Origin of the sequence: Brevibacillus laterosporus LMG 15441 (assembly GCF_000219535.2) — a bacterium.
Classification (GTDB): domain Bacteria; phylum Bacillota; class Bacilli; order Brevibacillales; family Brevibacillaceae; genus Brevibacillus_B; species Brevibacillus_B halotolerans.
Genome location: NZ_CP007806.1, coordinates 270,172 through 352,500, shown reverse-complemented (window position 1 = coordinate 352,500; position 82,329 = coordinate 270,172). Strand labels below are relative to the sequence as shown.

The 82,329-nt window shown below is 41.9% G+C and carries 72 protein-coding genes, 1 pseudogene and 1 riboswitch (2 of these 74 cut by a window edge); of the genes and pseudogenes, 22 read left to right on the top strand and 51 right to left on the bottom strand.

The genetic code is table 11. The features are described from left to right. Positions 1 to 545: the 5' portion of a hypothetical protein gene (locus BRLA_RS01785; protein WP_236867723.1), read on the bottom strand. It extends 235 nt beyond the left edge of the window; the window shows 545 of its 780 coding nt (coding positions 1–545); its start codon is at positions 543 to 545; its stop codon lies beyond the left edge, outside the window. Positions 546 to 825: 280 nt separating this feature from the next. Between BRLA_RS01785 and BRLA_RS01780 the strand changes: the two genes are divergently transcribed. Beyond that, positions 826 to 1,212 (top strand): Na-translocating system protein MpsC family protein, encoded by a 387-nt coding sequence (locus BRLA_RS01780; protein WP_003333597.1) that lies wholly within the window; start codon positions 826 to 828, stop codon positions 1,210 to 1,212. Between the two features lie 49 nt (positions 1,213 to 1,261). Here BRLA_RS01780 and BRLA_RS01775 read toward each other — a convergent pair whose 3' ends face one another. From BRLA_RS01775 to mobA, 8 genes are all read right to left on the bottom strand, one after another. Beyond that, positions 1,262 to 1,696 carry a hypothetical protein gene (locus BRLA_RS01775; RefSeq protein ID WP_003333598.1) on the bottom strand — a complete coding sequence of 145 codons (435 nt, stop codon included), beginning with the start codon at positions 1,694 to 1,696 and terminating at the stop codon, positions 1,262 to 1,264. 25 nt (positions 1,697 to 1,721) lie between these two features. Next, positions 1,722 to 4,094, bottom strand: a complete 2,373-nt coding sequence (locus BRLA_RS01770) for a universal stress protein (protein ID WP_003333599.1) — start codon at positions 4,092 to 4,094, stop codon at positions 1,722 to 1,724. A gap of 1 nt (position 4,095) precedes the next feature. Then, positions 4,096 to 4,653: a potassium-transporting ATPase subunit KdpC gene (gene kdpC / locus BRLA_RS01765; RefSeq protein ID WP_003333601.1), complete on the bottom strand. Its 558-nt coding sequence runs from the start codon at positions 4,651 to 4,653 to the stop codon at positions 4,096 to 4,098. A gap of 30 nt (positions 4,654 to 4,683) precedes the next feature. Further along, positions 4,684 to 6,723, bottom strand: a complete 2,040-nt coding sequence (kdpB, locus tag BRLA_RS01760; protein WP_003333602.1) for a potassium-transporting ATPase subunit KdpB — start codon at positions 6,721 to 6,723, stop codon at positions 4,684 to 4,686. Positions 6,724 to 6,744: 21 nt separating this feature from the next. Beyond that, the gene (kdpA, locus tag BRLA_RS01755) at positions 6,745 to 8,418 is read right to left on the bottom strand and encodes a potassium-transporting ATPase subunit KdpA (protein WP_003333603.1); all 1,674 of its coding nucleotides are present in this window, start codon (positions 8,416 to 8,418) and stop codon (positions 6,745 to 6,747) included. A gap of 42 nt (positions 8,419 to 8,460) precedes the next feature. Next, the gene (locus BRLA_RS25190; RefSeq protein ID WP_081476729.1) at positions 8,461 to 8,526 is read right to left on the bottom strand and encodes a potassium-transporting ATPase subunit F; all 66 of its coding nucleotides are present in this window, start codon (positions 8,524 to 8,526) and stop codon (positions 8,461 to 8,463) included. A gap of 540 nt (positions 8,527 to 9,066) precedes the next feature. Beyond that, positions 9,067 to 9,211: riboswitch (cyclic di-AMP (ydaO/yuaA leader) on the bottom strand. Positions 9,212 to 9,349: 138 nt separating this feature from the next. Continuing rightward, complete coding sequence (gene mobB / locus BRLA_RS01750; RefSeq protein WP_003333606.1) at positions 9,350 to 9,895, bottom strand: molybdopterin-guanine dinucleotide biosynthesis protein B; 546 nt, start codon at positions 9,893 to 9,895, stop codon at positions 9,350 to 9,352. After that, positions 9,892 to 10,524, bottom strand: coding sequence for a molybdenum cofactor guanylyltransferase (gene mobA / locus BRLA_RS01745; RefSeq protein WP_003333607.1), 633 nt, complete (start codon positions 10,522 to 10,524; stop codon positions 9,892 to 9,894). The genes mobB and mobA overlap by 4 nt, the downstream gene beginning before the upstream one ends. Before the next feature lie 168 nt (positions 10,525 to 10,692). On the opposite strand from mobA, the gene BRLA_RS01740 reads away from it, so the two are divergent. Further along, positions 10,693 to 11,400 (top strand): Crp/Fnr family transcriptional regulator, encoded by a 708-nt coding sequence (locus BRLA_RS01740; RefSeq protein WP_003333608.1) that lies wholly within the window; start codon positions 10,693 to 10,695, stop codon positions 11,398 to 11,400. A gap of 105 nt (positions 11,401 to 11,505) precedes the next feature. Here the strand turns inward: BRLA_RS01740 and BRLA_RS01735 are convergent, their stop codons facing one another. From BRLA_RS01735 to BRLA_RS01725, 3 genes are all read right to left on the bottom strand, one after another. Next, on the bottom strand, positions 11,506 to 13,149 hold the full coding sequence (locus BRLA_RS01735) for a peptide ABC transporter substrate-binding protein (protein ID WP_003333609.1): 1,644 nt from the start codon (positions 13,147 to 13,149) through the stop codon (positions 11,506 to 11,508). Between the two features lie 168 nt (positions 13,150 to 13,317). After that, complete coding sequence (locus BRLA_RS01730; RefSeq protein ID WP_003333612.1) at positions 13,318 to 13,884, bottom strand: beta-class carbonic anhydrase; 567 nt, start codon at positions 13,882 to 13,884, stop codon at positions 13,318 to 13,320. Between the two features lie 131 nt (positions 13,885 to 14,015). After that, positions 14,016 to 15,374: an Nramp family divalent metal transporter gene (locus BRLA_RS01725; protein WP_003333613.1), complete on the bottom strand. Its 1,359-nt coding sequence runs from the start codon at positions 15,372 to 15,374 to the stop codon at positions 14,016 to 14,018. A 269-nt stretch (positions 15,375 to 15,643) separates the two neighbouring features. Between BRLA_RS01725 and BRLA_RS01720 the strand changes: the two genes are divergently transcribed. Continuing rightward, a complete protein-coding gene (locus BRLA_RS01720) occupies positions 15,644 to 15,865 on the top strand; it encodes a hypothetical protein (protein WP_003333614.1) in 222 nt (73 codons plus the stop codon). A gap of 88 nt (positions 15,866 to 15,953) precedes the next feature. Then, positions 15,954 to 16,046 (top strand): sporulation protein YjcZ, encoded by a 93-nt coding sequence (gene yjcZ / locus BRLA_RS25185; protein ID WP_081476727.1) that lies wholly within the window; start codon positions 15,954 to 15,956, stop codon positions 16,044 to 16,046. A 151-nt stretch (positions 16,047 to 16,197) separates the two neighbouring features. Here the strand turns inward: yjcZ and BRLA_RS01715 are convergent, their stop codons facing one another. Together BRLA_RS01715 and BRLA_RS01710 are read right to left on the bottom strand one after the other, a co-directional pair. Then, positions 16,198 to 16,884: an MOSC domain-containing protein gene (locus BRLA_RS01715; RefSeq protein WP_003333615.1), complete on the bottom strand. Its 687-nt coding sequence runs from the start codon at positions 16,882 to 16,884 to the stop codon at positions 16,198 to 16,200. A 60-nt stretch (positions 16,885 to 16,944) separates the two neighbouring features. After that, complete coding sequence (locus BRLA_RS01710; RefSeq protein ID WP_003333616.1) at positions 16,945 to 17,691, bottom strand: DUF1189 family protein; 747 nt, start codon at positions 17,689 to 17,691, stop codon at positions 16,945 to 16,947. 318 nt (positions 17,692 to 18,009) lie between these two features. On the opposite strand from BRLA_RS01710, the gene BRLA_RS01705 reads away from it, so the two are divergent. After that, entirely contained in the window at positions 18,010 to 18,726 is a 717-nt protein-coding gene (locus BRLA_RS01705; RefSeq protein WP_003333617.1) for a response regulator transcription factor, read from the top strand. Next, the gene (locus BRLA_RS01700) at positions 18,704 to 20,131 is read left to right on the top strand and encodes a sensor histidine kinase (protein ID WP_003333619.1); all 1,428 of its coding nucleotides are present in this window, start codon (positions 18,704 to 18,706) and stop codon (positions 20,129 to 20,131) included. The genes BRLA_RS01705 and BRLA_RS01700 overlap by 23 nt, the downstream gene beginning before the upstream one ends. Positions 20,132 to 20,196: 65 nt before the next feature. Here the strand turns inward: BRLA_RS01700 and ptsG are convergent, their stop codons facing one another. Continuing rightward, complete coding sequence (gene ptsG, locus BRLA_RS01695; protein WP_003333620.1) at positions 20,197 to 22,224, bottom strand: glucose-specific PTS transporter subunit IIBC; 2,028 nt, start codon at positions 22,222 to 22,224, stop codon at positions 20,197 to 20,199. A gap of 319 nt (positions 22,225 to 22,543) precedes the next feature. Then, positions 22,544 to 22,897 carry a DUF1516 family protein gene (locus tag BRLA_RS01690; RefSeq protein ID WP_022585411.1) on the bottom strand — a complete coding sequence of 118 codons (354 nt, stop codon included), beginning with the start codon at positions 22,895 to 22,897 and terminating at the stop codon, positions 22,544 to 22,546. 654 nt (positions 22,898 to 23,551) lie between these two features. Here BRLA_RS01690 and BRLA_RS01685 point away from each other — a divergent pair. Continuing rightward, on the top strand, positions 23,552 to 23,998 hold the full coding sequence (locus BRLA_RS01685) for a Dps family protein (protein WP_041752459.1): 447 nt from the start codon (positions 23,552 to 23,554) through the stop codon (positions 23,996 to 23,998). Between the two features lie 106 nt (positions 23,999 to 24,104). Here the strand turns inward: BRLA_RS01685 and BRLA_RS01680 are convergent, their stop codons facing one another. The 3 genes from BRLA_RS01680 to BRLA_RS01670 all read right to left on the bottom strand — a co-directional run bounded on the left by BRLA_RS01680 (position 24,105) and on the right by BRLA_RS01670 (position 28,449). Beyond that, positions 24,105 to 25,445 carry a sodium-dependent transporter gene (locus BRLA_RS01680; protein WP_003333624.1) on the bottom strand — a complete coding sequence of 447 codons (1,341 nt, stop codon included), beginning with the start codon at positions 25,443 to 25,445 and terminating at the stop codon, positions 24,105 to 24,107. Between the two features lie 212 nt (positions 25,446 to 25,657). Further along, positions 25,658 to 25,918: a metal-sensitive transcriptional regulator gene (locus tag BRLA_RS01675; RefSeq protein WP_003333625.1), complete on the bottom strand. Its 261-nt coding sequence runs from the start codon at positions 25,916 to 25,918 to the stop codon at positions 25,658 to 25,660. A gap of 35 nt (positions 25,919 to 25,953) precedes the next feature. Next, a complete protein-coding gene (locus tag BRLA_RS01670; protein ID WP_003333626.1) occupies positions 25,954 to 28,449 on the bottom strand; it encodes a CoA-disulfide reductase in 2,496 nt (831 codons plus the stop codon). A gap of 447 nt (positions 28,450 to 28,896) precedes the next feature. Between BRLA_RS01670 and BRLA_RS25110 the strand changes: the two are divergent. Both BRLA_RS25110 and BRLA_RS01665 read left to right on the top strand, forming a co-directional pair. Then, positions 28,897 to 29,055 (top strand): annotated as a pseudogene (locus BRLA_RS25110) (putative RNA methyltransferase); the annotation flags it as partial. Between the two features lie 93 nt (positions 29,056 to 29,148). Further along, positions 29,149 to 29,784 carry a methyltransferase domain-containing protein gene (locus BRLA_RS01665; RefSeq protein ID WP_336603399.1) on the top strand — a complete coding sequence of 212 codons (636 nt, stop codon included), beginning with the start codon at positions 29,149 to 29,151 and terminating at the stop codon, positions 29,782 to 29,784. A gap of 75 nt (positions 29,785 to 29,859) precedes the next feature. On the opposite strand, the gene BRLA_RS01660 is transcribed toward BRLA_RS01665, so the two are convergent. Then, positions 29,860 to 30,303 (bottom strand): universal stress protein, encoded by a 444-nt coding sequence (locus BRLA_RS01660; protein WP_003333629.1) that lies wholly within the window; start codon positions 30,301 to 30,303, stop codon positions 29,860 to 29,862. A gap of 360 nt (positions 30,304 to 30,663) precedes the next feature. Further along, positions 30,664 to 31,707 carry an oxidoreductase gene (locus tag BRLA_RS01655; protein WP_003333630.1) on the bottom strand — a complete coding sequence of 348 codons (1,044 nt, stop codon included), beginning with the start codon at positions 31,705 to 31,707 and terminating at the stop codon, positions 30,664 to 30,666. Positions 31,708 to 32,001: 294 nt separating this feature from the next. Here BRLA_RS01655 and BRLA_RS01650 point away from each other — a divergent pair, with 294 nt between their 5' ends. Beyond that, on the top strand, positions 32,002 to 34,152 hold the full coding sequence (locus BRLA_RS01650; RefSeq protein ID WP_041751901.1) for a BglG family transcription antiterminator: 2,151 nt from the start codon (positions 32,002 to 32,004) through the stop codon (positions 34,150 to 34,152). Between the two features lie 54 nt (positions 34,153 to 34,206). Here BRLA_RS01650 and BRLA_RS01645 read toward each other — a convergent pair whose 3' ends face one another. The 16 genes from BRLA_RS01645 to blaOXA form a co-directional block, all read right to left on the bottom strand. Next, complete coding sequence (locus BRLA_RS01645; RefSeq protein ID WP_003333634.1) at positions 34,207 to 35,340, bottom strand: sulfate/molybdate ABC transporter ATP-binding protein; 1,134 nt, start codon at positions 35,338 to 35,340, stop codon at positions 34,207 to 34,209. Then, positions 35,330 to 36,223 (bottom strand): sulfate ABC transporter permease subunit CysW, encoded by an 894-nt coding sequence (cysW, locus tag BRLA_RS01640; protein WP_003333635.1) that lies wholly within the window; start codon positions 36,221 to 36,223, stop codon positions 35,330 to 35,332. The genes BRLA_RS01645 and cysW overlap by 11 nt, the downstream gene beginning before the upstream one ends. 17 nt (positions 36,224 to 36,240) lie before the next feature. Next, positions 36,241 to 37,080 (bottom strand): sulfate ABC transporter permease subunit CysT, encoded by an 840-nt coding sequence (cysT, locus tag BRLA_RS01635; RefSeq protein WP_003333637.1) that lies wholly within the window; start codon positions 37,078 to 37,080, stop codon positions 36,241 to 36,243. 37 nt (positions 37,081 to 37,117) lie between these two features. Continuing rightward, a complete protein-coding gene (locus tag BRLA_RS01630; protein WP_003333638.1) occupies positions 37,118 to 38,257 on the bottom strand; it encodes a sulfate ABC transporter substrate-binding protein in 1,140 nt (379 codons plus the stop codon). A 125-nt stretch (positions 38,258 to 38,382) separates the two neighbouring features. Continuing rightward, a complete protein-coding gene (locus BRLA_RS01625) occupies positions 38,383 to 38,532 on the bottom strand; it encodes a YezD family protein (RefSeq protein ID WP_369799683.1) in 150 nt (49 codons plus the stop codon). A gap of 230 nt (positions 38,533 to 38,762) precedes the next feature. Further along, positions 38,763 to 39,782 (bottom strand): 5-oxoprolinase subunit C family protein, encoded by a 1,020-nt coding sequence (locus BRLA_RS01620; protein WP_003333640.1) that lies wholly within the window; start codon positions 39,780 to 39,782, stop codon positions 38,763 to 38,765. After that, positions 39,779 to 40,552 (bottom strand): 5-oxoprolinase subunit PxpB, encoded by a 774-nt coding sequence (pxpB, locus tag BRLA_RS01615; protein ID WP_003333641.1) that lies wholly within the window; start codon positions 40,550 to 40,552, stop codon positions 39,779 to 39,781. The genes BRLA_RS01620 and pxpB overlap by 4 nt, the downstream gene beginning before the upstream one ends. 23 nt (positions 40,553 to 40,575) lie before the next feature. Then, on the bottom strand, positions 40,576 to 41,223 hold the full coding sequence (gene pcp, locus BRLA_RS01610) for a pyroglutamyl-peptidase I (RefSeq protein WP_041752457.1): 648 nt from the start codon (positions 41,221 to 41,223) through the stop codon (positions 40,576 to 40,578). 13 nt (positions 41,224 to 41,236) lie between these two features. Beyond that, the gene (locus BRLA_RS01605; RefSeq protein ID WP_003333643.1) at positions 41,237 to 42,190 is read right to left on the bottom strand and encodes a DUF979 domain-containing protein; all 954 of its coding nucleotides are present in this window, start codon (positions 42,188 to 42,190) and stop codon (positions 41,237 to 41,239) included. Positions 42,191 to 42,217: 27 nt separating this feature from the next. Continuing rightward, positions 42,218 to 42,910, bottom strand: a complete 693-nt coding sequence (locus BRLA_RS01600) for a DUF969 domain-containing protein (RefSeq protein ID WP_003333644.1) — start codon at positions 42,908 to 42,910, stop codon at positions 42,218 to 42,220. Between the two features lie 81 nt (positions 42,911 to 42,991). Continuing rightward, the gene (locus BRLA_RS01595; protein ID WP_003333645.1) at positions 42,992 to 43,759 is read right to left on the bottom strand and encodes a LamB/YcsF family protein; all 768 of its coding nucleotides are present in this window, start codon (positions 43,757 to 43,759) and stop codon (positions 42,992 to 42,994) included. A 220-nt stretch (positions 43,760 to 43,979) separates the two neighbouring features. After that, entirely contained in the window at positions 43,980 to 44,768 is a 789-nt protein-coding gene (locus tag BRLA_RS01590) for an IclR family transcriptional regulator (RefSeq protein WP_003333646.1), read from the bottom strand. Between the two features lie 291 nt (positions 44,769 to 45,059). Continuing rightward, positions 45,060 to 47,084: a peptidoglycan D,D-transpeptidase FtsI family protein gene (locus tag BRLA_RS01585; protein WP_003333648.1), complete on the bottom strand. Its 2,025-nt coding sequence runs from the start codon at positions 47,082 to 47,084 to the stop codon at positions 45,060 to 45,062. Positions 47,085 to 47,118: 34 nt separating this feature from the next. Then, entirely contained in the window at positions 47,119 to 49,176 is a 2,058-nt protein-coding gene (locus BRLA_RS01580; protein WP_003333649.1) for a penicillin-binding transpeptidase domain-containing protein, read from the bottom strand. A 216-nt stretch (positions 49,177 to 49,392) separates the two neighbouring features. Then, the gene (locus BRLA_RS01575) at positions 49,393 to 50,121 is read right to left on the bottom strand and encodes an FHA domain-containing protein (RefSeq protein ID WP_003333650.1); all 729 of its coding nucleotides are present in this window, start codon (positions 50,119 to 50,121) and stop codon (positions 49,393 to 49,395) included. A 105-nt stretch (positions 50,122 to 50,226) separates the two neighbouring features. Continuing rightward, a complete protein-coding gene (gene blaOXA, locus BRLA_RS01570) occupies positions 50,227 to 51,081 on the bottom strand; it encodes a class D beta-lactamase (protein ID WP_003333652.1) in 855 nt (284 codons plus the stop codon). Positions 51,082 to 51,326: 245 nt separating this feature from the next. Between blaOXA and BRLA_RS01565 the strand changes: the two genes are divergently transcribed. Together BRLA_RS01565 and BRLA_RS01560 are read left to right on the top strand one after the other, a co-directional pair. Then, the gene (locus BRLA_RS01565) at positions 51,327 to 52,100 is read left to right on the top strand and encodes an ABC transporter ATP-binding protein (RefSeq protein WP_003333653.1); all 774 of its coding nucleotides are present in this window, start codon (positions 51,327 to 51,329) and stop codon (positions 52,098 to 52,100) included. Beyond that, on the top strand, positions 52,072 to 53,967 hold the full coding sequence (locus BRLA_RS01560) for an ABC transporter permease (RefSeq protein ID WP_003333654.1): 1,896 nt from the start codon (positions 52,072 to 52,074) through the stop codon (positions 53,965 to 53,967). Before BRLA_RS01565 ends, BRLA_RS01560 begins: the two co-directional genes overlap by 29 nt. Before the next feature lie 63 nt (positions 53,968 to 54,030). Here the strand turns inward: BRLA_RS01560 and BRLA_RS01555 are convergent, their stop codons facing one another. The 5 genes from BRLA_RS01555 to BRLA_RS01535 form a co-directional block, all read right to left on the bottom strand. Next, positions 54,031 to 55,101 (bottom strand): DUF418 domain-containing protein, encoded by a 1,071-nt coding sequence (locus BRLA_RS01555; protein WP_003333655.1) that lies wholly within the window; start codon positions 55,099 to 55,101, stop codon positions 54,031 to 54,033. Positions 55,102 to 55,270: 169 nt separating this feature from the next. Next, positions 55,271 to 57,109 (bottom strand): ABC transporter ATP-binding protein, encoded by a 1,839-nt coding sequence (locus BRLA_RS01550; RefSeq protein WP_003333656.1) that lies wholly within the window; start codon positions 57,107 to 57,109, stop codon positions 55,271 to 55,273. Continuing rightward, positions 57,110 to 58,834 carry an ABC transporter ATP-binding protein gene (locus tag BRLA_RS01545; protein ID WP_003333657.1) on the bottom strand — a complete coding sequence of 575 codons (1,725 nt, stop codon included), beginning with the start codon at positions 58,832 to 58,834 and terminating at the stop codon, positions 57,110 to 57,112. 91 nt (positions 58,835 to 58,925) lie between these two features. Then, a complete protein-coding gene (locus BRLA_RS01540) occupies positions 58,926 to 59,357 on the bottom strand; it encodes a MarR family winged helix-turn-helix transcriptional regulator (RefSeq protein WP_003333658.1) in 432 nt (143 codons plus the stop codon). A 199-nt stretch (positions 59,358 to 59,556) separates the two neighbouring features. Beyond that, on the bottom strand, positions 59,557 to 60,162 hold the full coding sequence (locus BRLA_RS01535; protein WP_003343267.1) for a DedA family protein: 606 nt from the start codon (positions 60,160 to 60,162) through the stop codon (positions 59,557 to 59,559). Between the two features lie 361 nt (positions 60,163 to 60,523). On the opposite strand from BRLA_RS01535, the gene BRLA_RS01530 reads away from it, so the two are divergent. The 6 genes from BRLA_RS01530 to BRLA_RS01505 all read left to right on the top strand — a co-directional run bounded on the left by BRLA_RS01530 (position 60,524) and on the right by BRLA_RS01505 (position 66,119). Beyond that, positions 60,524 to 61,240 (top strand): glycosyltransferase family protein, encoded by a 717-nt coding sequence (locus BRLA_RS01530; protein ID WP_003343265.1) that lies wholly within the window; start codon positions 60,524 to 60,526, stop codon positions 61,238 to 61,240. A 168-nt stretch (positions 61,241 to 61,408) separates the two neighbouring features. Further along, on the top strand, positions 61,409 to 62,176 hold the full coding sequence (gene rfbF, locus BRLA_RS01525; RefSeq protein ID WP_003333664.1) for a glucose-1-phosphate cytidylyltransferase: 768 nt from the start codon (positions 61,409 to 61,411) through the stop codon (positions 62,174 to 62,176). Between the two features lies 1 nt (position 62,177). Next, positions 62,178 to 63,239, top strand: coding sequence for a CDP-glucose 4,6-dehydratase (gene rfbG / locus BRLA_RS01520; protein WP_003333665.1), 1,062 nt, complete (start codon positions 62,178 to 62,180; stop codon positions 63,237 to 63,239). 21 nt (positions 63,240 to 63,260) lie between these two features. After that, complete coding sequence (locus tag BRLA_RS01515; RefSeq protein ID WP_003333666.1) at positions 63,261 to 64,490, top strand: class I SAM-dependent methyltransferase; 1,230 nt, start codon at positions 63,261 to 63,263, stop codon at positions 64,488 to 64,490. A 3-nt stretch (positions 64,491 to 64,493) separates the two neighbouring features. After that, positions 64,494 to 65,411 (top strand): NAD-dependent epimerase/dehydratase family protein, encoded by a 918-nt coding sequence (locus BRLA_RS01510; protein ID WP_003333667.1) that lies wholly within the window; start codon positions 64,494 to 64,496, stop codon positions 65,409 to 65,411. Positions 65,412 to 65,606: 195 nt separating this feature from the next. After that, positions 65,607 to 66,119: a hypothetical protein gene (locus BRLA_RS01505; RefSeq protein WP_003333668.1), complete on the top strand. Its 513-nt coding sequence runs from the start codon at positions 65,607 to 65,609 to the stop codon at positions 66,117 to 66,119. Between the two features lie 155 nt (positions 66,120 to 66,274). Here BRLA_RS01505 and BRLA_RS01500 read toward each other — a convergent pair whose 3' ends face one another. The 3 genes from BRLA_RS01500 to BRLA_RS01490 form a co-directional block, all read right to left on the bottom strand. Continuing rightward, a complete protein-coding gene (locus tag BRLA_RS01500; RefSeq protein WP_003333669.1) occupies positions 66,275 to 67,645 on the bottom strand; it encodes a sensor histidine kinase in 1,371 nt (456 codons plus the stop codon). Next, on the bottom strand, positions 67,635 to 68,339 hold the full coding sequence (locus BRLA_RS01495) for a response regulator transcription factor (RefSeq protein ID WP_003333670.1): 705 nt from the start codon (positions 68,337 to 68,339) through the stop codon (positions 67,635 to 67,637). The genes BRLA_RS01500 and BRLA_RS01495 overlap by 11 nt, the downstream gene beginning before the upstream one ends. Positions 68,340 to 68,443: 104 nt before the next feature. Continuing rightward, complete coding sequence (locus BRLA_RS01490) at positions 68,444 to 68,701, bottom strand: hypothetical protein (RefSeq protein WP_041751899.1); 258 nt, start codon at positions 68,699 to 68,701, stop codon at positions 68,444 to 68,446. Between the two features lie 218 nt (positions 68,702 to 68,919). Between BRLA_RS01490 and BRLA_RS01485 the strand changes: the two genes are divergently transcribed. Next, positions 68,920 to 69,318, top strand: coding sequence for a DoxX family protein (locus tag BRLA_RS01485; RefSeq protein ID WP_003333673.1), 399 nt, complete (start codon positions 68,920 to 68,922; stop codon positions 69,316 to 69,318). Between the two features lie 117 nt (positions 69,319 to 69,435). Here BRLA_RS01485 and BRLA_RS01480 read toward each other — a convergent pair whose 3' ends face one another. From BRLA_RS01480 to BRLA_RS01465, 4 genes are all read right to left on the bottom strand, one after another. Then, complete coding sequence (locus BRLA_RS01480; RefSeq protein ID WP_003333674.1) at positions 69,436 to 70,488, bottom strand: FecCD family ABC transporter permease; 1,053 nt, start codon at positions 70,486 to 70,488, stop codon at positions 69,436 to 69,438. Continuing rightward, positions 70,478 to 71,488, bottom strand: a complete 1,011-nt coding sequence (locus tag BRLA_RS01475; protein WP_041751897.1) for a FecCD family ABC transporter permease — start codon at positions 71,486 to 71,488, stop codon at positions 70,478 to 70,480. The genes BRLA_RS01480 and BRLA_RS01475 overlap by 11 nt, the downstream gene beginning before the upstream one ends. Positions 71,489 to 71,510: 22 nt before the next feature. After that, the gene (locus BRLA_RS01470) at positions 71,511 to 72,503 is read right to left on the bottom strand and encodes an iron-hydroxamate ABC transporter substrate-binding protein (RefSeq protein WP_003333676.1); all 993 of its coding nucleotides are present in this window, start codon (positions 72,501 to 72,503) and stop codon (positions 71,511 to 71,513) included. 106 nt (positions 72,504 to 72,609) lie between these two features. Next, entirely contained in the window at positions 72,610 to 74,268 is a 1,659-nt protein-coding gene (locus BRLA_RS01465) for an ABC transporter substrate-binding protein (RefSeq protein ID WP_003333677.1), read from the bottom strand. A gap of 199 nt (positions 74,269 to 74,467) precedes the next feature. Here BRLA_RS01465 and BRLA_RS01460 point away from each other — a divergent pair, with 199 nt between their 5' ends. Further along, positions 74,468 to 75,463 carry a hypothetical protein gene (locus BRLA_RS01460; RefSeq protein WP_003333678.1) on the top strand — a complete coding sequence of 332 codons (996 nt, stop codon included), beginning with the start codon at positions 74,468 to 74,470 and terminating at the stop codon, positions 75,461 to 75,463. A gap of 63 nt (positions 75,464 to 75,526) precedes the next feature. Here the strand turns inward: BRLA_RS01460 and BRLA_RS24930 are convergent, their stop codons facing one another. Together BRLA_RS24930 and BRLA_RS01455 are read right to left on the bottom strand one after the other, a co-directional pair. Beyond that, positions 75,527 to 75,658, bottom strand: coding sequence for a DinB family protein (locus tag BRLA_RS24930; protein ID WP_272898003.1), 132 nt, complete (start codon positions 75,656 to 75,658; stop codon positions 75,527 to 75,529). 11 nt (positions 75,659 to 75,669) lie between these two features. Beyond that, the gene (locus BRLA_RS01455; RefSeq protein ID WP_003333679.1) at positions 75,670 to 77,694 is read right to left on the bottom strand and encodes a molybdopterin-containing oxidoreductase family protein; all 2,025 of its coding nucleotides are present in this window, start codon (positions 77,692 to 77,694) and stop codon (positions 75,670 to 75,672) included. Positions 77,695 to 77,909: 215 nt separating this feature from the next. Between BRLA_RS01455 and BRLA_RS01450 the strand changes: the two genes are divergently transcribed. Together BRLA_RS01450 and BRLA_RS01445 are read left to right on the top strand one after the other, a co-directional pair. After that, positions 77,910 to 79,994 (top strand): TerD family protein, encoded by a 2,085-nt coding sequence (locus BRLA_RS01450; RefSeq protein ID WP_041751895.1) that lies wholly within the window; start codon positions 77,910 to 77,912, stop codon positions 79,992 to 79,994. A gap of 235 nt (positions 79,995 to 80,229) precedes the next feature. Then, positions 80,230 to 82,329, top strand: partial view of an anaerobic ribonucleoside triphosphate reductase gene (locus tag BRLA_RS01445; RefSeq protein ID WP_003333682.1) — the 5' portion only. Its footprint extends 159 nt past the window's final position; only the first 2,100 of its 2,259 coding nucleotides appear in the window; the start codon lies at positions 80,230 to 80,232; its stop codon lies off the right edge, out of view.

Genomic DNA, 82,329 nt, shown 5'->3' with positions numbered 1-82,329 from the left:
ATGTCAGAGGAACTACGATAGCTTTTTCCTGTTAGCTCTTTTACATCTCGAACATCTATGCTATTAACTAATGAAGATACAAACAAGTACACCTGTCCGCTGTCAATCTGATATTGTTTACATGCTTCTCTGGCAACCTTATCAATCATTTTATACCAAGCTTTCCCACGGTACCCACCCAAATGCGGAAACAGTTTAATAGCAAACATGACCTTCCCAGCTTTTTTCCCAATAATAAAGCCCCCATCCAGTTCAAATTCTATAACTGAACTATGCTCCATCAAAAAACGCAAAAAAACCAACTGAATTTGCTTAGAAAGGCGACAGGATGATTTTCTCTTTAACGCACACTCTCTTTTAATGATCTCTTCCTCTCGATAGACAGCTACAATGCGCTGAAATAATCTCATTTCCATCGAAAGATTCATTTTGTGCTTCAGCTTTGATTGGATCGCACTCCTCTTCTCCTCATCTAAAAGCTGAAGCAATCTTTCTAAGGCCTGAGCAATCCGTTTTAATTCCATATTCTCTTGGATACTTATCATTGCCATCTCTCCTCCTTAACGGATCCTGTAATTGTAAGACATACTCACTTGCCTCCCTATCCCTCTTACGACCTCCTCACGTACATTTCTCTTTTGATCGGAATCGATTTGCATGAACGATCTCTCTCATACGGGTGAATTTGACTTAAAACGCTACTTTTCTCTACCATGCCCAATCTCCACAAACCACCTCATTGACAGTCTCTCTTCTGCTGGGTAGTATATCCATGAAGATGCCACTATTTACAGAATAGAACGTCTTTCCTTAGGAGGGAGTCAGTTGAGTAACTTATCCAAAAAAAAGCTGGAAGCCGAAATCAGCGAAGCTTTTATTAAATTTCAAAGAGAGCTGATTGGACGTGGCCCCCAAGAAGCCAAAACATATATCGTCAGTGACATGATCATTTCTCGCTTTAAAGGAGTCCTTACTGTAGAGGAAAAGCATTTGTCTCATCATGAAAAAGGGCGCCGCGTTGTTAAACAAATGCGCGAAATCCTACGTGAAATGTACAGTCAGGAAACGGAGGCAATTGTAGAAAGAATTACAGGCCTTAAGGTTCTTTCCAGCCACAGCGATATCAGTACCAAAATGGGTGAACGGATCGAGGTATACGTACTGGACAAAGACCTAGAAAAACACCTACAAGATAATACCTCCAGCAATTAACAGCCTCTCCCATAAATGAACACTAAAATGTTGAAAGCACTCCTCCGCGTTATAAAGGAGTGTTTTCATCATCTTCAGCATTATCCAACAACCAGCGATACCCTCGATGCTTAGGACTACTGATAAACACATAATGTGCCCCTAATCTCCGATATAAAGCAGCATACCGTGGTAACTGTGTCATAACATATACGCGACAAGTACCCAAACTAACGAAAAATGCAATAACGCGAAACGAATCGTTCCATTCATCAGGAAACAAGTAAACCTGTTCAAACGAAGCAAGCTTTGTTTCTTCAGGAGCAAAGCCCTGTGTAGCCACTTGGCGAAACCCTTCTTTAGCCCTATTATTTCTCAATGCTTCCCGATAAAAGGCCACAATCTGCAAGCCATCTATTAGATTTCGATCTAACTCATGCTTACTAGCAATTTGAACAAAATCACAAAAAGCTTCTCCGCGGCCTACAATAAGTATACTTTTCATCCTGCTTTCGCCTCATTCATTCAAATCACTGTGTGACTGGATTATGATCCGCAACAACAAGAACATCCATATGGCGTATTTGCCTTAATAATTTTTGTACAACAGAGCCCGTTTTTATTTCTTCCCATCTCGTCCGAGCAGAATGGCCGATGATGACCTGCGTAACATTTTTACGATCCATCTGCATGACTAACTCACGAAAAATGTGTCTTCGTTCTTGTACTTGATAAATTTCAAAAGAACCACCCATGCGTTCCGTTAAATACCTAAGTTTGTCTAGTAAATCAAGCTCATCTGGAGTAAGGGGATTATGGTCCTGTACATACGCAACATACCAATCTGCCTTTAACCGATAAGCAATGCGAAATCCGCGTCGTATTAATCGTCCACTGTCTTCACGTAAATTTACACAGACAAAAATAGTCTCTTGTTTTCTCCACGGCCCGCGTAACGCCCCCTTACGCTCCCAAGACTCTAAACGCTCATCCACATCATCCGCCACTTCACGTAAAGCTAATTCACGTAAAGCAATCAAATTTCCAAGCTGAAAAAAGTGATTTAGCGACTGCTCTACCTTATCTAAGGCATAGATATTGCCCTCTTTCATTCTCTCTTGTAAAGCTTTAGGAGAAATATCCACCAGCTCAATCTCATCTGCATCGTGTAAGATGCGGTCAGGGACTGTTTCCCGTATTCGAATACCTGTGATTTGTTCAACACTATCCGTTAGACTTTCTACATGCTGAATATTCATAGTTGAAATTACAGAAATGCCAGCTTGCAGGATGTGCTCGACATCTTCGTATCTTTTTAAGAACCGGCTAGTCGGAACATTGGTATGGGCTAATTCATCCACTAGAACCACTTCCGGATTGCGCCTAATAATAGCTTCAGTATCCATTTCTTCCAAATATACATTCTTATAGAGCATCACCTTCCTCGGAATAATCGTTAGCTTCCCTATTTGCTCGTGGGTTTCTTTGCGCCCATGTGTTTCCAATAATCCAATTACAACATCTATCCCGCTGTGTAACAGCTCATTCGCCTCGCGAAGCATGGTGTATGTCTTTCCTACACCTGGCGCTGCTCCAACAAAAATTTTTAATTTGCCACGTTTTATTCGCTTAATCTCCTTTTCCATCTCCTCTGTCGAAAGGCGATGAAATGGATGAGGAACAAATCCACGATGGCGTTTAGCAGGGAGAACCCGTCCCCCACTGGTTGCCGAGCGATCTGCCACGATGAGGACATCTGTATTTTTGCTTTTGCGTAAAATCTTGTTAATAATCGACCCGTGCACAATTTCTTCCCATCTGCTTCGCTTGGATTGCCCCATGACAATCCGGGTAATGTTATGTTGCAAAGCGTACTGTACCATCTCTTTAGCAACATCACTATCCTTGGATAAAGAGACCTCTTCAAAGCTTGCACCCACTTTTTGGGCCAACGTAACCATTGAGCGTTTAAAGGTTTCCTCTTCCTTAGACATCATCCGTTTGTTATTACGAAAGCATGCGATAAGAAGCTCCGCACCTAAGCGTTTAGCTACTTGTTGTCCGCGACGAATCAAAATCGAACCATTCCAATGATACTGAACAGTAACCAGGATACGCTCACTCGCTCCAGACGGGCCAAGCATCCCCTGTTGTTCACGATATCTGTCTAAATCATCATTTACTTCCCCAGCCACGAAACGTAATGCCAATTCTCTTAGCACAGCCAAATTATCATGCCGATACAAACACTGATGCTTTGACGTAAGCTTAGACAACGCTTCTCCTTGACCAGATGAGTGAGGTAAAATCCTTCCCTCCTGCAATCTCTTAAGAATAACTTCCGGTGGAACATCCAAAAGCTTTACCTCATCCGCTTCGGCTAACGTCTCATCCGCGACACAATCGGCTACACGAACAGGCACCCCGGTTAGTCGTTGGGCTATGCCTTTCATTCCTTCGAGTTCGTAGATATTAAGCGTAGTGATCACACTTATATTGTGTTCTAACAGATAACGAACGTCCTCGATCCGAGTACGACGTACCGCTTCGGGTCGATTCCGATGCGCTAACTCATCCACCAAGACGACCTCTGGATCACGTCTAACGATTCCTTCAACATCGAGGTCCTCTTTCAGCATGCCCTTTTCATCCCAAACAATAGCAGGCATTACGTCGAAACCTTCCAGTTTCTCGTAATTTTTTCCTTGGTTAATGGCACGTGAATGAATCACACCAATAACCACATCTAAGCCTTTTTTCCGGAGTCGTTGTCCTTCTAACAGCATGTGGTAGGTTTTGCCCGAGCCACTAACCGCCCCCAGAATAATTTGCAAACGACCTTTATGGATTTCCGAAATAGAGCGCAAGATTTCCTCTGGCGTTTTTCGGCGAAAATCATCCATACTACTTCACCTGATCCAGTGCCATGTTTAACTCCAATACATTTACTCGTTTTTCACCAAACAGACCCAGCGAGCGATCCTCTGTGTGGTTGCGAATGAGTTGGTTAAGCTGATCTGTAGTCAAATTGCGCAAGGCTGCAATGCGCGCCACCTGAACACGAGCCGCCTCTGGTGTAATATGCGGATCAAGTCCTGAAGCTGAGTTCGTTACTAAATCTGCAGGTATTTCGGCCTGCACAATAGTCTGATTCGCAGTCAAGAAAGCTGCTACGTCCTTTTTCATTCGTTCCACTAATGCTGGATTGGACGGAGCATAGTTATTCGAGCCTGATCCAGCCGCGTTATATTCTATAGAAGAAACACGTCCAGAGAAGTATTTCGGGTCAGTAAATGATTGACCAATTAGCTTAGACCCTACGACCTTCCCAGCCGCATCCGTAATCAAGCTTCCATTTGCCTGTGCCGGCATTAACGCCTGAGCCAGACCCGTCATGAGCAAGGGATAGATAACGCCGCAGATCAATAACAGCACGAGACTGACTCGTATATTTTTTAACATGATTTCTCACCTTTTCGTTTATTAGTTTTTCTATTGCAAACCAACTACCACCAACAGCATATCCAATAGCTTAATACCGATAAAAGGAGCAATGATTCCGCCTAATCCGTAAATAAACAGATTGCGGGACAAGAGCTTGGTTGCACTCATAGGTTTATATGTAACACCCTTCATCGCTAACGGTATTAACAATGGAATAATGATCGCATTAAACAACAATGCTGATAAAATTGCGCTTTGAGGTGTGGCCAGTTGCATGATGTTCAACGCTTGCATCTGAGGAATTGCCACCATTAGCATCGCCGGAATAATGGCAAAATACTTGGCAATATCGTTTGCAATACTAAAAGTAGTAAGAGCTCCACGAGTCATAAGAAGCTGTTTCCCTATTGCCACTACCTCGATAATTTTGGTCGGATCAGAATCCAAATCAACCATGTTCGCAGCTTCTTTCGCAGCAATCGTACCGCTATTCATCGCTAATCCCACATCGGCTTGAGCTAGTGCAGGTGCATCATTCGTCCCATCACCCGACATCGCCACTAGCTTTCCTTCCGCCTGTTCCTTGCGAATAACCGCGATCTTGTCCTCTGGTTTAGCTTCTGCAATGAAATCATCCACACCAGCTTCGCGTGCAATGGTAGCCGCCGTTAATGGATTGTCACCTGTACACATCACCGTCCTGATTCCCATCCGCCGCAGTTCCTCGAAGCGCTCGCGCATACCTGCTTTTACCGTATCCTTTAAATAAATGACGCCCAATACTTGCGTACCATCTACCACTGCTAATGGGGTGCCTCCTTCCTTAGCCATTCGATTCGCTGTCGTGTCCAAATCGTTAGGAACTTGACCGCCTCTCTCTATAACATAGGCTTTAATGGCATCAACAGCCCCTTTTCTTACCACACGGCCATCTGAAAAATTAATACCGCTCATTCGAGTTTCCGCTTTAAATTCCACACCTTCTGTACCTGAAATGTGCCACTCTGATTCAGGAACTCCCATTTTTTTAGCTAGTTCTACAATAGAGCGCCCCTCTGGTGTTTCGTCATGCAAGGAGCTGTGCAGAGCTGCTCGATATAGCTCTTCTTGTTTTGAACCGCCTACTGCCACAAATTCTGAGGCCATCCGGTTGCCATACGTAATTGTCCCGGTTTTATCCAAAATAATGGTATTTATATCTCCTGCCGCTTCGACCGCTTTTCCTGACATGGCAATCACATTATATTGGGTAACCCGATCCATCCCTGCAATCCCGATCGCAGATAATAATCCACCAATGGTTGTTGGTATAAGGCAGACCAGCAAAGCAACCAAGGTCGCAACTGGAATCACTACATTTACATAAGAAGCAATTGGTAACAGTGTCGTACATACGATCAAAAAAATGAACGTTAAGCTTACCAAAAGAGTATGTAAAGCTAGCTCATTAGGAGTTTTTTGCCGTTTTGCTCCTTCGACCATACTGATCATTCGATCTAAGAAGGATTCCCCTGGATCTGCCGTCACACGTACCGTAATTCGGTCGCTAACCACGCGAGTACCGCCAGTAACCGAACTAAAATCTCCACCTGCCTCCTTGATGACTGGAGCCGATTCACCCGTAATAGCCGACTCATCGACTGATGCTACTCCCTCAATAATCTCACCATCGCTTGGGATTAGCTCATTGGTAGTAACGATAACAATATCGCCCTTGCGTAGCTCTGTGGAATTAACCACTTTTATGACTCCATTTTTTTGTAATAGATTTGCTGTCATATCCTGCTTACTTTTTTTCAAGCTATCAGCCTGTGCCTTACCACGCCCTTCCGCCAGAGCTTCAGCAAAATTCGCAAACAGGATGGTCACAAACAGAATCACGCTCACGATACTGTTGTAAAAAGCATTGGACTCGCCACCAAAGGCATTTGGCATAACACTTAAAATGAGGGTAATCACAAAGCCTATTTCCACCACAAACATGACTGGATTTTTAACCATCAACCGCGGGTTAAATTTCTTAAAGGCATCAATCATTGCCTGCCAAACTATCTCCTTGGTAACCAAGGATTTTCGTTGATTACTCATAGTGAAGGACTCCTTTTTTCATTAGCGTATCGACAGCCACTCGGCAACAGGACCAAGAGCAATCACAGGGAAGAATGTTAACGCACCTACAATGAGTACCGTAGCAAGCAAGATGCTCATGAATACTGTATTATCCGTGCGGAAGGTACCGATGGTTTCCGGCACAGGTTTCTTCATCATTAGGGAGCCTGCTACCGCTAGCATTAAAACAATCGAGAAATAGCGTCCAAATAACATGACCAGGCCCGTTGAGATATTCCAGAATGGCGTATTATCAGATAGGCCCTCAAAGCCCGAACCGTTATTAGCTGCTGAAGAAGTAAATTCATATACCACTTGAGAAATTCCATGGAAGCCAGCATTTGAAATAGAGCTTGTTCCCAGTTCGCTAGCCAAAGCAATCGCAGATGGAGCTAGGATGATTAACGGATGAATCAAAATAGCGATTGCGATTAATTTCATCTCTTTACTTTCAATCTTGCGCCCCAAATATTCTGGTGTCCGCCCTACCATCAAGCCTGCTAAAAATACAGCCATAATGGCATACATCAAAATGTTCATTGTGCCGACACCATCTCCGCCAAACACACAATTTAGCATCATCTGAGCTAACGGAACCATCCCGCCAAGTGGCGTTAAGGTATCATGCATGTTATTAACCGTTCCTGTAGTAGCCGCTGTGGTTACCGCAGTAAATAGAGCCGACTGTGCAATACCGAAGCGAACTTCTTTCCCTTCCATGCTGCCATTCTCCTGAGACAGCCCCGCTTGAGCTAACGCTGGATTTCCATTCGATTCCGCAACATATACAATCGTCAAGAAAGTTAAAAACATCAGGAACATAGCACTAAATATCATAAGTCCTTGTTTTTTATTGCGTGCCATAGCACTAAAAGTAAACGGTAAGGAAGCCGGGATGAGAAACATACATAAGATTTCAATAACATTGGTTAAAGGTGTAGGGTTCTCAAAGGGATGTGAAGAGTTAACTCCAAAGAATCCTCCTCCGTTTGTACCAAGGTGCTTAATGGATTCCATGGAAGCCACAGGTCCACGAGCAATTTGTTGTTCCGCACCCTGTAAAGTAGTAGCAGTCACTGTTGGACTCATCGTTTGTGGCACCCCTTGAGCTACCAATAATAAAGTAACAACCACGGCCAAAGGCAATAACACGCGGGTATGTGCCCGAATCAGGTCTACGTAGAAGTTGCCAATCTGCTTTTGTCCTGTAATTCCTCTCATAAAGGCCATCACAACCGCAATACCAGTGGCAGGCGTTGTAAACATCAAATAGATAATAACCGTCATTTGGGACAGGTAGGACAAGCCTGACTCTCCACTATAATGCTGTAAGTTCGTATTTGTTAAAAAGCTAGCTACTGTATTAAAGGCAAGCAGCGGTTCCATGCCATCAATCCGACTAGGATTCCCCGGCAAAAATCCCTGAAGTCTAACAATGAGATACCCAATGATAAACATGACAAGATTGCTAAGTAATACTGCTCCTGCGTACTGTTTCCATGTCATTGCTCTCACTTGAATACCAGAAGCTTTATATATAATTCGCTCGAATCTACCGAATATTCGATCTACCTTAGTTGCCTCCCATGAAAAAGCTTGCGCCAAGTAACGACCAAATAAAATGGCTAGGATCAGCAACATTCCTAATACTGCGGCAATTTGCAACAAATCCACAACAGTTCCTCCTAACGTTTCTACAGTTTACAGTTGGTACTATTAATACTTTTCAGGACGAATTAATGCATCGATGAGGTAGAGAATAACCCCTGTAACGATGATCATGAGTATAGTCACCGCTCTTCTCTCCCTTCTTCTGTTACCACCTTGTCACAGAATGCCATCGTTCCAAAAAATAGACTGAATGCACCTGCCACCAGTAAAATCGCAACAATATCCATCCTTTTTTCCTCCTCTGCCAACTGTCTGATCAACGTTCGACAATCTGTGGTTCCCCTGTGCTCTCCCTTTCATTTGAAGTCCACCTTGGAACAAAAAATAGACCAATGCTTGCTCCTATCCAAACGGTAAAAAGAACATGATACAAACCGTAAGTCACAGCCTATCCTAGCGAAGCTTACCTATTGCCTCACCAGAGCCTGCCTACTCATTTGTTATAATGTTCAACCGTCAAAAAAGAAGCACTCATTGGTCTACCTAACGCCCAGCTAGCCATCGCTCTCTTTGCGTTCTGTCTCCCTAATCCTCTTTCGTACAGTTGTACGTATGATGTTTGAAATAAATGTAAGCAAAACAAAAAGACCTACGCTTTTTAGCTCTGAGGGAAAAAGAAAAAACCCCTCAATAAATACAGGTGGTCTCATTGACCTCCTTCGCTTTAGCCGACGAAGTTAGCTGACGGGTAGGATGGCGAAAGAGTTACTCATCCCTTCTACATCTAGTAGAATTAACCCCAATAAAAAGTGGGTCCTCCGTTCCCGAATGCCTCGGGATTTGGCCGTTATGCTATTGGTTGCTTACGAGTCTTATTATACGTCCTTGCTTATCTTCTGTTAACAGTGATCTAGCTACAAAAACTGTCAATTTGATCTGAAATTACGCATTTCTGAGGAAACACTCTCACGTTTCCTCAGCCAATCTCATTATTTTATTTATTTTCTTTTGTTTTCTTATTTTGTACAAGCCTGTGCCTATCAACAAATTGAAAAATCTCCTCCACCTGATCAATGAAAAAAACAGGGATAGACATCTTCTGTAATGGCAGCCAGCTTACTACTGCCAGGATGTTTTGCACCTTGTCCAGCAACTCCTTGTCCTTCTCGCGCCGGATTACCACGATTTTCGGATAGGACTCCCGTTTAAAGCCTTCCACTATAATCAGCTCGGCCCCTTGTTCGCTCATCCTCGTGATAAGCTCGGGGAGTGGAACTGCTTGATTTTCCATCCAAGCGGTTTGTGTAGCCGATTGAATAGCTACCATAGGAGCTCCTGCCTGCCGGAAGTTCCATGTATCCTTTCCCTGCTGATCTAATTCAAAGTCATGCCCATCATGCTTAATTACACCCAGTCGTATTCCCATTTGTGTAAATCGCTCAATTAACTTGCATACCAATGTAGTTTTGCCTGAGTTGGAATATCCCACAAATTGAATAACAATATCTGTAGAATCCATTTGGTTTCCTTTCTTGTTCATTTGTTTTCTCCTAATGAATTTTTGCTATTCCATACTTTTTTTGCTTCTTCATAATCAGCAGGGGTATTCATATTAAACGTCGTCAGATCATCCCAGCATTCATCCGTTACTTCCTTTACAATCATCTCTTCTAACGCATGCATTACCCGGAAATCTTTCCGATCCAGAGCTACCTTCCAAATTTCTTTGGTTTGTTGATGATAAAGCGCAAATAACGGTTGTAATCGCCCGCCTGCTTTAGCTACTACAGCATTTATATCTTTATCTAAACGATCGTTTAAATTTTCGAATAAGCGTTGTACATGCTCCGTACGTAAAAATGGCAGGTCACAGGATACAACCAAATACCACTCTTCCTGTCTTACAGACATACTCGAATAAATACCGCTGATCGGCCCATGTGAAGCTACGATATCACCTGTGATAAACACTTTTGTTCCAAGCTCATTGATGTGAGGCAATCGTTTTGGATCATTCGTGACGATCACACAGGGGCGACCCAGAGGCAAAATCTGCTCCAGCATATGTAAAATGAGTGGTTTCCCCTGCCATTCCAGTAATTCTTTGGGCTTACCCATACGGCTGCTTTGTCCCCCTGCTAAAATTACAATACATAATGAATCCACCATTTTTCATCACCCCGCTTATTTTTCATACTTCTTTCATACATTTATGGACAAATGGCAAAATAGTTATGATGCTATATTCATATGCAACCGTAATTGATATACTAAGACCGTACCTTGTAACAAGTATCACTTACAAGAGAGAAAAGTATGAAGTGAGGGAAAATCTTCATGCCTGTAGAAACGAAAACCTTCGTGGATCAAATATCCCGAGCATTTTGGGAAGATATGAAACGTATGTCGACCCTCGTTGAAAGTATTCCGGGTAAGCCGTTATTTTTTGACGGAGACCCTGCTGATTATGTTTATTTGGTAGAAAGCGGTAAGGTTCGGCTATCTAAGACAAGCACAGACGGAAAAGAATTAACCCTTCAAGTATATAATCCGGGTGAGTTATTTGGGCTGTTCGGGTTATTTAATTCATCCCTGTGTTATAGCGCTACTGCCGTTGTCCTACAGCCCGGTGAATTACGAGTCATCTCTCGCGCGTCCCTAGAAGAGCTCCTTACGGCAAACGGAGCCTATTGTGTAGAGTTCCTACGTTGGATGAGTCTTGAGAACCGCCGTATGCAATCTAAGTTCCGCGATCTTTTATTAAACGGAAAAACAGGTGCGCTCTATTCAACTCTCATTCGCATGTGTAACACATACGGCCGTCAGCTTCCAAACGGTATCCTGATCGATCTATCACTGACCAATAAAGACTTAGCTCAATTTATTGGACTTACACGCGAAAGTGTTAATCGGTTATTAGGTGATTTAAAAAAACTAGATGTTATTGAGCCTCTGCCAAATGGCTACATTCTAGTAAAGGACATTCACTATTTACGGGAAAAAATATGCTGTGATGATTGTCCACCAGACATTTGCCGTTTGTAGCGCATGCTTATATTCCTTTCATTTTAACGAAAGGCACGATACACAATCAAATACAAGAAGCCTGTTGAACAACTCAACAGGCTTCTTTTTTTATTCTTCGATATCTTATTCAGCAATGTAAGACCATTTGTAATCGACGAAACCAAGTGCATCAAGCAATACGCCTTTTACTTTGTCATTTTGAATCCAGTTTTGTGTACGGTAGTAGATTGGAATTACAGGCATTTCATCCATGATGATTTGCTCTGCTTCAGCAAACAACTGTGTACGTTTCTCTGGATTTGGTTCAGAAGCCGACTTGATTAATAGCTCCTTGTATTTTGGATTTTCCCAGTTTGTATCATTGTTACCGCCTTTTTTATCACGGTACAGCTCTAGGAAGTTAATTGGATCATTGAAGTCAGCAGACCAAGCCATACGTCCGATTTGATAGTTACCTTGGTGTAGCTTATCAATGTATACTTTCCACTCGGTATTTTCTAGTTTTACATCTACGCCCAAGTTCTTTTTCCATTGGTCTTGGATAGCTTCTGCAATTTTCTTGTTACCTTCCAACGTATTAAAGGATAGTGAAATTGAAGGCAGCTTGCTGATACCTAGCTCTTTCATACCTTCGTCTAACAATTTTTTAGCTGTTGCTGCATCGTTATCTTTAAAGTAGCCTTCTGGTTTAACAGCCATAGTTGGAGGCAGGATACCTAGTGCTGGTTGCTCTCCAGCTTGCGTAATGTTTTCTACAATCGCTTTACGATCTACCGCATAGGCAAAGGCTTTACGGATTTTTGCATTAGTAAACGGTGCTTTTTCTGTATTGAACTTGTACCAATAGATGGATGCAGTAGGCTTCATCTTCAAGGCACCCTCTGCTTTTTTGATAGGCACAACATCTGTTGGCAAGTCTCCAACTGGTTTACCTGCCCAATCCAAATCACCGTTGTCAAACATGGAAAGCTCTGTATTGCCATCATCAATCATGGAGAATTCAATTTTTTCCATTTTTACAGAATCTTTATCCCAGTAGTTTTCGTTCTTGGTCAACAAAATCTTACTCTTATGCTCCCAAGTATCTAGCTTGAACGGACCGTTACCCACGTGGGTTTTTGCATTTTTCGCCCAGTCAGGATTTTCGGTATCTACTTTTTGATTAATTGGATAGTATGTGTAGAAAGCTGTTAACTCCAAGAAGAATGGAGTAGGGTTTTCTAACGTAACTTCTAATGTGTTATCATTAATAGCTTTGATACCTACGTCTTCAAGTTTTCCTTTACCCTTATGGAATGCTTCTGCACCCTTAATGTAATAAAGCTGGTAGGCATAGCTAGATGCTGTTTTTGGAGTAAGAACGCGTTTCCAAGCATATTCGTAGTCTTTAGCAGTAACAGGGTCACCGTTAGACCACTTTGAATCACGCAACGTGAATGTATATGTTTTTAAATCATCTGAAATTTTAATATCGGATGCAACAGAATTGTGAGGCTTACCGTCTTCACCCAAACGAGTTAGACCATCAAAGGTAGAACGAACAATTGCCCCAGAAGTAGCATCTTCTGTAAGACCAGGATCAAGCGTAGGAGGCTCAGATGCAAGGTTTAAACGAAGGGTTTGATTTCCGCTTGCTTTTGAATCTTCAGACTTTTTAGATTCGTTACCAGCCGGAGCGGCTCCGTTACCGTTACCTGTACTACAGCCCGCAAGAGCAGCACCTAATACAAGAACGGAACTCATCAACACAAATATATTTTTCTTCATAGTTGTAAATCCCCCTTTTATGTTTATAACGAAAGATATGAATAAATTTTATACTAATTTTATTTTTACGTTTTATCAAATAAAACATAATTAAACATTATTAACTCTATTAAAGTAAAAACAAAAGAGTCATCACGTAAAATATGCGTAATGACTCTTTTGTACATTTTATTTTTTTTCATATCCATTTATAACTACATCTAGTTTACCTGTACTTGGGTCAATGATTAAACCATGGATTGGCACTGATGGAGGCAGTAACGGATGATTAAGGATCATATCGACGCTCTCTTTAACAGCATCTGTCACGTTATCAAAACCTCGTAACCATTTTTCCAAATTAATTCCAGCACTTTTTAATAGATGTAACGAATCTGCCGAAACCCCTCGTTCTCGCACCTTTTCTAAAAAATGCGTAGGATTAATCGCACTCATTCCACAATCGTAATGACCTACCACTATGACTTCTTCTGCTTGTAACTCATAGATAGCCACTAAGATACTTCTCATAACCGCCCCAAACGGATGAGAGACAATAGCTCCTGCTGTCTTAATAATCTTGACATCTCCATTTTTGACGTTCATTGCGTGAGGAAGAAGTTCGACCAGTCTTGTGTCCATACATGAAATGACAACCAACCGTTTATCAGGAAACTTGGTTGTTGTGAACTCCGTATATCTCTGATTTTCTACGAACTTTTTATTGTAATCTAAAATCTCTTCAAGTTTTCCCACGCTTCTTCACCTCGACTTTTCTCTCAATTTGGCCTGCCCATTTTCTTAGATGCTGCACGTATTGGTAGGTTTTTTTGTACCTTATTATTTTCGTGATTTATCTGTCCAATCCCTTTTTGTAGATAAAATAACTACAACTGCGTAACAGTTTGATAGATCAAAAATATATTTAACGCAATAATGACACCACTTATCAGCCACGCAATAGCAGTAACCCACTTCTTATTAACAAACTCACCCATTTTAGCCTTGCTACTGGTAAATTGCACAAGAGGAACAATCGCAAAGGGGAGCTGAATCGACAAAATGACTTGACTTAATATGAGTAATTCTGTGGTTCCCTTTTCTCCGTATAGGGCTGTAACAATCACCGTCGGAACAATCGCAATCAGACGAGTAATTAAACGTCGCAGCCACGGTGTTATGCGAAAATGAATAAAACCCTCCATGACAATCTGACCAGCCAATGTACCCGTTAAAGTAGAATTTTGACCAGAAGCTAGCAAGGCTACCCCAAACAGGATACTCGCTGCTGTTGTTCCAAGCACAGGAGTCAGCAAATAATAAGCGTCACCAATCTCAGCTATATCTGTCATGCCAGCCTGGTGAAACGTAGAGGCTGACAAAATCAAGATAGATGCATTGATAAACAAGGCAAAGAATAAAGCAATCGTTGAGTCCAAACGAGCATATTGAATCGCTTCCCGCTTACCAGTCTGCGTCCGTTCGAAGTCACGAGTTTGGACAATAGAGGAGTGCAGATACAGATTATGCGGCATGACAGTTGCACCAATAATCCCAATCGCGATATAGAGCATCGCAGGATTTGTTACGACTTCCGTACGCGGGATAAATCCTTGCATGATCTCGCTGATTTGAGGCTGAGCCAATAGGATCTCAACTCCGAAGCACACCCCAATGGTACCGATCAACGCAATAACAATAGCTTCTATATAACGGAATCCTTTATTTTGTAAAAACAATACTAACAGCACATCAATAGCAGTAATCAACACCCCATACAATAACGGAATGCCAAATAGCAAATTCAATGCAATTGCTGATCCAATCACCTCTGCTAAATCACAAGCTGCAATGGCGATCTCGCACAGAACCCATAAGACCATTGCTACTGGCTTGGAATAGTGATCCCGGCAAGCCTGAGCTAAGTCCCGACCTGTTACGATTCCCAGCTTTCCTGCGAGGGCTTGTAAAAACATTGCCATAATATTAGAAAGAAGAATCACCGACAATAGCGTATAACCGAACTGGGAACCTCCCGCCAAATCAGTCGCCCAATTTCCAGGGTCCATATATCCTACAGCAACCAGATAACCTGGTCCCGCAAAAGCTAAAAATTTACGAAATTTGGACGCATTTTTGGGTACACGCATGGAACTGTGCACTTCTTGTAAGGAAGGCTGGGTAATCCCTTTTCTCCATCCTTTTCCCTGCTCTGATGCTACCGCTTCGTGATGTTGATCAGTCATTTGAGATCACTCCCTTCCCAGCTTACCTCTTTTATTTACATGTACTTGTTATGCTGTCTTCCCTTTTCCCTTAACAACCGCCTTTTTTGCACTAAGGAAACTTTGTAATAATTATTATAAACACCTCATTTGAAATGTAAATAGCCCACGCCTTCATCCTATTCACAAAAAGGGATTTCTGTTTGTTGTTTCCCTAACATAAATGGGCTATACTAAAATGGGAATAAATTCTTATCACTACTTCGTATAGAAAGAAGGGGAGTGTAGCAATGAATAGAAAGAAAATCGCCGGACTATTTCTACTATTGGCTCTTATCATAAATACATTGGCTGTCCTTACTATTGGATTTGTGGCCTATACCAGCGGAAGCGCATCATCCCAAGATATTATGAATATCTTCTTTGTCTATAACACATCTGGCGTTCCCTTTTATTTCATCCTATTTATCATTTGGATAAACAACAATGAAGGACACCATTATCAAGAATAGTCCATTTTTTCAGCAGTGAGGCCCCTACCCAAGCACTTTATTTATGGAAACATAGGATAAAGTACATCTTATTGGGAGGGATTAGACCATGAGTATTTTCAACGGATCAAACAACTTTGAAATTATCTTGGTTCTATTTATTCTATTGGTAATTATTGCTTGCTGTTGTTGCAATAGGTAGGTAATATAGATTGCAAAAGTATAACCTTGACTGATCATAGGCACACAGCAACGTCTAGAAGTGTTTTGTAACGAAAATAATCAAGCATGTTTATTTATGTATAACAAAAAATCCAGGGTACAATCACCCTGGATTTTTTACTTTGGATTCATTAAGAGCCTTGTAGGCGTAGAGATGTATCTATTTCCTCGTCTCCTAATCGTTTCATAAAGCTTTGACGCCAACTAGCAGATAATGCTTCTACCTTCAAAATTTGCTTTATCGCTTGTTTATTCTTTTTATCGTGGTGCATGATTTGATTAGCAAATGCAATCGAAATGCCATCAGGATCTTTTTCAACCAATGTCATCGTGTCTTCTTGTGAAATCTCTCCCTCTTGTAAAACCCGCAGATAAAAACCCGTATAGCCTGTATTCTGTACTTGTACCGCCAGATCAATTACATCATAGCGCTTTGCTAATTTATGACATGGCTGTCTTGGCTGAGTGACTTGTACCACAGCACCACCAATCCGGTAAATATCCCCAATACAAACCTCATCCTCAAGCAATCCTTCTATGGTTAAGTTTTCTCCAAAGGCAGAGGCCGGCAATGCCTTACCCAGTGCCTTCTCCCAATAAGGATAGTGCTCGGATGCATAAACGCATACGGCTTTATCTACCCCGCCATGATACTTCAAATCGGCTTGAGCGTCCCCCTGTAATTGGGTTTTCGAAAGATAGAGAGGCCCTGTTACTGGTTGTTTACATATGCTTGTTACTACCTCTTTTCCTTTATAAGGAAGAACTTGAGGTTGTCCTACATTTACAGAAAGAATTCTGACTTGTACCTGCGACATGGTGTTTTTCCTCCTCGGCTTTCTACTATTATCCATTATACAATGGTATGTAGCCCTACATCAGCTTGTTTTTATGTTCCGCACAGCCATGACAACGTAAACAGCACCTAACCCCCAGGTGATCGGGCCAATAGGAACAGGCCATGCAGCTAACACTAGAATCCCTTTAATTAGGAAAGGTACTGTCAGACTGAAGATCGCTAGTTTAAACGCTTGACCAAATGTTAATTCCTTTTTCTGAAGATTGCTGATAATGTATGCCAAAATACCAAGAATAAATGCAGTAAACATCGTGCTAAAAATCATGTAAATAAAGATACCTGCAAATATAGTGGCCCAGATTGTCGTTTCCTTGGTTATAAGCCAATCAACTAGTTCCGTAAATTCTTGCTTGCTTATGTCACGTAAACCAGAATTCATATAATTTGTTTCGCGTACAACAACACCCTTTTCCATAAATGTTGCCTTTACCTTCCCAAAAATAACTACATACGAACCTTTGGGATAATTCTCTGCTTTTACTTGATTGTTAGGGTCAAAGATAAACATTTTGTTAGGCGAATAAATCGGCTGATCAGTCTGCATGTTTAACACATCATCTTTAAAGGTAAAATCCGGTGTGCTGTTTAGTACAGCCTGTGCCTCTTTTAAAAACATGCTTGATGTCTGATAAAAACTAGAAAAAACAAACACGCTAATCAGTAAGGCAAGAAACAGGATAAATCCAAATACGACCCCAGCTTTCTTGTTTACAAGCTGGCCTAGGTTATTTGGCTTTAACAAACTAATTTTCAATGATTCAAACAATATATGACCTCCCTTTTTTGCAGGTAGATTTTATTATCTCATATCCATCTGCATAAACCTCAAAAATTAAATGATGCTTACTTGTTTATATTATAGTGGAAAAACCTTTTATTCTCCTTATCCCAAGCTAAAGGTTATCTTAATTTGACTAATAGCCTTCTTCACCAAAAGAATAATCATTTCCCCATAATATGTAAATAGTAGAATTAGCTATTATAAAACATGCTTGATTTTTTGATTAAAATGTAACATCTAAGTCTTTTGTCCGTGTTACTCTAAATGTAACGTTTTGCTTAGGAAAAGAACGGAGGAGAAAGCGTGTCATATACCATATTAATCGCCGATGATGAGAGAGAGATTGTTGAACTTTTAACGCTCTATCTTGAGAAGGAAGATTTTCATGTCATAGAAGTTCATAATGGAGATAGCGTTTTACCAGTTCTGGCTCAAAAGAAAGTGGATTTGGTCATCCTTGATATTATGATGCCTGGAAAAGATGGTTTTCAGCTTATTAAGGAGATCAGGCAAGCCTATAATATTCCCGTCATGTTTTTATCAGCACGCACGCAGGATCATGATGTGATCTTAGGTTTAGGGCTTGGGGCAGATGACTATATCACAAAACCGTTTAATCCTTTGGAAGTGATTGCACGGATTCAGGCTCTTCTTCGCCGTGTTCATGAATTTACCCTTACGGTGGAAGCTCCTATTAACCCAGAGGAGCAGCTTATTAAAATTGGGGAGATGATCCTAGATAAAGCGAGCTGTCTCGTCTATCGAAATGAGGAAGCTATTTCACTGACTTCTATCGAATACAAAATACTAGAACTCTTGATGGTTAATGCCGGTCAGGTTTTTACCAAAAAGAAAATTTATGAAGCGGTATGGGGCGACTTCTATGCCAATGATGATAATACCATCATGGTGCACATTAGCAAATTACGTGAAAAAATCGAGGATGATCCGAAACAACCCACTTATATAAAAACCATTCGAGGATTGGGGTATAAATTTGAAAAAATGGTTGAAGCCTAAAAAATCGCGTAGCCTCTATACCTCTCTCATCCTTGATTACTTTGTTTTTAATTTTTTTCTTTTGGTTGTTCTAATCGGACTTGCTATCTATCTTCTCAATGCTACCTTCAATCATATCGAAAGTATGGATATTGTTGATGTAAAAATTGAGGCTTCTAATTACAAGCAGGAGGATCAACGTAAGGAGCTCCTTCCGCAATTAACAAGTATTGGAGGCTGGTTGGAACACCTCAATGCCAATAAACAACTGGTTCGGGTATACGGCAACAAGCTAGATGATCATAAGTCCTATTCCGAGAATCAGTTATTCGATCTGTTGCAAAATCATGAACAACAGCCCTATTACTACTCGATGTACCAGAATACTCTTGATCCAAAAACACCGTATTTATTATTAAAGATACCCAGAAACAATATCCTTGTGTCTAAGGACTTTGAACAGATCGATATTTTCGACCCATTTGCGAAAAGCTTTATGACTTATTTAGGCATGTTTGGTTTCATCATGCTGATTTTCATTGTGCTGTATATTTACTGGACAGCTCGTCGTATTAAAGCTCCGCTGATTATTATTTTAGACGCGTTGAAAAAAATGACAGATGGAGACTATAGTACCCGTATTCACCTAAAGGCTGAGCATGAATTTGTACAAATCCGTGATACCTTTAACTATATGGCGGATGTACTGGAAGAGACACGCCGTGAAAATGAAATCCTAGAAAAGGGTAAGCAGAGGATGTTAATGGATATCTCCCATGACTTAAAAACACCAATCACCAGCATTCAGGGATATGCTAAAGCCTTAAAGGAAGGAATGGCCACGGATGAGGAACGAAAACAGCGCTACCTAGAATATATCTATCAGAAATCAATCCGGGTAAATCACCTTATTAATAATCTGTTTGAGCTACTTAAATTAGACGCTCCTGATTATCGACTGCATTTACGTTTAGAAGAGATTACAGAGTTTATCCGTGATATGGTTGTTTTGCATTATACAGAAATGCTGGATAAACAATTTCATTTGCAATTAGACATACCGGAACGAGAAATCTATCTATATTTTGATCGGATTCAATTAACTCGTGTATTAAGTAACTTATTGGTGAATGCGATTAAGTACAATCCCGTAGGAACAACCATGCGTATATCATTGTCAGAGGAAAAATACTATGTGGTCATTAAGATTGCGGACAATGGAATTGGAATTTCAGAAGATATTAAGGAAAATATTTTCGAACCATTTGTCCGGGCTGATTCCTCCCGTGCTAGTGAAGGAGGAACAGGCCTTGGCTTATCTATTGCTAAGCGGATCGTGACCAAGCACGGAGGTACAATCAAGCTTACCTCCACTGATACCGAAGCAACGGTTTTTGTTATACGTTTACCCAAGCCACTTACCTAATGTCTCGAAACAAAAAATCGGCAGAGTTCTTATCACTCTGCCGATTTTTTTCATATAGATGATGCTTATTTCTCAATGGAAATGATATTTTTTTCCCCACGTTTTACCAAAGCGCCCGGTTTAACAATAACTTGCTCCCCTTCTTGCAAGTTGGTAAAAATAATTGGTGTAATCACAGAAGGTACTTTTTCCGCTACCTCTGCTAGTTGAACACGCAGTAATGGCTGTCCTGCTGTAACCTTGTCTCCTTCTTGAGCTAGAGCTTCAAAGCCCTCACCCTCTAGCTTCACCGTATCAATTCCAAAGTGAATCAGAATTTCACGTCCATCATTTGCAGCAATACCAATCGCATGCTTAGTTGGGAAGAAGGTAACAATTGTTCCATCCACAGGAGATACAACCTCTCCATTAGTTGGTTCAATAGCAAAACCATCTCCCATCATCTTTTGAGAGAAGACCTGATCAGGTACATCCTTTAGCTCTAGCATTTTACCTTCTAATGGTGAAACAAAAACCGTAGCAGTGCTTGTCTGCTCAGAGACAGCTTGTGGTGCTGGCTGACTTGCAGGCTTCTCAACCGGCGTGCGCCCAGCCATTACATCCTTGATCTGTTCCTTCAATTGGTCAGATTTTGGTCCAAAGATCGCCTGAATATTGTTTCCAACCTCCAGAACCCCTGCTGCACCAAGCCTTTTTAATTGTTCCTTATCTACATGCTTACTATCATTAACAGATACGCGCAAACGAGTAATACACGCATCTAGGTTACTAATATTAACGCTACCGCCCAACGCTTCCAATACACCTGCGGCCAATCCAGAGGTTTGGGTATTACTAGCCTGAGTCTCTATCTCATCCTGGCGACCAGGTGTTTTTAGATTCCACTTGAGAATAGCAAAACGGAAGCCAAAATAATAGATAACTGCAAGCACCAAGCCTACTGGAATCACTAACCACCATTGTGTTTTGTTTGGTAACACCCCAAATAGCAAGTAGTCAATAATTCCGCCAGAGAAGGTCATTCCAATTTTTACATTGAGGATTTGCATGACCATAAAGGAAAGCCCCGCAAAAACTGCGTGAATAGCAAACAATACTGGTGCTACGAATAAAAATGAGAATTCAATTGGCTCTGTAATCCCTGTCAAAAAGGCAGTAAGCGCAGCCGATCCCATAATCCCGGCTACCATCTTTTTGTGTTCAGGACGTGCGGTATGATAAATGGCCAAAGCCGCCGCTGGCAATCCGAACATCATAAACGGATACTTCCCTGTCATAAATGTTCCTGCTGTTAACTGTACATTATCCTTCACCTGAGCAAAGAAGATCGCTTGATCTCCGCGAACAAGTTGTCCAGCTTTGTTTACGTACTCTCCAAACTCAAACCAGAATGGTGAATAGAAGATATGATGCAAACCAAACGGAATAAGAGAACGTTCGATAAGACCAAAAACAAATGCAGCCACGGTTGGATTGGAATCCAACATCACATGTGAGAATGCATTAAGAGCTGATTGAATTGGCGGCCAAATAAAGATGAGTACAAGACCTGTTATTAAAGCAGCGACCGCTGTAACGATCGGTACGAATCGTTTTCCCGCAAAGAAGCCTAAGAACGGCGGTAATTCTATGTTATAAAACTTCCGGTACAGATTAGCCGCTATAACCCCCATAATAATCCCACCGAAAACACCTGTTTGTAGGGTAGGGATTCCAAGCACCATTGCGTAGGCTTTATCATTCTGCGCCATTTCGGCAGTTACACCAAGGAAGACACCCATAACCTGATTCATAATTAAGAAACCAATGATTGCAGCTAGCCCAGCTACCCCTTCACCACCTGCTAATCCAATGGCTACCCCAACTGCAAATAAGAGCGCTAGGTTTCCAAAAATAATGGAGCCAGCCTCTTCCATAACTTTTGCGACTAATTGAATCGCTGGTCCTGATAAAAATGGTAATTGCTCCAGCAAGGCCGGATTTTGCAAAGCATTACCGAATGCTAGGAGAATCCCTGCGGCTGGTAGGATGGCAACTGGAAGCATAAGTGCCTTACCTACCTGTTGCAACACCCCGAAGATCTTTTTGAACATGTACGAACCTCCTTTACTTCAAAACCCCATTTTCATAGCTGACTTGGTTATTTGAAGTATGCCTATTGGACAAACCTACTATGTAAGGAACCAAAAAATAATAATTTGAATCTTTTAGAAACCTACGTAATAGAAAATTTGTCATTTTAAAACATAAAAGAGTTTCAAATAAAAAACAAGATGTCTACGTCAAAAAAATAAGAACAATTGCATGTTTTGTTCAAAAAGTTAATAAAAAAACCCTATTATAAGCAAAAAAAGATGTTCCCTCTCACACAAGGGTCCATCTCTTTTTCAACAGTTATAGATTTTCTTACTACTAGATCACTCTGTATCCAATTAGCACTACAATCACTAGCAATACTAATGAGCCAACAAAGAAAATAAAGTTCGGCTTGTGTTTATCTGCACGTACCAGTGCCATCTCCATCAAGCCGATGGTACAGACACCCAAAAGGCCTTTTATGATGAATCGGATGTCGCTCAGATAAAACTTGAATAAGAGCATAGCTCCAAATACAACGATTATGATGTACATAAGTCGCAGTATCATATGTAGGATTTTCGCAATTTTGTTTTTATCTAATCTGTAAAATACATAGGCAAGAATTAATAATACAAGTGCAGCTTCCCAGCCACCTACATGCGATGCCAACATAGCTTCATACCTCATTTAGTAACCTCCTATGCTTTTTTCATTTCCAGCTAATCATATCATACGAATCTTACCTTTCCAAACATTCGATATCCATATGTCTGTTTTTAAAATGATAACTTTTGATCAAATGCAACGATCCTAGATAGAGATATAATTGATTCATGATGGGACTGTTGTAATTTACTATCTTTCATGCATGAAAACATAAAAAAAGACCATCTTATGTGAGGAGAAGGTCTTGACCAAATGTACATCTATGAACTTCATTTACATGAAAATATTCTAGGTTACAAACTCTCTTATTTATTAAGCTCTAAAACAACTTGCTTTCCATTAAACAAAACTTCTACTATCGCCATTACGATCTCAATTGATTTCTTCATCATTCTCATGTCTGTCATCTCCTCAGTGGTTGGTTCGTTTCTTATCTCTTGTCTTGATTGTAGTAAAAAGAAGAAAGACTCTCCATCGAATGAGATTACAAAAAGCTTACAGGTTTGTAAGCATGCTGGCGCCAGAAAACACAGGAAGACTTGTATAAATGATCTTCACATACTTTTCACAAAAAAGACTGGACTTTAAGGTTAATTAGTATTATTATTAATTTATAATTAATATAAAGTAATACAAATTACAAAAGGGAGTTGTTCTTCTATGGCACAACAAGTAATGGTAAGCAATCAAAAAGTAATTGACGTTCTTAATCGCCAAGTAGCAAACTGGAATGTTTTATTTGTAAAATTGCATAACTATCATTGGTTTGTTAAAGGTCCTCATTTCTTCACTTTACATGAAAAATTTGAAGAATTGTTTAACGAAGCAACAACTAGAATTGATGAATTGGGTGAACGCGTATTAGCTATTGGCGGTAAACCAGCAGCAACATTAACCGAATACGCAACACTTGCAACCATTCATGAAGCCTCCTGTAATGAATCTGCTGAGGAAATGGTTCAAGCAATCATCAATGACTTCCAATCCTTGATTACTGAATGTGAAAAAGGAATGGATATCGCTCAAGAGGCTGGCGATGAAAGCACTAGCGATATGTTGCTTGGTGCTATTACTGATCTTCAAAAACACGTTTGGATGTTAAATGCTTATCTTGGTAAATAAACCCTTTACCGAAATGAATTGAATAGACAAAAAAGAAGCTCTCCAGCTAGCATTGCGCTATGCTGGAGAGCTTTTTACATGCATCATCGATTCTCATTGATGTAATCTATTTTCCGAGTAACAAACTAATAAATACCACAATAATAGCTACAGGCACTAGATATTTAAGTAAGAAATACCACGCTTTAAACCAGACTACTTTACCAGTTGAACCCTGTTGTACTTCTGCTAGCAAGATATCGCGTTTCATCTTCCATGCTACAAATATAGAAATCAGTAAGGCTCCAAGCGGCATTAAGATATTACTTACCAAGAAATCCGCTGCATCAAAGAAGCTTTTGCCAAAGATGGTTAGGTCACCTAAAACTCCATATGCCAAAGCGGACGGGATTCCTAACACGAAAATCAGTAGACCTACCTTCCAAGAAGCGGAAGCACGCTTTGCCTGATTGCCCTTTGTAATCGCGGCTACACTAATTTCTAGCATGGAGAATGCAGACGTTAACGTAGCAAACAAGAACAACAACAAGAAGATGGTCAAGAAAAAGGCTCCAAACGGAATATGATCAAACACTGCCGGCAAGACCACAAACAAAAGTCCCGGACCTTCCGTAGGCTTCATTCCTAATGAGAAAACAGCCGGGAAGATCGCCAAGCCTGCTAGCAGAGAAATTACGATGGTCAAGCTTACAATGGAAACTGTGGATTTTGGCAAGCTCTCATTCTTCGATAAGTAGGAGCTGAAGGTTACCATAACCGACACACCTACGCTTAACGAGAAGAATGCCTGTCCCAATGCATATAAAATTGATTTAGAACTTAATTCGCTAAAATTGGGTTGTAGAAAGAAGGTAATTCCTTCCCAAGCCCCCGGCAACGTAACAGAACGAACAATAAGGGCAATAAAAATCAAAAAGAGTGCCGGCATCATATATTTGTTAGCTTTTTCGATCCCATTCGAAACTCCTCGGGACACAACCAAAATCGTAATCATCATAAATAAGAATTGAACCGACAACACTAGCCATGAGTCTGAAATGGTTTGACCAAATAGTTGATTATAATCCAACCCTTGGCCAAGTAATTGACCCGTAATGCTTTTTATGAAATACAGAAGAATCCAGCCACCTACAACGCTGTAGAAGGATAATAAAATAAAACAAGTTATAATACCCAACCTACCTACCCAGTGCCATGGGGTATTAGGTGCGATCGCTTTATAAGCAGAAATAGCATCTTTTCCCGTGCTTCGTCCAACTATTAGCTCTCCTAATAATAAAGGAGTACCCAGTAATAGCGTGAATAACAAAAACAGTAAGAAAAAAGCCCCTCCACCACTCGTACCAGCAACATAAGGGAATTTCCAAATTGCCCCTAGCCCAATTGCTGATCCTGCGGCAGCCAAAATAAAACCTAACTTTGAAGTCCACTGTTCACTTTTTGACATGTTTTTCTCCTCACTGCATTTGATTTCCGTACATTATAACAAACTTCACATCAAATGGTATGTTTATTTGTAAAATAATTTCGTTTCCACTTTTTTTGAAAAGATTGAACCCAGATGCAGCTTACCTTCCTAAGCTTGAGAAAACCGAAAACAACCCGGAGCTTATGTCCGGGTTGTATCTAGGATATCTAGGAGAGTAACTTACAGGATATTTATCTACTTTTAACCAGTATATCTACAGCTTCTTTAATGACCTGCTCGGGATCATTTCCCTTTTCTAATTCTTCACGTATACAATGCTCCAAATTACTCGCTACAACTAGTCCAATGACACGATCTACAGCGGTACGAACAGCCGAAAGCTGGGTAACCACATCTCGACAGTCCTTATCCTCTTCCATCATCTTCAGTACACCGCGCACCTGACCCTCTATTCGCTTTAATCTATTTTTGACGGAATCCTGATAGTCCATGCCGTTTCACCTCACCTATTTCATTATCTTTCCTCTTAAATAAACAAATTAAGTCCCGATTCCTGTGCATCGCTCAGATATGAAGCAACTCCGGCTACATCTACTCCGTCAATTAATTCTTCTTGTTTAATCCCCATAATATCCATGCTCATGGCGCACGCTACCAGCTTAACTCCTGCCGCTTGAGCATTTTTCATGAGGGTCTCTAGGGAATCTACATTTTTCTTCTCCATAACGTGCTGCATCATTTTAGTTCCCATTCCAGCCATGTTCAGCTTTGACAAGGTTAGTTTATTGGCCCCTTTTGGCATCATCATTCCAAACATTTTTTCCAGTGTATCCTTCTCAACTTCCGGTGCGTGTTCACGACGCAAGATGTTTAGTCCCCAGAAAGTGAAGAACATCGTCACCTTTTTCCCCATAGCAGCCGCTCCAGATGCAATGATGAACGAAGCCATCGCTTTATCTAAATCACCACTAAATACGACCATTGTAGCTCCGGTTTTATCAATTTGCTTTTCAGCGTTGGCCTTTTGCATAGCAGCTTCTGCTATTGAGGTGGGCATGTTTGTCCCCTTTTGAATAAACACATGAGCTACTTTATTGCTATATTCGGAAGAGAGAAGGGTATTCCCTGTTTTATCGCACCACGCGGCAATATCAGCCATAAATCCAGGATCGGTGGCTTTTACTTCAATTATTTGTCCGTCTTGGGCTCCTGATACAGCCTGGAAAACCTGCATAATAGGACCAGGACATTGTAACCCGCATGCATCAATCGTAATCGCCGGACTATCTATGTTAGATGCTGATATATGGGTGCGCTTTGATTGTGATTGAGCCGCTGGAGCTACATCCTCTTTTCTTGGTTCAGTCGTTTCTTCTGTCGATTTGCCCATCCGATATGTTTTATATCCACCATCTACATTTTTTACCTGATAGCCGTATTCACTAAGCAGACGGGCCGCTAAATATCCGCGTAACCCTACTTGGCAGGATACATAGATCGTCTGATCCTTTGGCAGCTCAGCAAGGCGATTGCGTAGCTCTGGCAGAGGAATATTAATGGAGCCCTTGATATAACCCGTTTCTCTTTCAATTGGCTCCCGTACGTCAACCAGTAATCCTCCGTCTGCTACAATCTGATCTATCTCATGCCATTGCACAATATCAACTAAGCCGTCAGCAATATTGCTGGCTACATATCCTATCATATTAACCGGATCTTTAGCAGAGGAATAGGGGGGAGCATAAGCCAGCTCCAGATCAGGAAGGTCGTGAATTGTTAATCCTCCTTTTATCGCTGTTGCAATCACGTCAATGCGTTTATCGGCTCCATCTGCTGAAACGGCCTGCGCGCCGTAGAGTTTGCCTGTTGTTTTATCAAAAACTAGCTTCATCCAAATAGGCGCTCCTCCCGGGTAATATCCAGCATGAGAAGCAGGATGGACATGGATGGCTGTATATTCGATTCCAGCTCGCAGTAAGGTTTTTTCATTATTTCCTGTAGTGGCGACAGTAAGATCAAACACTTTCGCAATTGACGTACCAAGTGTGCCGTTATATTGAACATCGTGACCATTAATATGATCTGCTACTAAGCGTCCTTGGCGATTGGCCGGCCATGCTAGCGGTATGTGCGTCGGCTGATTATTAATATAGTCTGTTACCTCTACCGCATCGCCAATCGCATAAATGGCTGGATCATCCGTTTGCATGTGCTTATTGACACGAATAGCTCCACGTACCCCTACGGAAAGACCCGCTTCCTTTGCTAGTTGAGTCTCAGGCTGTACACCAATAGCTAAAATGATCATGTCTGTCACTAATTCACGCCCACTGCTGAGACGAACAATCCTTCCTTGATCGCCAAAAGCCTCCACTCCATCCTGCAAAAGCAGTGTAATGCCCTTAGACCGCATATGCTCGTGTACCACAGCAGCCATTTCAATATCAAGCGGTGCCATAACCTGCTTACCCATTTCGACTAGCGTAACATCAAGTCCACGCTCGGACAGATTCTCTGCCATTTCCACACCAATAAATCCGCCGCCAATCACAACGGCACGAGTAGGCTGTTGTTGATCGACATAGCTTTTAATCGCATCCGTATCTGGAACACTTCGCAATGTGAATAATTGCTTTGCCTCATCAATTCCTGGAATAGCAGGTCGTATCGGTTTTGCACCCGGAGACAGGATCAGAATATCGTAGCTCTCTTCGTAGATCTCTTTGGTTTGCAAATTGTGAATCGTAACCGTCTTTTTCTCCCGGTTAATATGAGTAACCTCGCTTCGAATGCGAATATCCATGTTAAAACGCTGAGACATTCCCTCTACTGTTTGTAAAAAGAGCTTGCTGCGTTGCTCGATGACCCCACCAATATAATAGGGAAGACCGCAATTGGCATACGAGATATGTTCACCCCGTTCAACCATAATCAGCTCATGCCGCTCACTTAGCCGACGCAATCTTGCTGCCGCTGTTGCTCCACCTGCTACTCCACCTACTATGATGATTTTCTTTTTCATAAGTTGTTGGCTCCTTTGTATGTTGAATGTCATTTCCTGTATCAAAATGAAGATACCCTATGGGGTATTAATCAAAGTAAAAAAATATCTCAACCACATTTACATGTAAAGGAGTTTTATACCCCCGTGGGTATATAATAAACCCTGATCATCTTCCAAGTCAACAGGAGATTACGCCCTTCAACGAAATAACATCTCAAGATTAAAAATAAGCTGGTAACAGGGAGAATTCGTTTCGTTACAGCGAAATATGCTACAATAAAAGCTGGGTGAAAGCCTTTTACTTTATCACAGAGGAGTTTTGAACATTATGATCATCAAATTCATTCGTCTACGGTAATGTGAGGTACAGTTCATGTTATTCTCAACCATTTTTTTAAAAATGGCTTGGGTTTATTTGACTGTGCCTTTTTTCATTCACCGACTACGAATGAATGAGGTGTTTTTGTGTCCAAAACAAAGAGTTCCAGAGAATATACCAATCTGATTTTAGAGTCTGAAGATATCTTTAGATGCCCGGTTTGTAAAAATCAAATGCGAATCGTTCATCGAAAAAGTCTGCTATGCATCAAGGGTCATAATTTTGATCTCTCTGGTCATGGATATATCAATTTATTAATGAGAGCTTCAAGCACAAAATACAGGAAACAAATGTTTACATCCAGAAGGACTATTTGCAAAGGTGGATTTTTTGATCCTTTGAATGAAATCATAAGCGAAAGGATCATGACCGAAACCAAAAAGGAACGGATGAGTATACTAGATGCTGGATGCGGAGAAGGCTCGCATTTATCTAGCATTCAGACAAAAATAAGCAAACATCATACAGGTAAGGCTTTTGGAGTAGGTATAGATATTTCTAAAGAAGGTATTAGCATGGCTTCGCGGGAGTATCCAAATGCAGTCTGGTGCGTTACAGATATAGCACATTGCCCCTTTGCTAGTGAACGATTTGATTATATTTTAAATATATTATCGCCATCTAATTACTCTGAATTTATAAGAATGATGGCTGATGACGGTATGGTCGTAAAGGTCATCCCTAATAGAGATTACCTGAAGGAATTGAGAGAGGCTTTTTACAAGGAACCGAATAGGCAGGAGTACTCCAACGATAACACACTGGCTCTCTTTAAAAGTCACTTTCAGCTTGTAGATGTAAAGCGAGTCCGCTATTGTTTTGCTTTAGATCAAACCTCCATCGAAGCTCTGCTTCAGATGACTCCATTATCCTGGGGAGCAACGGGAGAAGAAATGGAAGCATTTTTACAAATGAATGTAGCAGAGATAACCATTGACCTGACGATTCTATTCGGTAAAAAGCCTTGCCGCTAGAAATCAGCAATATGTAATCATAATAAGAGCTTTATCGCGCTTCTGTTGCGTGATAAAGCTCTTATTGCTAGCTGCTTATTTAATAATAAAGACCGGGCACGGTGCCAATTGTGTAATACGATGACTAACGCTACCTAGCATCAATTCTTTAAAATCTCCCAACCCGCGACTACCCATCATGATGAGGTCAGCATTCTTTTCTTTAACCAAAGCGAGCAATTCGTTAGCTGGGTCTCCTTGAAGCAGGATAGCTTCACATTGAACTCCTTCTTTTTCTGCCGCTTTGCATGCTTGATCTAGTAATTCTTGACCGTATTTTTTGGCTTCTTCCAGATATTCAGTTTGAACGTCATGAACCATAAATACTAATTGACTAGTTACATAGGCAGGTAATTCTTTTACAACATGTACAAAAGTGAGCGAGGATTTATTCTCACGGGCAAATAGAATCGCCGCTTCCTGTACTTTTGGACTTAACTGCGAACCATCCAAAGCTATCACCATTTTATCAAACATCATATGGCCTCCTTGTTATATCGGTTCTTTATTATCATTGTAGCATGTAGATCAGCAAAGATTTCATATATTTATGAAAAATCCAGAAACGTTTTTACGTAAAAAAATGACCGCTTCAAGTTAAAAGAACTTCCTTGCAAAGGATAATAGCATAATGACAGCTACCACCATGCAAAGAATAAATAATCCCTTTTCTTGTTTTTTAAATGGATCCATCTCTTCTCCCCATTCCTTCCACCATTCTCCTTAGGTTACCCCTATTATAGAAGGGGAACTCAGCCTTCCCCCTTCTTTTGGATGTCCGTTCTGTGAAGGATTGCACAAGCTTTACCAATGTAGTGAAAGATCCACAAACTCTGTGGATCAATCTAGATAAATCGTCCGACCTTCCCGACTGCTTTTAAAAGCCGCTTCAATTAGAAAAATATTCATTCGCGCCTGTTCTGCATGAACGGGTACATGCTTGCCTAAACGAATTGCTTCATATAGCTGATCATAATAACGGTGATAAGATCCCCTTTCTGAGACGATTTTTTCTGTCACAGGTTTACCTTCAACCATCGTGGTTAACTCTCCGTACCATTCTTTTTCTTCCTGACCCCAATGGGGAGCGTTGAGCGGCTGATTGTCTTGGATAGCCCCCTCCTGTACATCAAATCCAAACTTCATATAACTTCCCTTATCACCATGCACCTGAAAACGCGGCCCCGGTTGAACTGTCAGCATGCCCGCGTGTAAAATCGCTCGCAAGCGATCATAATGCAGGATGACATGAAAATAATCATCTGTTTTAGCCCCAGGTCGCTGTGCCTGTACATCTGCTGTAACCGCTTTGGGCATTCCAAACATCATAATAGCCTGATCTAACAGGTGAGAGCCTAGATCATACAAAATACCGGAGCCTGGCCCTGCGTTTTCTCTCCACCGATCACGTACTTCGGGCCGATACCGATCATAATGAGATTCAAAATGATAGATTTCACCTAGTCGGCCTTCCTGATATAAGCGTTGGATTGTCAAAAAATCATTATCCCACCGTCTGTTTTGATAAACACTTAGTATCTTGCCTGTCAGCTTATTTAGCTCAATTAGTTCATCTGCCTGTCTGGTTGTTACCACAAACGGTTTCTCAACCACAATATGTACCTTTGCATGTATCGCTTCTTTTACCATTTCGTAATGAAGCGATGTAGGCGTCGTAATGATGACCAATTCCACTTTGGGATTTTGCAATAGCTCATGTAATTGTGAAGCCACCTGCACATCTCCTAGGTCTGCTCTTACCTTTTCTGGTTTAGAAGATAGGACGGCCACAATCTCATAATGCTCTGATGCTTGTAGAAACGGAACATGAAAGGTGGTAGCTGACGGACCATATCCAACAATACCAACTCCGATTTTCTGCATGTGAAATTCCTCCTGCTAAGAGAATTCTATCTCTATATTTTATCCATGATGATCTACTTTTCTTATCATACCTAAAAACGATTGCGTGTTAAGAAATTGAACGCGCACTGAATAATCTTATGAATAATAGTCCAACTTATGCACAAAAGATTACTAGTTTTTGGTCTTCTCTAATGAAGCCATCCTGCTTTATAATGAGCCTAATAGAAGGTAATCATATCGATCATCTTTTGCTTCTATCCAATCTTTGCAAAATACTTGGCAACAGATCAACTGGCAAAGGAGGTTGTATCCATGTCGCTCGATAAACGAAGCGCTGCGATTTTGCATAAAATGATGCAAGCTGACTCATATGTAACAGTACAGGAGCTCTTAGAATCTCAAGGAATTTCGAAACGTACACTTTATTATGATATGAACAAAATAAACGATTGGCTGGAAGAAAATCAACTCCCTGCTGTTCAATATATCCGAAGCACTGGCTACTATATAGACGAACAAACCAAGCAAAAAATACCTGATAAGCTGCAAGGAATGAAGAAATGGCAATATGAGTATTCCGTTAAGGAGCGTAAGGCTTGGCTAACCATTTATCTCTTAACCCGGGAAGGAAGAATCCTGCTTGAAGATTTGATGAATCGGCTAGGTGTTAGTCGCAACACCACCCTGGATGATTTAAAAAAATTAAAAACGGAGCTTCAGGCCTTTCATATATCGCTCCATTTTGACCGCAAGCAAGGCTACTTTATTCAGGGCGAGGAACAGGATAAGAGAAAGGCGCTCATTTTCTATCTCTCTCAAGCCGTAACAACCCAAAGCTGGAATGAACTCATCTCCCACATTCAAACCATGGCGTATTCTACTTCCATGGTAGAAGAGGAACAGCAAGAGGATTTCTTGAAAACAAAAGAAATTCAAGTAATCCGCGAGGCTTTATCTGTTTGCGAGCGCCTATTAGGCATTCAATATACTGATGAAGTTCTGGAGAGCTTAAGTATTCACATCCATCTGTTCCGTAAGCGCTTCAGTCGTGGACAGCATGTCACAATTGATATGGAAGAGAAAGAGGTATTGAAAAAGACAAAGCATTTTGAAGCGGCGACCTATATCAGCAATGAATTGTCTAAAACTCTGCACATCGATATACCAGAGGATGAAACCTATTACATTGCTACGCATCTCTTAGGCGCTCGTGTGATGAACCAATATCATTCCGATCAGGAGAATTCTCATACTCAAATGCTGTTGGAAGCCGTTCAGCGTATGATTACTGATTTTCAAAAGTTCGCTTGCATTATGTTTGAAAATCCGGAAGGGCTGAAACGCGATTTAATGCTACACCTTAAGCCTGCCTTCTATCGAATCAAGTATGGAATTAATATGGACAATCCGCTGATCGATTCCATTAAAACGCACTATCATGAGATTTTCTTATTAACACAGAAGGTTATTGTTCATTTTGAACAGCTAGTTGGGCAAAGGGTATGTGAAGACGAGATCGCTTATATTTCGATGCATTTTGGAGCGTGGCTACGTAAACAAGGAGCCAATCCAGCACCACGGAAAAAAGCACTGATCGTGTGCCCAAACGGTATTGGTACCTCACTAATTCTACAAAACCAATTAGAAAACCTATTCTCTTCTATAGACATTTGTAAAACGGTTTCCTTACGAGAGTATGAAGCTCACTCTTATGATGTTGATCTGATCTTTTCTACTACCACCCTGACTAAAAGCGATGCACCTGTTTACGTGGTAAATCCCATTCTTAATGACGCGGAAAAAGCTCGCTTATTAAGACGAGTAGGAGCGTATATTTCTGACAAAGATAAACAGCCAACAGAGTCGTTAGAAGGCATGATGTCTATTATTCGTCGTCATGCGGTGATTGAAAATGAAGAAGCTCTCCATCAAGAGTTAAAGGAGTACCTACTGGAACCTGCTGCGTTACACAAGGAGCTTACCTATAAGCCCACTGTTGCAGACATCCTCACGAGGGACCAGATTCAGGTGGCACGAACCGTTGCCAATTGGGAAGAAGCGATTCGGCTTGCATCAGCACCTTTAGTTCGCAATGGAAGTATTCTCCCATCTTATGTAGACGCCATGATTCGCTCTGTGTATGATCATGGACCATACATTGTAATCGCGCCGAAAATCGCTATTCCGCATTCTAGGCCACAGGATGGTGTTCAACGTTTGAGCATGAGCTTCCTACAATTGAAGCATCCCGTATCCTTCTCAGAAAGACCAGAGCATTCGGCACAGCTATTTATTGTACTAGCTGCTATAGATAATGAAACCCATCTGCGCGCCTTGGCTCAGCTAACAGCGGTTCTTTCTTCTCCAGAAGCATTACAGACCTTGTTGCAGACCGATCAAATTGACGATGTTCTTCACTTATTAGAAATTTACTCTCAGCATCAGCTACCTGCTGGATTATAAAAACAAAGCAAAAACCAACCAAAGCGTCTGCGATGGTTGGTTTTTTCATTTTCCTCACACCTTAACCCCTGACATCGTAAGTGAAACAGACTGGGGATTCACTCTTTTAATCGCTTGCTGTTGAGCTGGCTTGATAGGAAAGAATCGAAGGGATGTAAGATTTACATACAACGACCGAGAAGAATCCTTCCAAAGCTCTCGATACCGATCTCCACTTAGCTCTAATTCAAACAGCGTACCATCTTCCGCTAGCCGACATTCCAATCGGACAAGCGGGCCCAATAATGAGACATGTAATACTGTAGCTTCCGCCCAGCCCTCCCCTTTTGGAATGCTCGATAGCTCCATTTGATGGGGCCTGATGTACCCAATCGCTTCGGTATGATTCCAGTTCAAAACTTCTTCTGATTTCCATGCTAGCTGTCCCATGTGAATAGTCCCTTCATGTCCACAGACATGAAATTGATTGACCCTTCCTAAAAAGCTGTAAACAAAGGGATTGCTAGGATTCTGGTAGACTTCGATCGGCGTTCCCACTTGTTCAATTTTACCCTTATTCATAATTACCACTTGATCTGCCATCTCTAGGGCTTCTTCTTGATCATGTGTCACGAACACAGTAGTGATTTTCAACGTATGATGCAATCGCTTCAGCCAGCGACGCAGTTCCTGACGTACCTGCGCGTCGAGTGCCCCAAACGGTTCATCCAATAATAATACGCTTGGTTCAATTGCCAATGCACGAGCTAACGCCACTCGTTGTCGTTGCCCACCGGACAGTTGACCGGGGAAACGTGATTCTAATCCATCCAATTGGACTAAACGGAGAAGTTCCATCACCTTTAATCGCATGCTGTTTTTAGAAGGACGCTTTGCACGAGGACGCACCTGTAAACCAAAGGCAATATTATCAAAAACGCTCATGTGGCGAAATAGAGCATAATGCTGAAAAACAAATCCAACTCTTCTTTCCTGAACCGTTTTTTGTGTAGCATCTACTCCATCAAAGCGGATAACTCCTCGCTCCATTTGCTCAAGACCAGCAATGAGCCGCAGCAAGGTAGTTTTTCCCGATCCTGAAGGTCCCAATAGTGCAACTAGCTCTCCACTTGGAATCTGTAGGTTAATATGGTCAAGGGCAGAAAACGTCCCGAAGCTTTTGGATACCTGTTTAATTTCAATGCCCATGTACACTCTCCCCCGTTTCATAGCCCCAGACAGGTGCGTCTGCCTTCCTTTGCTTGTATTGCCGCTCTGCTTTCCACTCCATTATGCTCTTGATAATCAGTGTCACAATAGCTAAAAAGGCTAATAGAGTGGCTACCGCAAAGGCTGCTACAAAATTATATTCGTTATACAAAATTTCCACTTGCAGCGGCACTGTGTTCGTCATCCCACGAATATGCCCTGATACGACGGATACCGCACCAAATTCGCCCATGGCGCGCGCATTACAGAGAATAATCCCATATAACAGTCCCCATTTGAGATTAGGCAATGTGACCCGCCAAAAGGTTTGCCATCCCGTCGCTCCAAGTGACAAAGCCGCTTCCTCTTCATCGTTGCCCAGCGATTGCATGGCAGGAATCAACTCTCGCGCTACATAGGGAAAAGTAACAAACATGGTTGCTACAATAATACCTGGAACCGCAAAGATGATCTTGATATCGTAGGCTTCCAACCATGGTCCCAGCAATCCTTGCGTACCAAATAACAAAACAAACAAAAACCCCGAGATAACAGGAGAGACAGCTACAGGCAAATCAATGAGGGTAAGTAAAATGCTTTTCCCCGGAAACTGATATTTAGCAATTGCCCAAGCCGCCGCAATCCCAAACACCGTATTTAGTGGAACAGAAATGGCGGCAACCAACAGGGTAAGCTGTATAGCTGCTACCGCATCTGGCTCGGCGATCGCCTCCCAAAATGGTTGGAAGCCGTGCTTTAGTGCCTCCGTAAACACTGATAACAGCGGCACAATCAAAAACAATCCTAAAAACAGCACGGAGAGTACGATCATGAACCAAGCCCCTGGATGTTTAGCAATATCAGGCTGGTTAGATAATGACATGTTGTATCCTCCCCTTTTTATATGTCCATCCGGTACATTCTCCGACTCCACCACTGTAGGATATTGGTCAAAAGCAGAATAACAAATGATAGCAGAAGCATGACCGAAGCAATTGCTGTTGCACCTGCATAATCAAACTGCTCCAGCTTTGTCATGATTAAAAGCGGAGTTATTTCCGTTTTCATCGGCATATTTCCTGATATGAATACAACAGATCCATACTCCCCAACTGCTCTAGCTAGGGCTAACGTGAACCCTGTTAGCAAAGCAGGTACGAGCTGAGGGAAAATAACCCGCCAAAACGTAACCCAGCGAGTGGCACCCAAACTCGCGGCTGCCTCTTCCATTTGCCGATCTACATCATGCAATACAGGTTGAACAGTGCGGATCACGAACGGAATTCCGATAAAGATGAAGGCAATCGTAACCCCAAGTGAAGTAAAGGCAACCTTAATACCCAGTGGCTCAATATATTGACCGATCCAACCATTAGGTGCATAAACCGCTGTTAGTGAAATACCAGCTACCGCAGTGGGCAGGGCAAAGGGCAGATCAACCAGTCCATCAAGAATTTTTTTACCAGGAAAGCGATACCGAACCAGTACCCAAGCGATCAGTAAGCCAAACACTGTATTTACTAAGGCGGCCCCAAGAGCGGCTAAAAAACTAAGCTTATAGGATGCTATCACTCGGTCAGCAAGTACAATAGATAGAAATTGATCCCAGCTAAGAGAGCTAGTCGATAGCACAAGCACAGATAAAGGAAACAGCACAAGAAGGCTCACATAGACAACCGTATACCCTAGCGATAGACCGAATCCCGGTATGATACTTGACTGTTTCCGGATGTTTTTCATTTTTACACCACCTTGTGTCAGTTTCGTCTATTACCGATTATGGCTGATAGATTTGGTCAAAAATTCCCCCATCGGCAAAATGAGCTTGGTGAGCTTCTTGCCAGCTTCCAGCTATCTCTTCAATTGTGAAGAGCTTGATAGGAGGAAATTGATTCGCATATGCTTTGGCTACCGACTCTACTCGTGGCCTGTAAAAGTTCTGAGCCGCTACTTTCTGCCCTTCCTCCGAATATAAGTATTTTACATAAGCCTCTGCTACCTCTTTCGTTCCTTTTTTCTCAGTGATTTTATCTACAATGGTCACTGGCGGCTCAGCTAAAATACTGACGGAGGGCACGACAATCTCCACTTTGTCCTTCCCGATCTCATTGATAGCCAAAAACGCTTCATTTTCCCAAGCAAGAAGTACATCGCCAATCCCCCGCTCTACAAAAGTCGTTGTGGAACCGCGCGCTCCTGAATCTAGAACAGGCACCTGCTTGAATAACTGCTGTACAAATTCTTTCGCCTTTTCGTCACTGTTGTGGTTGAGCTGTTTGGCATAGCCCCAAGCGGCTAAGTAATTCCATCTTGCCCCTCCTGAGGTTTTCGGATTAGGTGTGATTACTTGAACGTCTTGTTTTAGCAGATCGCTCCAATCCTTAATCTGCTTTGGATTCCCCTTACGAACAAGAAACACAATAGTAGAGGTGTAGGGCGAGCTTTTTTGTTCCAAGCGCGATTGCCATTCCTTTTGAATCAGTCCCTTTTTCGCAATCGCATCAATGTCATAAGCGAGGCCTAGCGTGACAACATCAGCTTCCAATCCATCAATAACCGAGCGTGATTGCTTTCCGGAGCCACCATGCGATTGCTTTATGGTCACGGTTTGGCCTGTTTTACTTTTCCAGTAATCAGCAAAGCTTTTATTATAATCCTGATAAAATTCACGTGTCGGATCATAGGAGACATTTAGCAGCTCAATTGGCTTTGAGGAGGATTGATTATTGCTAGAAACGTCTGTAGCAGTGCCTGCTGTTTTGGCTCCCTTATCTTCTGAACCTGTCGAGGATGCTCCCCCTCCGCACCCAGCCAGTACAAGCGCTAAGCTACCGGAAAGAAGACAGGTTAGCCACCTTAGTCGTTTTTTACTGCTTAAACATGTTGCTTTGGTTATGGTTGTAGTGCTTTTTTTCATTGAGTTACCCCCTTCATCTTCTCTAATTGTCAAGTGCGGCATGTTGTGTTTGTATACAAAAAAGACTCCTCCCGTTCACTCTCCACTAGTGAACGTAAGGAGCCTTCGGTTGTCCGATCGGCACTTTATCCTTTTTGTTTTTTCGAAAATTCTTTCTTTTCTAGCGAATAACGATGACGCTCTACTCGCTCAATTTGTGTAATGTTCGAATCATGAATCGTAATATGCACGGAGCCATACTCAATACCTTTCAAAGCATCTGAAATTTTCTGCATCCATAGGTCTTGTCGACTTGCCTGCTGTTCAGACATACCGTTTGCCTCCTTCATGCCTGTTCCACCTTTTTGATAGCCACCAAAAATTAGGAAACTTTGTATTTGAGTTTAATCACATAATTCCTATCTGTCAAGTTGGAATTAAATAAAAAAAGCATATTTCCTGCGACATGCACAAGAATATGCTTCGATGTAGAAACGAGCATTTCGTAAAGGAATAAACACAATGACTACCGTTTCATTTGCAAATGGATTCCCTGCCGTAGCTCCATAATAAATTGTTCCCGCTCTACCAATAGCTGTTCCGATTCGTCCCTGCTTATCTCTGTAAACATGATCTCCTCCCCGGGTCTCATCTGCGCCAGAATTGGTAAATCGACTGTAGCAACCTGACCAATCCGCGGATAGCCTCCCGTCGTCTGTCGATCGGCAAGTAAAATAATGGGATACCCCTCTGCCGGTACTTGAATGGTCCCAAAGGCTACAGCCTCCGATAATAACTCAATCGGTTCTGCCAATTGAAGAACAGCTCCTTGAAGACGATACCCCATGCGATCAGATTGAGGTGTGATTTTATAGGAGGAATGAAATAAATGCTGTTGGCTCTCTGAGGTAAACAAGGAAAAATGGGTTCCCCGACTAATGCGGACTTGCGGATTTCTTCGGTACGTTGCTAGGCATTCGGCACTAACACTCCAATCCACACTTGCCCAACTTTCCACAGATGTCTTCTTCGCTAACCTCTGGTGCCAATTCTTTAGAAAAGCCCGCGTCACATCAGCTTGCTCACCTACTGATAGATAGTCACCTGTCTGCAAGCTTCTGCCCTGATAGCCTCCCATTCCGGCACGCGCATATGTACTGCGGCTACCTAGCACCTGCTCAACCTCGATACCACCTGCAACAGCTACATAAGCGCGACAGCCCGTCCGACAGCCTCCACCTTTCATGACTGTACCCGCTCTGATAAAAATAGGACGCCACATAGGTAAACGTTCACCATTGATTGTAAAAGACAAATCTGCCCCTGTAATTGCAATGAGGCTATCGTGCTCAAAAGCTAACTCTGCTCCTGTAAGCGTCATCTCTAAGGTTGCAAGCTGCTCTGAATTGCCCACTAGCATGTTGGCAATCCGTAAGGCTAAAGGGTCCATCGCTTCGCTAGTCACAACCCCATATTTTCGAAATCCAAACCGCCCTTGATCTTGAATTAATGTGAGTAATCCCGGTTTGATTACACGTATGCTCATGACTGTTCCCCTCCCCACTCCAGATATTCCTGTTGGGTAATCGGGCGGAACCGAACTGTATCACCTGCTCGTAAGTAACTAGGCGGATTCTGTTTGGCACGAAACAACGCAAGAGGAGTCCGACCAATCAACTGCCAACCACCCGGTGTTTCGATTGGATAGACCCCCGTCTGTTCTCCACCAATACCCACTGAGCCAACAGGAATCTGTAAGCGTGGAGAAGCTCTCCTTGGCGTAGCTATTTCAGTGGACATTCCTCCTAGGTACGGGAACCCGGGCGCAAAACCGATCATGTAAACCTTATACAAAGCTGACGAGTGAATACGAATAACTTCTTCTGGAGTAATCTGATGATAGTTGGCTACCTCTTCTAAATCTGGCCCATATTCTCCCCCGTAGCAGACAGGAATCTCAATTAACCGTGATTGTCGCTCTAACTGGCTTGTATGCCCTGCTAACATCCCATTTACTTTATTCACTACGATCTCATACGCGGTGCTGTTTATCTGTTGGTTCACTACCTGTTTAACCATGATAGGATCATAATAAATCGCCACGCTTGTAAAAGCCGGTACAAATTCAATCATGCCGGGAAACGGATGTTGTTCGATATGAGTAGCAAAAGCCTGTACAAGCTGGTAAATATCCGCATCCTCATTATCCGCTAATTGGAATTGCACCAGCACGGCTGCATCTCCCAGCGGTAGAATCTGAACAGACCATTTTTGCTCGATCGCTTGTCCTTCTATCTGTTTATCTGGCTGTTGCACCTGATCACCTCTACCATTTCTCTCTAACTGATCTGTCCTTCAATCGCCTTAATATCCTGCTCAACTCTTACACTGGTACGAACGATAACCTCCAAAGCCTTTTTCACGCTCATCAAGCCCATACTTGGCTGTCCAGGAAACCGAACGGCCTGTTCAGGTAAATAGGGAATATGAATAAAGCCGCCTTTTGTCCTTGTAAAACGCGTAGCTATCAGATGAGCTAAACCATAAAAGAGATGATTACAAACAAATGTACCGGCTGTCTGAGAAACGGAGGCAGGAATCCCTGCCAACCGAACCTCTTTGACAATCGCTTTGATCGGCAACGTAGACCAGTAAGCTACCGGACCTTCTTCTATAATGGGCTGATCGATTGGTTGATTCCCCTCATTATCTGGAATGCGGGCATCGTCTACATTAATCGCTAGCCGTTCTACGGTGATGTCCGGGCGTCCGCCCGCCTGTCCGACACAAATCACGACGTCAGGCTGTACCTCGGCCATGCTGCTCTCCAAGACCTCCAGAGAACGATGAAAGACAGTGGGAATTTGTTTGATGATTACCTCAACATTAGGAATATCAAGCTTGTAGCATTGTTGCACTGCTTCCCATGCAGGATTAATTTGTTCCCCACCAAAAGGATCAAAACCGGTTAACAAAACTTTCTTCACCATGATATTCCTCCTAAAATAGCAAATAGTACATTAGAAAGATATTAATTCCTAACAGCAATAAAGCAGTCGGAGCCTGCGCTTTTATCACCGCATTTTTATCAGGCAAATCTAATAGGGCCGCCGGAACAATATTAAAATTGGCTGCCATCGGAGTAAGCAACGTGCCACAATACCCAGAAAACATACCAATTGCTCCCAACACGGCTGGGTTTCCACCGTGCATTTGCACTAACAAGGGTAGCCCAATCCCAGCAGTCATGACGGGAAAGGCCGCAAATGCATTCCCCATTACCATCGTGAACAAGGCCATCCCCAATACATATGCAACGACAACTAGGAAACGATTATCCACTGGAATCGCAGAACTTACTAGATCAGCGATCACTGTGCCCACCCCTGCGGCTCCAAATAATGCTCCCAATGTGGCTAGCATTTGCGGCAGGACAGCAGCCCAGCCGATCGCATCCAGCAAACGACGCGATTCTTTTACTGGCTGAATACCTTTTGTCTTGGTAATGCTCATCGCTACCACTAACGAGACTAAACAAGCAACTCCTAAGCTCACCAGCGTAACGTTCTGCTGATCTAGTAAAAATATTTCGCCTATTTTGGCATTTTTCAATAAAACACTACCAATTACGGTCACAACCGGGATCAATAGTGCGGGGATAAACAAACGATTCCCAAAACGTTTGGCGCTAGCCTCTCTTTGTTCATCCGTTGTTTGCTGATACGTTCCCAAACGTACTCCGCCCAAACCAGCAATAAGCGCCATTAACAGCACAATGATGCCCATGACTAAGGAAGATACTAGCTTGCCCCCTAAAAAGGAAAAGGCAAATAAGGCCCAGAAAAGGGAGGTGGTAAAACGACGGGGATTGCTTTTATCTCTTAACGCTAAAATCGAAATAATGACAAGAAACACGCCGGCAAGATAATAGATAAAATCTAACTGGATGAACATAGCGGTCACCTTCCCTTCCATGTAATACTACGCACTTTTTCGCAGTTGTTTGCTTTCTTCCATGTATCTTCTGATTTTTCCATCAAATAAATATAATCTTGTGCCATGAATCAAAAAGGCCGCAATTGCAGTTGGAATCCCCCATACTGCTATATGAAGAGGTTCAAGTGAGATGCCGTTTTGTTGGAAGAAGCCATGCATCAATAGGACGGCACCAAAAGCAATAAAAATGTCTTCTCCAAAAAATAAACCAATATTATCTGTAGCTGCTGATTGAGCCTTAATCTTGTCGCTTAGCTCTTTAGGCAATTGACCGTGTTTGTTCTCGGCTGCTCCTTCTGCCATCGGTGCTACCAACGGACGAACCATCTGAGCATGTCCACCTAAGCTGGTTAGTCCTAGCATGGCAGTGACTTCTCGTACAAATAGATACAAAATCAGCAATCGACCCGTAGTAGCCGCTTTTACTTTGCGAATTAATCGCTGTGACTGTTCCTTTAGCCCGTATCGTTCTAAAAGACCAATAATTGGTAACGTTAAAATAAACAACGATAAATAGCGGTTCTTTTCAAAGGCTTCTCCAAATGTAATTAAGATTTGTTCAAACGATAAATTCCCTGCAAGTCCCGTAGCAATCCCTGCCACTGTAACAACGAGTAGTGGATTAAAGCGTAAAGCAAATCCGACAATAACAATTAAAATTCCGACCAGTGATAACATGTACACCCTCCCTTTATCTCATGGAATCTACCTGTCTATCTCTATTTGGTAAAAGATTGTTGTTTACTCTTGTACGTAGCCTTATGCTTGATGTCCTACCGTTTCAACTCTGATCTGCTCGTTTTCCAATTGTGATCGGATGTGTCTGGCAAAGGATAGCGCATGAGCTCCATCACCGTGAATGCAGACGGTATCCGCTTGAATCCTAACATCTGTTCCTTGCTGTGAGGTAACTCTCCCTTCTTTAACCATTCGAATTACTTGGCTGACCGCTGCATCCGTGTCAGTTAAAACGGCATTGGGCTGTCGGCGGGAGGTAAGTGATCCATCGCTTTGATAGGTGCGATCAGCAAATACCTCATGGGCACTGCGCAATCCAAGCTTTTCGGCTGCCTTAAGCAATCGGCTTCCTGATAGCCCGTACAAAATTAATTCTGAATCCAAGCTATATACGGCTTCTGCAATCGCTTCGGCCAAGCTCTCACTTTGTGCCGCCATATTGTACAAGGCTCCATGGGGCTTCACATGATGCAGAACACCCCCCTGCGCTTTCACAAAGGCATATAGGGCTCCTATCTGGTATAGCACCATATCATGTGCCTCACGTGGTGAAATGTCCATCGTACGGCGGCCAAAGCCGATTAAATCGGGCAGCCCTGGATGTGCCCCAATCGCAACTCCTTTTTCCAGAGCCATGTGAACGGTTTTGCGCATGGTAGATGGATCTCCTGCATGATAACCGCAGGCGATATTTGCCGAGCTGATAAATGCAAGAATCTCTTCATCGTTTCCCATCTGGTACGCACCAAAGCTCTCTCCCAAATCACAATTCAAATCTACGCGATACATTGCTTCCCCTCCCTTTGACTTGTACATTGTGATACCTGGAAATGCCAGCATTACTAGTTCCGAAATTCGGAATAATCGTTCCATTTTTTATATTTTTACTCATTATAGATTTAGTTTAATAGATTGACAAGAAGCAATTTACAGAAAAAAACTACCTAACAAATCGCTAGGTAGTTTTGTTATTCTGCTTCTATCAGCTTTATCAAATGTCTAGTGAAAGCTATGCCAGTTGGGTCCATCGATGTCGCGGATACTCTCTTTGCCCACCAAGTGCACGCGAGATTCGTTCGGCTGTCTCCATTGTTTCTTTAATTAGCAAAGGTAGTTTATCAGGCTGAAAGCGCACCTCAGGACCTGCAACACTAAGACCAGCTATTAGTTTACCCCGATGATCAAAAATAGGAGCCGCCACGGAGACCGTTTCGTTCTCTAATTCCGAGTAACTGATCGTATAAAAATTTTGACGAGACTCTTCCAGCTTTTTCAATAGCTCCCTGCCGTTCGTAATGGTTCCTTTAGCAATACGCTCAAATCGAACGTTTTCCAGATATTCTTCAACCTCTGCATCAGAAAGAAACGCTAAAATAATCCGTGAACAGGCCCCCGCATACAAAGGAGAGCGCCTCCCTACTTTCGTATACAATCGCACCGGATGCTTGGTATCTAGCTTCTCGACATAAATAGCATCCAGTCCATCCTTCATAATAAGATGAACAGCTTCCCCCATTTCCTCTCTTAGCTGATTCATCCAGGGAAGAGCTATTTGGCGAATATCTAACCGATCGGACACTAGTTGACCATATTGTAGAAAGGTTAACCCAAGCGCATACCGCCCCTCCTCGTCCTTTCGAAGGAATCCCATCTCTTCAAGGGACCCGGCCATACGATGAACAGAGGTTTTTGGCTTATCGGTTAATTCTACTAATTGAGCTAACGTTAAATGTGGATGAGTAAGAAATAGAGAAAGTAAATCTAATGCTTTCACCACTGTCTTATTTTTATGCTGCACCTTCTCCTCATCCTTCCTATGATTATACATAACTCACGAAAATTTATATTATTATGACATATCTTATTACAGGGAGAAGGACTATGCCAAGCAATTCGTAATCAGAAGGCAAAATAAAGTACCCCAGCTTTGCTTATTTCAATCAAGCATAATGATCTTTTTTTACAACCTATTCGTTACAAAAAACCAGAAAAGAGTTTCACATCTATACTACTTTATGTACAAAAAGAAAAAAGCCAGCATTGCCAGGCTTTTACTCCTACTGTGCAAATGCTAGCTTTCATCAGCTACTCATCTTAACCCCACATATTTATCGTATGCTTGAAACACAGCTCGACTAATATTTGATGCAGAGCGCCCTCCATAACCACCCTCTGGTACAACCACTGCTACTGCTAGCTTCGGTTTGTCCGCGGGTGCATAGGCGATAATGACACCATTATTGACCCTTGCGTGTTTGTGCCATTTCGTAATGGATTCTCCTTTTGAATTCGTCGAAATGACAGGAACATAAATATCCTGTTCAGATGTACCTGTCTTGGCTGCTACCTGATAGGGAAGGCCTCGAAATGCATTGACAGAGGTTCCGCCTGGTTGTGTTACCTGTATCATTCCATTCCGTAAAATATCCCAATGTACTTGCGGTTGCTCGATTTTATTTAGAACCTTAGGCTTGGGCCGAAACACAATGTTTCCTTTTTCATCTACGATTTTATCCACAAGCTGAGGCTGTAGCCGAACGCCTTTATTTGCTAAAGTCGCGGCGTATTGAGCTAGTTGAACTGTCGTGGCTCGTACCTGTTGACCAAAGGAGGCTTGTACCATTGCAGCCAGTGGCCCATAGTTTTGATTCATAACTAGATAATCCTCTTTGCCCTTATTCTCACTCGGTAGGTCCACTTCCGTCAACACGCCCAACCCAAACTGATGATAGTACTCCTGCAACAGCGAAACTGCTCTGTTACCCTCCTTTTTGGCAACACCTTCTCCAATGCGTGCCATATACGTATTCGAGGATTTAGCTATCGCCTTTACTGGATTGAGCACACCGTAATTATGACCGTTATCGTTTTTTATTCGATCGTTCCCTCGACCATAGTAGTACGTAACCGGATCGGTCCATTGATCGCTCGGCGTAATGATGCCCTCTTTTAACCCTAGCAATACTGTAATTGGCTTCATCACAGAGCCGGAGGGTACGATTGATTTGGGATGTTTATTATTTTCCTGTTCCGCTGAAGGGCCTGTTAATGGCCGAACATCGTAAGGAGCCTCACGAATCGTCCCATTGGTAACAGAGTATTTCATTTGCTCATACGTAGCCTGATCTGGACCATGCACCCACACATTAGGATCATATTCGGGATAGCTGACCATCGAAACTACCTTACCGGTATCCACTTCCATCGCTACTACATAAGCTGTTTTCGCTCCAGAAGCTAATGAAACACTTCCTCTTAGCTTGGGGAGGAAGTCTTTAATGAAATCTCTAATTTCTAACTGTACACGCTCATCAATGTTTAGATAGAGACTTTGACCACGTATGGGAGCCTCTTTCTTTAGCTCGCGTTGTACGGACTGATCGGCCGCCACCTCATATAAGCGATAGCCATTCTTTCCGCGCAGTTCCTTTTCATAGCTACGCTCGATTCCGTCTAATCCAACCAATTGATCAGAAAGATAATTCTCCTGCTCTGTTTTATAAAACGAGCTGTTCAAATTTTGGGCTACATGATAAGGACGAACGTAGCCAATGGTTTGTACAGCTATTTGTTTGGTGTCGTATTCTCTGATCGATTTTGTTACCACATCTACACCTGGCAAGTCTTCCCGATGCTCCTCTAAATAAGCAATTTCTTCGGGGATCAGGTCATACTTAATTTCTTTTTCCATATATTTCGGGGCATTTCGAACAATGTTTTTCCGCTGCCCATTCTCCAAGGTGAAGCCTACATCCAGCTTTTTCATAATTGCACTTTGTGTCATTCCTCGGAGAACTTTTTCAAGTTTCTTGGCTAATTCAATAATCTCCCGCTGCTTTATACCCTCTGGTTCATGAAAAACTGCTGTAAATGAAGCTCTGCTATGTACCAGCAGCTTGCCATTACGATCATAAATATCGCCGCGAACAGCCGGAATGGGGTCTTTTTTGAGGGAGCGAGAGCTTAACACTCTTTCAAACTCGCTTCCCTCTATAATCTGTAATTGAGCCAATCGCAGAATAATCGCGGAAAATAAAAAGAAGGTAATCAGAAAAATCCATTGCATACGCTGTAAGCGCTGTTCCTGATGCAGTTTTTGTTCTGCTTTATCCACAAAAGGCTCTCCTTATCTTTCTGCTGTCTTTTCACTAGGAATCTCTACTCATTTCCTGCGCAAAAATTCGTTTAACCTTGGGATCAAGATAATGACTGCCACCTCGACCTTTTACATTCTCTATCATCATCGTTAGTAATAGCTTTGGCTTATCTACATTAAACACAGCCATCCAGCCATACTCCAACCCATCCTCACCTTTTCTCGCCTTTAACTCCGCTGTTCCCGTTTTTCCTGCCACACGGATACCCGATGGTTTGGCAAACCGCCCTGTCCCTTGTGAATTTTCCATCACTTGAATTAGGTCAGCTTTAATCAATGCTGCTGTCTCCTTCGACATTACATTTTCCCTCCAAAAGGCTTGTGACTTCATCTCCTGCTGGGTTAAAGCGGGGTAGACTATATTTCCCTCATTTACAAATGCGCTATAGGTCAACGCCAGATGAAGAGGTGTCATTATTACTTCTCCTTGCCCATACCCAGAATCAGCTAGCTGAATTTCATTTCTGATATCCTGGTTAGCTATTTTTGATTTCCTTAACGGATAGGTAAGCGGCAAATTTTCACCTATACCAAACTTTTTTGCTCCTTCTAAGAAAACCTGCTGCCCCATCTGTAATGCCGCTTGCGCAAAATAAATATTATCGGAATACACGAGAGCTTTTTCTAAAGTAACAGGGCTATGTGGGTCTTTCACTCGCGTTACCTCGTATTTCCCCCATGAGGAATCCTTTTGCCAATGTAATCCCTTGACAGTCATGCCTTGCTCAGGCTGGATACTTCCTTGTTCAAGTCCAATCGCCGCCGTAATAGGCTTAAAGGTGGAACCCGGCGCAAATCCAATAGCAAACCGATTAAGTAGTGGTTTCGCTGGATCGTCATTTAGCTGGGTCCATTCCTTATTGGATAATCCTCTGATAAACGCGTTAGGATCATACGCTGGTGTACTTAGCATCGCCAGCACTTCTCCAGTAAGCGGATGAATAGCCGCCGCTGTCCCTGCATCATTCTTCATTTCCTCATAGATTGCAAACTGTAGATCAGCATCAATGGTTAGTGCGAGCTTCTGCCCATCCTGTGCTAGTTTTTTTGCTAGCACTTCCTTTTCCTGTCCCTGCTCATCCGCTATAATAATCCGCGCACCTGGCGTACCGTGTAATTGTTCCTCATAGACCTGCTCCACGCCCGCCTTCCCCACCAAATCCGTAGCACGATAACCTTTTGGCTCGTATAACTTCCATTGCTCTTCATTCATACTGCCGATATAACCGATTAAATGAGCAGTAGCCTGACGATAAGGATAATAACGCACCTGTTTCTTACGTAGCATCAAGCCCTCGATCTTTTCTAATTGATCTAAGCGATTGTCTTCCTTAGCTTGCGTTGCTAATGGAACAAATAACTCTGGCTTCACCCATTTTGCATTTCGTTTCGCCGCAATTTGTTCTACGGTCATATCTAATAGAGCGGCTGTTTTTTGTTTCTGATCGTCTGAATTCTTTTCCCATTTTTCAGGTATTAGCCCTACTTCATAAGCGACCCCTGTTGTGGCTAATAAGATTCCATTACGATCTACAATTTCCCCTCGCTGTGGCAGGATGGTTTGGACCCTCACCTTATCTTTCTCCTTCATGCTAGGAAAAATGAGGGATTCATTCCATTTGATATACCAATCTTTTTTTCCACTCTGATTTTCACGTACCATTGTTAGCTTATGTGTAAAAGTAAGAGGACCAGCGACTGTATTCATGCTAGCTTGGTAGGGCAGGTGAAGCTCCTCGTTTTTCGTGATGGATTCACGTCCCATTGAGGTATCCTTCACTTGTACATGACTGGCTTCCATCCCGTTATAAATGCTTTCATAGCGGCTTATAAATGCCGTCTTTGTCATTTTTTTCTTTGTATCCAAAGCTAGTTGCTCATACATTTGGGCAAAGTCCTGTTTACCCCAGTTGTCCAGATACTCCTCAAAACGTTTTTCTGCCCGATCCTTTACAACACGAGGATCATCTTCCATCAAATGGGCGTAAATAAAAATTCCTCCTACAGCAAGAAGAACTCCAACGATAGAAAAAAAGAGTATTCTCTTCATGATAAATCCACTCCTTCCTCCTAAAGATAGGTCATACGTCATCCAATAAACATATTGTTCCAGCATTAGATCGGTGATAAATCGCTCATATTTACATGAGACAGTCCTTCGTCCCATCAAAATGGCACATAATAAAAAAGCCAGAAGAACAACAACAGACCTCCCTCTCTTATCAGAACGGAATTCCTCTGTTTTGTCTTCTGGCTTTTTTGCCTTTTATAAGTCCAACATATAACCATACCGTGGTATGGTGATAATTTTATCACCGTACTCACCCAACCTTTTACGTAAACGGTAAACCAATGCATTAATCTCGGCCCGACCTACATCTGGCAATCCATCCACTGTAGATGACCGTTCTGGCCACACATGCACTTTCATCTCATCATAGCTCACAGCTTGATTTACACGCTCGTACATGAGCATCAACAGATCAATATCTTTTCCCGATAAATAAAGACGAACTCCATCCAGCAGAATTTCTCTTCTCTCCACATTGATGGTTAAACCCTTCACATCCGTACTCCCATTGCTTGCCACTGGCTCAGTCTGTTCCACCGCCTGATCCTTACTAGCACCCAATGGTCGAATAAACTCCCGTGTCACATCCAAGTCATTTTCCAATGTAAAGAAAATAAATTCTGCCTCTCCCTTTGCCAATGAAATACGATCTCCGTATTGTAAAACATGCGGGGCATTTTGGAGCGGTTGCCCATTTACCTCCGTGCCATGTTTGCTGTTTAAGTCATAAAGAACGTACTGATTTTTTTCTTGGCGGATGACAGCGTGTTGTCTTGATATAAATAAACTGGTAAAAGATAAATCAGGTTGATACGTCGCACCACGTCTACCAATTGTGCATTCGGTCTCTGTAATGAATTTTTTGACCGTCGTCTGGTTGGAATCTCCCTTTTTAATGAAGAGATATGCTTCTACTCCCAACATGATATCACTCCAAATAACAGTTAATCCTTCACTCTATTATAAACGATTCTTATACGTCAACAAGAGCTGCTTGGTTTGCAGCCCTTGTTCTTTCCCTTTTTCATCCTATTTGTTCTGAGATGGTGTTGGGAGCATGTTATATTTTTTGAGGATTTGTAATGTAATATTTTTAGCCTTTACTCCTGAGGAACTTCCTTCCCCATTCACATTGGTAACAAAGATATAAGGATGTCCCTCTATCTTAACAAACCCTACAAACCAACCAACTGCTGGTGTATTGCGTGTCCCTGTTTTTCCGTAAAGCGTGTACAAGTCCTCATCCTGCTGGATCATCATGCGTTTCACAGTCTTCATTACCTGCTTGTCAAACGGCAATTGTTCTTTATATAGCTTTTCTAAGAAATCTGCCTGCTCCAGAGGTGTGATCTTTAAGGTACTATTTAGCCAAAATTTATCAATTCCACCGCTGATATCCTGATTCCCATAGGCTGCTTTATGTAACCATTCCTTCATGCGTTCTGCACCAATATCGCGAGCTAGCTGTTGATAGTACCAGACTGTTGAATAGCGCATCCCCGAACCAAGCGTATGATCCTTGTTCCAGACATCAAGATCGCGCTTCACGCCATCCCAGCGCTTCACCGTATATTCATCGTCCACTGCTTTTACTTGAAGACCTATTAGAGCATTCATGATTTTAAAAGTAGACTCAGGTGCTTGCGGTTGTTTTGCTCTCTCTTCATTAAAAATAAAGGTCGAATTTTTCTCCACATCACGCAGGATAAACGTACCTTCGTCATTTGGAAAAAATTCCTTCACTTCCACCTTGGATAAATCAACGATCTCTTTTTTCTCAGATATACTTGCTGGTCTTTGTAGCTCAGATTCCTTTGCCATTACTGAGCATCCCGCCATAGCCACACTTAGAAGTAACACCGCGCCATATTTCAATAGTTTCATGATCGGCACCCCCACTATATTTTTCCTTCTATTTATAACGATGTAAAATGTTCTTTATCGCTTCCTGCCTATACCAATATATGCTAGTAAAGGCACTAATAACATGCTTGAACCGTTATAAACTCATGAGAGTCTGATGATAAAACGATGATACGGCGCTTAGCTTGACTGACACCTAACCAAATGATACTCTAAACGCGACTCTTGACCGGAATAACGATACGTAATGGAGGTGTATGTGTGACATGGGACTTCTTCAGGTAACAAACGTCAGCAAAATATACGGGGGGAAAATTCCCTATCGCGCTTTAACCGACGTGAACTTCCACATAGAAGAGGGAGAGTTTATTGCTATCATGGGGCCGTCAGGGAGCGGAAAAACGACCCTATTAAATCTTATTGCCACAATTGATATCCCCACTACTGGAGATATTCTATTAAATGGTGAAAATCCTCATAAGATCAAAAAATCAAAGCTAGCGGTGTTTCGCAGACGTAATCTAGGCTTTGTGTTTCAGGATTTTAATCTATTAGATACGTTAACAATGGGCGAAAATATCTTATTGCCGCTCGCGCTTGATTTTTACAAGGTTCCTGAAATGAAACAGAAATTAGATGAAATCGCTACTCAGCTAGAAATTAATCACATTTTACAAAAGCGTCCCTACGAGGTATCAGGTGGGCAAAACCAGCGTGCAGCCATCGCGAGAGCCATCATCCATTCGCCCTCCCTTTTATTAGCAGACGAGCCTACGGGTAATCTGGATTCTAAATCAACCCGCATCGTCATGGAAACCCTGCAAAACATTAATGCTACCAAAAAAACCACGATGATGATGGTGACACACGATCCTGTAGCTGCTAGTTACTGTGATCGCGTTTTATTTATCAAGGATGGGACGCTATATAATGAAATTCAACGCGGAGAAAGCCGTCAGGTGTTCTTCCAGCAAATCTTAGATGTTCTTGCGCTTTTAGGGGGAAGTACCTATGACCTTTCTACAATTCATCGCCACTAATGTACGTCGTAAATTCAGGTTTTATCTGGCGTATTTTTTAAGTGTTACGTTTGTCATTATGATTTATTTTACCTACGGCATGTTCATTTATCATCCAGGAACGACTACAGAAGGTCTACATTACTTGGTGGTGAATGGAATGACCGTAGCCGAAGCCATTATCTTCTGCTTTTCCTTTGCCTTTATCTGGTACTCCACGAATATTTTTCTTAAGATGCGGAAAAAAGAGTTTGCCGTTTTATCTATACTTGGTATTTCACGCTGGCAGATCAATTTCATGATATTTATGGAAAACCTGCTGTTAGTTACGTTATCGATGGTGGTTGGCATTGGATTTGGTCTGCTATTCTCCAAATCCTTCTTCATATTCGCTTCAGCCATTCTTGATATGGACGAAATACCATTTTATATACCAACTGAAGCTCTTTTACTTACGATCGTTTCCTTTTATACTGCCTTTTTGTTTATTTCTTTTTTCACTCTATTTACAACAAAGCACCGGAGTATCAAGGTTTTACTTGATGAATCACGCAAACCGAAAAAGGAGCCTAAGGGATCGGTTATTTTAGCTCTTTTCTCAATCCTTTGCATTGGATCAGCCTACTATATTACGTTTACCCTTAAAAACGATATCTTTGAGGTTATAAGGTGGATGTTTATAGTCATCCTCTTAACCTGTGTCGGTACTTACTTCTTCTACTCTCAGTTTGGAGCATTCCTGATTAATTGGGTAAAAAAAAGGCCCATTCTCTACTGGCGTGGAACCCGAATTATTTGGCTGTCCGATCTAGCATATCGTATTAAGGATAATGCCCAGATGTTTTTTATGGTAACCATTGTCTCCACTGTCGCCTTTACTTCGGCAGGAGCATTGATCAGTGTCCTAGGTATACTAGGTATGGTCAAGGATACGCTTCCACTGACAATCGAGTATAAGTACTATCACGATGAGAAGCTTGAGGGTAAAAAATCGACACAAATCATTGAGGATCATCTAGCCAATTACCATGTACACTATGAACGAGTCGAGGTCGAGGATTTATATTTTTCTAAGCCAGTAGCACGTGCAGATGTCATAAAGATATCAGCTTATAATCAATTAGCAGCACTGCTAGAGCGTGAAACGTATCAAATTAAGAAGGGGGAGGCTCTTTGGATTAGAGCAAGCTATTTACCCGAGGATGGCATTCCTGACCTTCTTGCGAAAGACGGCAAGCCTTTTCGCTTGGTACAAAAGATAGACAAGCCAGTCCTTTCTTATCAATGGAACACATTAGCTGTATCCGATGAAGACTTTGCCTATCTGAAGGAAAGAGCCTCTTCTAACTATACGGTTGTGGGCTATATGGTTCATGAGTGGAGAAAGGGAGGCTCTATCAATAAAGACGCGGTAGCCTTCTCAAAAGAAATCAACCAAAAGCTAGCCGAGGATCAACATCCTTTAGTTCGTGATGCCTACTATGCTGAAGCAAAGCGGGCCGTTGGCAGTGCGTTATTTATCGGTTTATTTGTAGCCGTCATCTTTTATGTTTGTGCAGGAAGCTTTTTATACTTCCGACTTTATATGGATCTTGATCGAGATAAACAATATTATCAAACGATCTCTAAGATTGGCTTATCCATAGAAGAATGGCAAAAAAGCATGACTGTCCAAATCGCTTTGCTCTTCTTTGTTCCATTCACACTGGCTATCGTGCACACGTCAGTAGCTTTAGTCGGTCTCCAAAAGGTGTATTCCAGCGGCACCTTCGTTTCGATTTTTAAAACATCAATTGTAAGCATTCTGATTTTCTTTGTACTTCAGCTTGTTTATTTCCTCATTGTTCGCTCTCACTTTTTACAAAAATTAAAAAGACATATTATGTAGAAATACAAAAAACAACCATTGCTTATCCTGCTAGGCAATGGTTGTTTTTGATTTTCCATAGAATTAAGCTGTTGCTTTGTCCTTACGTTTAAAACCGTACGTCAGCTTTCTCCAGATAAACTCTAACGGCCCCTGCTTGAACTTCAAGAAATACAGATTACTTATGATCAATTGAACACCAAGGATGATCATCGCCATGTAGAAGGACTGAACTAATGTATAGCCATTTGACCAACCAAATAGGGAAATGATCACAGACCCAATGATATTTTGTGTAAAATAAGAGGTTAACCCTAGTCGTCCGTAATTAGCAAATGGTTTTAACATCGTAGCCACTCGCTCATTGCGTAATAGAAGGAACAAACTACTCATGTATAACAAAGCCATTGGATAAGTATCCAGGCGGGAGAAAAATGGCTGGAGTATTTCTTGTAGTGGGTTATCTGTAAAATGGCACCACAGAATCCCTACAAAAGGAATGATACTCAGTACGAATGTAATAAGCTGTGTACGTTTCAGCAAGTGTACATGCTTATCTACTTCCGCTACAATCTTTTGTTTCCCTACATAAAGTCCCAGTAAAAACATCCCCAAAATGGCAAAAGTATCGCTCTTAAATGAGCTGATAAACCCTGGCACTGGACTACCAAGATAGGTTTGCACAGCCGCAATTCCACTAGCTAATACTGTTATAGCAAAGAGTCCCATTGCCCAGATCAGTATAGTTTTCGCTGATCTACGATAAAAAGGTATCAAGGCAAAGCCCAAAATAGCATAAAAGAACAGAATATCTCCAAACCAGGTAAGGATGTGTAAAATACCGAACAATAAGAGTGCTGCCAGACGACGAACAAAAAGAATAAACGGTTTATCTCCACGTGCCTCTGCACGACTCATAAAAATATAGAAGCCAAGTCCAAACAAGAACGAAAAAATACTGAAAAATTTCGTTGTGATAAATAAATCATATAGAAGGCGTAAGGTAGGATCAAAAGCATGCTGAGTTATGCTTTGCCCTTCCATATAAGTCATATAGGCTGGTGCATTCACCAGCAAAATCCCCATAAGTGCAATCCCACGCAAGATATCCATCGAAACAATACGCTCTTTTTTTGTGACCGATAATGCGGTCATAGACATCAATCCTTTTTTATCATAATAGTGTCGTTCGCTAGCGACTCGTTGTCATTATTGTAATGAATACTAGATTTTTTAACCATGCATGAAGATTACACACCACTTACATTTTTGTAAGGTTTAATAAAAAAAGCCGCCCAGCATTTCTCTGGACGGCCTTCGTTACTTATGAAGCTTGATTCTTAAATTGTGTATGGTACAGATTATAGTAAAAGCCCTGTTGCTCCAGTAATTCCTTATGATTGCCTCTCTCAATAATCTCCCCTTGGTTAATGACCAAGATTTGATCCGCCTCCTGAATCGTACTCAAGCGATGGGCAATCACGAAGCTAGTGCGTCCTTGCATCAATACTTTCAAGGCTTTCTGAATTTGCATCTCGGTTCTTGTATCAATACTGCTGGTTGCCTCGTCCAAAATCAGGATGGATGGGTCCGCTAGAATCGCCCGCGCAATGGTCAGCAATTGCCGCTGTCCTTGACTGATATTGCTAGCATCCTCCGTGAGCTTCGTATGATAGCCTTCTGGTAGGCGTTCAATAAAGGAATGAGCATTCGCCATGCGAGCTGCATACATGACCTGCTCGTCTGTAGCATCTAGCCTGCCGTAGCGAATATTTTCGATTACAGTTCCCGCAAACAGGTAGGTATCCTGTAGTACCATCCCGATAGAGGACCGCAGATTTTCTTTGTCAATCTGACGTATATCCCGTCCGTCTACGATGACACTTCCCTGCTGCACATCGTAGAATCTCATCAATAGGTTTACAATTGTTGTTTTACCTGAACCAGTAGGGCCTACTAGAGCAATCATTTGCCCAGGCTCCGCTATCAGATTAATCTCTTGTAAGACAGGCTTATCTGGCTTATAACCAAAAGTGACATCCTTAAACTCTACTTTTCCTTCCACTTGTTCAAGGGAGTCCGCCACTGCTTGATCCGCGAATTCCGGTTCCTCATCCAGCACCTCAAATACACGTTCTGCACCAGCAAAAGCTGATTGTAGCATGTTAAATTGATTTGCCATCTCATTTAGCGGACGAGCAAACTGCTTCGAGTAATTTAGAAAGGCAGTTATGATCCCGATCGTGATAACACCTTGTACAGCCATGTACCCACCTATGCCTGCAACCAACGCAAAGCTGAGATTATTAATAGCATTCATCAGTGGAGGAATGACTCCAGAGAAGGCCTGCGCTTGAGCCCCTACTTTTTTCAAGCGCTGATTTTTTTCTGCAAATTGGTCGATGGTTTGTTGTTCACGATTAAAAGCCTTGACCACCCGTTGTCCCGAAATCATTTCTTCAATATATCCATTTAATTGCCCTAGCTCTGTCTGCTGTTCTAAGAAGAGCTTACGCGTACGCTCCGCAATTTTTTTTGTAATAAATAAGCCAAGTGGAACAACAATGAGACTAACCAATGTTAAAGATGGACTTAGCATAAGCATCATTCCCACGGCCCCAATTACAGTAATGAGACTGGAAAAAATTTGCGTTGTTGCTTGTGAGAGAGTGTTATTAATATTCTCTACGTCATTGGTTAGACGACTCATCAAATCACCGCGGGGTCTTTCATCAAAAAAGCGCAACGGCAGAGTCTGTACTTTATCAAAGATATCCTTTCGCATACTCTTGACCGTCTTTTGCGAGACACTTGCCATCAAATAGGTTTGTAACCAGGAAGCAAGCGCCCCCAAAATATATACGATGATTAAGCTCCCAACAATCTTGGCTAACAATGAGAATTGAACCTGTCCCGTGGTAATCCCCATGCTATCAATGGCCTTTCCAATCAGCAAGGGGCCCATCAACGCAAAGCCGGAGCTAGCCAGCACTAGGAAAAACACCAGAAATAACGACCAGCGTTGTTCCCGTAAATATCCCCATAGCCGTTTGAGCGCCTCCATGGAATTTTTCGGTTTAACAACCGGCATGCCCGTCATTCCTTTTCCCATAGGCCCGCCCATTCCTTTTGAACGTTGTGGTTCTGATCCTCCTCGATTCATCTAAATCGCCTCCTCTCTTACTTGGGAACGATAGATATCCTGATACACATCCGAGTGTTGCATCAGTTCTTGGTGAGTTCCAATATCTGAAATCTGACCATTATCTAATACAATGATTTTGTCTGCTTCCATCACAGAGCTAATGCGTTGTGCAACAATAAAACAAGTCGTATGTCCTAATTGCTCTTTTAACGCTTTTTGAATGAGAGCCTCGGTCGTCAAATCCACCGCACTAGTGCTATCGTCCAAAATGAGAATGTTTGGCTTTGCCAGTAGAGCGCGAGCAATGGACAAGCGCTGTTTTTGTCCGCCTGATAGATTAACTCCCCGTTGACCTACCACTGTATCATAGCCCGCAGGTAGTTTCGCTATAAATTCATCAGCTTGGGCTGCCTTTGCTGCGGCTATCACTTGATCATCTGAGGCCTCGGGATCACCCCAGCGAATATTATCACGAATGGTTCCTGAGAACAGTACTGCCTCCTGTAAAACCATCCCGATGTTTTTGCGAAGCTCCTGTAAGCTCAGCTCGCGAATATCCGTTCCATCCAATAAAATACGTCCCTCTGTCACATCATAAAAACGTGGGAGCAAATGAACCAACGTTGATTTACCCGAACCCGTAGAGCCAAGGATTGCAATTCGCTCACCCGGCGTCACCGAAAACGTTACATCCTTTAATACAGGTTGCCCGCTAGTACCAGCATACTGAAAGGAAACATGGTCAAATTCAATTTTTCCTGTATGCATATAAACGTCTTTATGCCCGACATCAGCAATAGTGGTTTTCGTATCCATTACCTCCACAATCCGATCCGCAGACACTTTTGCCCGCGACACCATCATGAGCATCATGCCAGCCATCATAAGGGCGAACAAAATCTGGGTCATATAATTGGTAAAAGCAATGACTTCTCCGAGCTGCATGCTACCTGTATTGACTTGAAAACCACCAAACCAAATAATCGCAACGATGCTTAGATTCATCAACAGCATCATAATCGGCATCATCAACGCCATGGTTCGTGCTGCCTTTACCGTTATATCAGCTAATTGGTCGTTCTCTGTTTGGAAACGTTCCTTTTCATAATCTGAACGAACGAAGGCCTTTACTACCCTTACCCCCGCCAAATTTTCACGTGTAACTCCGTTTACTTTATCCAAGCTAGCCTGGACTTTTTTAAATAAAGGAAAACCCTTCTTAATAATTACCAGAAGAGATAGGATCAGGAGAGGTACGGTCACAACCAACACAAGCGCCATCTTCGCATTCAATGAAAATGCCATAACCATCCCGCCTATAAAGAGAAGCGGAAAGCGTGTTAACATGCGCAGCATCATTAGAACCACGTTTTGTACCTGTGTAACATCATTAGTTAGGCGTGTAATTAAGGAAGAGGTTTTGAACTGATCCAGCTTGTCAAAAGAAAAGGTCTGTATATGGCTAAACAGATCTAGTCTCACGTCTGCACCAAAATTCTGGGAAACGATGCTGGCAAAGTAAATACAGCCTACACCGCCAACAATCCCCAAAAGCGCAACCCCTACCATAATCAATCCGGTTTGAATGATATAGGTGACATCTCCATTAGCAACACCCTGGTCTACAATATGAGCCATCAGTGTCGGCTGAAGCAAATCCATTACCACCTCCAGAAACATGAGTAACACAGCGGCTACTGCATATTTTCTATAAGGCACAATATATTTAAAAAGTTTACCCATTCTGCTTGGCATCTCCCTTCGCATTTACTTTGACAGCTACATAATTTTAGAGGAAGCAGCCAATTGACATGCAAGCTTACCTAACCTCACACTACTCCGATAAATTCCGATGCATATGTGTTAAAAAGCGTCGAAGTAAGATTTTTTCTTCCTCCCGAAAGCCTTCAAAGCATTTTTTCTCAATCTCTTTAATCACTTTTTCAATCTGATCTAATTTTTCTTTTCCTAATTCAGTTAAATAAACCCGAGATGCTCTTAAATCATCGGGATCAGGCTGACGTTCGATCAATCCAGATTTCTCCATACGATTCAGCATGACGGTGACCGTAGCTGCCTTTACCTTCATTTTCGTAACCAATTCTTTTTGTACTCTTCCATTTTTGTTTTTTAGCAAAAACAAAACAGGCAATTGCCCCGGGTAGATTCCTACTTCATGCGACATTTGCCACATTTTATAATTATACGATCGCACCACACGAGATAGTAGCAATTCTAAAGAATCCAGATAAGGAGTCTCCTCCACTTTTACTCACCTCATTTAGTTAGCCAGCTATATATTAAGATAAACAGGATTATACTCCCTTATTTCACAAGGTGCAAGGGGCTTTGCGAAAGGTAAATAAAGGTAAATGCTATCTAGCAAATAAAGGAACCGACTACCGCTACCAGGCCAATCGGTTCCTCTATCTGTGTATCCTGATGATTTTATTTTAGGGCTTTCATTAGACATTTACCCTTTTTCTTTTCATTCTGGCAACCACAATAAAAGTCCCTGCCGCTATTACCGGAAGAATGATTAAGAGATATTTACTATATTCATTAATCAGGTACCCAACAGAAGCGGCATTGCTTCCTAATAGATGCCCGAGAATAAAAAATAATAGTGTCCAAACAAAGCCAGTCGTAAAGGAGAACAGAGCATATCTCCGAAAAGACATTTTGCTAATCCCGACCAGATAAGGTACCACGTGGCGCACAATCGGCAAAAAGTAACTAATTACAAGTGCTTGGCTCCCATACTTTTGCAATAGATATTCAGCTCGTACAATATAGATATCCATGTGTCTTTTACGCCGAATGCGATCTAACACGGGAGCTCCAATCTTATATCCTAAAATATATCCAAGTGACAACCCCGAAATAACCCCTAAATAGGTGACAAAAAAGGCAGGAATTGATTGAAGAATGCCAAATGAGCCAACCATTCCTCCCGTCATGACAATCACTTCATCTGGAATCGGCATACCAACAATGCCAAGCCATAGAGCGAAAAACAAGGCAAAGTAGCCGTATTGATTAATTAACTCAAGTATCGTATCCAACTGCAAGTAATAACCCCCTGATTGTATGACAGCACGGAAGAACCATGTCAGAAATGTCACTTCTGTCATTTTTTCTTTCATAGCTTTATCATATCGAACAGTTCTTAGCTTTTTTATAACAGAGTTCTAAAGAATTTCTTAAATTTTCTGCTTGTCGTAAAAAACATACAGTTTTCTGCGGTTTTATCTAATTCGTCCGTTACTTGCCTATTTCCTTGTTTTCTTTTTGTTTGTGACAACCTTTTCATCCATGTCATATAGTATCACGTGAGCATTCTTTTCTATTTAGCTCCCAGAAGGAGGAAGCACTATTACTACTGTCATTTCGCATTTTTATAATGAAGAATATTTGCTTCCATGGTGGCTGATGCATCATACCCAGATATTTGATCATGGTATTCTCATTAATCGGGGTTCAACGGATCGTTCACTTGAGATATGTAAACATTTTGCCCCCCATTGGGAGGTGAGAAATTCAAGGGTACCGGAATTTGATGCGATAGAGGTTGACCGTGAAGTAATGGATATCGAAAAAGAATGTACAGGCTGGAAAATGGTGCTAAACACTACTGAGTTTCTATGTTGTCAAAATAAAGATGAATTTTTCTCGTCCCTTACCGCTTTAGGTGAGCATATGTATTCAATCAGAGTGATTATGCTAGTTGATGATCCCAATCATAGCTATCCAGAAGCTGTTTATAACATTCCTTTGGTGAATCAACGCTACCATGGTTACTTCCCCATAGATAATACACACCCCAATATTGGTAGACTGATTCATAAGCATGAACACGGCGCCTATACAGCCGGCAGACATTGGTCCCCGCATAAATTTATCGTTTATCTAACCGCGCCTGCCTTTGTCATAAAGTTTTTTTACAGTCCGTGGAATGATTTAACACGAAAACGAAAACTGCAAATAGGCCCCACGCTCTCAGCGCACAGTATCCAGCACGGCTTGGGTATCTATCATGTCACTACACCTGAGAAGCTACAAGAAACCTATTTGTTTTACGCGAGTGGGACAAAAGATCTTCGTTTGAATCCGGAATACCTTGAGCTGTTTCCCCACTTAAAACCATAATGTAAGCAGTTTCTTAGGGACTTATCGATTTCATCATAGCATATCTTTTCTTGAATCCTTAATGAATCGATTTGTGCGAAGCCAACACCATTATCGGGACTACTGCATAATGTAAAAGCATGAAAAGCTTCATAAAAGGGACATTTTGGGCAACTATGGAGGATAAAAATGAAAGCAGTTATTCTTGCTGGTGGGTATGGAACGAGAATTGGCGAAGAAACTCATTTAAAGCCTAAACCAATGATTGAAATAGGGACAAAGCCCATTCTTTGGCACATCATGAAAATCTTTAGCTACTACGGAATCAATGATTTTATTATTTGTTTAGGCTATAAGGGACACCTCATTAAAGAATATTTTTCAAATTATAACCTGCATATGTCAGATTTTACGCTCGATATGAGTAAAAATGAAATTAGGAACCATTCCAATAATGCAGAGCCATGGAAGGTAACGCTCATCGATACAGGGGAAGGAACGGAGACGGGCGGCCGTATTAAGAGGATACAAAAATATATTGGTGACGAAACGTTTTGTCTGACGTACGGAGATGGTGTAGGGAATATTCCTATTAAAAAATTGATTGAATTTCATCAAAAGCACGGTAAATATGCGACGGTTACTGCGGTTCAGCCCCCTGGAAGATTCGGCTCCCTTATGCTTGAGGATCAGATGGTTGTAGACTTCAAAGAGAAGCCTTTAGGAGACGGCGGCTGGATAAATGGGGGATTTTTTGTTCTAGAGCCAGCCATTTTTTCCTTTATCAATGACGACCAAACCATTTGGGAAACAAATGCTTTAGTCAAATTAGCAAAACAAAATCAGCTTGCTGCCTATCGTCATGATGGGTTCTGGCATCCAATGGATACATTACGAGATAAGCAAAAATTAATGGACTTGTGGGATAGTAAAAACGCCCCTTGGAAGGTTTGGTAGCATGAAGAAATCCTTTTGGCATCAAAAAAAAGTGTTACTAACAGGCCATACTGGATTTAAGGGTACATGGCTTACGTTGTGGTTAACATCGCTGGGGGCAGATGTAATTGGGTATTCTCTCAATCCACCATCTACCCCTCATTTATTTGAAATAGCAGAGGTTTCGAAGGAATGCCGTTCTATAAAGGGCGACATTACAGACTACCCGCTACTTCTGCAAACCCTTGCCGATTATCAGCCAGAAATTATTTTTCATCTAGCTGCCCAGCCCTTGGTTCAGCAATCGTATGCAGATCCACTTATCACCTATCATACGAATGTATTAGGAACCGTTCATGTACTTGAGGCTGCACGACAAACAAAAAGTGTTCATGTAATTATTAATGTTACAAGTGATAAATGTTATAAAAATGATGGGCTAGGTAATCATTCCTTTCAGGAAAATGATCCGCTAGGCGGCTACGATCCATACAGTGCCAGCAAAGCATGTGCCGAGGTCATCACTGAGTCTTATCAACAATCATTTTTTCAGCCTACATCTTCTTCCACAACACGACTTGCATCTGTAAGGGCTGGTAATGTGATTGGCGGTGGTGATTGGGCCGCAGATCGAATATTTCCAGATATCGCAAGGGCATTGATTCATTCAACGAAGCTTAGTATACGAAATCCAAACGCCATTCGCCCGTGGCAGCATGTCCTAGACCCCTTACATGGATATTTGCTTCTCGCTGAAAAGCTGTGGAATAACCCCGTATACGCCCAATCCTGGAATTTCGGACCGATCGATCATTCTCACCTAACCGTTAGAGAAATAGTAGATAAAGCAGCGAGTATTTGGAACGAAAAGATACAGATAACCACTCCGTCAACTACTCCCCCCTATGAATCTCCTATACTAACCCTTGATAGCACTAAAGCTATCCATTCCCTCGGGTGGCATCCAAAGCTAAATACTACAGAGGCTGTTGCATGGACTGTTCAGTGGTACCAGCAATATCAATCAGGTAAGGACATAAGCTCTTTCACTCGCCAACAAATCAACAGGTTTATAAATTTATAAGGAGTTAGGAGTCTACTGAAAATGTCCGATAAAAAATGTCGTTTTTGCAATTCGTTGCTTACTCATTCATTCCTGGATTTGGGAGTTTCACCTCTCGCTAACTCATTTATATCACCGGACCGTGTAGATGACATGGAACCATTTTATCCGTTGCATGCCTATGTTTGTGATAAATGTTTTCTGGTACAAGTAGGGCAGTTTGAATCGCCAGATCAGATTTTTAATCACTATCTATATTTTAGCTCCTATTCCTCTAGTTGGTTATCCCATGCTCAAAAATATACCGAGATGGCTATAGCAAGGTTCCATTTGCATCACCATTCGCAGGTTATTGAGATCGCAAGCAATGACGGCTATTTATTACAATACTTTCACAAGCATAATATTCGAACACTAGGAATTGAACCGGCAAAAAATTTAGCGAAAATTTGTAACGATAAGGGAATTCCTACGAGGGCAGATTTTTTTGGAGAGAGATTAGCAAAGCAATTGGTACAGGAAGGCTATAAAGGGGATTTGATTGTCGCAAATAATGTATTAGCACACGTACCTGAATTACATGACTTTATAGCAGGACTAAAAATACTACTACAACCAAATGGTATGATCACAATCGAATTTCCCCATGTCTTGCAGCTCATACTTGGTAAGCAATTTGATACGATTTATCATGAACACTTCTCTTATTTTTCACTACTCTCCGTTCAAAGCATCCTATCTAGCCACGAGTTAAAGGTTGTCGATGTCGAGGAAATCCCTACCCATGGCGGTTCTTTACGGTTGTTCGTAAAGCATAGTAAAGATAAGGAGCCCATCCAACCAAGCGTGGCAAAGATCCTTGAAAAGGAACAAGAGCACGGGCTTCACCAATTATCAACGTATTTGGAGTTTTCAAAGAAAGTCGAACAAATGAAGATCGATATATTATCCTTTTTCATTAAGGCCCATAACATGAAAAAGAAAATCGTCGGTTACGGGGCCCCTGCTAAAGGAAACACTCTCCTGCACTTTTGCGGTATCGGAAAAGAGCTTCTCCCCTATACCGTCGATCAGAATCCACATAAACAAGGGCTTATACTGCCCGGCTCTCGTATTCCGATTAAAAACCCAGATGAAATAAAACGAACACAACCAGATTTCGTCCTCATTTTGCCGTGGAATGTAAAAGCAGAAATCATGGACGAATGCTCCTATATTCGAAAGTGGGGCGGAAAATTTGTAGTGTTTGTTCCAGAAGTGGAAGTGCTGTAGCGCATGGAAAAGGTTCTCGTAACAGGCGGAAATGGCTGGATCGGCAGATATGTAGTTAGTATGCTACATAAAATGGGCTGGGAGGTTCATGCGACGTACCGAAAGGCGCCACTTTTGGATATTACCTGTGCTTGGCACCAAGCTAACCTTTTATCCCATACAGAAGTGACGGCTCTGATTGATCAGGTGAAGCCTTCTCATCTGGTACATTTAGCTTGGGAATCAGTCCCTCCCCACTGTTATCATTCGCTTGCTAACTACGATTGGGTGCAATCGAGCATGACATTATTTCGTCATTTTGCTAAATGTGGTGGTAAAAGGATCGTCGTAGCTGGAACATGTGCAGAATATGAATGGCTGGAAGGTTATTTATCTGAGGCTGGCTCTCTTTATTCTTATAAAACACCTTACTCTGCTTGTAAAAATATTTTGCGTTTATGGCTCCAATCATACACTGAGCAGGTTGGTCTGAGTGCCTGCTGGGGGAGAATCTTTCATTTATATGGTCCTCATGATCCGGGGAATCGACTTATTTCTACCCTTATCACCTCGCTATTAAAAGGCGAAGAGGCCTTGTGCACGCATGGAAATCAATATCGTGATTTTCTCTATATCGCTGATGTAGCCGATGCTCTGGTAGCCTTATTAAGGAGCGAGATGCGAGGAGCTGTTAATATTGCTTCTGGGCAATCGAGCCAATTGAAACAGATTGCTTCTCTTATCGGTCAAAAAATCGGAAGTGAGGACTTAATCAAATGGGGAGCCATTCCATCCCCCCAGGATGAGCCTTTATTTGTCGGAGCTAATATTGCTCGATTACAGGAAGGAATAAACTGGAATCCCAAATACTCGTTAGATGCTGGCTTAGAAGAAACGATAATCTGGTGGAGGAAACATTTAGATGGATGTTCTTACAGATGAATAAATACCTAAATACAAGCTGATTCCATGAGCATATGGTATCAGCTTGTCGTGTCTTTCAACTAATAAAAACATGTCTATAAAACTACATAGATTAAAAAAATAAATAAAAAAGAGGTTATTGGTAAATTATGACGAATTTAATATTGTTACTTTTTACCTACTTATATACTCAGTCAGAAAGGAGCTAGTAAATTGCAACGAACTACTAGAACGAACAATACTCAGCCCAATAGATCAACTCTCAGCCAGACAAATAGAATGGCGAGCAGTCAGACTCGGGTAACGAACACACAAGGCAACAGGGGAACAAATGGTCAAACGAGAACATCAACTACTCGCCAGCCCTCCCCTCAACAAGCTGCCCCTCAACAGAAGCGTCCTGTTAAGAATCAACCCAAGGATAGATTAGGACAAGCGATAGTTTCAATGATTTTTGGTATATTTGGTATTATTTTATTTGTAATGTCCTGCTTCATGTTAAATTACAGTTCAAGATATTACACACCATCCCCTGGTACGATGCTAACCATTTTCTTGGCCTTTATTATTAACGCTTCGGGGTTTATCTTGGGAATTCGTGCAAGGAATTCTTCTAACGGTAGGGGTATGGCAATTGCAGGTATTACACTGACTTCATTCCCATTTGTCATTATGACACTTTTTTTTGTAGCAACTATCATTGGAACATTTAGCATGTGGATGTAATGTCTTATCTCTCCAAATGAAGCAAGGCCCTCTGGTACAAAGAGGGCCTTGCTTATTTGAAATGATGGATATAAAGACCTGTTTCTTGATCGTAGTAGGCTAGTACGCTTGATAGGCTAACGGGGAGCCTGAGAATTCCTCAGGTATTCCCCTTTTTACATAGGCAAATGGACCAAAAATGTAGTGCCCTTCCCCACCTTGCTCTCAACCCGCACCTCTCCATCATGCGCTTCTATAATGGCTTTTACGATAGCTAATCCAATTCCAGCCCCCCCTGATTTACGACTACGCGACTTTTCACCACGATAAAATCGTTCAAATACGTAGGGGAGCTCTTCTTCTCTGATACCTACTCCTGTATCCGCTACATTTATTACGATATTGGACTGCTGCACTTCGATGGAAACCGATACTTCACCATCTTCAGGAGTATATTTATAAGCATTACTGAGTAAATTCGTAAATACCTGCAACAATCTGCGATAATCAGCATGCACAAAGATATTGTCCGTGAAAGGCGGAACATAACGAATTCTTTTCTTGTCCCATAACTCTGCAATGCTTTTTTGTGCCTCCGCTATGATAGCAGGTAAGTTTACTTGCTCCTTTTGTAAACGAAGCATTGGGTTTTCGGCTTCCGTTAACTTCTCCAAATCCTTTATCAATAGAACAAGCTGCGAGGTCTGTTCCTGACAAATCTGCAATTTTTCTGATGTCGGCTCCCATATCCCATCTTCAAATGCTTCCATGTAGCTTTGAATTGTAGCCAGTGGCGTTCGTAATTCATGGGCAATATCGGCTGTTAAATTTTTACGTAGACGTTCTTGCTTTTGTAGGCTCTCTGCCAAATGATTCACCGCTTGACCCAACTCCTGTATTTCCCCATGCAATGTGTCCGTCTCCACTCGTGCTGTGAGGTCTCCTGTCCGCATTCGATTCGCTTTCTCTTTCATGTGAAGCAGGGGATGGCTAATACCGCGCGAAATGCGAACGCTATAATAATAAACGCCGACAATGACAATCAGAAGCGCCCCTCCAACCATTCCATTAAATCTGGTAATGAATTCTCTCTCCTGCTCCTGGAATTGACCATCTGGAAGCCCCACATGTAACATACCCACCTGCTGATCTCCAATGATGATAGGTGTTGAGTAGGTAGAATGAGGAAGCTTATCATCTACAGCACAGCTATGCTTTGTGCCTTGCCTTTCCATATGCATTCCCATCTTAGTTGAATCCCAAATGACGTTCCCCTCTGCATCAAGCAAAATGACAGTCATGTCACGCTGCATAGCTCGATGTCCCACACCCATAAGTGTCTGTCTTGACCATTCATTTGCTTTTACATATGATTCGGTCAGGTCTTGTAGGATCGCATCTGCCTCCGCTTGCAGTTGATTTTCAACATATTTCCCAAATGTAATGGAAACCGAGATATTTACAATAATGATGATGACTAACAAAGAAACGAGCGCAACACCCAGATGGGAAAGAAAAAGCTGTCGTTTCATCCCTTTATGCTTCATCACGGTTCACCAAAAATTTATAGCCTACACCAAACACTGTTGAAATAAAGGAGGGGTGCTTGGGATCATCGTTTAATTTTTGCCTTACGTTTTTGATGTGTACGTCAATGGTACGTTCATATCCATCAAATCCATAACCTTGAATGTGATTAATTAATTCCAGACGGCTAAACACTTTTTTTGGTTGGCTAGCTAACGTATACAATAGCTTAAACTCAATAGGTGTTAATGTGATGCTAGCCTGATCTAGCGTGACCTGATGTAGTTCTGGTTCCACACATAGACGTTTTTGGAGAAAGGTAAGAGCTTGCTCTTGTTTTTTCGTAGTACCTGTCCGCCGTAACAGCGTAATAACCCGAGCCACTAATTCACGTGGACTAAATGGCTTACTAACATAATCGTCGGCCCCCATTAACAGCCCATTAATTTTATCATCCTCAGCACTTTTAGCTGTCAGCATAAGAATAGGAATATCGGAGGTCTTGCGTAACTTTCGACATATATCCTCTCCCGACATATCAGGTAGCATCAAGTCTAATATGATGAGGTCTGGCTGTAAAAGCTGATGGAGCTGAAGTGCCGCCTCCCCCGTCTCTGCTACGTAAACAATGTAACCGCTTCTCTCTAAATAAGCTCGAATTACCTGCAAAATATTTTCTTCATCATCAACGACTAATATCTTGTGTTGACCCATCTACTCTCACCCGCCTCGCTTACTATGTGCAAAAATACACAAGTAGGCAGCCCCTCCTTTCTGGAAAGTCTGCCTGATCCTGTTTCTTTTTTTATTATAAGCGATTATTTACGATTTGGAGTCTGGTTTGTATAATTGTTCATCATTCTCTCATGCATGCCGTTTGGGCCATGACAGCTTTCATACATAGATTGAATCTGTGCGTCTGTCAGTTGCGGGTGCATTTGTTTCATCAAAGGGCGCATCTGTTCAAATTCCTTCTGCTTTTGATCAGGTGTTACCTGTGACGTTCCTGCATACACGCCTGTTGCGATCCCCAAGACGACAACCAACGATGCTAGAGAAAAAATTAATTTTTTCATATCTGCTCCTCCTTTTTTTCTTAGCATACAAAAAAGAAATGAGGAACTGATGTAGTAAATATAAAGAAGTTATGAAGGACATAATACACGCATATAAATATATACCTGACAGGAAAAAAACAACATTAAAGTTAGACGCTTGACAAAAGTAAGCAATAACATTATTATACTTATAATTAGTAAGTTACTAAACATTATCTGAAAGGAGCAACACAAAAGTGGCAAACAAACAACAGCTTGGCGCACTCATTCTTCGTGTTGTACTAGGTCTAACCTTCTTGCTGCACGGTCTTGATAAATTCCAGGGGGGCATCGAAAACATTGTAGGATTTTTCGAAAGCATCGGCCTACCTGGCTTCCTAGCTTATGTAGTTGGAACTATCGAATTAGTAGGAGGTATCCTATTGATTTTAGGGCTAGGAACTCGTGCCATTTCATTTTTACTCATGGTCATTATGGTAGGAGCTACCCTAAAAGTTAAATTGGCGGCTGGATTCATCGGTGGCTATGAATTTGACCTTGCTCTCTTCACAATGGCGCTATATCTTGCATTGAATGGTAGCAGCATGGCAGCAGTAGATAACCTGCTTCCTTATGGAAAAAAAGAAACAGCGTAACGTATAGTACGAATTAATGCTTTTCCACTGCATAAGAAACCGTTTCTTTCTACACGCAAAAGCCTGGAGTTATATGCTCCAGGCTTTTTGTAATGAATACTAGTATATATCTCTACTTTAGGCTCGTGCTTTATACAGCAGATAAAGGAAGTATGGCCCCCCTATAATCGCAATGACGATTCCTACAGGAAGCTCAGCCGGCGAGAACACGGTCTTGGCAATAAAATCTGATACCAAAACCAAGAGCATCCCCATCAAAGCTGATACAGGCAATATCCGTCTGTGATGATTCCCGACCAATGCTTTAGCAATATGCGGTGCCATTAATCCAACGAACCCAATACTACCTGACACTGATACACATGCACTAATGATCCCAACACTAGCTAGCAAGAGCACCATTTTTTCTTTCTCGGTGGATACACCAAGCCCTCTAACGCTGTTTTCATCTAGCTGCAATAGATTTAACACGTTGGCTTTTCGAAATAATATCGGGATAAACAAGATAAACCAAGGGAGCATAGCCACAATATAAATCCAGTTAGCACTCCAGATACTACCTGTCATCCACACGGTTGCCATCTCAAAATCCTTTGCGTTCATGCGTAAAGAAAGGTAGAGCGTAAATGCCCCCAGACCCGTTCCAACTGCAATTCCAACCAGAATAAGCCGTTGTGGGTCTAGTTTCCCCTTTTGCCAAGCAAATAGAAAGATAAGGAAAGCAGAGAGCAGACCACCCACTAAACCAAACAAAGGCATGGCTAATGTTGTTAATAACCCTTCGCTACCCATTTTCCCCTCAAACATAAAGATAAACAGTACAATTGCTGCACCTGCCCCCGCATTGATGCCCAATATTCCAGGATCAGCAAGTCCATTTCGGGTAATCGCTTGAACAACGGTACCGGCAAGCCCTAGCCCCATACCAACAAGGGCCGCAATCACAATACGCGGTAGGCGAAATTCAAAGATAACCAGATCATGCTCAGGTTTAGGATCATGACGTAGCAATGTGTTGATAACGTCTTGTAGCGTCATATCAAACTCGCCGTTTGTAACACTAATATAAATAGCTAGCAATGCAAGACAAATACTTGCTATTGTAACTGTCCAAAACCGAGCAGTCGATGTCTTAGCAAATATACGCGATTGCTTTTTGTTAGTTACCATGTTTTTCTCCCCCTTTTTTAACAATCAAATAGAGGAAGAATGGAATACCAAACAGTGAAGTAACTACTCCGATTGGCGTTTCAAAAGGGTAATTCATAAACCGACTTAGGATATCGGAAAATAGTAAAAAAATCCCACCAACCACCGCTGAACACGGTACGATCCACCGATAATCTATCCCCACCAGAAAGCGAGCAATATGTGGAACAATTAATCCAACAAATCCTATCTTGCCTACCAAAGCAACAGATATCCCGGTCAAAATGACAACAGTCAGCATCGTCAGCCCTTTAATCAGAGCTGTACGCTGGCCCAAATTGACCGCTATCTCCTCACCCAATGACAGAATCGTAATGGATTTAGACAAAAATAACGCCAGTAAAATACCTACGATTGCAAAGGGAAGGGCTAATTTGATCAAGCCCGGATCAATTTGGTGTAATCGAGCGTTATACCAAAAGCTGAGATTCTGCGATATTTGAAAATAAGTGGATAAGGCTTGCGATATACTACTTAGGACTGTTCCGATAACTGTCCCGATTATAGCCAATCGGACTGGGGTCATACCATTAGGCAACAGGGATGCAAACCCCAATACAATTCCTACCCCTAACGCAGAACCAATTAAAGAATACATGATCATTTGTAGGGAAGACGTATCTGGCATAAAGATCATACACACCGTAATAACAAATGCTGATCCGTCTGATACCCCCATAATGGAAGGAGATGCCAGAAAGTTTCTGGTCATCCCCTGCATTAAAGCTCCCGACATTGCTAAGAAGGCACCAATCAATAGTGCTCCTACAGCTCTTGGTATTCTGGAATGCATGATAATCTGATGATCAGCATTACCAGCATCAAAATGAAAGATAGCATCCTGAATTGTACTAAGCTCTATGTTTTTAGCTCCAAAGACAATGGACAGTGCCATCAAAATCACAATAAAAATTGGTGATGTCAACAAAATGGCAACTGGTACTGATTTCTTCACTCTCATTGCGCTCTTCTCGCCCTTTTATCTACTTGGACAGCTTTTCCACCGCAGCTTTCAAGAAGTTAATTTTGCTCCATGCTGTACCACCTTGTCCTAGTGGATCTACTACATTCACGTAAACATGGCCATTTTTCACAGCGTTAATGCTTTGCCAGATTGGATTTTTCTCTAGATCCTCTAAAGATTTAGGTTGGTCTTTGTTTTCATCAGGTGAAAATTGAACAAAGATATAGTCTGGATTCATGGCACTAAATTTCTCTAATGACATAGCCTCTTGCGCTTTAGCCGCCTTAACTTCCTCTGGTGCTGTAAAACCTAATTCCGCATATAAGGATGGGTTAAAGAAGACTTTTTCTGGATAGATATTGATGGTACCTTGACGCAGGCGTATCGCTACTACTTTTTTATCCTTTAGCTTATCGCTCAAAGAAGCTTTTGCCTTTTCTAGATCTTCTTTATATTTTTTCAGTACATTCTCAGCTTCTGCTTGCTTTCCTGTTAATTCAGCTAGTAAGTGTAAATTAGCTTCCCAGTTGCTTGAGATATGAGAAACAGGGAAAGTTGGTGCGATTTTCTCGAATTTACTATATACTTCTGGCTTAAATTTAGACGAACCGAGGATCACGTCTGGTTTTAATTTAAGCATGGTCTCCAGATTTGGTTGCATTTTTTCACCAATGGATTCCGATGAGCCTGTAATACTTTTATAAATATCCGGGAATTTACCACCTACACTAATCGCACCTACTGGCTCTACACCTAAAACCACAGCGTCTTCCATAGACTCCATACTACCTGTAATGACAATGCGATCTGTCTTAGCTGGAACTTTATATTCTTGATCAAGATACTTAATCGTTCTTGTTTCACCTGTTGCTGATTCTGATGCTTTTTGGCTATCACTGCTGGTAGCTGTCGGAGTGGCAGGTGCTGTTGTCTCTGTTTTCCCGCCGCAAGCCGTTACCATAAGGGCCAGTATGGCTACTAGACCTACTCCTAGAAACTTACGTTTATTCATGTTTATAATGTCCCCTCTCGATAAGACAATCTGAAATGTTTGATAATAATTCTCATTTACGATTATAGAGGAGTAGACTCTGCTCGACCATGAACGATTTCCGGAATCAATATGGACGATTTCCAGAAAAGAGACGATAAACATCCTCGATTAAACGCTCATGGGCCAGCGGAGAGTAATCACGCCAAGGATTTGAAAAGATTTCATGAACATTGTTTAGACGCACCGCTCTAATCTGTTGCCATTCTGGTCTCATTTGGAGTTGCTTCCAGTAATGTAGCGTCTCTGACTCGGGGCAGGCAAGTACCAATATATAATCAGGATCATACTCTGCCAGCTTTTGTATCGTTATCTTTTCATCAATTCCCACATCATGCAGCGGATGGGCGGGAATCATTTGCAAATCACCATAAAATACCTGAGTCATACTAGGATTGCTGTATACATATATATTTTGTTTTAGTAGACGGACAATCAGAAAGGTATCGTTTTTTACTACTCCGCTGATTTCCTCTCTGATCATCTTCACCTTGTGATCATAAGATATAAGCCATTTATCTGCATCCTGAGGTACTTGTAAAAGCTCGGCTGTTTGCAGAAATTGTGCTCTCCAATCTGTATCACTCCATGAAACATAGCTCACTGATCCTGCCTGTTCCAGCTTTGCCTTCTCTTTTCCTTCTAGTTGATCGATGCTGATAATAAGATCGGGATGGATTTGCTCTAAGACTTCAATATTACTTTCCCATTTGTAATCGACACGGTACGCACTTAAGTGAATAGGTATTTCCGCGCGGTATTTTTCATAGTAGATGGACGACCATTTTGGATGCAGGGGAGCGGCATAAGGGATCACCTGCAAGGCTAGTACATAGCCAAGAAGCCGGTGACTATAGATAGCTACCTTTTTCTGACGTTGCTTCATGTATGTGGTGGGAGATACACCAACCTCCTGTTTAAACTTCCGGCTAAAGTAAAATTCATCGTTATAGCCAATTTGATGGGCAACGTCCTTTAAGCGAACCTGCGGTCTACTCATAAATTGCTTTGCTTGATTCATCCTCACCTTTGTTACATATTCAATTGCCCCGATTCCATACGTCTTTTTAAACAGCTCGCCAAAATACTTTGAACTTACTCCCGCTATTTTGGCTAAATCGTCTACACAAAGGTTTTTATTAAAATGAGTATCGATGTAGGTTTTGGCTTTAGCAATAGCAGTTTTAGAATCCTCAAAGCGGATGTCCTTATTGTTCATAAGTGTATGAATAAACTGTAGAAAAGTGATTTGCCCCAAAAAACGGTCCATGGGCTTCTTGCTTTTCCATTGCTTTTCGATCGTTTGGCACAGCATCGTCGGTTGGGAGATCGTATGCGATACTTGTCCTCCTTTCTCGAAAGGTCCTTTATCACGCACAGGCTTCAAATGTCCCCTCCGCTTTCCTGATTCCTGATAGACATGAAAATAAATCACATAGCAATAGGTTTCTACCTCTGGAGTTAATTCAAGTCCAAGTGTTTGACCTGGTGCACATACATAGACGCCATCCTTTTGTAGTGGGTGAGCTTGTTCATCAATTAGGACATGACCCTGACCTTGAAGAGCGATAAGCAAAACATACGAGGAGGTCATCTGATGAATCAATGGGACTGGTTTATACTGGCTTCCCTTAAGCAGTTCTATCTCTTTTAGCTTAAATTGGTATTGATCTATTTCTACAGTCGATTCAGCAGAAAACGAATGTTGCTGTTGTTGATCTGACATATATGTCGCCACTTTCTATGTTTTGTCATATCGGTTCATTGATAACTATTCTCAACGAATCTGAGTTATTTGTAGTATAGCAAAGCTAGTTATATATTTGAAACCAATTAACATACTATATCGTCTTGTATCATATACATATCTTTTACATAAATTACTAATTAACCAAATAATAACTTTTAGATATGGAGTGGTTCCTATGAAAAATTCAGGATATCTGGTGCTTAGCTCAGTGTTAGCCATAGGATTATTAACAGGCTGTGGAAACAGTGGTTCAACAAGCTCCCAGCCGGTACAAGGAGAAACCACACCTCAGACAAATACACCCCAGAAGAATCAACCAACTGTCGAACAAGACGTTATCAAACAAATGCAGGATATTGCGTCACAAGCAAAAGAGCCTGTTGAATTAATCACCTACTTGGATAAGACGATCAAAAACGTAAAAAGTGAAACTGCCGATCGGCTATTCGTTATTTTAGATGATTATTATGCCACTCACTTGATTGGATTGAACGAAAGCTTTTCTAAGTTATTAGCTGAGAATAACAATGCCCAAAAGCTATATGAAATTGGCTTCCCTGTTGATGTGACGAAGATTCAAGAAGAGCCTTTAAAAAAATACGTGCAGGATAAATTGGCTGGCAAGCTAGCCTTAACAGATAACGAAGGGGATTTGTTTTGGATGGTAGATTATGATGCCTTACAGCAATACTCCCGCTACCTCACTGACGACATGAAGTCATACCTGGAGCTACAATGGGACGAATATAATAAACCTATTTCCAGAGATGGTAGTTTAATTATCTCACGTCAAGAGCTGGGAGAACGCATCGTAAAAGTAGAAAAGTATCTAACCTCCTATAAGAACGGAATCAAAAAAACAGATGTTAGGAATCTATATCAAACCTATTTGCAAGAATATCTCAGTAACTATCGCTACGATGCCATTGATGAAAAAACCATGAAGCTGTTACCAGAGGTAAAGAAAGCGTACGAACAATTCATAAAAACTCACAGTGATACGAAGACAACAAGCATCATTGCAGAGTACCTACAGATTATAAATCAAAACAAAGACGTCATTTATGAGCACGGAAAAGCAGGAGAGAGTATCATCGGTGACGCTAAGCCAGACATCTCTAAGTTTTGGGGATCATTACCTCAAAAGGTTGAGCAAACATTCGGCGCATAACAAACAGGCTGAAGGAGCCTTATTACGTCCTTCAGCCTTGTTTCATGATATAAAAATGATTGGTTATGCTGTGTGAGTGGGAAATATACTCTGCACCTCTTGTTTCCAGACCTGCTCTGGCAACTCCTTTAGATGATGCAGAAGCCTTTGGTTAGACCAATTGTTGTATGCATACGAAGTTACAGTTTGATCCATCCCTCCGCCCCCTACCCCACTTTCACTGCCTCTACAAAATTGGTGTAATAGGTTGCTCCACCGCCTAGATCGGTTAGTGCTTCTGAGGTTGTTACATTCACATTCTTTTGCCATAAATTAATCGGGGTAACCAGCACACCGGCTCTTACTTTTTCGCTAATTTTAGCTGGGAGAACAATCTCCCCACGATCGTTGTATACTTTCACCTGATCGCCTTCTGCAATCCCTCGGGAAAGCGCATCCTGAGGATTCATATAGAGGACTGGCTCCTTTTCCCGTTTTTTCAGTGTCTCTACATTCCCAAAGCTGGAATTTAAGAAATGCTTTGCTTTCACCGTCAAAAAGTGCAAAGGATATTGCTCAGCGCCCTCCGCCTTTTGCTCAAGCGGTGTGTAGTTAACCAACGGCTCCAAGCCTAGCTCTTTCATCTGTGGCGCTAGTGCCTCGATCTTTTTACTCGGCGTTAAAAAGCCATGCTGAAACGGAAAGAAATGATCTCCTTCAAATGATACTTTCTGATATTTCTTTTCTTTAAGCGTCTCATACGTGATTCCGTTAAGAAACGGGTGGGTAGAATCCAACGCCTGCCTAATTAAATCCTCATCGCTATCTGCAAAGCAGTCTTCTGTATACCCCATCGCCTTGGCTAGCAAACGGAAGGTCTCCGTATTAGATTTGGCTTCTCCTAAGGGGGCAATAGCAGGCTCGTTTAACTGTACATATAAATGCCAGTAGGATGTATGAATATCCAAATGCTCCAGAGTTGTAGTCGCAGGCAAGATAATATCTGCATATCGGCAGGTTTTTGTCATATGCTGCTCATGGACTACCGTAAATAAATCATCCCGGAGTAGCCCCTCCGTAACCTTATTAGCATCAGGAGTCACTAAAGCTGGATTACTGTTATAGACATAAAGAGCCTTTACGGGATTGTCTTGCTGTAAGAGAGCAGAGCCTAATTGCGCACAGTTTATTTCCCGCGGATTTCCTTCATACACATCTGCTCGATATAGATTCTCGTAATTGATTCCGACATCCATATTGGCTAGTAAAAAGCCTCCGCCTAGCTCCTGCCAGGCTCCTGTTAATGCTGGAAGTACCGCCAATGTACGAATGATTTCTCCCCCAGTCGTATGACGCTGTGGACCAAATCCGCAACGGATAAGAGAAGCCTTGGTGCTTGCATATAATTGAGTAAATTCAATGATCTCCTGCTCGGAAAGCCCCGTAATGCTAGCTACATGAGCTGGTGTATATGGTTTTACGCGCTTCTTTAACTCCTCAAAGCCTTGTAGATGGCTGGCAATGTATGCGTGATCGAGCTGATCGTTTTGAATTAGTACATGCATCATCCCCAGTGCGAGTGCGCTATCGGTTCCTGGTTTAATTTGCAAATGGATATCTGCCTTTTCTGCCGTCTCATGCCTATAAGGATCAATGACCACCAAAACAGCGCCATTCCTCCGTGCTTCCTCCATAATTGGGAACTGATGGACGTTTGTATGAAGCGTATTGGTGCCCCATGCGATAATCAAGCGAGAATGTACCATATCCTCTGGATCGACACCAAGTCGGGTTCCATATACAGAGTGTAGAGCCGCTGAGGCAGCAGATGCGCATAAAGTGCGAGCCAGACGAGAAGCACCCATTTTACCAAAAAAACGTCGATCCATACTGTCGTAGTTAATCAACCCCATAGTACCAGCATAGCTATAAGGTAAGACAGCCTCGGCTCCATATTGACGAATGGTTTCCTTCCATTTATCCGTGATGAGCTGGATGGCTTCCTCCCACGAAATTCGTTCAAATACCCCTTCCCCTTTTTTACCTGTTCTTTTCATGGGATATAAAATCCGGTCTGGATGATACACCCGCTCTAAATAATTATTTACCTTGATGCACAGAAAGCCTTTGGTTACTGGGTGTTCTTTGTTACCGCGAATTTTCACTGCTTTTCCTGATTCATCGACAGTCACTGTCATACTACAGGTGTCCCAGCAATCGTGGGGGCAGATATTGGTATGCTCTTTTGTCATGGCTTCTCTCCTCCTTACTCTTTCTCTTTTCGACTATTTTTCATCTTATTTACAGACTTTTGTATCTATACTATAATGATTGAATAATCTTTCCCATTCAAAAATTAACCTTTACAAATAATAAAAAGGATATAAAAATCAGGCTATAGTGCTCCTTCCTTCTACGACAAATGGATATTAGGGGCACTGCTCTCCTGATTTTTTTTACTATGCCAATGAAAAATTCTATCTATCTAAGACGCAAAGGTAAGCTACTTGTACAGACAGGAATCAGTCATTTACCTCTTCCTTACCTAGCTACTGCCTTAAAAAACCTGGAGCATCTTGGCTTCACCTTTTCCCACCGATTGATGGAACGGTTGCAAACCCTATCTGTCGAAGAATTTACTACATTCTTTCAGCAGCTAGAAAAGGACGTAAAGCAACTGGTCGGAGCTCATGTACGATATCGTCCGATGTATCAAAATTTCCCCCAGCAACTAATGGAAGCAAGCCAAGCAAGCTTATATGTGAACGCCATTATTCACTATCTCACCCTTTCTCTTCCGATTGATGAAGTAAAGAAACGACTTCCACTGCTTGATCAACATCAGTTAACTGTCATTGAACTTGGAAATGAAGAGGAATTAGAGCAAATCTTCTGGAATCTCGTCCAGTCCAAAACCTCCCTTTCCGAAACCGACAAGGATGACCTCAGCTTCTTTATACAAGAATATCAGGTTTTAGATAAACTTGTGCAGTTAGATATTCCATTAAAAGAAAATATTGCGCTGCTCACAGGCTTACTGTTCTCATCCAGTAAACTATCACCTGCCTTTTTTTCCAAACATATCAAGACAGCAACAGATGTTTTACGGGTAGCTACATCCTTATCTGGCGGTGATATCAGTCTATCCAGCGCTACGCCCTTTCGTAAATTTACACGTGCCCAAAGACGTTTTATCTTGGGGCTATTAGAGAATTGTCTTGCCCTCGAAGAAGATATGCTGCGCTATAAAAACCGTTGGATTCGATTAGGGGAAATTTTACACCCTACGGAATACAAACTACGTTTCCCACGGTGCGCCGATGCTTTTTATCTGATTCGTAACAATCAAAAAATCGAAACATTTAACAGTAAAGTAGAGGAAGCTCTATTACATCGACGGCTATCAGAAGCAATCGAGCTACTTTCCACTAGACCGGGCGAGCTGGCACGTCGTCTTGATCACATCATACGTCTCAGTGTGGAGTGGCAGCCAATCGTCCATGCTTTTGAAAAGATAGTTGATCAGGTTTCTTCTCCTGTATTGCTACAGGTGATGACACATTTTGCGAACCGTCACATTCCGCAAGCCGTCCGTACATTTTTCCCGAAAGGAAATGTAGCCAAAGTTCAAGTGAGTGCTGACACACTGGCTCCTCTTCCTAAGGAAATCGGTGATTCAATCATATCCATCTGTCAAAAGGAACTCATGCAGCGTTTTTCCCAATTGCCGCCGCTGGGCTATGTATATGTCGATGAACGATTGCGCAATTACAATGTCCCCTTCTCCCAACGCTCAGCTCAGAAGGCGCTCCGTACGATTACGCGAGGTTCTAAGCTTGATTTACCGGCTGGAAATACCATCCGATTTTTTACTTGGTGGCGAGAAGGTATTGTGAATCAAGTTCCGACAGATCGAGTGGATGTTGATTTATCTGCTGTGATGTATGACCACAACTGGAATGATTTAGAACACATTTCCTATACAAATCTAGTTTCATCTTCCTTTAAGGCCTACCATAGTGGTGATATTACTACTGCTCCACAAGGTGCCTGCGAGTTCATTGATATCGATTTAGCTGCTGCGGCAAAAGCAGGGGCTCGTTATCTTTCCATGTCTTTGCATTCCTTTACCAGTCATCCTTATTGTGATCTCCCTGAATGCTTTGCTGGCTGGATGATGCGACAGCACCCTAATTCTGGTGAAATCTTCGAACCGGCTACCGTACAAAATAAAATCGACATCACTGCTGATACAACGATTTGTATTCCCGTTATGATTGATATAGAGGCTCGTCAGGTCATCTGGACCGATTTAGCTCTTACTTTTGAACCTACCTATGCCAATAACGTTGAACATAATCGAAACAGCATGCAGCTCATGGGAAAAGCCATGACAAATCTGATTAAACCAAATTTATACGACCTGTTTGTATTGCACGCCTTAGCCAGAGGAACGCTTGTTGATAATCCTGATCGTGCCCAATCCGTCTTTTCTGTAAATAGTGGGATAACACCCTATGACACCGAAAAAATCATGTCTGATTATTTATAGCACATGCATTCTGAAGTCTAGTCACAGGACCGTCATTTGACACATACGATATATTGATGTATTTTGTAATTCGTAGACTATATATAGTGTATTTAACCACATTACAGAAGCATTTTCTCTTAATTGATGAGGGGATGCTTCTTACATTTTGAATTCATGTGCACTACCTTCTACCATTACCAAGCGTATTTTTACCTTTCACATCAGGTTTTTCACATTACAGGAGGCTTTTTTCATGCTAATAATGAAACGCGATGGTCGTCAAGAAATCTTTCAGCCAGAAAAGATAATCACAACAATTACTCAGGCATGCTTGCCCACGTCAGGTACAGTAAACGTGGCCCTTAGTGAGGAGATTGCCCATTGTATTGAGGAACATCTTACACTGCAACCACGCATGCAACCGCTAACCGCAGAGCGGGAGCTTCCCTACATAAATCCAATATCTACACAGACGATACACGAGTTAATTATTGCACAGTTATGTGAAAAAGATCACAACGATGTTGCTGATTCCTTTTCTGCCTACCGTCAACAACGTGATCGCCTTCGTCTGAAGCAAAGCGAGTTATACAGCATTAGTGAGGCTGTCATCGGCCTACAGGATATGGACTTACTTCGAGAAAATGCAAATGTTAACGGAGAATCGTTCAGCGGGAAAATGAGTAAAATGGGCTCTGAATATGCGAAATGGCATGTGAAACAATATGTTTTACCAAGCAAGCTCCGTGAAGCAATCGATCATAATTATGTCTACGTACATGATTTGGATCAGTATGCAATCGGTACAACTAACTGCATTTTCATTCCTTTTGACCGCCTACTAGCTGAAGGCTTTAATACTGGAAACGGGTCAGTTCGCACCCCACAAAGCATTATGACGGCAATGGCTCTAGTCGCGATTATCTTTCAATCGCAGCAAAATAGCCAATTCGGCGGTGTTTCTGCTAACAAGATTGACTGGGATCTAGCCCCTTACGTCCGGAAATCCTTCGTCAAGCATCTGAAAAAAGGACTTCATTATTTTAACGAGGGTTCCGAGCTAGCTTTATCTGATGATCTACTTTATATGGATAATGAAAAACTAAAGCAGGATTTTCCCAAAAGCTTTACTTATGCCTTTGAAGAGACTGTCGCAGAGACCTATCAGGCCGCGGAATCTCTCATCCATAATCTAAATACGATGAGTAGCCGAGCTGGGGGACAAATTCCTTTTACCTCGCTTAATTATGGTATGTGTACTTCTACGGAAGGACGTCTGGTCTCACATGCACTATTACAGGCAACAAGTAATGGGTTAGGAAATGGAGAAACCCCTATTTTCCCGCAGCATATTTTTCAATGTAAAACAGGGATTAATCAATCTGAGGGCGATCCCAACTATGATTTATTCCAAGAAGCAATCGAATGCTCCAGTAAGCGCCTTTATCCGAATTTCGTCAATGTAGACGCTACGTTTAATCTCATCTACTACCGTGAAGATGATCCGAACACCATCATCGCTACAATGGGCTGCCGGACAAGATCCATATCAGATCGTTTTGGACGGAATTATAGTAGCGGTAAGGGAAATCTCTCGTTTAATACGATCAATCTTGTAAAATTGGGAATTGAATATGGGATTTGTCAAAACCAACGCGATCAGGCAGACATCACCGGCTTCTATAACGCCCTACAAAGCTATATGGATGTAGCTATCAGCGGTTTGATTCATCGTTTTGGCATCCAAGCTAAACAGCCGGCCAAAGCTTCGGATTTCATGATGCGCGAGGGTGTCTGGGAGGGCGGTAAAGAATTGCGTCCCGATGATGAGGTAGCTGATTTAATTAAGCATGGCAGTCTGGCTGTCGGCTTTATCGGACTAGCGGAATGCATGTATGCTCTTTATGGCAAGCACCACGGAGAAGATACAGAGGTATACCAGCGTGCGCTCTCTGTTATTTCCTTCATGCGCCAATACTGCGATGACATGAGCGAAACATATAATCTCAACATTACCTTATTTGCTACTCCTGCTGAAGGTTTATCGGGCAAATTTACAAAAGCTGATCAAAAAACCTATGGAAAGCTTGCGGGAATTACTGACCGTGAATATTATACGAATTCCTTTCACATTCCTGTTTACTATTCGCTATCCGCTTCCCAAAAAATTAAGCTTGAAGCACCTTTTCACGAGCTATGCAACGCCGGGGCGATTACTTATATTGAGCTAGATGGAAATGCTCGACAAAACACAGTAGCTTTCCAACAGATTGTTCAGTACGCATTAAGAAGCAACGTAGGTTATTTCTCTATTAATCATCCATTGGATCGTTGCCCAAGCTGCGGCTATGAA

What these genes read in the sequence shown, in the direction of transcription:
- BRLA_RS01775 (WP_003333598.1), bottom strand. Translation starts at nt 1,696, where the DNA reads ATGAAAAGTATACTTATTGTAGGCCGCGGAGAAGCTTTTTGTGATTTT.
- BRLA_RS01770 (WP_003333599.1), bottom strand. Translation starts at nt 4,094, where the DNA reads ATGGATGATTTTCGCCGAAAAACGCCAGAGGAAATCTTGCGCTCTATT.
- kdpC (WP_003333601.1), bottom strand. Translation starts at nt 4,653, where the DNA reads ATGTTAAAAAATATACGAGTCAGTCTCGTGCTGTTATTGATCTGCGGC.
- kdpB (WP_003333602.1), bottom strand. Translation starts at nt 6,723, where the DNA reads ATGAGTAATCAACGAAAATCCTTGGTTACCAAGGAGATAGTTTGGCAG.
- mobB (WP_003333606.1), bottom strand. Translation starts at nt 9,895, where the DNA reads ATGAACAAGAAAGGAAACCAAATGGATTCTACAGATATTGTTATTCAA.
- mobA (WP_003333607.1), bottom strand. Translation starts at nt 10,524, where the DNA reads ATGGTGGATTCATTATGTATTGTAATTTTAGCAGGGGGACAAAGCAGC.
- BRLA_RS01740 (WP_003333608.1), top strand. Translation starts at nt 10,693, where the DNA reads ATGCCTGTAGAAACGAAAACCTTCGTGGATCAAATATCCCGAGCATTT.
- BRLA_RS01735 (WP_003333609.1), bottom strand. Translation starts at nt 13,149, where the DNA reads ATGAAGAAAAATATATTTGTGTTGATGAGTTCCGTTCTTGTATTAGGT.
- BRLA_RS01725 (WP_003333613.1), bottom strand. Translation starts at nt 15,374, where the DNA reads ATGACTGATCAACATCACGAAGCGGTAGCATCAGAGCAGGGAAAAGGA.
- BRLA_RS01720 (WP_003333614.1), top strand. Translation starts at nt 15,644, where the DNA reads ATGAATAGAAAGAAAATCGCCGGACTATTTCTACTATTGGCTCTTATC.
- yjcZ (WP_081476727.1), top strand. Translation starts at nt 15,954, where the DNA reads ATGAGTATTTTCAACGGATCAAACAACTTTGAAATTATCTTGGTTCTA.
- BRLA_RS01715 (WP_003333615.1), bottom strand. Translation starts at nt 16,884, where the DNA reads ATGTCGCAGGTACAAGTCAGAATTCTTTCTGTAAATGTAGGACAACCT.
- ptsG (WP_003333620.1), bottom strand. Translation starts at nt 22,224, where the DNA reads ATGTTCAAAAAGATCTTCGGGGTGTTGCAACAGGTAGGTAAGGCACTT.
- BRLA_RS01690 (WP_022585411.1), bottom strand. Translation starts at nt 22,897, where the DNA reads ATGAGGTATGAAGCTATGTTGGCATCGCATGTAGGTGGCTGGGAAGCT.
- BRLA_RS01685 (WP_041752459.1), top strand. Translation starts at nt 23,552, where the DNA reads ATGGTAAGCAATCAAAAAGTAATTGACGTTCTTAATCGCCAAGTAGCA.
- BRLA_RS01680 (WP_003333624.1), bottom strand. Translation starts at nt 25,445, where the DNA reads ATGTCAAAAAGTGAACAGTGGACTTCAAAGTTAGGTTTTATTTTGGCT.
- BRLA_RS01675 (WP_003333625.1), bottom strand. Translation starts at nt 25,918, where the DNA reads ATGGACTATCAGGATTCCGTCAAAAATAGATTAAAGCGAATAGAGGGT.
- BRLA_RS01670 (WP_003333626.1), bottom strand. Translation starts at nt 28,449, where the DNA reads ATGAAAAAGAAAATCATCATAGTAGGTGGAGTAGCAGGTGGAGCAACA.
- BRLA_RS01660 (WP_003333629.1), bottom strand. Translation starts at nt 30,303, where the DNA reads ATGATGTTTGATAAAATGGTGATAGCTTTGGATGGTTCGCAGTTAAGT.
- BRLA_RS01655 (WP_003333630.1), bottom strand. Translation starts at nt 31,707, where the DNA reads ATGCAGAAAATCGGAGTTGGTATTGTTGGATATGGTCCGTCAGCTACC.
- BRLA_RS01650 (WP_041751901.1), top strand. Translation starts at nt 32,002, where the DNA reads ATGTCGCTCGATAAACGAAGCGCTGCGATTTTGCATAAAATGATGCAA.
- BRLA_RS01645 (WP_003333634.1), bottom strand. Translation starts at nt 35,340, where the DNA reads ATGGGCATTGAAATTAAACAGGTATCCAAAAGCTTCGGGACGTTTTCT.
- cysW (WP_003333635.1), bottom strand. Translation starts at nt 36,223, where the DNA reads ATGTCATTATCTAACCAGCCTGATATTGCTAAACATCCAGGGGCTTGG.
- cysT (WP_003333637.1), bottom strand. Translation starts at nt 37,080, where the DNA reads ATGAAAAACATCCGGAAACAGTCAAGTATCATACCGGGATTCGGTCTA.
- BRLA_RS01630 (WP_003333638.1), bottom strand. Translation starts at nt 38,257, where the DNA reads ATGAAAAAAAGCACTACAACCATAACCAAAGCAACATGTTTAAGCAGT.
- BRLA_RS01625 (WP_369799683.1), bottom strand. Translation starts at nt 38,532, where the DNA reads ATGCAGAAAATTTCAGATGCTTTGAAAGGTATTGAGTATGGCTCCGTG.
- BRLA_RS01620 (WP_003333640.1), bottom strand. Translation starts at nt 39,782, where the DNA reads ATGAGCATACGTGTAATCAAACCGGGATTACTCACATTAATTCAAGAT.
- BRLA_RS01605 (WP_003333643.1), bottom strand. Translation starts at nt 42,190, where the DNA reads ATGTTCATCCAGTTAGATTTTATCTATTATCTTGCCGGCGTGTTTCTT.
- BRLA_RS01600 (WP_003333644.1), bottom strand. Translation starts at nt 42,910, where the DNA reads ATGTTATCACTGGTCGGAATTTTAATTGTTATTGTCGGATTTGCTTTA.
- BRLA_RS01595 (WP_003333645.1), bottom strand. Translation starts at nt 43,759, where the DNA reads ATGTATCGCGTAGATTTGAATTGTGATTTGGGAGAGAGCTTTGGTGCG.
- BRLA_RS01580 (WP_003333649.1), bottom strand. Translation starts at nt 49,176, where the DNA reads ATGAAGAGAATACTCTTTTTTTCTATCGTTGGAGTTCTTCTTGCTGTA.
- BRLA_RS01575 (WP_003333650.1), bottom strand. Translation starts at nt 50,121, where the DNA reads ATGTTGGGAGTAGAAGCATATCTCTTCATTAAAAAGGGAGATTCCAAC.
- blaOXA (WP_003333652.1), bottom strand. Translation starts at nt 51,081, where the DNA reads ATGAAACTATTGAAATATGGCGCGGTGTTACTTCTAAGTGTGGCTATG.
- BRLA_RS01565 (WP_003333653.1), top strand. Translation starts at nt 51,327, where the DNA reads ATGGGACTTCTTCAGGTAACAAACGTCAGCAAAATATACGGGGGGAAA.
- BRLA_RS01560 (WP_003333654.1), top strand. Translation starts at nt 52,072, where the DNA reads ATGACCTTTCTACAATTCATCGCCACTAATGTACGTCGTAAATTCAGG.
- BRLA_RS01555 (WP_003333655.1), bottom strand. Translation starts at nt 55,101, where the DNA reads ATGACCGCATTATCGGTCACAAAAAAAGAGCGTATTGTTTCGATGGAT.
- BRLA_RS01550 (WP_003333656.1), bottom strand. Translation starts at nt 57,109, where the DNA reads ATGAATCGAGGAGGATCAGAACCACAACGTTCAAAAGGAATGGGCGGG.
- BRLA_RS01545 (WP_003333657.1), bottom strand. Translation starts at nt 58,834, where the DNA reads ATGGGTAAACTTTTTAAATATATTGTGCCTTATAGAAAATATGCAGTA.
- BRLA_RS01530 (WP_003343265.1), top strand. Translation starts at nt 60,524, where the DNA reads ATGCATCATACCCAGATATTTGATCATGGTATTCTCATTAATCGGGGT.
- rfbF (WP_003333664.1), top strand. Translation starts at nt 61,409, where the DNA reads ATGAAAGCAGTTATTCTTGCTGGTGGGTATGGAACGAGAATTGGCGAA.
- rfbG (WP_003333665.1), top strand. Translation starts at nt 62,178, where the DNA reads ATGAAGAAATCCTTTTGGCATCAAAAAAAAGTGTTACTAACAGGCCAT.
- BRLA_RS01515 (WP_003333666.1), top strand. Translation starts at nt 63,261, where the DNA reads ATGTCCGATAAAAAATGTCGTTTTTGCAATTCGTTGCTTACTCATTCA.
- BRLA_RS01510 (WP_003333667.1), top strand. Translation starts at nt 64,494, where the DNA reads ATGGAAAAGGTTCTCGTAACAGGCGGAAATGGCTGGATCGGCAGATAT.
- BRLA_RS01500 (WP_003333669.1), bottom strand. Translation starts at nt 67,645, where the DNA reads ATGAAGCATAAAGGGATGAAACGACAGCTTTTTCTTTCCCATCTGGGT.
- BRLA_RS01495 (WP_003333670.1), bottom strand. Translation starts at nt 68,339, where the DNA reads ATGGGTCAACACAAGATATTAGTCGTTGATGATGAAGAAAATATTTTG.
- BRLA_RS01490 (WP_041751899.1), bottom strand. Translation starts at nt 68,701, where the DNA reads ATGAAAAAATTAATTTTTTCTCTAGCATCGTTGGTTGTCGTCTTGGGG.
- BRLA_RS01480 (WP_003333674.1), bottom strand. Translation starts at nt 70,488, where the DNA reads ATGGTAACTAACAAAAAGCAATCGCGTATATTTGCTAAGACATCGACT.
- BRLA_RS01475 (WP_041751897.1), bottom strand. Translation starts at nt 71,488, where the DNA reads ATGAGAGTGAAGAAATCAGTACCAGTTGCCATTTTGTTGACATCACCA.
- BRLA_RS01470 (WP_003333676.1), bottom strand. Translation starts at nt 72,503, where the DNA reads ATGAATAAACGTAAGTTTCTAGGAGTAGGTCTAGTAGCCATACTGGCC.
- BRLA_RS01465 (WP_003333677.1), bottom strand. Translation starts at nt 74,268, where the DNA reads ATGTCAGATCAACAACAGCAACATTCGTTTTCTGCTGAATCGACTGTA.
- BRLA_RS01460 (WP_003333678.1), top strand. Translation starts at nt 74,468, where the DNA reads ATGAAAAATTCAGGATATCTGGTGCTTAGCTCAGTGTTAGCCATAGGA.
- BRLA_RS24930 (WP_272898003.1), bottom strand. Translation starts at nt 75,658, where the DNA reads ATGGATCAAACTGTAACTTCGTATGCATACAACAATTGGTCTAACCAA.
- BRLA_RS01455 (WP_003333679.1), bottom strand. Translation starts at nt 77,694, where the DNA reads ATGACAAAAGAGCATACCAATATCTGCCCCCACGATTGCTGGGACACC.
- BRLA_RS01450 (WP_041751895.1), top strand. Translation starts at nt 77,910, where the DNA reads ATGAAAAATTCTATCTATCTAAGACGCAAAGGTAAGCTACTTGTACAG.